The sequence below is a fragment of the Microbacterium yannicii genome (assembly GCF_024055635.1).
Lineage (GTDB): Bacteria > Actinomycetota > Actinomycetes > Actinomycetales > Microbacteriaceae > Microbacterium > Microbacterium yannicii.
The window spans coordinates 1-90,456 of sequence record NZ_JAMXMB010000009.1 but is presented as its reverse complement, the minus strand read 5'-3'; the positions used below and the strand labels follow the sequence as shown (position 1 = coordinate 90,456).

Genomic DNA, 90,456 nt, shown 5'->3' with positions numbered 1-90,456 from the left:
GGGGGCGCCCGCGACGACGGCGTGGATCAGATGTCGGTGCCCTCGCCGGGCTCGAGGACGACGAGTTCTCCGCCGCCCTGCTCGGCAGCCCAGCCGAGGCGCGCACGACCCATGTCGCGTCCGGCCACCGACAGCGTCATGTCATGGGTGGCGAAGACACGCCGCGGCGCCACGGCGAGGACGAAGTCCATCGCCTCCCCGATCTTCAGCCACGGTGCGCCGACCGGCGCCGCCAGCAGCTTCACCGCGCGACCCTCGGGAACGACGTAGGAGTCTCCGGGGTAGTAGAAGTCGCCGTTGACGAGAACGCCGACGTTGTCGACGACCGGGATGGACTCGTGGATCACCGCGTGACGTCCGCCGAAGAACTCGAGACGGAACGGCTCGACCTCGACGACGTCGCCGGGCCGCACGACGGTGATGTCGTAGGCGGCGGCCGCCGCGGCCACGCCCTCGGGCGCGAAGATCGGCGTGCCGGGGAACATGCCCAGGATGCGATCGAGGTGATCCGCCGTCCAGTGATCGGCGTGCTCGTGCGTGAGCACGATGCCCACCACGTCCTCGAGTTCGCCGAGCGGAGCGGTGAACGATCCCGGGTCGATGATCAGCGTCCTTCCCAGGTCGACGATGGTCAGGGTCGCATGCTCGAACTTCGTGACTCGCATGCCACGAGTCAAGCGCCCGGATGTCGCCCGAGCAAGTCACGGAGGCGGTCGGCCGCGCGAGCCGTGACGATTTGGACCGGGCATATGCGACGTGGCATAATCGAACGGTTGCCTGAACGGCCCCATCGTATAGCGGCCTAGTACGCCGCCCTCTCACGGCGGTAACGCGGGTTCGAATCCCGCTGGGGTCACCAGTCAGGCAACAAGGTCGCAGCTCGGTTCTGCGACTGGCTATGCGGCCCCATCGTATAGCGGCCTAGTACGCCGCCCTCTCACGGCGGTAACGCGGGTTCGAATCCCGCTGGGGTCACCAACCGCTCGAGGCCCCGGATCCGCCAGGATCCGGGGCCTCGAGCCGTTTCCGCACCAGCGATCCGAGAAGGCTTGCGGCGCGTCCTCACACCGTGGAGACGACCACGAGGATCACGGCGGACACCACACCGCAGCCCACGACGAAGACCGTCAACGCCATCAGCAGACGTGCGTCGGGGAGGTCGGCCGCTCGATCGTCGAGCAGCGCGCGGCTGACGCGGCGGTGGCGCGCCCGCGCTCGCCCCCACAGCAGCATGGCGAAGACGACGCCCACGATGCCGGGTGCGAGGAGGATCTGCTGCAGCGCCGCCGTCGGAGCGATGGACGGCAGGACCCGCAGCGCCAGCAGGGATCCGACGCCGATCGCGAGCGACGTGCGGCGCCACGCGAGCTCCGTCCGCTCCGGTTGCAGGCCCGGGTCGAACAGCCGCCGGTCGCTCATCGCAGGATCACACCGAGGAGGACCAGCGCGCCGACGACGACGATCGTGACGGCCAGCGCGATGCTCGTGACGGAACCGGGCAGCGGTGTCGCCGCCCGCAGCGCGCGCTCGGTGCGCCCCCACTCGAACCACGCGAGGACGGGCACCGCAAGACCCGCGGCGATGAGGATCACGGATGCCGCGAGCCGCAGCTCCGGCTGCAGATCGAGGCCGAGCGCCTCCAGCGCCACGCCGCCGGCGACGAGGGCCAGCGCCGTGCGGTTCCACGCGAGGAAGGTCCTCTCGTTGGCCAGGCTGAACCGCGGGTCCGGCTCGGTGCCCGTCCCGTAGACCGAGGCGGGGAATCTGCTGCGCGTCACCGTTCCACAGTATCGGCGGTGCGGTATCGACGACCGGTGGCAGCGGCCTGGCGGGCTGCGGGCCGCCGCTCAGTCCCGCGGGTCGTCGACGGTCTCGGGTGCCGCGGGCGCGGCATCCGCTCGAGCACGGCGCCGCCCGCGGACGAGGCGCACCACGCCCCACACGATGAGTGCGGCGACCGCTGCCACAGCGAGCCAGGGCAGGAGGAAGCCGATCGCGACGACGATGCCGTTGAGGGTGGCGACGAGCCCGTTCCAGCCCGCGGCGAGGCCGTCGCCGAAGCCGGCCGGATCGGCGGTCACCGTCTCCACGTCCGGGACAACGGTCACGGACAGCGTCGACATCGCGACCTGATCGTCGAGCATCTCGAGCTGCTGCTGATAGGACTCCAGAAGCGCCTGCCGTTCCGACAGCGCCGCTTCGGCCGCGATCAGGTCGGCCACGTTCTGCGCCTGGCCCATCAGCTCGGTCAGGCGATCGACGGACGCCTGCGCCGCGTCGATCCGCGCCTCGAGGTCCACCGTCTGACCGGTGACGTCCTGTCGTGACAGGTTCGTCGCAGTCACCTCCCCGACATCATCGAGCTCGCTCACGACGTCCGACAGTTGATCCGCAGGCACGCGAACCGTGATCCACGCGCCATCGGTGGGGGACGGGTACGGCATCGTGTCGTAGACGACTCCGCCGTCGCTCGGGGCGACCGGGTAGACGCTGCCGTTGCTGCCGATGCTCATCGACTCCACGTAGCCGCCGTGGGCCACGGCCGAGTTGCCGATCGACCGGGTGGCGGCATCGACCTCGTCGACCGACACGGTGGCCGAGGCTGACGTGATGATGTCGCGATCCGTCGCCGCCGCACCGGTCGACTTGTCGCCGGCAGCGGCGTCGGGTGCCACGGTCAAGGGTGCGGACTCCGTCGTGGTCGCGTCCGAGGAGCCGTCGGACACCGCACCGGAATCGGCGGGAGCGACCGGCGCGACGGCGGACTGGTCGCTCGCGCCGCCGGCCCCGCCGACGAGCGAGGCGACCGACGGAGCGATGACCGCGGCGACCACGATGACGGCCGCCGCGGCGCCGCCGGCGATCCACAGGCGGCCGCGCCGCGTGCGCCGGGCCGATCGGCGCAGGCGCTCGTGCGCGATGTCGGCGAAGAGGGCGTCCTCGATCTCGTCGATGCGCTCGGCGCCGAGTTCGGGGAGGGGTGCCGAGCTGTCGGGCACCGGCGGCTGCGTGTTCATGTGCTCTCCTTCACGACGGTCCGCAGACGGGTGCGGATGCGGGAGAGACGATTGCGGACGACGCCGTGCGCGACGCCGAGCTCGTCGGCGGCGGCCTGGTAGGCGTAACCCTCCGTGGCGCACAGCCGGAAGATCGCGCGATCGAGCTCGCCGAGACCGGCGACTTCGCGGAGGATCGCGTCGGCCAGGTCTTCGTCGATGACCTGCTGCTCGACGTCCACCGTCGAGGGCAGGTCCTCGTCGGCGGCCGCCGCGGTGTGCAGGCGGTCGCGTCGCTGCCGACGCACGCGGTTGGCCGACTGGAAGCGGCAGATCGTCGCCAGCCAGGGCAGCAGCGAGTCTCCGGCGAGCTCCAGTCCGGGGAGCTTGCGCCAGGCGACGAGGAATGTCTCCTGGGTGACCTCCTCGGCGTCCGCCGGGTTGCCGACCAGCCCATGTGCGAGCCAGTACACCGGCCGCACGTACGCGCGGTACAGCGTGCGGAAGGCGTGCTCGCTCCCGCCCGCAGCGAGCACCACGAGCTCGGCGTCGCGGGTGGCGCCGCGTGGCGGGTCGTCGTCGGGCATCCCCATCCTCCGAATCATCTCTCACCGGGGGAGTGTCCGCACCGCCCGGATCGTCTCACGGACGGCGGGAGCGGCATCCCGGACCTGTATCCTGTTGCGAGCGAGAGGGAGTATCCCGACACGCGCATCCGTCATCACGGGTCCCGAGAGAGCGACCCCGGGTGCGCGCCGCAGGCCGACAGGTCGCGGGGGAGAGACTTTCGGCCACGACCGACCCCTCGTTCGCCCCTTTCGAAAGGCCCTGCATTGGACCTCCAACTGCCCCTGTGGTTCGAAATCGGATCCCTCGTGATCCTGACCCTCATCCTCCTGGGTGATCTGCTGCTCATCCTGAAGCGGCCGCACATCCCCTCCACCCGCGAGTCGACCCTGTGGGTCGTCTTCTACGTGACGCTCGCGCTGATCTTCGCCGGGCTCATGTGGGTGTTCGCGGGGCCGGAGTACGCCGGCCAGTTCGTCGCCGGCTGGCTCACCGAGTACAGCCTGTCGATCGACAACCTGTTCGTCTTCGTGCTGATCATGAGTCAGTTCGCGGTGCCGCGCCGCTATCAGCAGGAGGTGCTGATGGTGGGCATCATCATCGCGCTGGTGCTGCGCGGGCTGTTCATCCTCGCCGGCGCGGCCATCATCGAGCAGTTCAGCTGGGTGTTCTACATCTTCGGAGCGTTCCTGGTGTGGACCGCGTGGCGCCAGGCCTTCCCCGGCGGCGACCACGACGAGGACGTCAAGCAGGAGAACTTCATCGTCCGCCTGCTGCGTCGCGGCATCGACATCAGCGACCACTACGACGGGGCGAAGCTGCGCACCGTCGTGGGCGGCAAGAAGATGTGGACGCCCATGATCATCGTGTTCGCGGCGATCGGCGTCACCGATCTGCTGTTCGCGATCGACTCGATCCCCGCCATCTTCGGCATCACCACGAGCCCGTTCATCGTATTCACGGCGAACATCTTCGCCCTCATGGGCCTGCGCCAGCTCTACTTCCTGCTGGGAGACCTCCTCGATCGCCTGCGCTACCTGCACTACGGCATCGCGTTCATCCTCGCCTTCATCGGCCTCAAGCTCGTCTTCCATGCGATGCACGTGAACGAGCTGCCGTTCATCAACAACGGCGAGCACATCGAGTGGGCTCCCGAGATCTCGACCTGGATGTCGCTCGCGGTCATCGTCCTGTCGATGGCGGTGGCCACCATCGCGAGTCTGATCGCCTCCTCGCGTGAGAAGAAGGCGGGAGATGCGGATGCCGCAGCCGCCGTCGTCGCCGAGGAGAAGGGCACTCCGCCGACGGTCGAGCAGCCGCGCGACGACGCCCGCTGAGCAGCGCCGGCGGGTCGCGCACGACGGCACACGGCGTCGTGCGCGATCCGTCGGCGTCCGCGCGAGTGGTAATCTGGCCCCGTGCGGATCGCTCGCCTTCTCCTTAGCGGCCGCGACGAGTCCTAGTTTCCAGGCCTCTCTCGTCGCGGAGTTCGTCGCGGGCCCCACCCCATGCGGGCACAGTCCCCAGAGGAGAACGACAAGCAATGAGCATCACTGACGCGTCCGGCATTCCCGATCGCCCCCGCACCCTCGCCGAGAAGGTCTGGGATGACCACGTCGTGGTCCGCGGCGAGAACGGCCAGCCGGATCTGATCTACATCGACCTGCACCTCGTTCACGAGGTGACGAGTCCGCAGGCGTTCGACGGCCTCCGCGCGGAAGGCCGGCCGGTGCGCCGGCTGGATCTGACGATCGCGACGGAGGACCACAACACGCCGACGCTCGACATCGACAAGCCGATCGCCGATCTCACCAGCCGCACGCAGATCGAGACGCTGCGCCGCAACGCCGCCGAGTTCGGGGTGCGCCTGCACTCGCTCGGCGACAAGGAGCAGGGCATCGTCCACGTGGTCGGCCCGCAGCTGGGGCTCACCATGCCCGGCATCACCGTCGTGTGCGGCGACAGCCACACGTCCACGCACGGCGCCTTCGGCGCGATGGCGTTCGGCATCGGCACCAGCGAGGTCGAGCACGTCCTGGCGACGCAGACCCTCCCCCTCAAGCCCTTCAAGACGATGGCCATCACAGTCGAGGGTGCGCTGAAGCCCGGCGTCACGGCGAAGGACATCATCCTCGCCGTCATCGCCAAGATCGGGACCAACGGCGGCCAGGGCTATGTGCTCGAGTTCCGCGGCAGCGCCATCCGCGCACTGTCGATGGAGGGGCGCATGACGATGTGCAACATGTCCATCGAGGCCGGCGCCCGTGCCGGCATGGTGGCGCCCGACGAGACGACGTTCGCCTACCTCGAAGGCCGACCCCACGCGCCGAAGGGCCAGGACTGGGACGACGCCGTCGCCTACTGGCGGACGCTCCCCAGTGACGAGGGCGCGGTGTACGACGCCGAGGTCTTCCTCGACGCGAACGAGCTCGAGCCCTTCGTCACGTGGGGCACGAACCCGGGCCAGGGCGTGTCGCTCAGCGACGCCGTGCCCTCGCCCGATGACTTCGCCGACCCGAACGACCGTGCCGCCGCGGAGCGCGCGCTCGAGTACATGGACCTCGTCCCCGGCACCCCGCTCAAGGACGTGCCCGTCGACGCCGTGTTCATGGGCTCGTGCACCAACAGCCGCATCGAAGACCTCCGCGCGTTCGCGTCCGTCATCGAGGGTCATCGCAAGGCCGACGGCGTACGCGTGATGGTGGTGCCCGGCTCTGCGCGTGTCCGCCTCGAGGCGGAGGCGGAGGGGCTCGACAAGATCTTCCAGGAGTTCGGCGCGGAGTGGCGTTTCGCCGGCTGCTCGATGTGCCTGGGCATGAACCCCGACCAGCTGGCACCGGGGGAGCGCTGCGCGTCGACGAGCAACCGCAACTTCGAAGGCCGGCAGGGCAAGGGCGGGCGCACGCACCTGGTGTCGCCGCTGGTCGCCGCTGCGACGGCCGTCATGGGGCGCCTCGCCAGCCCGAGTGATCTTCCTGCGCCCGTCGCAGCCGCTGCCCAGGGTTCGGAGGCCTGACATGGACGCGTTCACCACGCACACCGGCATCGTCGCCCCGCTGAAGCGGTCCGCGGTCGACACGGATCAGATCATCCCCGCCGTGTACCTCAAGCGGGTCACCAAGACCGGTTTCGAGGACGCCCTCTTCGCCAACTGGCGCCAGGATCCCGAGTTCGTGCTGAATCAGCCCGCCTATGCGGGTGCCAGCATCCTGATCGCAGGACCCGACTTCGGCACCGGATCGAGCCGCGAGCACGCGGTCTGGGCCCTCCGGGACTTCGGGTTCAAGGTGGTGCTGAGCTCGCGGTTCGCCGACATCTTCCGCGGCAACGCGGGCAAACAGGGCCTCGTCGCCGGCGTCATCTCCGAGGCCGACCTCGAGGCGGCCTGGGCAGCCATCGAGGCGAACCCCGGTATCGCCATGACGGTCGATCTCGCAGCACGCACCGCGACGATCGGCGACCCTGCCGCGAGTGCCTCGGAGCGCCTGGAATTCGCTTTCGAGATCGATGATTACACTAGGTGGCGGCTTCTCGAAGGGCTCGATGACATCGGGCTCACGCTGCGCGACCAGGACAAGATCGCGCAGTTCGAGGCTCGCCGAGAGGCGTGGCGGCCGCGGACGCTTCCCGTTCCGTAAGCCGGGCCGGGTGCCCACAACCCGGGCGCCCGCCCCTCCCCAGCCCCCTCGTACCACCAAGTGAGGACCACCGGATGAAGCCGCTTCTGAACGTCGCCGCCGGCGAGAGCACAGCCGCCGAAGCGCGAGAACCGGAAGTGGCGGGAGAAGTCCTGGCCATCAGGGGCGGACGGCCCCTGACCGGTCGCGTCGAGGTCAAGGGTGCGAAGAACCTCGTCACGAAGGCGATGGTCGCCGCCCTGCTGGGCGAGACCGTGAGCACCCTGCGCGATGTCCCCGACATCAGCGACGTGCACGTGGTGCGCTCGCTTCTGGAAGTGCACGGCGTCCGTGTCGATGAGGGGGAGGAAGAGGGCACCTTCCACTTCGACCCGAGCGGTGCCGTATCGGCCCACTTCGAAGAGATCGACGCGCACGCCGGTGCCTCGCGCATCCCGATCCTGTTCTGCGGTCCGCTGCTGCACCTGCTGGGTGAGGCGCTCATCCCCGATCTCGGCGGCTGCCGCATCGGCGATCGGCCGATCAACTTCCATATGGATGCGCTGCGCGCGTTCGGCGCCGTCGTCGACAAGAGCTACGAGGGCATCAGGATCACCGCCCCCAACGGCCTTCACGGGGCCAACATCGAGCTCCCGTACCCGAGCGTCGGTGCGACCGAGCAGGTGCTGCTGACCGCCGTGAAGGCGAAGGGCACCACGGAGCTCCGGAACGCCGCCATCGAGCCCGAGATCATGGACCTGATCGCGGTGCTGCAGAAGATGGGCGCCATCATCTCGTACGAGCCGAACCGTGTCATCCTCATCGAGGGCGTCGACACGCTGCAGGGCTACGACCACCGGGCGATCTTCGACCGCAACGAGGCCGCCTCGTGGGCGTGCGCAGCTCTCGCCACCGACGGCGACATCTTCGTCGGCGGTGCGCGGCAGCAGGAGATGCTGACCTTCCTCAACGTCTTCCGCAAGGCGGGCGGCTGGTTCGACGTCCGCGAGGACGGCATCCAGTTCCGTCGCGGCGGCGCGCTCAAGCCGGTCGTGGTCGAGACTGACGTGCATCCCGGCTTCATGACCGACTGGCAGCAGCCCTTGATCGTGGCGCTCACGCAGGCCGAGGGCACCTCCACGGTCCACGAGACCGTGTACGAGAACCGGCTGGGCTTCACCGAAGCCCTCAACCAGATGGGCGCCGACATCGTCGTGCACCCGCGCGGTCTCGACACCGCCGGACGCCGCGTTCCCCGCCGCGCTCTCGAGCAGGCTGCCGTGATCAACGGTCCGACCGCCCTCCACGGCGCCGACGTGGTCGTGCCCGACCTCCGCGGCGGGTACAGCTACGTGATCGCGGCGCTGGCGGCCGAGGGCGAGTCCATCGTGCGCAACGTGGGCATCATCCGTCGCGGCTACGAGAAGTTCCTCGCCAAGCTCGACATGCTGGGCGCCGACTTCGACGTCATCGGATAGTCCGGTGGCGACAGAACGTCGGCGCGCGTCCGCCGAGAAGACGCGCCCGAGCGTCTTCTGGCCGCTCGCGGCCATCGTCGTGCCCCTGCTCAGCCTGCTGTTCAAGCTCGAGATCGAGGGCAGGGAGAAGCTGCCGCGCGAGGGTGCGTACGTCCTCGCGCCGAACCACCTGAGCGAGATCGACCCCCTCGTGGTTGCACTCGCGGTGTGGCGCACCGGCCGGGCGCCGCGCTTCATGGCGAAGGAGAGCCTGTTCCGCGTTCCTGTCCTCGGGTGGGCGCTGAGGGCCACGGGCATGGTGCCGGTCGCTCGCGCCGCATCCGCAGCCTCGGCCCGTGCGACGCTCGAGGCCTCCGAGACGCTCGTCCGGCACGGCCGCGGCGTGATCGTCTACCCGGAGGGATCGCTCACGCGCGAGCCCGACCTGTGGCCGATGCGCGGCAAGACCGGCGCGGTCCGTCTCGCGCTGGCCGGCGGCATCCCGGTCATCCCTATGGCGCAGTGGGGCGCCCAGCAGGTGCTGCCGCGGTACGGCAAGCTCAAGCTGTGGCCGTTGCGTCGTCGGGTACGGGTCGTCATCGGCGATCCGGTGGACCTGACGGCCTATGCCGGACGGGCGTCATCGCAGTCCGCCCTCGTCGAGGCGACCGATCTCGTGATGGCCGACATCGCCGGGCTGCTCTCGCAGCTGCGCGGCGAGCCGGCACCGCCGCAGCGCTGGAACCCGGCCGATCACGGCCAGAAGGAGACGGGGCGCCTTGAGCCGTAGGCAGGACGCCGCCCGCCCGCGCGTCGCGGTCGTCGGAGCAGGCAGCTGGGGCACGACGTTCGGCAAGATCCTCGCCGACGGCGGTGCGCACGTGACGATGTGGGCGCGCCGCCCCGAGCTCGCGAGCGAGATCCAGGAGGGGAAGCGCAACAGCGAGTACCTCCCGGGCATCAACCTGCCCCGCGACATGCACGCCTCGCACCATCTCTCGGAGGCACTCGACGGTGCCGAGCAGATCTACCTGTCGATCCCCAGTCAGGCCGTCCGGCAGAACCTCAAGGCCGTGCGACCGCTGATCGCTGACAGCGATGCGCCGATCGTGTCGCTGATGAAGGGGGTGGAGCGGCGCACCGGACTGCGCATGAGTCAGGTGATCGAGCAGGAGCTGCACTGCGACCCCGCCCGCATCGCGGTCGCGTCGGGTCCCAACCTCGCGCTCGAGATCGCCCGCGAGCAGCCGACGGCTGCCGTCATCTCCTCGACCAGCCAGGAGACCGCCGAGGCGGTCGCGCGCCGCGCGCGCAACCAGTACTTCCGGACGTTCGTGAACACCGACGTCATCGGCACCGAGTTCGGCGGCGTGCTGAAGAACCTCATCGCCGTGGCCATCGGCATCGTCGACGGTGTGGGCTACGGCGAGAACACGAAGGCGTCGATCATCACGCGCGGTCTCGTCGAGATGACGGACTTCGCCGTCGCCTTCGGCGCCCACCACGAAACGCTGCAGGGCCTCGCTGGCCTCGGCGACCTCATCGCAACCTGCCAGTCGCCCCTCAGCCGCAACAACACCGCCGGGCGCCTGCTCGGTCAGGGGTATCGCTTCGACGATGTGGTCAAGCAGATGAACCAGACCGCCGAGGGGCTCGCGTCCGTTGCGCCGATCCTGCAGCTGGCACGCGAGGTGGGTGTGCAGATGCCTATCGTCGAGCAGGTCAAGATGGTCCTCGACGGCACCATGAACCCGCGCGACATCGCGCCGCATCTCACGACAGACGACGACACCCCCCAGGGCGAGAGGACGACGAATGGACAAGCCGGCGGTGGCGGTGCTCTTTGGCGGTCGATCCAGCGAGCACTCGATCAGTTCCGCAACGGCGGGCGGGGTGCTCCGGGCGATCGACCGTGACAGCTATCGCGTGATCCCCATCGGGATCACCCGCGAGGGCGTCTTCGTCCTCGAGGAGGACGATCCCGATAAGTTCGCGCTCGACGCCGAGCGGCTTCCCGAGGTCGTCGACAACGGCACACGCGTCGTGTGGCCTGAAGGCGGCGCCGACCGGACGCTGCGGGTCCGGCGGCCCGACGGCTCGGTGGACGAGCTCGGCCGCCTCGACGTCGTCCTCCCGATCCTCCATGGCCTGCACGGCGAGGACGGCACGGTGCAGGGCTTCTTCGACACCCTCGGCATCCCCTATGCCGGCGGAGGTGTGCTCGACTCCGCGCTGTGCATGGACAAGCACTTCATGAAGATCGTCCTCGCCGCGGCCGGCGTCCCGGTGTCCCCGTCGGTCACGGTCACCCGGGGCCGCTGGGAGAGCGACCCGGAAGGCGTGCGAGCGGATGCCGCGACCCTCGGTGAGCCCACGTTCGTGAAGCCCGCACGCGCCGGGTCGAGCGTCGGCGTGTCGAAGGTGCACGATGCGTCCGAGCTCGACGACGCCCTCGCCCTCGCGTTCGCGGAGGACGACAAGGTGCTCATCGAGTCGGCGATCGTGGGCCGTGAGGTCGAGGTGGCGATCCTCGAGGGACGCGGTGGCGGGGCGCCGAGGGCATCGCTGCCCGGCGAGATCGTCCTCACGAGCCGCGAGTTCTACGACTTCGAGGGCAAGTACCTCGGCGGCGACGGCGCCGAGGTGGTCTGCCCCGCTGACCTGACGGACGATGAGATCGCGGCGATCCAAGAGCTCGGCATCCGCGCATTCCAGGCGGTGGACGGCAAGGGCCTCGCGCGTGTGGACTTCTTCCTCGCGGCGGACGGCCTCTACGTCAACGAGTTGAACACGATGCCGGGCTTCACGCCGATCTCGATGTTCCCGAAGTGCTGGATCGCATCGGGAGTCTCCTACCCCGAGCTCATCACCGAGCTCATCGACACGGCGCTCGAACGCGCGGCAGGGGCCACGGTCGGGGCGAACGCGCACTGAGGATCGGCGCGCCGGATCGGCCGACGCGGCGAATCAGGGCGCAGGCGTGGCGTCGACGCGGTCGAGGCATTCGCCGTCGACGGGCAGCACGCTGACGACCGGCGACAGCGCGTCGAGGACGTCGCGACTTGACGCGCCGTTGCCCTCCGCGTCGGCCGTGGTGTCGAGGTAGATCTCGACGGCGGGCGTGCGGCCGAACGTGGTGATGCGGAAGCGCGGTGCGTCGGAGTCGTCGATGATCCAGTCGACGCCCGCGACGCTTTCGCAGCGGAGAGTCGTCGGCCCGGGAGGTTCGACGCCGCACGTCAGCAGCACCTTGGCGGGATCCCCCCACGCGCCGGTCGCCTGCGCGTCGGTCCAGCGGCGCGCCTGCCCGCTGACGGTGCCGGGCAGGTTCGACGTGATCTCGGCGCAGAGCGGGTCGTTCGCGGCCTTCGCCGGATCGAGATCGACGGTCGACGTGCATCCCGTCAGCCCGATCGCGGCGACGACGGCCAGTCCGAACGCGGCCAGTGAGGGGAGAACACGCACCGTCCCAGGCTAACCCGGCGCGACGGGCCGTCCCGCCGTCGGGTGGTCCGGCCGTCGGGTGGTCCGACCGTCGACGGTAGCGTGGTGGGGTGGATGACGAGCGCGGGGATCCGACGGTGGGCGAGCTCAGCGAGGGACGCGTTCTCCGCAGCATCCTCGAGCGGCTCGGCGGGTCGAACGCCCTCGTCGGCCCGGGCGATGACGCGGCGGTGATCGCGGCGGCGGATGGCCGCGTGGTCGCGACCGTCGACACGCTCGTCCACGGACCCGACTTCCGCCTGGCGTGGTCGAGCGCCTACGACCTCGGCTACAAGGCCGCCGCCGTCAACCTCGCCGACGTCGCCGCGATGGGTGCGACACCCACCGCGCTGCTCGTGGCGCTCGCCATGCCCGACGAGACGCGGCTGTCGTTCGTCACCGGCATCGCCGACGGCCTCCGGGCGGCGTGTCGCGATCTGGCTCCCGGCTGCCGCGTCGAGGGAGGAGATCTCACCGTCTCCGACACGCTCACGATCGCCGTCACCGCGCTCGGTGCCCTGGCCGGCCGTACGCCCGTGCTGCGCTCCGGTGCACGCGTCGGCGACGTCGTGGCGGTGGCGGGCGACCTCGGGCGCGCGGGGCGGGGCCTGCGGACGCTGTTCACACGGTTCACGGATGCTGCGGGCGCGCCGATTCCCGTCGACGAGCGGCTGCTCGAACCGGACGAGCGCGCCGACCTTGCCGCGCAGCTGCGCCCTTCGCCGCCGGTCTGGCTCGGACCGGATGCCGCGGACGCCGGTGCCACCGCGATGATGGACGTGTCGGACGGGCTGGTGCTGGACGCGTCGCGGCTGGCCGCGGCATCCGGAGTCACCCTCGCATTGGAATCGGCGCTGCTGGGCGCCGATCCCGCGTCCGCCCTCGCCGGCGGCGAGGATCACGCGCTGCTGGCCACGTTCCCCGCTCGACGCCCGCTGCCGGAAGGCTTCGCGCGCGTGGGTGTCGTGCAGGCGCGCGGCGCGGAGGGGGTGCTGGTCGACGGACGGCCGTACGAAGGTCGCGGCGGCTGGGATCCGTATCTTGACTGGGACGCGCGCACGGGCTGAGGCAGGGATGCGGCTTCCCTTCTGGGGATGCCGCACAAGGCCCACCTCCTCCTGGGCGATGCGCCGACGTTCCGACCCGAGTTCGAGGCGAGCGGCAGGCTCCGGATCACGCGCGACGTGGGGTTCGACGGCTCCGAGGTGCAGGAGGGCGCGCCGACGTCTCAGCCCGCGGCAGCCGCCCACCACAACGCCGTGTCGCCGTAGCGCTTCGAGCGGCCGGCGACGAGCCCCCTGGGCAGCGTCGGCTCGGGTGAGCGCGCCGCGCGCTCGATGACGACATCCGCCGCGGGCGAGAGGACGGGCACGAGCAGCGCGAGTGTCGACGAGAGCTCGGCCTCGCTCACGTCGTACGGCGGGTCCAGGAACACCAGGTCGTATGGGCCCCGCCCCGTGCGCAGGAACGCGTCCGCCGAGCTGCGGTGCACCGTGACCGTCGGCCCGGAGCCCACCGCCTTCGCCACCCGAGCGGCGTTGCGCTGTGCGACGGTCGCCGCACGCGGCGACTTCTCGACGAGATCTGCGGATGCCGCGCCGCGGCTGAGGGCTTCGAGCCCGAGTGCGCCCGACCCGGCGTAGAGGTCGAGCACCGCCGCCCCGCGGAGCGCATCGGCCGACTCCAGCGCGCCGAACAGCGACTCCCGCACCCGGTCGCTGGTCGGCCGTGTGCCGGCGTCCGGCACATCGAGCACGAGGGAGCCGGCGCGGCCCGCGATGATGCGCGTCATGCTTTCACGATATCGCCGGCATCCGCCGTCGGCGGGAACCGTCCGCACACGGGGACAGCACGACAGGAGCCCGAGGCCCCGAGGCCGGCGCCGCGAGGTCCACAGGCCCGGCCGGGGCGCGCGAACGTGCGTCCGCGGCGGCTCCTAGACTCGTCTCATGGCGTCCTTCACCCTCGATTCGAGCCTCGGCGGAGCGGTCGGCGGGAAGACGGCGGCGGCGCTCGAGCGGGCGTTCGGCATGACCACGGTCGGCGAGCTGCTGACGCACTATCCCCGTCGCTACGCGCGTCGCGGCGAGCTGACGCAGATCTCGTCGCTGCCGGTCGGCGAGCCGGTGACCATCGTCGCCGAGGTCCGGCGCGTGAACGAACGGCGGATGAAGAACCGCAGCGGCTCGCTGCTGGAGGTGGTGATCAGCGACGGCAACGGCGAGCTGTCGCTGACGTTCTTCAACCAGGCCTGGCGTGTGAAGGACCTCAAGCCGGGCCGGCGCGGCATCTTCGCGGGCAAGGTGGGGGAGTACCGCGGCGCGAAGCAGCTCGCCCATCCCGACTACGAGCTGTTCGACGACGAGGAGCAGGCACGGCTCACCGCCGAGGCGAACGTGAACCTCCCCATTCCCATCTATCCGGCGACGAGCACGGTCGCCAGCTGGCAGCTGCAGAAGATCGTCGATCTGGTCCTCGACGGCCTCGGTGATGTGCCCGAGCCGCTCACCGACGACCTGCGCACGCGGCACGGCCTGCTCGACGCGCGAACGGCGATCGAGCGCATCCACCGGCCGAAGGCCCTCGAAGAGATCGAACCGGCGCGTGCCACGCTGCGCATGCAGGAGGCCTTCGTCCTCCAGGTGGCGCTGCTGCAGCAGCGCCAGTTCGTCCGGGCGCTCTCGGCGATCCGCCGACCTCCCGGAGAGCTGCTGGAGAGATTCGACGCGGCGCTGCCCTTCCCGCGGACGCCCGATCAGATCCGCGTCGGCGATGATGTGGCGCGAGATCTCGAGGGCGACTGGCCGATGAACCGGCTGGTGCAGGGCGAGGTGGGCTCGGGCAAGACGCTGGTCGCACTCCGTGCCATGCTCCAGGTCGCCCAGTCCGGCGGGCAATCGGCCCTCATCGCGCCGACCGAAGTCCTCGCGGGGCAGCATGTGCGCTCCATCGCACGGATGCTGGGGCCGCAGCTTGCCCCCGAGCTCATGCCCACGCTGCTCACGGGACAGCTTCCCGCGGCGGAACGGCGCAAGGCGGCGCTGCGGGCGGCGTCCGGTCAGGCCCGCATCGTCGTCGGCACCCACGCCCTCCTCAGCGAGAGCACGACCTTCGCCGACCTGGGGCTGGTCGTCGTCGACGAGCAGCATCGTTTCGGCGTGGAGCAGCGCGAGTCGCTGCGGGCCAAGGGCTCGTCGCCGCACGCGCTGGTGCTGACCGCCACGCCGATCCCACGCACCGTCGCGATGACGGTCTTCGGCGACCTGGACGTGTCGACCATCCGGACGATGCCTGCCGGGCGCGCCGGCATCGAGACCTTCGTCGCTCCGCTCGCCGAGCACCCGGGGTGGTTCGGCCGCGTGTGGGAGCGCATCGCCGAGGAGGTCGGCCAGGGGCGTCAGGCGTTCGTCGTCTGCGCCGCGATCGACGCCGAGGCGCTCACGAAGGACGACACCGCGGACGAGCCCCCCGGCGAGACCGGCGGCGAGACACCCCGCACCCGGTGGGGTGTCGTCCAGGTCGCGGACCTGCTGTCGAGGCATGCGTCCTTCTCCGACATCCGCGTCCAGATCCTGCACGGCAAGATGCCGTCGGACGAGAAGGATGCCGTGATGCAGGCGTTCGCCCGCGGTGACATCGACGTGCTGGTGGCGACGACCGTCGTCGAGGTCGGGGTGGACGTGCCGAACGCGTCGACCATGGCCATCCTCGAGGCCGACCGTTTCGGCGTGTCGCAGCTGCATCAGCTGCGCGGGCGCGTCGGACGAGGCGGGATTCCCGGACTGTGCCTGCTGGTCACCGAGGCGCCCCGCGGCACTCCCGCCCGCGAGCGCGTCGAGGCTGTCGCCGCGACGCTCGACGGCTTCGCCCTCGCCGAAGTCGACCTGGAGCTGCGCGGCGAGGGCGATGTCCTGGGTGACGCGCAGTCCGGTGCGCGCTCGTCGCTGCGGCTGCTGCGGGTCGTCAAGGACGCCGACATCATCTCGGAGGCGCGCGTCGCCGCGGAGCAGGTTCTTGCCGACGACCCGGCGCTGGTGCGCCACCCGGGTCTCGCGGCAGCCCTCGAACGCAACGTCGGGACGGCGGAGCGCGCCGCGCTGGCGAAGAACTGACGCGCGGCGGATCGTCCCCGGCGGCGCCCAGTAGGCTGGTCGGCATGAGCAGCCGGATCGCCGTCGTCCCGGGATCGTTCGATCCGCCGACCCTCGGTCATCTCGACGTGATCCGCCGTGCCGCGTCGCTGTACGACCAGCTCCACGTGCTCGTCGTGCACAACCCCGGCAAAGAGGCGCTGCTGCCGATCGCGCAGCGTCAAGCGCTGCTGGAGCAGTCCATCGCCGAGAGCGATGTCGAGGGCGATGTCGTCGTGGCCTCGTGGAGCATGGGCCTTCTCGTGGACTACGCGACGGATGTCGGCGCCGGCGTCCTCGTGAAGGGCATCCGCTCCCAGATCGACGTCGCGTACGAGACGCCCATGGCGATCGTGAACCGTCACCTCGCCCATGTCGAGACGGTCTTCCTGTTGCCCGATCCCGCGCACGCCCTGGTCTCCAGCTCGCTGGTGCGCCAGGTCGCCGCTCTCGGCGGCGATGTCTCGCCGTACGTGCCCTCGGCGGTGGCGCGGTTCCTCGACACCGGCGCGCGGGGCATCTGACCCGAGCATCCGGCCGCGGCATCCGCCTGCCGGGGCTTCTGGCCGCCGGACACCCGGCCGCGGGCCGTCCGACCAGGAACCGCGGCTAGGCTGGACCCGTGGTCAGAAAGCATGTGACGGGTCCGTTCGTCCTCCCGATCCGGGACATCATCCACCGCTCCGGCGAGATGCGCGAGCACTCCATCGACGTCCCCGCTCCCGCCAAATGGGGCGAGGGCCTGGTGTCCGTCGCCGAAGGAGAGCCCGTCGTCGTCGAGGTGCGGCTCGAGTCGGTACACGAGGGCATCCTCGTCTCCGGAGAGATCGACACGGAGTACACCGGCATCTGCAGCCGATGCCTCATCGACATCGCCGAGGGGCTCCAAGTCGAGTTTCAGGAGCTTTTCGCGTATCCTGGGGAGGAAGAAGCTGACTTCGAGGTTCAAGACGACCACGTGGATCTTGAAACTCTGGTCAGGGAAGCCGTCGTCCTGGCGCTTCCGTTTCAGCCGGTGTGCCAGCCGGATTGCCCCGGCCTCGATCCGGTCACGGGCGAGCGACTGGCCGATAACGCCGGATCGCAGCCGCGCGAGCCCCTCGATCCACGGTGGGCCGCGCTCCAGGACTTCACCACGAACCACGACGACGAAGCACCGCGCCCCCGCGGCTGATTCCGGCGCCGAGAACACAGAAGAGAGCAAGCCATGGCAGGTAACCCCCCGAAGCGGAAGGTCTCCCGCTCCAACACTCGTTCGCGTCGCGCGCAGTGGAAGGCGGCGCCCATCACGCTGACCACCACCATCGAGAACGGCAAGAAGGTCTACAGCCGTCCCCACCAGGCGAAGGTCGTCACGGACTCGCAGGGCACCGAGCTGTTCCTCGAGTACAAGGGCCGCAAGGTCGCCGACGTCTGATCGTCGTGCACTTGACGTGACAGACGTCGCTGCCGAGCGGACCGCTCACGCAGACCTCACGCAGAAGCTCGGAGTCGTCATCGACCCCGAGCTTCTGTCGCTGGCGCTCACGCATCGCTCCTGGGCGTACGAGAACGGACAGGTTCCGAACAACGAGCGCCTCGAGTTCCTCGGCGACTCGGTGCTGGGGCTCGCCGTCACGGTGCGCCTGTTCACCGGGCATCCCGATCTCGACGAAGGCGCCCTCGCGAAGCGCCGCGCCGGCGTGGTCTCGACCGTCGCCCTCGCCGAGATCGCGCGAGGCATCGGGCTGGGGCAGCACCTGCTGCTGGGTCGCGGAGAGATCCTGACCGGCGGCCGCGACAAGGACTCCATCCTCGCCGACACGATGGAGGCCATCTTCGGCGCCGCCTACCTGTCGGCGGGGGCGGATGCCGCCACCGGTCTGGTGCTGCGGCTCGTCGAGCCGCTGCTCGCAGACCCGGAGCGCTACGGCGCGGCGATGGATCCCAAGACTGCGCTGCAAGAGCTCGCCGCGCACAGCGGTCTGCAGCCTCCGCTGTATGCCGTGACCTCGACGGGGCCCGATCACGACCGGCGCTTCACCGCGGCCGTCACCGTCGGCGACCTCACGGCCGAGGGTGCCGGGACGAGCAAGAAGCACGCAGAGATGGCCGCCGCGCTCACCGCGTGGCGAGACCTCAGCGGGCGTGCCTGAGCTTCCCGAGGTCGAGGTCGTTCGCGCCGGCCTCGCGCCCGCGGTCAGTGGCGCGCTGGTGCTCGGAGTCACCGTCCTCGATGAGCGGGCCCTGACCAGGCACTCCGGGGACGGGACCGACTTCGAGGCGCGGCTCACGGGACGCGTGGTGCTCTCCGCCGCCCGGCGCGGCAAGTTCCTGTGGTTGCCGCTGCAGCCCGTCACCGGGCGGCCGACTTCGAGCGATGCGGTCGTCGGCCATCTCGGCATGAGCGGGCAGCTGCTGCTGCGGGTTCCGGGCGCGCCCGTGGAGCGGCACGAGCGGGTGCGGATCGACCTGGCCCACCCTGTGCACGGAGAACTCGCCGTCGTCTTCGCGGATCAGCGCACCTTCGGCTCGCTGGCGATCGACGAGCTGATCCCCACGCCGGACGGCGCCGACGGAGGACTGGGGTGGGCTGCGGCATCCGTCCCGTCACAGGTGGCGCACATCGCGCGCGACCCGCTCGATCCGGCGTTCTCCGATACGGCTTTCCGACGGATGCTGCAGCGCAAGGATTCCGCGATCAAGCGGGTGCTGCTCGACCAGACGGTGATCAGCGGCGTCGGCAACATCTATGCCGACGAGTCGCTGTGGTCATCTCGCATCCATCCCGAGACGCCGGCGCGCGCGCTGTCCACGCGCGCGGTCGGCCGTCTCCTCGGAGAGGTGCGCCAGGTGCTCGACAAGGCGCTGGCCGAGGGCGGCACGAGCTTCGACGCGCAGTACGTCAATGTCAACGGCCAGGCGGGCTACTTCGCGCACTCCCTCAACGCGTACGGCCGCACCGGGGAACCGTGCCCCCGATGCGGCCGTCCGATCGTGCGGGTGTCGTTCACGAATCGCTCGAGCCACTTCTGTCCGCATTGCCAGCGGCTGCCGCACCCGCGCCCGGCGACCCCCTGAGCCCGTAGCGCACAGCCGCTGCCCGCCGGATCACGACGAGAGAACCTTCTTCCAGGCCCCCGCATACGAGGCGGGTACGAAGCCGATGGCCTCGTTGATGTCGAGCATGTGGCGGTTCTCCTCGGCGTTGAAGGTGGACACGCGCGGCGATCCGGGGGCGATCTCTCGCCACCGCAGCAGGTTCGCGCACTTCACGATCGTGCCGAGGCGATGCCCGCGGTGCTCCTTGACGACGAGAGTCCCGAACTGCTGGGTCGCGCCGGCGCCGTCCTCGCCGATGGCGAGCTCGTTGTACGCCGCGATCCGGCCGGTCGGCACGTGCAGCACGACGGCCACCGAGACGGTGAGCCCCTGTGCCTTCAGCCGCGCGTCCCGACGCTCGACGCGTGCGGCGTCCCAGTGCTGCTCCTCGACGACGAGACCGCCCGCGGGTGCGTCCGTAGACATTCGCGAGATGACGTGTGCGAACCCGTCGACGTGTTCGGGAGGCGTCGGCGACGTCCACTGGAGCGAGCGGTACTCATCGCCCGCGAACTCCTCCGCCTCTGCGAGCATGCGCTCGACGCCGCCGAAATCGCCGGTGAGATCGAACACGCTGTTGCGCTCGACCTGCTCCAGGGTGAAGCCGCTCGCGAGCTGGAATCGGGTCTGCGCATCGTCCGCCGGAATCGAGCCCCAGCCCGTGGACGGCTCGACACGCGCTCCCGTGGAGTGCGGACGGTGCAGCGTCCACGTCTGGATCGTGCCGAAGCCGCGGTCGCGGGCCTCGCGTTCGACCTCGGCGAGGAGGAGCTCCTCGAGCCCCTGTCCGCGATGAGGCGGATCGACCATGAGGTCGAACTCGACGCTGCTGGTCTCCGGCTCGTTCGCGATGACGATCTTCACAGCGCCCAGAACCTCGTCGCCGCGCATGGCTGCGAAGCCGAGCTGGGTCCAGTCCTGTTGGTCCTGCCAGAGCCCGAGCACTTCGGCGGCCTCCTCGCGGAGGTAGTCATGCCCCGCGTCCTCGAGGCAGACCGCGTTGGCGATCCGCACCACCTCGAGGAAGATCCCGGCGTCCGGCGCGTCCACTGCCTCGGGGATGGGGATGCGCTCGACCGTCACGACGCGGGTGTCGGTGAGATCAGTCATCGAGCACCTTCTTCCAGGCGCCCACGTATGCGATCGGCGCGAAGCCGATCGCCTCGTTGATGTCCAGCATGGGCCGATTCTCCTCTGCGTTGTATGTGATGACGCGCGCGGATGCGGGCGCCACATCACGCCAGGACAGCAGTCCGGCGCATTTCACGAGCGTGCCGAGCTTGTGCCCGCGATGCTCCTTGAGGACGAGCGTGTCCTCCTGGTGGGACGGCTCACGGCGATCCTTTCCGACCACCAGTTCGTTGAAGGCGCACAGCTCGCCGGTCTCGATGTGCTGCGCAGCCGTGACCTGGATGGTGCGTCCCGCGGAGGTGTACCTCGCGTCGTGCTCAGCGATGCGGGCGGTGTCCCACGTCTCCTCGGCGAAGTCCAGGGCGGCAGCCGGGGCATCGGTCGACATCCGTGACTTCATCCAGGCGTATCCCGGCGCGTACTCCTCAGGCGTCGGCGCGAACCACTGCACGACGCGATAGGCGGGCGATGCCGCCTGCGCCTCGGCCAGCAGCCGCTCGACGCCCGCGAACGAGGCCGTGAGATCGAAGGCACTGTTGCGCTCCACCTGCTCGAGCGCGTAGCCGTGTCGCAGGTAGAACCGCGCGATGTGGTCGCGAGGGATCTCGCCGAAGCCGGTCGGCGGCACCAGCTGGGGACCCGGCGCGGCAGGGTGCTCGGCCCACGACTGCAGCACGCTGCGGCCGAACTCGCGAGCGGTCCGTTCGACGAGTTCATGGGCGGCCGAGCCGATGCCGCGACCCCACGTGTCGCGCAGCAGCTCGATCAGCCAGAAGGCCTCCTTGGACCCGTCCTCGTGAGGCATGTCGACGCCGACGCGGCCGATGATGGCTCCGTCGTCGACGACGACCCACGACCGGCGGGTCTGGTATTCGGTGGGACGGTAGTGGGGGAGCAGCTCGTCGGCCGCGATGCGGTGGTCGTCATGACCGGAGATCTCGCGGTAGATGATGTTGCGCACCCGGACCATCTCGAGGAAGTCGCCGGCGTCCGCAGCGTCGACCGAGTGGGGTACGACGAGGGGCCGGAACTCCAGCCCCGTGATGGTGGTCATGTCAGTGCGTCCTTGGTCTCGGAAGGAATGAGCGGGTGGGGGGTCCGCCGCCCGATGCGGGCGGCGGACCCGACGGCCATCACGGCCGGGGTGCGAGGCTGGCCTCGCGGAGGTAGGCGCGCTCACGCTGCGCGGTCGCCTCCTGGTGTCGGTACGCCTGGGCGTGCCGACTGCGGTCATCCGCGAGTCGCGGTGTGCGGGTGCTCCAGAGGAGCAGCCTCAGGCCCAGGTGGAGGGCGAGGCGGTCTAGGAGCGAGGTCCGGGTGTCGCGGCTCGGGAGCCGCAGCGTATCGGGGAGGCCCGATGGGCGCTGCGGCGCAACAAGAGTGTTCATGATTGATCTTTCCGGTTGTGAAAGGGATGCCTCGGCAGGCGCCGGAGGCGGGGATGTCATGCCGCAGCACGACGGGACGGAAGCAGGGAGCGCTCAGCACCGCGAAGCGGATGCGGCGCAGCAGACGGATGTCGCCCGGGAGCGGGCAGACTCGTCCCCTGCGGGGATCAGATGGCGGCGGGGAAGCGGCCGCTCAGTACCGCGCCGAAGGAGAGGGTCCCCGACGCGACGGCACGAATCACTCCGCCATCACGGGCGGCGATTCCAGTGGGATTCATCAGCATCATCGGGGGACCTCCTTTCTCGACTTCAGACGCGGAGAGTGACGTTACCGCTAGTCGGACTCCGGCGTCAAGCGAATTCGCAGATTCGGTGTCCGCATGGCGTGTCGCGGCATCCGATCTCCGCGGCCCGTCTGCCGGGCCGGAGCGCTCCGCTCCGGTAGCGTAGGCGGGTAATCGACCGGGTGGGGGCGGATCCATGCACCTGAAGAGCCTGACGCTCAAAGGGTTCAAGTCGTTCGCCCAGCCGACGACATTCGCACTCGAGCCGGGAGTGACGTGCATCGTCGGTCCCAACGGCTCGGGCAAGTCGAACGTCGTGGACGCGCTCGCGTGGGTGATGGGGGAGCAGGGCGCCAAGACTCTCCGCGGCGGCAAGATGGAAGACGTCATCTTCGCCGGCACCGCGACGCGCGGGCCGCTCGGACGTGCCGAGGTGCAGCTCACCATCGACAACAGCGACGGTGCGCTGCCGATCGAGTACGCCGAGGTGACCATCAGCCGGACGCTCTTCCGCAACGGCTCGAGCGAGTACGCCATCAACGGCGAATCCTGCCGGCTGCTCGATGTGCAGGAGCTGCTCAGCGACTCAGGGCTGGGTCGCGAGATGCACGTGATCGTCGGTCAGGGGCGGCTCGACAGCGTTCTGCAGGCCACCCCGGAAGACCGTCGGGGTTTCATCGAAGAGGCCGCCGGCATCCTCAAGCACCGCCGTCGCAAGGAGAAGACCCTCCGCAAGCTCGACGCCATGGAGGCGAACCTCACGCGGCTGAGCGATCTCGCCGGCGAGCTGCGCCGACAGCTGAAGCCGCTGGGCCGGCAGGCGGAGATCGCGCGGGAGGCGGCGACCATCGCCGCCGTGGTGCGCGATGCGAAGGCGCGGCTGTTCGCCGACGAGATCTCAGGGCTGCGGGCCGAGCTCGCCTCGCACGCGCAGAGCGAGCAGGAGCGCCACGCCGAGCGGATGGTGCTGCAGGACAGTCTCGACAACGCCCGCGCGCGCATCGAGCAGCTCGAGACCGACCAGCGCTCCGAGAACGTGGATGCTGCGCGGCGTGTGGCCCACGGGCTCGAGCGGGTGCAGGAGCGCCTCCGCGGCCTCTACGCCCTGGCGGGCCAGAGACTCGCGCTGCTCGGCGACGCCGAGGACGAGGAGCGGATCGAGTTCACCACGGTGTCGCAGGCGATGATCGACGAGGCGCGTGCCGAGATCGACGCCGTCTCCGATGGCCTCGGTGCCTCGCAGGACGCGGCCGCGGCGGCGGCCCGCGATGTCGTGCGCGCCCGTGCGGAACTCGACGCCCTCGATGCCGACATCTCCGCCCAGAGCGCGCTCGTCTCGGAGCACGACATGCGGATCACAGCGCTCCGGGGGACGGCCGAGGCCGCGGCATCCGCTCTCGCCGCCGTGCGCACCGCCGTCGAACGTCAGCAGAAGGCGCTGGACGCCGCGCTCGCACGCCGCGCCGAGGCAGAGCAGGTTCTCGCCGGGGTCGACCCCGACGTCGTGCCGGACGCGTCGACGGCCGACCACGCGGCCGCGTACGAGCGCGCGCAGCGGGATGCCGCAGACGCTGAGACGTCGGTGTCGACTCTGCGGGAGCGCCTGCACGCGGCAGAGCGCGAGCGTGAGGCGCTGACCGCCCAGACGGCCGCGCTGAGCCGGGCGCTGGACGTGAAGAACGGCGCCTCCGCCCTGATCGCGCAAGGTCGCGAGGGCGTGCGGGGACTCGTGGGCGACGCGGTGCAGGTGAGATCCGGCTTCGAGGCGGCGATCGCCGCGGTGCTGGGTCCCATCGCCGAAGGTGTGCTGGTAGACGATCGTGCGAGCGCCTTCGCGGTGGCGGGAGCGGCACGCGATGCCGAGGCCGGCATGGTCGACATCGTCATCGCAGAGGCCGGCACGATGGCGCCGGCGTTCCCTGAGCTCCGCGGCGTGGTTCCTGCGCGCGAGGTGGTGACCGCCCCTGAGGGCGTGCTCGGACTGCTGTCGTACGTGGTGGTCGTCGACGACCTCGAGGTCGCGCGAGAAGCGGGTCCCCGGCTGGCGGACGCCGAACTCGGCGGCCCGGTGACCCTGGTGACCCGCCGCGGCGAGGTCTACACCGAGTACTCGCTCCGGGCGGGCGCCGGCTCTTCCCGTTCTCGGCTGGAGCTCGCCGCGGAACGGGATGCCGCAGCCGAACGCCGCGATGAGATCACCGTCGTGGCGGAATCGCTGCGGGAGGCACTCGCCGACGCGACCCGCGAGCTCGAGTCCGCCCGTCAGCGCACCAAGACGACGCTCGCCACCCTCCGCGATCACGATGCCGCCCTGGCCGCGCATGCCGAGCAGGTCAATCGCGCCACGGTGCGCCACGAGGCAGCCGTCGCCGAGTGCGACCGGCTCGCTGCCGGCGTCGCCCAGGCGGCAGCCGCGGTCGAGGAGGCCGAGAGCGCGGCGCGGTCCGCCGAGGACCAGCTGACGGCGGCCCTCGAAGCCCCGCGTCCGATCCTCGATGCGTCGGCCCGCGAGGGCATGCTGGCCGCGCTGGAAGCGGCCCGCGACGCCGAGATGCGTGCGCGATTGGACGTCGAGACCCTGCGTGAGCGCATCCGCGCCGGAGAGGCGCGGGTCGTCACGCTCGAACGCCAGCGCGAGCGGGAGCGAGAGGCCGCCGCCGAGGCCGCGCGACGCGCCGTCGTGCGCCGGGCGCAGCGAGAGATCGCCGCCGGCGTCGCCGGCCAACTGCCCGCCGTCATCGACTCCGTAGACCGCTCACTGGCGCGGGCGCGTGCCGAGCTCGCCGCCGCGGAGTCCGAGCGCGCGGCGGTGACGACCGAACTCGGCGAGCTGCGTGCGCAGGAGAGCGCCGTGCGCGAGAGGCTGGCCGGGCTCACCGAGAGCGTCCACACGCTGGAGCTCCAGATCCACGAGAAGCGGCTGCACGTGGGAGGTCTGCTGGAGCGGGTGCAATCCGAGCTGGGAATCGGCGAGGATATTCTCATTTCGGAATATGGACCGGACCAGCCCGTTCCTGTCCCCGCGGACGGCGATTCCGCCCAGCCCGATGTCGACGCCTCGGATCCGGAGGGTGAGGGAGACGATGCCGCCGTGCGCACCGTTCCCTACGATCGCGCTCAGCAGCGCCGGCGACTGCAGGAGGCCGAACGCAAGCTCGCACAGTTGGGACGCGTCAATCCGCTGGCACTGGAGGAGTTCGAAGCCCTCGAGCAGCGTCACAGGTTCATGACCGAGCAGCTCGCCGACCTCACCCAGACCCGCAAGGACCTGCTGACCATCATCGAGGAACTCGACGAACGGATGCAGTCGATCTTCCTCGCGGCGTTCGAAGACACGAAGGTGGCGTTCGGGGAGGTGTTCCCGATCCTGTTCCCGGGCGGAACCGGATCGATCTCGCTGACCGATCCCGACTCACCGCTGACCACGGGGATCGAAGTCGCGGTGCGTCCGGTCGGCAAGAAGATCGAGCGCCTCTCACTCCTCTCCGGCGGAGAGCGCTCGCTCGCCGCGGTCGCGCTGCTGACGGCGATCTTCAAAGCACGGCCGAGTCCTTTCTACATCCTGGACGAAGTCGAGGCAGCGCTCGACGACGCCAACCTCGGCCGCCTGCTCGGCGTCTTCGAGCAGCTGCGGGCGTCGAGCCAGCTCATCGTCATCACGCATCAGAAGCGCACGATGGAGATCGCGGACGCGCTCTATGGGGTGTCGATGCGGCAGGACGGCGTCTCTGCCGTGGTGGGCCAGCGGATCGTGGAGCGCGCCGCCTCCTGACGCCATTCGCCGTCGTGGGGTTCCGCCCGGCTACGCGTGGAGGAGTAGCGTTCGGCGTATGCAGAGGGCATCGAGTGCGGCGGCGGCGGGCGTCGTCCTCGCGGCTTTCCTCTTGACCGCGTGCACGCCGGATGTGTCAGGTGCCCGGCGCGCAACGCCGGAGCCCACGGAATCCTCGTCGGACGCGGCGACGCCCGAGCCGACGGAGGCCGACGACGAGCCTCCGACGGACATCACGTTCGAGACCGGTGCCGAGCTGGATCCCGCACTCTGGGTCGTCGGCTGGGACGACCGGCTGATGGCCGCCGACGAACGATTCGCAGTGTCTTCGCCCGACGACGGCAACGGCAGCTGGGCCTACCTCGACGGGCAGACCCAGTGCACGATCGCCTTCTACCAAGGGGCCATCACCGATCTCGAACTCGGCGCGGACGACCGCGCGAGCACCGACAACATGCTCGCCGCAGTGCTGAGCACGCAGATCCCCGGAGTGACGCCGGCCGACGTCAGTGCGAACGCGTCCGATGATCACGTCGCCCAGACGACCCAGGAGGGGACCGTCGAGATCCGCATGGTCGGGGGCAGTGGCGGGGCAGGCGGCGACGACGCGAGCTGGAGCGAGTTCGGTCGCACCTTCGGGGCGCTGGGCACCTCACTGGTCGTCAACGTGGAGTGCCCGGCCGGGCAGGACATCGGCACCGAAGTCACGGGCCTGCTGAACGAGTACGTCGGCATCGCGGTGGCGCCCGCGTCCGACTGACGGTGTCCGGCGCCTAGGCTGGGGGGATGGCAGAGAGCTCCTGGTCGCTCGGACGCGCGCTGCGCGGCATGTTCGTCAAGCCCACGATCGACGAGACCACCTGGGAAGACCTCGAGACCGCGCTGCTGACGGCCGACTTCGGCCCGGACATCACCGAGCGCATCATCGATGAGCTGCGCGCCAAGGTCGAGCGATACCGCACGACCGACCCGCGCGACCTTCAGCGGATGCTCAAGGAGACGCTGGAGGAGCACTTCGCGAAGTTCGACACCACTCTGCGCCTCACGGAGCGGCCGGCCGTGGTGCTCGTCGTCGGCGTGAACGGCGTCGGCAAGACCACCACGATCGGCAAGTTCGCGAAGTTCCTGCAGCGCTACGGGCGATCGGTCGTCGTCGGCGCGGCCGACACGTTCCGGGCCGCGGCCGTCGACCAGCTCGCGACCTGGGCCGAGCGGGGCGGCGCCGCGATCGTGCGCCCCCAGCAGGAGGGCCAGGATCCGGCATCCGTCGCCTTCCAGACCATCGAGTACGCCAAGAGCACCGGCACCGAGATCGTCCTGGTGGACACGGCGGGGCGCCTGCACACCAAGGGCGGCCTGATGGACGAGCTCAGCAAGATCCGCCGCGTCATCGAGAAGCAGGCGCCGATCAGCGAGGTGTTGCTCGTGCTGGATGCGACGACCGGGCAGAACGGGGTCATGCAGGCGCAGGCGTTCCTCGAGCACGCCGGCGTGACCGGGCTCGTGCTGACGAAGCTCGACGGTTCCGCGAAGGGCGGATTCGTGCTCGCGGTGCAGGAGCGGACGGGGATTCCGGTGAAGCTGCTGGGTCAGGGCGAGGGCATCGGCGACCTGACCGGCTTCACGCCGCACGTGTTCGCGGCATCCCTCGTCGACTGATTCCGTCGCCGCGGCGGACGGAATCCGCGCCATGCCGTGTTCGGGCTATCGCCGGCGCGCTCCGTGCGGTTTCATGGGGGAATGGCGATCGAGCACGACTACTTCGGACTCCTCGAATCGGGGCCTGACGGATCGATCTTCTGGTCGGAGAACGTGGAGTTGGGCGACCAGTCGGTCACCGTCGACCTGACGGCGCCCGACCAGGACGATGTGTCGGAAGCGGCGCTCGACGTCGCGGCCGCGCTCATCGCATCGCTCGAAGACATCGATCGGAGCGCCCGCAACTCGATGGTCGACGAGCTGAACGATCGCACCAGCGAGGTGACCGAGTACATCCTGCAGCAGCAGGAGGCGCTGGGGGAGGCGCTCGAAGACACGCTCGTCGACATCTCCGGAGACATCCAGATCGATGTGATCCGCTCCCTGCAGCTCATGAGCATGACGATCCTCGCCGATGAGCACGGGGGGTCGGACCCCTTCGCCGTGCTCGAATACGCGCTCGACCCCGACGCGACCGACGATGTGCTGCTCGTCAACCTCGACTCGGGTGGCGCGGTGCTGTCGGTGACGAGCGCGGACTGACGCCGTGGTCAGACCGCCGCCGTCACACCACCCGGGTCAGACAGCCTGCGCGAAGCCGCGGTCGACGTGCACGTCCTCCGCGATGTGCGCGAGATGCGCCGGGATGTCGTGGCCCTTGGACAGCATCGACTGCGCCCACAGACGCCCCGCGCGGTACGACGAGCGCACGAGCGGTCCCGCGAGCACGCCGAGGAAGCCGATGCGCTCGGCCTCGTCCTTGAACTCGACGAACTCCTGCGGCTTCACCCAGCGGGCGACCGGAAGGTGACGGGGTGACGGCCGCAGGTACTGCGTGATCGTGATGATGTCGGTGCCGGCCGCGTGGAGGTCTTCGAGCGCCTGCACGACCTCTTCGGGCTCCTCTCCCATCCCCAGGATGAGGTTCGACTTGGTGATGAGTCCGGCGTCCCGGGCCTGCGTCAGGACGTCGAGCGAGCGCTCGTAGCGGAACGCCGGTCGGATCCGCTTGAAGATGCGCGGCACGGTCTCGACGTTGTGCGCGAAGACCTCGGGCCGGCTCTCGAACACCTCGCCCAGCAGTGCAGGATCGCCGTTGAAGTCGGTCGCGAGGATCTCCACGCCCGTGCCGGGATTCATCGCGTGGATCTGCCGCACCGTCTCGGCGTGCAGCCACGCTCCGCCGTCGGGCAGATCGTCGCGGGCGACGCCGGTCACCGTCGCGTAGCGCAGGTTCATGCGCACGACGCTGTCGGCCACACGACGAGGCTCATCGGTGTCGTAGTCGGCAGGCTTGCCGGTGTCGATCTGGCAGAAGTCGCAGCGGCGGGTGCACTGCGACCCCCCGATGAGGAACGTGGCCTCGCGGTCCTCCCAGCACTCGTAGATGTTCGGGCAGCCGGCTTCCTGGCAGACGGTGTGCAGCTCTTCGCTCTTCACGAGAGAGTGCAGCGCCTGATACTCGGGACCCATCTTGGCCTTGGTCTTGATCCACTCGGGCTTGCGTTCGATGGGCGTCTGCGCGTTGCGCACCTCGAGGCGCAGGAGCTTGCGTCCGTCGGGGCCGGATCCCGGAGCGCGCTCGGCGCCCTGGCCGGCAGCGCCACCGGTGCCGCAGGCGCTCATGCGGGCACCGCCGCGAAGTCGTCGGCGAACACGCGGCTCACCGTTTCGACGACATCTCGGGGAGCGATCTCCGCGCCGGCGACCTCACTGAGCGTCGTGACTCCGGCATCCGTGATCCCGCACGGGATGATCCCGCGGAAGCCGGCGAGGGAGTTGGCGCAGTTGAGCGCGAAGCCGTGCATGGTCACGCCCCGCTGGACGCGGACGCCGATCGCGGCCACCTTGTCTTCGCCGAGCGGACGGCGCACCCACACGCCGCTGCGGCCCTCGACGCGGTAACCCTCGACGTCGAACCGGCGCAGAACGTCGATCAGGAGGTGCTCGATGCGCCGCACATGGGCGACGACGTCCACCGGCTCGCGAAGCCGCACGATGGGGTAGCCGACGAGCTGACCGGGTCCGTGCCACGTGATCTTGCCACCCCGGTCGACATCGACGACGGGCGTGCCGTCCGTCGGTCGCTCGTGTCTGGCGGTTCGCGCGCCCGCCGTGTACACCGGCTCGTGCTCGAGCAGCAGGAGAGTATCGGGACGGGTACCGGCCACCACGTCGGTGTGGACACTGCGCTGCAGCGCCCAGCCATCGAGGTAGGGCACGTAGTCGGGGGACAGGCCGACGGTCTGGATGTCGAGCATCGCACTCCTCAGTCGTTCGCTCGTGGCGATTGATGAACCGCGTCCAACAATACAGACGTCGATGCAGATCGGCGCGCCGCTCGCGCACAGGGATTGCCTTCGTGTCGCACCGTGGCCGGCTCTAAGGTGGCTTCATGTCCACCGAGCCACGCGCAGGACGGCCCAAGGCATCGTCGCGCGAGACCATCGCCGAGGCGGCGTGCGAGCTCTTCCTCGAGCAGGGGTACGAGCAGACTTCGATCATCGACATCGCCAGCCGCGCCGGTGTCAGCCGGTCGAGCTTCTTCAACTACTTCTCGTCGAAGTCCGACGTCCTGTGGGCGGGGCTCGATGAGCGGCTGGCGGTGTTCGAGCACCGGCTGTCGAGTGATGGCGGAGCGGATGCCGCGGCCCTCGTCCGACGCGAGACCCTCGCCGTCGCCGATTCCTTCGCGCCCGACAGCCTCGCGCTCGGCATCGTCAACGCCGTCGCCATGGGCCTCGAGACCGAGTTGGAGCGCGACGCGGCGCTGCGGCGGGCACGAGTGGCGCGCGCGGTGTCGGCCCGCTTGGTGCGCGGCGGCGCCGACCGCCTGAGCGCTGAGGTCGCGGGGGCCGCATGGGGCGGTGCCGTCCTCGCCGCGATCGAAGCGTGGGCGCACGACGGCGCAGGACGCACGTCCTTGTCGCGGTTCCTGTCGCTCGCGGCCGATGCGGCGGCGCCGATGTCGTCGACGGCGCCGGTGGGGAAGGTGGCCCAGTTGCGCGTGGTGGTTCAGGCCTCGGCCTTCGAGCAGACGCTGGCGTTCTATCGCGACGTCGTCGGCATGCCGCAGGCGGAGGCCTACGAGGCCGAGGGCGGCGCGCGGGTCGCGATCCTCGCCGCGGGCCGCGCGACGCTCGAGATCGCCAATCCGGCGCAGGTGGAGTTCATCGACCGGGTCGAGACCGACGGCGACGCACCGAGCGACCGCATCCGCCTGGCCCTGGAGGTCGCCGACACCGACGCCGCGGTCGCGCGGCTCGATGAGGGCGGCGCCGAGATCGAGGCATCCGCGCGGGTGACACCCTGGCACTCTCGCAACGCTCGCCTGCGGGGTCCCGCGGGCCTGCAGCTCACCCTCTTCCAGGAGCTCGGCCCCACGTGACCCCGCGCCACCGGGTTCACCGAGCGCCGCCGGTCGCACGGCTACGGCCACGGATGTCGGGCTGCGCGGCGGGCGGCGGCACGCGGCATCCGCTCGCGTAGAATCGGGGAATCATGGCGACTTTCGGCACCCTCTCCGACCGGCTCACCGAGACCTTCCGCAACCTCCGCAAGAAGGGGCAGCTCACGCCCGCGGATGTCGACGGCACCGTCCGCGAGATCCGGCGCGCCCTGCTCGACGCCGACGTGGCGCTGCCCGTCGTCAAGGAGTTCACCGCCAAGGTGCGCGAGCGCGCGCTCGGCGACGAGGTGAGCAAGGCGCTGAACCCGGCGCAGCAGGTCGTGCAGATCGTCAACGAGGAGCTCGTGGCGATCCTGGGCGGCGAGCAGCGCCGGCTGCAGTTCGCCAAGAACCCGCCGACGGTGATCATGCTCGCGGGCCTGCAGGGCTCGGGCAAGACGACCTTCGCCGGCAAGCTCGCCAGGATGCTCGAGAAGGACGGCCACACGCCGCTCCTCGTCGCCGCCGACCTCCAGCGCCCCAACGCCGTCAACCAGCTGCAGGTCGTCGCCGAGCGCGCGGGCGCCGCCATCTACGCTCCCGAGCCCGGCAACGGCACCGGCGACCCGGTCAAGGTCGCGAAGGACGGTGTCGACGTCGCGCGCCGCCAGCAGCACGACATCGTCATCATCGACACCGCCGGCCGCCTCGGCGTCGACGCCGAGCTCATGAAGCAGGCCGCCGACATCCGCAAGGCGACGGATCCCGACGAGGTGCTGTTCGTCATCGACGCGATGATCGGACAGGATGCCGTCAACACGGCGAAGGCGTTCCAGGACGGCGTCGACTTCACCGGCGTCGTGCTGTCGAAGCTCGACGGCGACGCCCGCGGTGGTGCAGCCCTCTCGGTGGCCTCCGTCACTGGCCGTCCCATCATCTTCGCGTCCACGGGCGAGGGGCTCGACGACCTCGAGGCGTTCCACCCGGACCGCATGGCGTCGCGCATCCTCGACCTGGGCGACATCCTCACCCTCATCGAACAGGCGCAGCAGGCGTTCGACGAGGAAGAGGCCCTCAAGGTCGCGGAGAAGCTCGCGACCGAGCAGTTCACCCTCGAAGACTTCCTCGTCCAGATGCAGCAGATGCGCAAGATGGGCTCGATGAAGAAGATGCTCGGGATGCTGCCGGGCATGGGCTCGATGAAGCAGCAGCTCGACGACTTCGACGAGCGCGAGATCGACCGCACCGAGGCGATCATCCGCTCGATGACCCCGGCGGAGCGTCGCAACACGAAGCTGCTCAACGGCTCCCGGCGACTGCGCATCGCGCGCGGCTCGGGCATGACGGTGACCGACGTCAACCAGCTCGTGCAGCGGTTCGACCAGGCGGCCAAGATGATGAAGACGGTCGCCCGCGGTGGCGTCCCCAACATCCCCGGCATGGGCCCCATCCCCGGCGCCGGCCGGCCGGGCGCCTCGTCCAAGCGGGGCAAGCAGCAGAAGGCGAAGGGGTCCCGTTCGGGCAACCCGGCCAAGCGCGCGGCCGAGAACGCGGGTGCGCTGACGGAAGCGGCGCAGGCGCCCACCGGCTCGGGGTTCGGGCTGGGCGGCGGCGGTGCGAAAGGCGCGCCGACCGAGGCGGACCTCGCCGAACTGCAGAAGATGCTGGGTCGCGGCTGACGCCGGCGGGCAACGGATGCCGCGGGCCGCGGCATCCGGTACTCCGCAGCCGTGAGGCTCAGTGGCCGAGCGTCGCCAGGTGCTCGCGCAGTGTCGGGCCCGAGCGGAACTCGCCGACCAGGTGCCGCACGACCTCGCGCAGGTCGCCGTCGGCCGCATCAGCGACCGCGAGCTGGCGCGAGTAGCTCGCGCCGCCGCTCAGGATCGATTCGATCCCGGCGAGCTCGCGCGAGCACTTGAGCTCCACGGCGATGTCCGCCACCTCTGCCAGCGTTTCGCGGAGGTGCTCCGATACGAGCCGCTGCGTGCCGCGGTGATCGACGATGACGCGTGCGTCGAGGCCGTAGCGCGCCGCGCGCCACTTGTTCTCGCGGATGAACCACGGCTGGATCGTCTGGAGGGGAAGACCCTCGTCGAGCCGGCGCGAGAAGTGCTCCACCAGCACCTGCACCAGCGCGGAGACAGCCGCGAGCTCGGGAAGGGTCGACATGCCGTCGCATGCACGCACCTCGATGGTGCCCCACCGGGGCGCCGGGCGGATGTCCCAGCGCACCTCGGTCGCATCCTCCATGACGCCCGTTCCGACCATGTCGTCGAGGTAGCCCTCGAACTCGCTCCAGTCCTGCAGCGGCCAGGGCAGTCCGGCGGTGGGGAGCTGCTGGAAGACCAGGGCACGGTTTGACGCATAGCCGGTGCGCTCGCCGGCCCAGAACGGGCTCGACGCCGACAACGCCTGCAGGTGCGGCAGATACACGGCGAGGGCATTGATGAGGGGGAACACCTTGTTGACGTCCTCGACGCCCACGTGGATGTGGATGCCCCAGATCATCATGTTGCGTCCCCACCACTGCGTGCGCTCGATGAGCTTGTGATAGCGGGTCTTGTCGGTGACGCTCTGGTCGTACCACTGGGCGAACGGGTGGCTGCCCGCGCAGAGCAGGTCGATGCCATGCGGGTCGGTGTAGGTGCGCACTTCCGCGATCGCGTCTGCGATGTCGTCCACGGCCGCCGCCACCGTGTCGCCGATGCCGCTCGTCACCTCGACGGTGTTCGTCAGCAGTTCGCCGGTGACGGTGTAGCGCTCGAGACTCGAGCGTTCCTCGAGTGCGGCGAGCAGGTCGGGGGCGCGGGGGATGAGGTCTCCCGTCGCGGTGTCGGCGAGCATGAGCTCCCACTCCATGCCGACGGACGAGCGGGCGGATGTCGCGAAGGGCACCGTCATGGGCACAGTCTGGCATGCGGATGCCGCCACCCGGCCGGTTCGCGACGCGCGTTGTCACGCGCACGCTGGTGCGCGGCCGATGCTGCGAAGGTGGCTCTGGAGAACCCGACTGGTTCGCGGCGCACGCCGTCATCTGGCAGAATAGAGGGCTGGACCACCCGCTCGACCCTCTATCCGGCGTGGCGGTCCTCCTTCTGAGCTTCCGCCGGGTGTGCACCCCACTCCCCAGGCGACCAGTTCGTTCACTTTCCACACATTCAGGAGAATCGTGGCTGTCAAGATCCGTCTCAAGCGCCTCGGCAAGATCCGTGCGCCCTACTACCGCATCGTCGTGGCCGACTCGCGCACCAAGCGCGACGGCCGTGTCATCGAAGAGATCGGCAAGTACCACCCCACCGAGGAGCCCTCGTTCATCGAGGTCGACTCCGAGCGTGCGCAGTACTGGCTGAGCGTCGGTGCGCAGCCGACCGAGCAGGTCACCGCGCTGCTGAAGCTCACCGGCGACTGGGGCAAGTTCAAGGGCGACAAGGACGCGGTCTCGACCGTGAAGACCCGCGAGGAGAAGCCCGCGTTCGAGATCGACTCCTCGAAGAAGTCGGTCGTCAAGCCGAAGGCGGAGAAGAAGGCCGAGGCTCCTGCCGACGAGGCCGCCGCCGAGTCCGCAGAGTAATCCGTTGCTCGCCGCCGCGCTCGAACACGTCGTCAAGGGGATCGTCGATCACCCGGACGACGTCCGCATCGACTCGTCCACGTCGCCCCGGGGTGACGTGCTCGAAGTGCACGTCCACCCCGAGGACCGGGGTCGCGTGATCGGGCGCGGCGGCCGCACGGCCAAAGCCCTGCGCACCCTCATCGCCGCTCTCGCCGACGGACGCCGGGTGCGCGTCGACGTCGCGGACGACTGAGGTGTCGGACGAGAACACCGCGGGATCGGGCGCTGACGCCCGCAAGCCCGTGAACGCCGTTCCCCCGACAGGCAAGACGCAGCTGCGGGTCGGTCGCCTCGTCAAGGCGCACGGACTCAAGGGCGCCATCAAGCTCGAGCTGTACACGGACGACCCCGAGGGCCGCTTCGTTCCGGGGGCCACATTCACCCTGCAGGTCCCGGAGTCGTCGCCGTGGCACGGCAAGCCGCTCACGGTGCGCGAGTTCCGCTGGATGAACAGCCACCCTGTCGCCTTCTTCGACGGTGTCGACGATCGCGAAGCGGCCGAGGAGCTCCTCCGTGCGATCCTCTGGGTCGATCAGGATCTCGAGGCCACGCCCACCGAGGATGACGCCTGGTTCGACCACCAGCTCGTCGGTCTCGACGTCGTGCGCGACGGGCAGATCGTGGGGAAGGTCGCCCGTGTCGATCACATGCCGGCGCAGGACCTGCTCATCGTCAAGGTGCGCGACGAAGAAGTGCTGGTGCCCTTCGTCAAGGCGATCGTGCCGGAGGTCGACGTGGCCGGCGGACGCGTCATCGTGACCCCGCCGGCAGGCCTCTTCGAGGACCTGTCCGACGACACCGACGTGAGCGCGGACGACACCGACGTGAGCGCGGACGAGAGCGCTGACGCGCCGACTTCCGGCCCCGCCGAAACCACGGACTGACTCGGTCTCACGCAGCGCCTCCGGCCCTCGTGCAGCAGATGTGATCTGCGGGTAACACGGCGGGACACGTCCCGGAACGTCCGTCCCGGATCATCGAGGCATGGGCGAAGTACGCACCGTGTGCTCCTACTGCGGCGTCGGCTGCGGTATCTCGGTGACGACCTCCGACGCCGGGGCGGGGCATCCGCTCGCCATCAAGGTGGCGGGCGACCGCTCCCACCCCACGAACGCCGGACGGCTGTGCACCAAGGGCGCCACCCACGCGGAGCTCATGCACGCGCCCGGCCGCATGACGTCCGCGCACGTGCGTCCCGCGCGTGGCGAGCCGGCCGAGCCGGTGGCGCTCGCAGACGCGGTGACGGATGCCGCGACCCGCCTGCGCGCCATCCTCGACGAGCACGGGCCCGATGCCATCGCGATGTACGTGTCGGGGCAGATGAGCATGGAGGCCCAGTACCTCTCGAACAAGCTCGTGAAGGGCGCCCTCCGGGGCATCCACATCGAGTCGAACTCCCGCCTCTGCATGGCGTCGGCCGGGACCGGCTACAAGCAGTCGCTCGGTGCCGACGGCCCGCCCGGTTCGTACGAGGACTTCGACCACGCCGACCTCTTCTTCGTCATCGGCTCGAACACGGCCGACTGCCACCCGATCCTGTTCCTGCGGATGGCTGACCGCCTCAAGCAGGGCGCGAAGCTCATCGTCGTCGACCCCCGCCGGACCACGACCGCCGACCGTGCCGATCTCTTCCTGCAGATCGCCCCGGGAACAGACCTGGCGCTCCTCAACGGCCTGCTGCATCTGCTCGTGGAGGCGGGCGACATCGATGAGGAGTTCATCGCAGCCCACACCGAGGGATGGGAGCACATGGCGGAGGTCCTCGCCGAGTACCCGCCCGCGCGGGTGGCGGAGCTCACCGGACTCGCGGAGGACGACATCCGCACCGCCGCCCGCTGGATCGGCGAGGCCGACGAGTGGATGACGCTGTGGACGATGGGCCTCAACCAGTCCACGCACGGCACGTGGTCGACCAACGCGATCTGCAACCTCCATCTCGCCACCGGCGCCATCTGCCGGCCGGGAAGCGGGCCGTTCTCGCTGACCGGTCAGCCCAACGCGATGGGCGGGCGCGAGATGGGCTACATGGGTCCGGGGCTGCCGGGCCAGCGCGCGGTGTTCAGTGCCGCGGACCGCGCCTTCGTGGAAGACATCTGGGGCCTCGAGCCGGGGTCGATCCGCGCCGAATCCGGCGCCGGCACCATCGACATGTTCCGCCGCGCCGCCGACGGCGAGATCAAGGCGGTGTGGATCATCTGCAGCAACCCCGTCGCGTCGGTCGCGAACCGCAAGACGGTGATCGAGGCGCTCGAGAACGCCGAGCTCGTCATCGCCCAGGACGTCTACACCGAGACGGCGACCACCGCGTACGCCGACATCCTGCTGCCCGCCACGCTGTGGGTGGAAGCGGACGGCGTCACGGTCAACAGCGATCGCACGCTCACGCTGGTCCGCGACGTGCTGCCCGCTCCGGGCGAGGCGCAGCCGGACTGGCTCATCATCTGCCAGGTGGCGCGCGCGATGGAGTTCGCCGGGTTCGACTTCTCCTCGAGCGACGAGGTGTTCGACGAGATCCGCCGTTTCTGGAATCCGCAGACCGGGTGGGACCTGCGCGGCGTCACGTACGAGCGGCTGCGCGAGACCCCCGTGCAATGGCCCGCGCCGCCGGACGACGCCGCGACGCGGCATCCGATCCGGTATCTCAACGACGGGATCAGCCAGTCGCTGCACGTCGACGACGACGGCTCGGTGCCGCGCCTCGCCTTCGCGACGCCGTCGCGCCGTGCGCAGTTCCTCGCCCGCCCGCACCTACCACCCGCGGAGCTGCCCGACGACGACTACCCATGGGTGCTCAACACGGGCCGGCTGCCCCACCACTGGCACACGCTCACGAAGACGGGCCGCGTCGCGAAGCTGGCGAAGCTGCATCCCGGCCCGTTCGTGGAGGTGCATCCCGCGGATGCCGAGCGGCACGGGATCGCCGAGGGCGACCTCGTCGAGGTCGCCTCGCGCCGCGGCCGCTTCGTCGTGCCCGCGGTGCTGACCGACCGCGTCCAGCCCGGAGGCCTGTTCGCGCCGTTCCACTGGAACGACGAGCATGGCGAGTACGTGACGGTCAACGCGGTGACCAACGACGCGGTCGATCCGCTGTCGGCGCAGCCCGAGTTCAAGTTCGCCGCGGTGACGCTGCGGCGAGTCGGGCCTCCGCCGGGCGGTGCGGCGACCGGCTCGGCCGACGAGGCGCTGGCGGCTGCCGGGGTCGATCTCGCGCCGCCGTCGCTCAACGATCTCGAAGGCGCCTACCTCGCCGGCTTCCTCTCGGCGGTGCGCTCGGCGGTGCTCGCCCCCGGCGAGGTGCCGGTGCTGCCGGTCGAGGCGCCGCTCGGTGGGCCGGCGCGGGCATGGTTCGACGGCGTGCTCGCCGGCGCCTACTCGCGAACCACGGTCGGAGGCGGGATGCCGACGGCCGCCGCCCAGGACGAAGTCGTGGTGCTGTGGGGCTCGCAGACGGGCAACGCCGAGGAGTTCGCCGAGGCGGCGACCGCGGCACTCGGAGCGCGCGGGATCCCGGCCCGCGCCCGCAGCATGGCAGAGCTCCGTGCCACGGATCTCACCGCCGTGCGCCGGCTGCTCGTCGTGACGTCCACCTTCGGCGACGGCGGCCCGCCCGACAATGCGGCGGCACTGTGGCACGAGCTCAACGCCGACGGCGCACCCGCCCTGTCGGGCCTCCGCTACGCGGTGCTCGCGCTCGGTGATTCCAACTACGACGACTTCTGCGGCCACGGGCGCAGGCTCGACGCGCGGCTCGGCGAGCTCGGCGCGACGGCGCTCCTGCAGCGTGTCGACCTCGAGCCCGATGCCGAGGAGCCCCGGGCGGCGTGGCTCACCCAGATCCTCGAGACGCTGGTGGCGGAGGGCGCCGGCGCCGCGTCGGTGGGTGCTGGGGGAGCAGCAGTCGGCCTCCAGGCGCCGCCCGCCCGCCGGTTCTTCAGCCGCTCGAACCCGGTGGGCGCGACGCTGGTCCGCAACGACCTGCTCAGCGGCCCCGGTTCGCAGAAGGAGGTGCGGCGCATCGCGTTCGACCTCTCCGACACGGGCGCGCGATACGAGGCGGGCGATTCGCTGGGAGTGGTCTGCGCCAACTCGCCGGGTGTCGTCGCGGAGTGGCTCGAGGCCACGGGGATCGCGCCGCACACGATCGTCGAGCTCGACGGCCAGGAGCGCACGTTCGTCGACGCCCTCCGCACCCGGCTCGACATCACCAAGACACCGCTCGACCTCGTCCGCTTCATCGCTGAGCGCAGTGGCGACGGCACGCTGTCGGCCCTGCTTCGGCGCGAGAACAAGGGGCGCCTCGAACAGTTCCTGTGGAGCCAGCAGGCGGTGGACCTGGTCCGCGATTTCCCGGTCGCCGCCGGCGCCGCCGACTGGGTCGGCGTGCTGAAGCGCCTGCAGCCGCGGCAGTACTCGATCTCCTCCAGCCCCAAGAGCGACGCCGACACCGTGGAGCTGACGGTCTCGGTGGTGCGCTTCGAGACGGAGTCCGGCCGCGCGCGCGGCGGGGTGTGCTCGACGTTCCTCGCTGACGGGGATGCGGCGTCGGCGCCCGTGTACCTGCAGCGATCGCCGGCCTTCCGGCCGCCCGCCGCGGGCGACACGCCCATGATCATGATCGGCCCGGGGACCGGCATCGCGCCGTTCCGCGGGTTCCTGCACGATCGCCGGGCAGACGGCCACACCGGCCGCAACTGGCTGTTCTTCGGAGAGCAGCATGCCGCCACGGACTTCTACTACCGCGAGGAGCTCGAGGGGATGCGCGAGGACGGCTTCCTCACGCGCCTCGACCTCGCCTTCTCGCGGGACCAGCGGCAGAAGATCTACGTGCAGGACCGCATGATCGAGCACGGTGCGCGGCTGTGGCGCTGGCTCGAGGAGGGCGCGCACGTCTACGTGTGCGGCGACGCGACGCGCATGGCGAAGGACGTCGACGCGACGCTCGTCGCCATCGCGCAGCAGCACGGCAAGCTCTCGGAGGAGGCCGCGTCGGAGTACACGCGCACCCTCGCCGCCGAGGAGCGCTACGTCCGCGACGTGTACTGACGCGCCGCCCGTTCACCGCTCGCGGGGAATCGCGAAAGGGGAGATCTCCGCTCGCGGCGACAGGCGGAGATCTGCCCTTTCGCGGTTCCGGACGCTCTGAGCTCCACCGGTTCGCGATTCCGGGGAGGACGCAGGAAAGAACGGGATGCCTCAGGGTGAGGCATCCCGTTCGGTCAGGACTCTGCGTCAGATGCGCTGGCCGGCGAGCGAGGTGCGCGGGATGACGTAGACCAGGACGGTGATGACCATGAGCGCGACGTACGCGCCGACGAAGCCGTAGAACGCGGCGGTGTACCCGCCGGTGGCCAGCTGCGAGGCGTTGAGCACCTGCGGGATGAGGAAGCCGCCGTACGCGCCGATGGCCGAGATGAGGCCCAGGGCCGCGGCGGCCCTGCGCTGCAGTGTCACGCCCTCGGGCGTACCGGGGAGTGCATGCCGGGCCAGGCCGCGAGCCGCGAAGATGCTCGGGATCATCCGGTAGGTCGACCCGTTGCCCACGCCGGTCGCAGCGAAGAGGACCAGGAAGCAGCCCAGGAACACCCAGAAGTTCTGCACCGGCATGGTCCAGATGAGGGACAGCGCTCCGAGCGCCATGACCGCGAACGCGCCGACGGTGACGCGGGCCCCGCCGATCCGGTCGGCGAGCCTTCCGCCGAACGGACGGGCGAGCGACCCGACGAGGGCGCCGAGGAAGGCCAGCGTCAGCGACGCCGACCCGATCTGGAACGACGAGTACTCGGGGAACTGGTCGGCGATGAGCTTCGGGAAGACGCTGGCGAAGCCGATGAACGAGCCGAACGTGCCGATGTAGAGCAGGGCCATGAGCCACAGGTGCGGCTCACGCAGCGCGCCGGCAGCACCGGCGAAATCGGCCTTCGCAGACGACAGGTTGTCCATGTAGCGCCACGCGCCCCACATCGCGACGAGGATGAGCGGGATCCACATCCAGCCTGCGAGCGAGATGTTGATGGTGGCTGCGGCGCCGATGGTGACGACGATCGGCACGGCGAACTGCGCAACGGCCGTGCCGAGGTTGCCGCCCGCGGCGTTGAGGCCGAGCGCCCACCCCTTCTCCTTCTGCGGGAAGAAGTACGTGATGTTGGCCATCGAGCTCGCGAAGTTGCCGCCGCCGACACCGCCGAGCGCGGCGACGAGGAGCAGCACTCCGAAGGGCGTCTCGGGGTTCGCGACGACGAAGCCGAGCAGGGTGGCCGGGATGAGCAGCAGACCCGCCGACACGATGGTCCAGTTGCGCCCGCCGAAGATCGCCACCATGAAGGTGTAGGGGAATCGGAGGGTCGCGCCGACGAGGCTCGGCACCGAGATCAGCCAGAACAGCTCGGAGCTCGACAGCGTGAAGCCCGCGGCGGGGAGCATCACGACGACGATGCTCCACAGCTGCCAGATGATGAAGCCGAGGAACTCGGCGAAGATCGACCATCCGAGGTTGCGCCGGGCGATGCTGCGGCCCTGCGACTCCCAGAATGCTCCGTTCTCCGGGTTCCAGCCGTCGATCCAGCGCCCGGGGCGATGAGCGAGGGTGACCGGCGCGTCGGCCGGCGAGATGGTGCGGGGCGATGCTGCGGTATCCGTCGTCGACGGCGAATCGGTCGTGGTCATGGCGCCTCCCTGAGGGTGAGCAAACACGTGGGGTGAGTGTGTCTCCCACGTTAGGAACGCGGTGTTTCCGCCCGTCAGCCCGCGCGGTTACTTCTCGATCACTTCTGCGTCACCGCACCCCCCGCGCCGAGGTGGATGCGCCGTCACACATCGGAAACACGGCGGCCTCCTAGACTCGGAGGCATGCGCGTCGACATCGTCACGATCTTCCCGACGTTCTTCGACGTGCTCGGCGTCTCGCTGATCGGAAAGGCCCGTGACCGCGGAATCCTCGACATGCACGTCCACGACCTTCGCGACTGGACGCACGACCGCCATCGCACCGTCGACGACACCCCCTACGGCGGCGGCGCGGGCATGGTGATGAAGCCGGAGCCGTGGGGCGAGGCGCTGGACGAGCTGCTGAGCGAGGACGCCGTGCTGCTGGTGCCCTCACCCGCCGGCGAGCTGTTCACGCAGCCGATGGCGCGGGAGCTGGCGGAGGAGAAGCACCTCGTCTTCGCCTGCGGACGCTACGAGGGCATCGACCAGCGCGTCGTCGATCACTACGCCGCGCGCGGTCGCGTGCGGCTCGTCAGCCTGGGGGACTACGTGCTGAACGGCGGCGAGGTGGCCGCGATGGCCGTCATCGAGGCGGTGTCGCGCCTCATCCCCGGCGTCGTCGGCAACCCCGAGAGCCTCGTGGAGGAGTCGCACGAGCTGGGGCTGCTCGAGTACCCCAGCTACACCAAGCCCGCCGAATGGCGGGGCATGGAGGTTCCTCCGGTGCTGCTCAGCGGCAACCACGGCGCCATCGCGGCGTGGCGGCGCGAGCAGAGCCTCGAACGCACCCGGGCGCACCGTCCCGACCTGCTGCGGGAGCCCGCACCCGAGTCGGCGACCTGACGCGATCGCCGGCGCCGCTCAGGCGGGCTCGATGACGTTGAGCCGGTAGCCGCGCTTGACGACCGTCTTCACCAGGTCGGGCACGGCCAGCGCCTCGCGCAGCCGGGCGACGGCCATCTCGACCGCATGCGTGTTCTCTCCCGACCGGGGGAGCGCCGCCTGCAGGCGCGGACGTGAGACCACGCCGCCCTGCGCGTCGAACAGGGCCGCGACGATGTCGGTGGCGCTGCGCGAGAGCGCGATGTGCCGTCCGTCCAGGACGATCCCGCCGCTGCGCAGCTCGAGCCGACCCGCGGAGGTGGGAAGGGATGCCGCGCCGCCGCCGCCGAAATGCGTCACGACGGCTCTTACGAGAGAGCCGAGACGGCCGCGCTCGGCGATCAGCGGGTGCAGCCCCGCATCCTGCAGCGGACCTGCGGTGATCGGCCCGACGGCGGCCATGAGCACGCGCCGCTCCGTCTCCCGCTCGACGATCGCCTCGAGCACGCCTTCGTTCCGGGCCGCGGTGATCCACTCGGCGGCGCCGGGTGCGGAGGTGAAGAGCACGGCGTCGACCTCGCCTGCCGCGGCCGCGACGACCGAGCGCGAGACCGCCGCCGGATCCGGCGGCGGGCCCCACCGGTAGACGGTGAGGCTCACCACGTCGGCACCGGCGCGCGTGAACAGCTCGTCGAGGCCGTCGGCGCCCGAGCCGTGGTGCTGCACGGCGACCCGCCTGCCGGCGACTCCCTCGGCGAGCAGGAACTCGCCGAGTTCGACGGACGTCTCGGACTCCGCCACCCAGTCCGCGGTCAGACCCGCCTGCTGGATCGCGCCGCGGGCCTTGGGGCCGCGGGCGACGATCTGCGCGCGGGCGAGCGCGGCGTGCAGATCGTCGAGGAGCCCTGCCTCGTCGGCCGCCTCCATCCAGCCGCGAAAGCCGACACCCGTGGTCGCGACCACGACGTCGGGCTGACGTGCGATGAGCTCGAGCGTGGCGGCGATCAGCGCGTCGTCGTCGATGTGCGGCACGATCGTGAGCGCCGGTGCGTGGCGGACCTGCGCGCCGTGGCGTTCCAGAGCGGCGGCCAGCTCGGACGAGCGACGGTCGACGGCGATGACGATCGTGCAGCCGTCGAGTGCGGCCGACAGGGTGGGGCGGGTGGTGGAGCTCAAAGGACGGTGTCACCTGCCAGCTGGTGTTCGGGCTGCAGCAGCCCGGCACGGGCGACGTCGCCCACGACGATGACGGCGGGGTTTCGCACACCGGCACGTCCGGCATCCAACACCACCGTGCCCAGCGTACTGCGCGTCGTCCGCTGATCGCGGTGGTGACCGCGCTCGACGATCGCCACCGGGCGGTCGGCGGGCACGCCGGCGTGCAGCGCATCGGAGACGATGCGAGGCAGTGCGCCGACGCCCATCAGGATCACGGTCGTCACGCTGTCGTCGCGGAGCGCGGCGAGCGTCGCCTCAGTGACCTCGGACGGGCCGTTGACGATGTGGACGGCGCCGGCGACGCCGCGATGGGTGACCGGGATGCCGGCGGCCTGCGGCACCGCGATGGCGCTCGAGATTCCCGGCACGACGTCGACGGGGATGCCCGCGGCCAGGCAGGCGGCGATCTCTTCGCCGCCGCGGCCGAAGACGAACGGATCGCCGCCCTTCAGGCGCACGACGCGCTTGCCGTCGCGTGCCCGGGCGACGAGGAGGTCGTTGATCTCCTCCTGCGGCACCGGGTGGTGTCCGGGGTGCTTGCCCACGTCGATGACCTCGACGTCCGGCCCGACGTGGTCGCGGATGTCGGTCGGCCCCAGCCGGTCCATCACGACGACCTCCGCGCGCTGGAGCAGCCGCCACGCGCGCAGGGTCAGCAGGTCGATCGGACCGGGACCGCCGCCGATGAGGTCGACGCGCCCGACCGAGTCCTTCACCGGCCCGGTCATCGCTCGCCCTCCCAGCGGACCAGGACGTGCCCGTCGTCCACCGCGACCGGCCAGACGTGCAGGCTCTTCGGTTCCTTGCCCTGCGTGTCGAGGCACGCACCCGTCCGCAGGTCGAACACCTGCTTGTACATCGGGGACGCCACCGTGGGGACGTCCTGCCGTGTTCCGACGATCCCCCGCGAGATGACGTGGGCGTGGCTGTACGGGTCGAGATTCGACACCGCATGCACGCGCCCGCCCGACCCGTCCGGTGCGTGGAGGAGGAAGAGCGCGATCTGCGTGCCGCCCAGGAGGGCTGCACGGCCGCGCTCCACCTCGAGGTCGTCGAGGGCGCACACGCGCACCCAGCCGTCGGGAGCGGTGTACTCGGCCGTCTGCGGGTCGACGAGCGTCATCGGCGCACCTCCAGGGTCGTTCCGGCGATGAGCACGCGCGAATCGGCGCGCTCGTCCTCGGTCGCGGGTCGGGGCTGTCCCCGCTCGGCCGTGTAGGCGAGCGAGGGGTCGGGAGTCGTGGGCGCGTTCACGAACGAGGCGAACCGACGGAGCTTCTCGGGATCCTCGAGCGTGGCCTTCCACTCGTCCTCGTAGGAGTCCACGTGCGCGGCCATCGCGGCGTCGAGGTCGGCGCAGATGCCCAGGCTGTCGTCGAAGATCACGGCGCGGAGTCCGTCGATGCCGCCGTCCAGATCCTCGAACCACGGCGCCGTCCGCTGCAGGCGGTCGGCGGTGAAGATGTAGTACATCAGGAAGCGGTCGATCGCGGTCAGCAGCTCGTCGTCGCTGAGCCCCTCGGCCAGCAGCACCGCGTGGCGCGGCGTGAAGCCGCCGTTGCCGCCGACGTACATGTTCCAGCCCGCCTCCGTGGCGATGACCCCGACGTCCTTGCCGCGCGCCTCGGCGCACTCGCGGGCGCAGCCCGAGACGCCGAGCTTGATCTTGTGGGGCGAGCGCAGGCCGCGGTAGCGCAGCTCCAGCTGCACGGCCATGCCGACGGAGTCCTGCACGCCGTACCGGCACCACGTGGACCCGACGCACGACTTCACCGTGCGCAGCGACTTGCCGTACGCGTGGCCGGACTCGAACCCGGCCTCGACCAGGCGCTGCCAGATGTCCGGCAGCTGCTCGAGGCGCGCGCCGAACATGTCGATGCGCTGCCCACCGGTGATCTTCGTGTACAGCCCGAAGTCCTTCGCGACCTGGCCGATCACGACGAGTCCCTCGGGCGTGATCTCACCGCCCGGGATGCGGGGGACCACCGAGTAGCTGCCGTCTTTCTGCAGGTTCGCCATCACGTGGTCGTTGGTGTCCTGCAGCGTCGCGTTCTCACCCTCGAGGACGTGCCCGCGCACGAGCGTCGAGAGGATGCTCGCGAGCGCAGGCTTGCAGATGTCGCAGCCGCGGCCGGTGCCGAAGCGCTCGATCACGGCGCTGAAGGTGGTCAGCCCTGAGACGCGGACGGCGTCGAACAGCTGACGGCGTGACATGTCGAAGTGCTCGCAGATGGCGTTGCTCAGCGCCGCACCGGTCTTCGCGAGCTCGGTGCCGACGATCTTCTTGACCATCATCACGCACGAGCCGCAGGCCGCTCCCGCCTTCGTGCAGGCTTTGATGCCGGCGACGTCGGTGCAGCCCTCGTCGTGGACCGCACCGCGGATGCGGCCGGCGGTGACGCTGTTGCACGAGCACACGAGGGCGTCGTCGGGAAGGTCGCCGGTCGGCGCCGCGACACCTCCCTCGGGCATGAGGTAGGCGGCCGGGTCGCCCCCGAGCGCACCGCCGACGAGGGGCCGCAACGAGCCGTACGCCGAGGCATCGCCGACGAGGATGCCGCCCAGCAGCGTCTTGGCGTCGTCCGAGAGCACGAGCTTCTTGTAGACCCCGGCCACCGGGTCGGCGTAGGTGACGTCGAGCGCGCCGGGGGTCTCGGCGAAGGCGTCGCCGAAGCTCGCCACATCGACGCCCGACAGCTTGAGCTTCGTCGACAGGTCGTAGCCGGGGAAGGACGCCTCGCCGCCGAGGAGCCTCGTCGCGGCGACCTCCGCCATCGCGTAGCCGGGCGCGACCAGTCCGACGCACATGCCGTCGTAGTTGGCGACCTCGCCGATCGCGAGCACGCGCGGGTCGGAGGTCTGGCACCCGTCGTCGATCAGCACGCCGCCGCGTTCGTGCACGTCGAGGCCCGCGCCGCGGGCCAGTTCGTCGCGCGGACGCACGCCTACCGTGAAGACGACGACATCGGTGCGGGCGTAGGAGCCGTCGCGGAACTCGAGGCCGGTCACCTGACCCGACCTGTCAGGGTCCAGCCGGGTCGTCACCGTCTCGGTCTTGACGGCGATGCCGCGCGATTCGATCAGCCGACGCAGCGCGTTGCCGCCGGCCAGATCGAGCTGGGCCGACATCAGGCGGTCGGAGGACTGCACCACGGTGCAGGCGACGTCGAGCCCCTGCAGGGCACCGGCCGCTTCGAGCCCCAGCAGACCGCCGCCGATGACCGTGCCCACGAGCGGTCGGCCGAGCTCTGCGGAACGTCGCTGCACGAACTCCTCGAGCTTCTCGACATCGTCGAGCGTGCGGTAGACGAAGCATCCCTCCAGGCCGAAGCCGTCGACCGCGAGCCGTGCCGCGTAGGAGCCGGTCGCGAGCACCAGCCTGTCGTAGGCGACACTCGTACCGCTGCGCGTGGTCACGCGGCGCGCGGAGCGATCGATGCGGGTCACGGCGTCGCCGCGGAGGAAGCGCACGCGGCCGTCTTCGAGGACCGTGCGCTCGAGCTCGAGGTCCTCGGCCGACGCGCCCGCGAAGAACCCCGTCAGGCCCACCCGATCGTACGGATGACGCTGCTCCTCGCCGATCAGCGTGATGTGCCACTGCTCGCCGGCCCTGCTCAGCAGGCTCTCGACGAATCGGTGCGCGACCATGCCCGCACCGACGACCACCACGTGGGTGCCGAGGGCAGGGGTGTCGCGCATGTCGTCACCGTACGCGGCGGATGTTGCAGCAGCGTCAGCGTGATGTTTCCGGCTTTCGACACGGTCCCGGTGCGCCATGGCTCCTCCTCGTGGGGCGTAGGTCTCGGTGATGCTGACGCTATGAGGGCGGTGTTTCACCGCCTGACCGTCCGCCGTTACCCCGAGCGAACGTTTCTCTCACAGCCCGCGCGCCCGCGGTGTGAGAACGACGCGCTCCTGGCGCGCATACCTCCTCCGCTGCGCTGGGCGCCACCCCAGCCCTCTCTCGTTCGCGCCCGCTAGTGTGAAGGCCCCGTCGAAATGGAGGTTGCATGCAGATCTGGCCCGGTTCCCCGTATCCGCTGGGGGCGACGTTCGACGGCAGCGGCACCAACTTCGCGCTGTTCAGCGAAGGTGCCGAGCGCGTCGAGCTCTGTCTCTTCGACGACGACGGCACCGAGACCCGCGTGGACCTCGTCGACGTCGATGCCTTCGTCCATCACGGCTATCTGCCGTCGATCCAGCCAGGGCAGCGCTACGGCTATCGGGTCCACGGGGAGTACGACCCCGCGGCGGGCAAGCGGTTCAATGCGAACAAGCTCGTGCTCGACCCGTACGCCAAGGCGGTGGAGGGTCAGGTGCGGTGGGGACAGGCCGTGTTCGGCTACGACTTCGGCGATCCCGACTCACGCAACGACGAGGACTCCGCGTCCCACCAGATGATGGGCGTCGTCGTCAATCCGTACTTCGACTGGAGCGGCGACCGGCAGCCGAAGACGCCGTACGCGGAGTCGTTCATCTACGAGGCGCACGTGCGAGGGCTCACGGAGCTGCACCCGGCGATTCCCGAGGAGATCCGCGGCACGTACAGCGCGATCGCTCACCCTGCGGTCATCGAGCACCTCGAGAAGCTCGGCGTGACCGCGATCGAGCTGATGCCGGTTCACCAGTTCGTCAACGACTCGACGCTCGAGGAGAACGGCCTCTCGAATTACTGGGGCTACAACACGATCGCGTTCTTCGCGCCGCAGAACACCTACTCCTCGAGCGGGGAGCGCGGCCAGCAGGTGCAGGAGTTCAAAGCCATGGTCAAGGCTCTGCACGCCGCCGGCATCGAGGTGATCCTCGACGTGGTGTACAACCACACCGCCGAGGGGAACCACCTCGGCCCGACGCTGTCGATGCGGGGAATCGACAACGAGGCGTACTACCGGCTCGAAGACGACGACAAGCGCTACTACACCGATTACACCGGCACCGGGAACAGCCTCAATGTCGGCAACCCGCACACGTTGCAGCTGATCATGGACTCGCTGCGGTACTGGGTGCTCGAGATGCACGTCGACGGCTTCCGCTTCGATCTCGCGTCGACGCTCGCGCGCGAGTTCTATGAGGTCGACCGGCTGTCGACCTTCTTCGAGCTGGTCCAGCAGGATCCGGTGGTGTCGCAGGTGAAGCTCATCGCCGAACCGTGGGATGTCGGCCCCGGCGGCTACCAGGTCGGCAACTTCCCGCCCCAGTGGACGGAGTGGAACGGCAAGTATCGCGACACCGTGCGCGACTTCTGGCGCGGGGAGCCCGCGACCCTCGGCGAGTTCGCCTCGCGACTTACGGGCTCCTCCGACCTCTACGAGCACTCCGGGCGCCGGCCGGTGGCATCCATCAACTTCGTCACGGCGCACGACGGGTTCACTCTGCGCGACCTCGTCTCGTACAACGAGAAGCACAACGAGGCGAACGGCGAGGACAACCGCGACGGCGCCGACGACAACCGCTCGTGGAACGGCGGGGTCGAAGGACCGACCGACGATCCGGACGTGCTGGCGCTGCGTGCCCGCCAGCAGCGGAACTTCATTGCGACCCTGATGCTGTCCCAGGGCGTACCTATGCTGCTGCACGGCGACGAGCTCGGCCGCACGCAGGGCGGGAACAACAACGGCTACGCACAGGACAACGAGATCACCTGGGTGGACTGGTCCGCGCCCGACCAGCCGCTCCTCGAGTTCACCGCGGCTCTGGCGCGACTGCGTCGTGAGCACCCGACATTCCGTCGCCGTCGCTTCTTCGACGGACGCCCGGTGCGCCGCGAGGAGGGTGCGCCGATCCCCGACATCGTGTGGGCGCGCCCCGACGGCTCGCAGATGCAGCCGGAGGACTGGGACTCCGGGGTCGGGCGTGCCGTCGCCGTGTTCCTCAACGGCGACGGCATCCGCGAACGCGACCGGCGCGGCGAGGCGATCTCGGACCGCCACTTCATCGTCCTGTTCAACGCCGGAGACGACTCCGTCGACTTCCTGATCCCCGCCGTGGAGTTCAGCCCGAAGTGGGATGTCATCGTCGACACCGCCGGCGTTCACGCCAACACCGAGCCGATCGACCCCGGCTCGACCCTTCAGGTGCCCGCGCGGTCGCTGATGGTGCTGCGGGAGCATAAGCTGCCCGAGCCCGAGGTCGACCACTCGGTGGCGGCGTCGCTCGCGGCCGCCAATCCGGTCGGACCGGACGAGGTGCGGGCCGCCGCTCCGCGGGCAGAGCTTCCCCACTGAGAGGACGGAAGAGCCGTGCCGACGTCGCGTCCCGCCACCACGTATCGCCTGCAGATCCGTCCGTCGTTCACACTCGATGACGCCACCGCCCTTCGCGGCTACCTGAGCGATCTCGGGGTCGACTGGGTCTACTTCTCGCCCCTCCTCACGGCTTCCGAGGGGTCCGATCACGGCTACGACGTCGTGGATCCGACATCCGTCGATGCGGCACGGGGTGGGCGGGCTGCCCTCGAGCGCGCCGCCCGCGCCTTCCATGAGGCCGGTCGCGGCATCCTCGTCGACATCGTGCCCAACCACGTCGGCGTCGCGCGCGCGGAAGAGAACCCGTGGTGGTGGGACGTGCTGGCGCACGGCCGCGGGTCTCATTGGGCGCCGGCCTTCGACATCGACTGGGACTTCGGCGGCGGCAAGGTGCGGCTGCCGGTCCTCGGAGAGGAGCTCGAAGAGGCGGCCGCCGCAGGAGCCCTTCGCGTCGAGGAGGGCGAGCTCCGCTATTACGACCACCGTTTCCCGCTCGCTCCGGGAAGCGCGGGGTCCGACCCCGGCGACGTGCTCGCCGTGCACGCGCGGCAGCACTACGAGCTCATGGCGTGGCGCCGGGAGGGCTCCGACCTCAACTACCGCCGATTCTTCGGCGTGTCGAGTCTCGCGGCGGTACGCGTCGAGGACCCGGCGGTCTTCGCTGCGAGCCATGGCGAGATCGGCAGCTGGTTCGCCGACGGTCTGGTCGACGGCCTGCGCGTGGATCACCCGGACGGCCTGCGCGCCCCCGTGGAGTATCTCGAGCGCCTGCACGATCTCACCGGCGGCGCCTACGTCCTCGTGGAGAAGATCCTCGAGCACGGCGAGACGTTGCCGCAGTTCTTCGCCGCCGACGGCACGACGGGCTACGAGGCGCTCGCCGCCATCGACCGGGTGCTCGTGGATGCCGCCGGCGAAGCGCAGCTGGACGCGCTCGACGCGCGACTGCGCGAGCGTTCGCACCTGCCCGCCGGTGCGCCCTGGCCCGAGCTCATCGCGGCGACGAAGCGCGCCATCGGCGAGGGGATCCTGCGCTCCGAGGTGCGTCGTCTCGCGCGCGACCTCGGTGCGCCCGACGATCCTGCGACAGAGGATGCGCTCGTCGAGCTCCTCGCACGCTTTCCCGTGTACCGGTCGTACCTGCCGGCGGGACGCGAGCACCTCAACGAGGCTGCCGACGCCGCCCGCACACACCGGCCCGACCTCGCCGCCACGGTCGACGCGGTGCTTCCGGCGCTCGCCGACGCGCAGCATCCCGCCGCCCTGCGCTTTCAGCAGACGAGCGGCATGGTGATGGCGAAGGGCGTGGAGGACACGGCGTTCTACCGGGCGTCCCGTCTCGGGACGCTCACCGAGGTCGGCGCGGATCCCTCCGTGTTCGCCCTGTCGGTCGACGAGTTCCACGCCGCCCAGGCGGCTCGGCACGCTGCCTGGCCGCACTCCATGACGACCCTGTCGACGCACGACACCAAGCGGGGCGAGGACGTGCGCGCACGCCTCGCGGTGCTCTCCGAGATCCCCGAGCGGTGGGGGGAGGTGCTGGAAGAGCTGACGGATGCCGCCACCACCGGCCACGGACCCTTCGACGCCCTCCTGTGGCAGGCCATCGTGGGTGCCTGGCCGGCGTCGCGTGAGCGCCTGCACGGTTACGCCGAGAAGACGGCGCGTGAGGCCGGCGAGGCCACGTCGTGGCTGGAGCCCGACGCCGCGTTCGAGCGCCGCATGCACGCGGCGGTGGACGCGGCCTTCGATGATCCCGCCGTGGCGGCGCGCGTGGAGACCTTCGTCTCCGAGATCGAGGGCGCGGGCTGGTCCAACGCGCTGTCGGCGAAGCTGCTGCAGCTCACGGGTCCCGGCGTCCCCGACGTGTATCAGGGCAGCGAGCTGTGGGAGCAGAGCCTCGTCGATCCCGACAATCGCCGGCCGGTCGACTTCGACGAACGCCGTCGGCTGCTGTCGCGCATCGACGCCGGCGAGCTGCCGATGGTCGACCGGAGCGGTGCGGCGAAGCTGCTCGTCACCTCCCGTGCGCTGCGTCTTCGCCGCGACCGCCCCGACCTCTTCACCCGCTACACGCCCATGACGGTGGTCGGCTCCGCCGCCCAGCACGCGATCGCCGCCGACCGCGGCGGCGCGGTGGCGGTGGCGACCCGTCACCCGGTGGCGCTGGCGCGGCGTGGTGAGGCGACGGGATCCCCATGGGGCGACACGGTCCTCCTGCGGCACGCCGGACCCACCACCGACGTGCTCACGGGGCGGTCGTTTGCGGGCCACCTCGCGTTGGCGGAGGTGCTCGACGTCTATCCGGTCGCGCTGCTGATCCCGGGGGAGCCGTCGTGATCCCCGAGGTCTGGGCTCCGCGGGCCGAGACCGTGGCGCTGCGCGCGCCCGGCCGTGGCGACGACACGCCGTTGACGCACGTCGGCGGCGGCTGGTGGCGCTCCGAGGTCGAGCTGCAGCACGGCGACGAGTACGGGTTCGTCCTGGATGACGCGGCGGTCGCACGCCCCGATCCCCGGTCACGGCGTCAGCCTCGCGGCGTGCACGAGCTGAGCGCGGTCTTCGATCCCGGCGTCCACGAGTGGAACGACGGCTCGTGGACCGGGCGACAGCTCGCCGGGGGAGTGGTCTACGAGCTGCACATCGGCACCTTCACACCCGAGGGGACATTGGATGCCGCGGCCCGCCGGCTCGGGCACCTCGTGGAGCTCGGCATCGACTTCGTCGAGCTGCTGCCGGTCAACGGCTTCAACGGCGTGCACAACTGGGGCTACGACGGCGTGCTCTGGTACGCCGTCCACGAGCCGTACGGCGGGCCGGCCGCCTACCAGCGCTTCGTCGACGCGTGCCATGCGGCGGGGCTCGGAGTGATCCAGGACGTCGTCTACAACCACCTCGGTCCGAGCGGCAACTATCTGCCCGAGTTCGGACCGTACCTGCGCGACGCCGAGTCGAACACGTGGGGCTCCTCCGTCGACCTGGACGAGGCCGAGGTCCGGCGCTACATCGTCGAGAACGCGCTGATGTGGCTGCGCGACCATCACGTCGACGGCCTGCGGCTCGACGCCGTCCACGCGCTGAAGGACGACGGACCGGTCCACATCCTGCAGGAGCTCGCGGAGTCCGTCGATGCGCTCAGTGCCCACCTCGGCCGTCCACTCACGCTGATCGCCGAATCCGACATGAACGACGCCCGGCTGATCGCGGCGCGCGAGGCCGGCGGCTACGGGCTCACGGCGCAGTGGAGCGACGACTACCACCACGCGCTGCACGTGGCCCTCACCGGAGAGACGACCGGCTACTACGCGGACTTCGCCTCCCTCGACGCGCTGGCGAAGGCGGCCACCCGCGGCTTCTTCCATGACGGCACGTGGTCGTCGTTCCGCGGGCGCGAACACGGCCACCCCATCGACCCCCGCATCCCGACCTGGCGGCTCGTGACGTTCTCGCAGGACCACGACCAGATCGGCAACCGGGCGGCCGGCGACCGCCTCTCGCAGACGCTCGACGAAGGAAGTCTCGCCATCGCCGCCGTCCTCACCGTGCTCGCACCCTTCACGCCGATGCTGTTCATGGGCGAGGAGTGGGCCGCCTCCACTCCCTGGCAGTTCTTCACCTCCCACCCCGAACCGGAGCTGGGGGAGGCCACCGCCCGCGGTCGCACGGCGGAGTTCGCCCGCATGGGGTGGGACGAGTCCGTCGTGCCCGACCCGCAGGACCCCGAGACGTTCCGGCGGTCCATCCTGCGGTGGGACGAGAAGGATGCCGGCATGCATGCCCGCATGCTGGCGCTCTACCGCGAGCTCCTCGCGCTGCGCCGGCAGCGCCCCGACCTCGCCGACCCCGACTTCCACCACCTCGCGGCCACGGCCGACGCCGATGCGCGCTGGTTCCGCCTGGAGCGCGGCGGCACGGAGGTCATCGTCAACTTCTCGACGGCGCTCGTCCGCCTGCCGGTGAGCGGCCCGCGGCGGATACTGCTGTCCACCCATCCGGGAGTGGCGGCTGAGGCGGAGACGCTCGTGCTTCCGGCGCGTTCAGCGGTGGTCGTCGCGAGCGAGACCGATTGATCTCACCGGACGGGCAGATCTCAGCGGACGCCGAGCCACGAGCGGTCCGAGAGCACGATGGGGCCGTCCTCGGTGATCGCCACGGTGTGCTCGGAGTGGGCGCCGCGCGAGCCGTCGGCCGAGCGCAGCGTCCAGCCGTCCGGGTCGGTGATGAGCTCGTCGGTCGTCTGCAGGAACCACGGCTCGAGGGCGAGGACGAGGCCGGCCCGCAGCGGATACCCGCGTCCGGCCTTGCCGTCATTGGCGACGTGAGGGTCGCCGTGCATCTCGCGGCCGACGCCGTGCCCGCCGAAATCGGTGTTGATCGAATACCCGTCGCCATGGGCGACCGCGGCGATCGCCGCCGAGATGTCGCCGATCCGATTGCCGACCGTCGCCGCCGCGATCGCCGCATCCAGCGCCCGCTCGGTGGTGTCGATCAGCGCGAGATCCTCGTCGCGCGGTGTGCCCACGACGAACGAGACGGCCGAATCGGCGACCCAGCCGTCGATCGACACCGCGAAGTCGAGCGACACCAGATCTCCGTCGCGAAGCGTGTAGTCGAAGGGGAGGCCGTGCAGGACCGCATCGTTGACCGAGGTGCAGATCACCTTGCCGAACGGGCTGGCGCCGAAGGACGGGTGGTAGTCGATGTAGCACGACTCGGCGCCGGCCCGGCGGATCAGCTCGTGTGCGCGGCGGTCGATCGAAAGGAGGTTCGTGCCCACCTTGGTCTCGTCGCGCAGCGTCGCGAGCGTCTCGGCGACGAATCGCCCGGCGGGCTTCATCGCCTCGATCTCGGCAGGGGTGCGCAGCTCGATCATGTGTGGGGCTTCCTCTCAGTCCTCCTCCATTCTGTCGGACTCGCCATGACCGGGCTGGGAGGATGCTCCGTGCCACGCGGAACCGCGCCACGACGCGCGGCGGCGGCGTAGCATCGGAAGCATGTGGCTGCGTCGCGCGTTCTTCGGCTGGCTCATTCCGGCGGCATTCCTGCTGCCGCTGTGGCTCTTCGTCGGATGGGCCGTCTTCAATGCCGGCGGCTGGGCGTTCCTCTGGGTGCTGTTCCTCGCGATCCCCGGCGTGTTCATCTGGCAGCTGATCCTCACGCTCCTGGTGCGGGCGCGCGGTACCGTCCGCGCCCATCGCGCCGTCTCGTGGTGGGACGTCCTGGGCTTCACCGTGTGGCACCTGCTGGTGATCTCGCTCGGCTTCTTCGCCGAGGCCTGGTGGGCCCCCGTGATGGTCCTCACAATTCTGGCCGGCGTCGCGCTGTTCTGGCTCGAGCTGTGGCAGCTCTGGAGCGAGGCACGACCCTCGCGGTTCGTCCTGCATACGTCGGAGGGCGTCGCCTACATCCCGGCGCAGACGGGCGAGCCGGAGGCCGAGGAGCGCGAGGTCATCGTCATCAACGAGAAGCAGACGCCGCCTGCGAGCTGACACGTTTTGGCCGGGTGCGGCATCCATGGCAGAATGGATGTTTGTGCCCTGACAGGTTCTGCCTCAGGGGAATCAGCTGAACGGCGTCACGCCGGAGGCCTGCGGCACACCGAGTCCTTCACCTTACTTCCCGCGGTCGACCTGTGGCGGCCGCAGAGAGAGACGATCATGCAGATCCTCGACGCCGTCGATGCGGCTTCACTCCGCTCCGACATCCCCGCCTTCAACGCTGGCGACACCGTGAAGGTGCACGTCAACATCACCGAGGGCAACCGCTCGCGCATCCAGGTCTTCCAGGGTGTCGTCATCGGCCGCTCCGGCGACGGCGTGCGCGAGACCTTCACCGTCCGCAAGATCAGCTTCCAGGTCGGCGTCGAGCGCACCTTCCCGGTGCACTCCCCGGTCATCGACCACATCGAGGTCGTCACCCGCGGCGACGTGCGCCGCGCGAAGCTCTACTACCTGCGCAACCTCCGTGGCAAGAAGGCCAAGATCAAGGAGAAGCGCGGCTGACGCACGCTGCCCTCAGCGCTTTCTCGAAGCCCCGGACGCTCTGGCGTCCGGGGCTTCGTCCGTTCTCCGCGCGGGCTGGAATGTGCGACCCTTGAAGACGGGTCGCCGCGACCGACGGCATCCGTGAAGGAACTCCATGACGACCGAGAAGTCGGCTCCCGCCGAGCCGGCGCCCGGGCCCCAGCCTGAGGCGACCATTCAGCCGCGTCGTCGGGGCTGGCTCGTGTTCCTCCGCGACGTGATCGTGATCATCCTGATCGCCGTCCTCGTGTCGCTCGTCGTGAAGACGTTCCTCGTCAGATCCTTCTACATCCCCTCCGGCTCGATGGAGGACACACTCCACGTCAAGGACCGCATCCTCGTCGACGAGATCACGCCGCGTTTCGGCGGCTACGAGCGCGGCGACATCGTCGTCTTCCAGGATCCCGGCGGCTGGCTGCCGCCGAGCACCGAGCCTGCCCGCCCCCCGATCGTCGAGGGCGTGGAGTGGGTGCTGTCTCTCGTGGGGCTCGCTGCGCCCGACAGCGATGACCACCTCGTCAAGCGCATCGTCGGACTGCCGGGCGACCACGTCGTGTGCTGCAACGCCATCGGCCAGATCAGCGTCAACGACGTCCCCGTCGACGAGAGCGGCTATATCAAGCTGCCGGCGGGCGAGTCGGCGGCATCGGGCGATCCGTTCGACATCGTCGTGCCCGAGGGCAGCCTGTGGGTGCTGGGCGACAACCGCTACCGCTCCAAGGACTCGCGGTACAACACCGACCAGCCCGGCAAGGGCTTCGTGCCGCTCGACAACCTGGTCGGGCGCGCGTTCCTCGTGACCTGGCCCTTCGACCGGTTCGGCTTCCTGGACTTCCATCACGACGTCTTCGCCGGGGTGCCCGCACCGGAGCCGGAGGGCGGCTCGAAGTGACGGTCGCCGAGCCTCGTCTCACCCTCGAGCGCCGGCTCCTGCGGGAGCACACGCTCGTGATCGCGTGCGACGAGGTGGGCAGAGGTGCGCTGGCCGGTCCGGTCGCCGTCGGCGCGGCGGTCGTCGACGCGCCGCGCTCGCGCAAGCGCATCCCCTCAGGGCTCCGCGACTCGAAACTCGTCCCCGAGCTGCGTCGCGCGGACGTCGCGGCGCGGGCGGCCTCGTGGGTCGCCGCGAGCGCGGTGGGCTGGGCGAGCTCCGAGGAGATCGACGAGATCGGCATCATGCGTGCGCTCGGCCTCGCCGCGGTCCGCGCGATCGCCGACCTGCGGGCGCAGGGCGTCGCGGCAGAGGAGGCGATCGTCATCCTCGACGGCAACTACGACTACATCCGCCCGGCGGGCGCGTGGACCCTGAACGTGCGGCCGGTCATCAAAGCCGATCGGGACTGCGCGTCGGCGGCGGCGGCATCCGTCATCGCCAAGGTCGCGCGCGACGCACTGATGACCGAGCTCCACGAGGAGCTGCCGGCGTACAACTGGGCTCGCAACAAGGGCTATGCCAGCCCCGACCACCGCGAAGCCATCCGTGCGCACGGCATCAGCCGGCACCACCGCGCGTCGTGGTCGATCGCCGACGCGCCCACGCTCTTCTAGCGTTCGCCACGCGCGGACCCGGATCGCCGCGCGCGTCTGCGCCCATAGGATGGAACCACCATGGATGACGAGGTCTTCGAAGACTACGACCGCGAGCTCGAGCTGGCGCTGTACCGCGAGTACCGCGATGTCGTCTCGCAGTTCCAGTACGTGATCGAGACGGAGCGGCGCTTCTACCTCGCCAACGAGGTGAACGTCGTGCGACGCGATACCGAGCACGACTTCTACTTCGAGATCTCGATGACGGATGTCTGGGTCTGGGACATTTATCGTGCCGACCGCTTCGTGAAGGCGGTGCGGGTGCTCACGTTCAAGGACGTCAACGTCGAAGAGCTGTCGCGTCGCGACTTCCACCTCCCGGAAGAGCTGTCGCTCGACACCTGAGTCCGCGGTTCCTCCCCAACCGCGCCTGTTGCGGGACTCCTCGCGAGTTCTGAACGGATGCCGCGCACCCGCGTCCTTGGAGGTCCCGAGGCGCGCGACGATGCCGGAATGGCAGATAAAGACATGCTCGGCCGCGCGGGCGAAGACCGTGCGGCGCACTACTTCGAGGAGCAGGGATTCACCGTCCTCGATCGCAACTGGCGGTGCCGCGACGGCGAGCTGGATCTGATCGTCGCGGACCGCTCCTCCGTGGTCGTGGTCGAGGTCAAGACCCGCAGAGGTGAAGAGTTCGGGCACCCGTTCGAAGCGATCGACGCCCGCAAGCGCGTGCGGCTCTGGCGACTGGGCGTCGCCTGGGCCAGCGAGCACCGCGACGTGGTGCAGGGCCGCCGACTGCGGATCGACGCGATCGGCCTGACCGGCGCGGAGCCCGGGACCGCGCGGCTGGAGCACCTCGTCGACGTGGAGGTCCCGTGAGCGTCGCGCGCACCTGGGCTGTCGCGCTCGTGGGAGCGGAGGGCGAATGCGTCGAGGTCGAGGCCGACCTCTCGCAGCAGACGCCGGAGTTCCGGATCATCGGACTTCCCGACAAGGCGCTCGGCGAGGCCGTGCAGCGGGTGCACAACGCGTGCGCCAACAGCGGCACGCCGCTGCCGCGACGGCGGCTGACGGTGAATCTGTCGCCGGCCAGCCTGCCGAAACAGGGCTCGGGGTTCGACGTCGCGATCGCCGTGGCCTCGCTGGCGACCGAGTCGACGATGGATCCTTCGTCCGTCGCTTCCGCGGTGCACATCGGTGAACTCGGTCTCGATGGCCGCCTTCGTCCCGTGCCCGGGGTGCTGCCCGCCGCGGTCGCCGCCCGTCGCGCGGGGCATCGCCGCGTCGTCGTGCCGCACGCCAACGGAGCGGAGGCCGATCTGGTCGACGGAGTGGAGGTGCTCGCCGCCGTCAATCTGGCACAGGTGGTCGCGTGGCACGGCGGAGACGTCGAGGTCGCCGACGAGGAACCCGTCGCGCTGACCGAAGACGAGCGCGAGTCCGAGCCGCCGCTGGACCTGGCGGAGGTCATCGGGCAGCGGGACGCCGTCGACGCGCTCATCGTCGCGGCGGCGGGCGGGCACCACCTCCTGATGTGCGGACCACCGGGAGCGGGGAAGACCATGCTGGCGCGCCGGCTGCCGGGCATCCTTCCCGAGCTCGACGACGGGGCCGCCCTCGCGAGCGCCTCCATCCGCAGCCTCGCCGGCTCCCGCGTCGTCGAGCTCTCCCGGACTCCGCCGTTCGAGGCGCCGCACCACAGCGCGAGCATTGCGGCGCTGGTCGGGGGAGGGACGCGCTTCATCCGACCCGGGGCGATCGCTCGCGCGAGCGAGGGCGTGCTCTTCCTCGACGAGGCGGGGGAGTTCGCGGCGAGCGCACTGGACGCCCTGCGGCAGCCGCTGGAGTCGGGCTCCATCACGATCCACCGGGCGGGCGCCCAGGCGCAGTATCCGGCTCGCTTCCAGCTGGTGCTGGCGACGAACCCCTGTCCGTGCGGGGACTACGGGATCCGGGGCGGGACCTGCACCTGTCCGCCCGCAGCCATCCGGCGCTACCTGGGCCGGCTGTCGGGGCCGCTGCTGGACCGCATGGACATCGAGCTCACCCTGACCCGGGTGTCGGTCGCCCAGCGGGACCGCGGACCGACGATCTCCACCGCCGCCGCGCGCGAGCGCGTCGAGGACGCCCGTGCACGTGCCCGACATCGCCTGTCGGGCACCCCCTGGCGCGTGAACGCCGATGTGCCGGGGACCTGGCTGCGCGAGGGGCCGGCTGCCCCGATGCCGGCGGTGCGGCGGCCCCTCGACGCCGCCTTGCATCGCGGCGCGCTGACGCTGCGCGGATATGACCGGGTACTGCGCGTGGCATGGACCATCGCCGACATCGAAGGGCGCGCGCAGCTGAGCGCCGAGCACATCGGTCGCGCCCTCTACCTCAAGAAGGGACTCGCCCTGTGAACGGCTTCGATCTCAGCGCCGACGCCGCGCTCGGTGCACTGGCCTCCATGCACGGAGATGAGTCAGCCGAAGATGCACGCGAGCGATATGCGATCGCGGTGTGGTGCCAGCTGATCGAGCCCGGCGATTCGGTGGCTGGTCGGGTCATCGCGGCTCGAGGCCCCGTGGCCGCACTCGACGCGGTGCTGGCAGGCGGTTCACTGCCGGAGGTCACGGCTCGGGAGCTCGCGGAAGGGCGGAAGCGATGGCTGCCGCGGCTGTCGGCACGCGCGGTCGACGCCTCACTCGCGACAGCCGCGGCGCGCGGCGTCGCGCTCGTCACCCGGAGCGACCCGTCCTGGCCCAGCCAGCTCGATGATCTCGGCCCTCATGCCCCGCTGTGTCTGTGGGTCCGCGGCGACGTCACGGCGCTGCGCCGGTTCGAGGCATCCGTGGCGATCGTCGGTGCGCGCGCCGCCTCGCGCTACGGCGATCACGTGGCGATGGAACTCGCGGCCGAGCTGGCCTCGGCAGGCATCGCCGTCGTGTCGGGCGGGGCCTACGGGATCGACGGCGCCGCGCACCGCGCGACACTGGCCACGGGCGGACTCACTGCGGCGCTGCTCGCCGGCGGGGCGGACCGCTCCTATCCGGCCGGTCATACCCAGCTCATCGACGACATCGCACAGAGCGTGTCGTCGCCAGCGAAGTGCCGTGCGGCTCGGCGCCCACGAAGTGGCGCTTCCTCCAGCGCAATCGGCTGATCGCGGCGCTGGCGACCGCGACCGTCGTGGTCGAAGCGGGATGGCGCAGCGGCTCGCTCAACACTGCCGGCCACGCGGCCGCGCTGTCACGCCCGCTCGGAGCCGTACCGGGGCCTATCACCTCCGCCACCTCCGCGGGCACCCATCGGCTGATCCGCGAGTACGGTGCGCAGTGCATCACGAGCGCGGACGACGTCCGGGAGTTGCTGGGACTCGCCCCGCGAACGGATGCCGTCACCGGCGTCGATGCCGGCCGCACCGGCGAGGCGACACGCGTGCGGGATGCGATGAGTACCCGGTCGTGGCGTCAGTCCACCGATATCGCGCGCCGCGCCGGGATGGCCGCCGACACGGTCGAGGCCATCCTCGGGCTGCTGCGGCTCGAGGGATCGGTCGAGACCGGCGCGGAAGGCTGGCGACTGCGGACCGCGGCGGGCTGACCGAGGTCCCCCCGTCCTGCCGGCCGGATCTGCTCCGCGCGCGAGGAGCGTCGCCCACGGTGCGTCGCACCAGGACGCACCGACGGCAGGAGCATGCTGGACTCGTGGAGATCAACGAGGGGGCTGAGGCGTATCTTCGCCACCTCGCGGAGGTGCGCCGGCTGTCACCGGCGACCGTGCGCGCGTACCGATCCGACCTCGCCGATCTGACGCTCGCCTGCGGCGACATCGACCTCGACGTCGTCGACCTCGACAACCTCCGCGAGTGGCTGTGGCAGGCCGTGCAGCGAGGGGACAGTCGCGCCACGATCGCCCGGAGAACGGCGGCCGTCCGCGGCTTCTTCGCCTGGGCCGCCGAGGGCGGAATCGTGCCGACCGATCCCAGCCTGCGGCTGGTGTCGCCCAAACGCGGCCGCACGCTGCCGAAGGTGGCGACGGCCGACGCCATGGACAGCGTTCTCGAGCGCCTCGGGTCCGCGGCGGCGGAGGGCGATCCCCTCGCCCTCCGCGATCACGCGATGCTCGAGCTGCTCTACGGCGCGGCAATGCGGGTGTCGGAGCTGTGCGGGCTGGACGTCGACGACCTCGACCACGATCGCCGTACGGCCCGGGTGCTCGGCAAGGGCTCCAAGGAGCGGGTGGTTCCGTTCGGACTCCCGGCTGAGCGCGCCGTCGAGGCCTACTTGGTGCGCGGCCGCCCCGCGCTGCTCGCGCGCCGGACGGAGGGCCAGGCCGCGGTGTCGGCACTGTTCCTCGGCGCCCGAGGCGGCCGCATCGGCCCACGGGCCGTCTACAACCTGGTCTCGCGGGAGCTCGGCCCGGAGCTCGGTGCCCAGGTGGGACCACACGCCCTGCGCCATTCGGCAGCGACGCACCTGCTGGACGGTGGCGCGGACCTGCGCGCCGTCCAGGAGATCCTCGGCCATGCCAGTCTCGGCACGACGCAGATCTACACCCACGTCTCGAGCGAACGACTAGCCGCCTCCTACCGTCTCGCGCACCCGCGGGCGTGAGTGGCGGGCTCAGCAGCAGGGCAGCAGCACCGCGCGGGGGACGCCGCCGAGCAGGACGAGCGGGTTGAGGTAGTGGCCGTCCAGCCGCACGCCGAGATGCAGCGCGCCCGGCGCCGCATGTCCGCCGGTCGACAGCCGCCCCACGTCGGCGCCCGCCGCGAGAGCCGTGCCGGCGGCGAGACCGGACTCGATCGGCTCGAGGGTCGAGACGAGCCCTCCGCCGTGATCGATCGTCAGGACGCCGCGTCCCGCCACGCGTCCAGAGAAGGCGACCACGCCATCGGCGGGCGCACGGACGGGATCCTCTCCCTGCACGCCCAGGTCGATTCCCCGATGTCCCGGGCCGTACTCGTGCGGCGGTGCGACGAACTGACGCTCCAGGCGGAACGAGCGCACCGGCCACAGCCAGCCCTGCATCAGCGACACCGTCCCGCCTCCGGCCGTCCCGCCGTCGGCCGACCCGCCGTCCGGCGCCGCGGGTGGCGCAGGATCCGCGCGAACGGCGCTCTCCGCGCCCGGCGCCGACCAGGGGGCGGCGGCGAGGAACAGCGCCGACGCGACCGCCACGGTCGCGCGCACATGCCTGCCATGGATTCTGGCGGAACGTGTCATGAGCCGAACATCCCGCATCAGACGCGTGCGCAGCGCGGCGCACCTGAGGGCCGTGGAGAACCGTCCTCCCGCGCCCACGGGGGAGGAGGGGCGAGCCGGCCGCCTGCTGATACACTGGTTGCGCACTCCGCATGTCGGAGTGACTCCGCGTGCCCAGAGCGCCGCACACCCTGAGTTCCACGAGGGGTCGCGGCGCGGCATCCACACCCTACGGTCCCTGCGAACGCTCACGAGCGGGCGCGGGGTGGGAATGTGCCGGGCACCAGGCTCGCCGGCTCCATGCCGGCGCGAGAACGAACCGCAACAGGCGCACATGCGCCGGAACAGGAGAACGGCCATGGCCGTCGTCACCATCCGCCAGCTGCTCGACAGCGGCGTGCACTTCGGACACCAGACCCGCCGGTGGAACCCGAAGGTCAAGCGCTTCATCCTCACGGAGCGCAGCGGCATCCACATCATCGACCTGCAGCAGTCGCTGACGTACATCGACAAGGCGTACGAGTTCGTCAAGGAGACGGTCGCCCACGGCGGCACCGTGCTCTTCGTCGGCACCAAGAAGCAGGCGCAGGAAGTCATCGCCGAGCAGGCGACGCGCGTGGGCCAGCCCTACGTCAACCAGCGCTGGCTCGGCGGCCTCCTCACCAACTTCTCGACGGTGTCGAAGCGTCTCGCTCGCATGAAGGAGCTCGAGGAGCTCGACTTCGAGAACCCCGCCGAGAGCGGCTTCACCAAGAAGGAGCTCCTGCTCAAGAAGCGCGAGCTCGACAAGCTGCACAAGTCGCTCGGCGGCATCCGCAACCTCCAGAAGACCCCGTCGGCCATCTGGGTCGTCGACGCCAAGCGCGAGCACCTGGCCGTCAACGAGGCATCCAAGCTCGGCATCCCGGTGATCGGCATCCTCGACACCAACGCCGACCCGGACGAGTTCCAGTACCCAATCCCCGGCAACGACGACGCGATCCGCTCGGTGGGCCTGCTCACCCGCATCATCGCCGACGCCGCCGCCGAGGGCCTGATCCAGCGCCACCAGCCGACCGACGAGACCGCTGACGCGGAGCCGCTCGCCGACTGGGAGCGCGAGCTGCTCGAGCAGGGCGCCACCGCCGCTGACGGCGACGCCGTCGAGCTGGCCTCCGAGGCCGTCGTGGCCGAGGCCGTCGCCGAAGAGCTCGCTGCCGAGGGCGACGTCGCCGACGCCGTCGTGGTCGAGGCCGTGGCTGAGGAGCTCGCCGCCGAGGCCGTCGTGGACGAGGTCGTCGCCGAGGAGCTCGCCGCCGAGGCCGACAAGGCAGACGCGTAATCGCATCCTTCCGCCCGGCGGAGTCGTCTCCGGACGACTCCGCCGCGGCATCCCACTGAACTCTCACAATCTAGGAGCCGCCACCCATGGCAAACTTCACGATCGCCGACATCAAGGCGCTGCGCGAGCAGCTCGGAACCGGCATGGTCGACACCAAGAAGGCGCTCGAGGAGGCCGACGGCGACCTCGAGAAGGCCGTCGAGATCCTGCGCCTGAAGGGCGCGAAGGGCAACGCCAAGCGCGCCGACCGCTCCACGAGCGAGGGCCTGGTCGCGGCCAAGGAGGTCGACGGTCAGGTCACGATCATCGAGCTCAACACCGAGACCGACTTCGTCGCGAAGAACGAGCGCTTCATCGCCCTCGCCGACAAGGTGCTCGACGCCGCCGCCGCGGTCCACGCGGACTCGGCCGACGCGGCGCTCGCAGCGCCCGCCGGCGCCCAGACGGTCGCCGAGCTCATCTCGGACGAGGCCGCGATCATCGGCGAGAAGGTCGAGCTGCGACGCGTGAGCACGCTCTCGGGCGACCACTTCGAGATCTACCTCCACAAGACCAGCAAGGACCTGCCGCCGCAGGTCGGTGTCGTGCTCGCCTACTCGGGCGACGACGCCGAGACGGCGCGCAGCATCGCGCAGCACATCTCGTTCGCCAACCCGTCGTACCTGTCGCGCGACGAGGTTCCGGAGGCGGATGTCGACAAGGAGCGCGAGATCGTCACCGAGATCTCGCGCAACGAGGGCAAGCCCGAGGCTGCTCTGCCGAAGATCGTCGAAGGGCGCGTGAACGCGTTCTTCAAGCAGGTCTCGCTGCTCGACCAGGACTACGCGAAGGACAACAAGCAGTCGGTCGCGCAGGTCGCGAAGAACGCCGGTCTGACGCTGACGGGCTTCGCCCGCTACAAGGTCGGCGCCTGACCCAGTGAGAAGGCCCGCATCGCAATCCGATGCGGGCCTTTTCTCATGCCCTTCGGTAGGTTGCCGAGTGCCGGATAGTTTGTCGTCATCGAGAGGACCACAGTGATCAACGAGAACACCGGGCGCCGTCGCGTCCTTCTGAAGCTGTCCGGCGAGGCGTTCGGCGGCGGCCAGCTGGGTGTCAACCCGGACGTGGTCAGCCAGATGGCACGGGAGATCGCCGCGGCGGTCGACCGGGTCGAGATCGCCGTCGTCGTCGGCGGCGGCAACTTCTTCCGCGGCGCCGAGCTGAGTCAGCGGGGCATGGACCGCGGTCGCGCCGACTACATGGGCATGCTCGGCACCGTGATGAACGCCCTCGCCCTCCAGGACTTCCTCGAGCAGGCAGGCGCGGCCACGCGCGTGCAGTCAGCGATCTCGATGACCCAGGTCGCCGAGCCCTACATCCCGCGCCGCGCCGAGCGCCACATGGAGAAGGGGCGCGTCGTCATCTTCGGCGCGGGCGCCGGCCTCCCGTACTTCTCGACCGACACCGTCGCCGCGCAGCGTGCCCTCGAGATCGACGCTCAGGAGGTCCTCGTCGCGAAGAACGGCGTCGACGGCGTGTACACGGCAGATCCGAAGAAGGATGCCTCGGCCACGATGATCGATCGCATCACCTATCTCGACGCGCTCCAGCGCGGGCTCAAGGTCGTCGACTCCACCGCGTTCAGCCTCTGCATGGACAACCGCATGGACATGAGGGTGTTCGGCATGGAACCGGCGGGCAATGTCACGAGGGCGCTCCTGGGCGAGCCCATCGGCACGCTCGTCACGGCGTGAACACGTCGCCGCCGATACACTTGACCAGCCCCACCTACCTGAAGGAGACACTGTGATCGCGGACGTCTTGGCCGATGCCGGAGTGCGCATGGACCGCGCTGTCGAGGCTGCGAAGGAGGACTTCGCGTCGGTGCGCACCGGACGCGCGAACCCGCAGCTGTTCCAGAAGGTCCTCGTCGACTACTACGGCAGCCCGACGCCGCTGGCACAGCTCGCGTCGATCAACAACCCCGAGGCGCGCACCCTCATCATCACGCCGTACGACAAGTCGGCGCTGAAGGCCATCGAGCAGGCCATCCGCGACATCCCGAACCTCGGGGTGAACCCGACGAACGACGGCAACCTCGTGCGCGTCACGATGCCGGAGCTCACCGAGGAGCGCCGCAAGGAGTACGTGAAGCTCACGCGCAGCAAGGGCGAAGACGCCAAGGTCCACGTGCGTGGCATCCGCCGGAAGGCGAAGGACGACATCGACGCGTTGAAGGGCGAAGTCGGCGAGGACGAGCTCGGCCGCGCCGAGAAGGAGCTCGACGCGCTCACGCGCGCCCACGTCGACGCGATCGACGACGCGCTCAAGCGCAAAGAGGCCGAGCTCCTCGAGGTCTGAGGTCCACCCATGACCGACTCATCGGACCCGCCACGCGGTGACGAGCCCGCCTCTCCGCAGACGCGGCGCGAGGCGGGCGACGTGCGACGCTCCGCAGACGCTCATGAGAGTGAGCCGGCGCTGCAGGCGCATCTTCGCGCTGCGCGCAGCGAGCTCGAGAGCCAGGTCGCGCAGGCAAGAGCGGACTTCGAAGAGGCGAACGAGCGCATCAAGGAGCGCACGGGACGCGATCTGATCGTGGCGACTCTGATCGGGCTCGCCATCGGCATCGCGCTGCTCGGCTCGTTGATCTTCGTGAAATGGGCCTTCGTCCCGTTCGCGCTGGCCGCCGCGCTGCTCGCGATCTTCGAATTCGGTCGCGCCCTGATCGCGAGCGGTCGCCGCGTCGATCTCGTTCCGCAGCTCATCGTCGGCACGGCGGTGGTGCTGTCGGCCTACTTCGCGGACGCATGGCTGCACTGGGTGGTGCTGTTCGTCGCCCTCGCCTTCCTGGTGGTCTGGCGCCTGGTCGCGCAGATGGCATCGCATGACGGGCGCACCTACGCCAAGGTGCTCGGTGACGTCCTGCTCGCCGCCTTCCTGCAGCTGTACGTCGCGTTCCTGGCGAGCCTGTGCCTGGTACTGCTCAGCAAGGACGGCGGCGAGTGGTGGGTGCTGGCGTTCATCATCGTCGCGGTCGCCGTCGACACGGGCGCGTATGTGGCCGGCATCTCGTTCGGCAAGCACCCGATGGCGCCGCGCATCAGCCCCAAGAAGACCTGGGAGGGTTTCGCGGGTGCCGCCGTGGCAGCCACGATCGCCGGTGTGCTCGTCGGTCTGTTCATGCTCGGCCTCGATTGGTGGATGGGAGCGGTCTTCGGCATCCTGATCCTCGCCACCGCGACGGTCGGCGATCTGGGCGAATCCATGATCAAACGCGATCTGGGCATCAAAGACATGAGCTCCTGGCTGCCGGGCCACGGCGGCGTCCTGGATCGGCTGGATTCGATCCTGCTGTCCGTCGTGGCGGCGCTGACGCTCTACTACCTCTTCACTCCGCTGGTGGCATCATGACGGCATCCGAGACGACGTCCCGCACCTCGTTCCCCGAGGCGCGAGGTCGTGAGAAGGGCTACGACAAGCAGCCCGTCGACGAGTTCCTGGCTCGGGCCCGGGCATCGTTCGAGCAGGGCAGCGAGCAGCTCACGTCGGCCGACATCCGCCAGGTCGCGTTCCCCCTGGTGCGGCACGGCTACGCGATCGCATCGGTCGACGCCGCACTGGGCAGGATCGAGGACGCCTTCGCGGCACGTGAGCGGTCCTCCGCGATGGCCGTCGTCGGGGCGCGTGCCTGGGTCGGCCATACCCGTGAGCTCGCACAGGAGGTGCTCGACCGCCTCTCGCGTCCGACGGGCCGCCGTTTCGACCGGGTGTCGCGGCTGCGGTACGGGTACCGCGTCGCCGAAGTCGATCTGGTCACCGACAAGCTCGCGCGCTTCCTCGAGTCCGGGGATGCCGTCACCGTCGAGCAGGTCCGCGCGGTCGCCTTCCGCATGCAGCGCGGCGGGTATCGCGAGACCCAGGTGGATGCCGTGCTCGATGCCGTCGTCGAGGTGATGCTCGCCGTCAAGTGAGACGCGCGGGCCGCGGATGGCACGTCGTCGCACCGGTATGCGAGAATCGGGGCACTGTGACTTCTGGAAACGAGCTGCACCCGACCAGACGCGCCCGTCGTCACGAGGTGTCGACACGGCCGACGGGCCGGGTCCTCTCGTCTCCGGCGGCCCCGCCGGCGACTGCGGTGCGTGTACCCGTGCGGCCGACAGCCCGCTGGTCACGCCGCCGTGGCGTGCTCGGGGCATTCGCGGCGTTCGCGGTGCTGGGCTTCGTCATCGCCTACATCGGGCCGACCGGTCTCGCGCTCGCGCAGGCCAGTGTCGAAGACTCACCCCAGGTGTCGCTGTACGCCAGCTCGCTCGACGACGTCCAGTCGATCGCCGGCGATGAGAGCCTCGCCTCCGCGGAGCCGGCGGCGCTCGACCGGGGCGGCTACTCCGTCTACGTCAAGCCGAAGCCGACGCCGACGCCGACAGCTACGCCGACCTCCGCCACGTCGGGCGGTGGCTGGCGCCCGCCGTTCGCGACACCGGACCCGGGAACCGCGCAGGCCATCGCGTACGACATGGTGCTGGCCCGCGGGTGGGGCGACGATCAGTTCGCGTGCCTGGTCGCCCTGTGGAACAAGGAGTCGGGCTGGCGGGTCAACGCCTTCAACGCGGGCAGCGGGGCCTACGGCATCCCGCAGGCCCTGCCGGGCAGCAAGATGGCGTCCGCCGGCGCCGACTGGGAGACCAACCCCGCGACGCAGATCTCCTGGGGTCTCGGCTACGTCGGAGGGCGCTACGGCACACCGTGCGGGGCCTGGGACCACTCGCAGCGCACGGGCTGGTATTGAGCCGTGCCGAGGTCGAACCGCCGCCGTCCTGATTCGAGCGGCGACGGGTCGTTCGAGCGACTCCTCGCCGGCTGGAAGCGCAGCGAGATGCGGCGCGGGGTGGAGTGGATCGTGCAGCCCGTCTCGGCCGCGCAGGCGCAGAAGGCGTACACGTGCCCGGGATGCGGTCGGCAGATCGACATCGGGGTCGCACATCTGGTGGCCTGGCGCGCGGACGGGGTGCTCGGCGATGCCGCCGACCTGGCGGCTCGTCGGCATTGGCATCAGCACTGCTGGAAGGTGGCATGACATGGAGATCCGCGGACCGATGCTGCTGCCCGCGCGGCGAGAGGAGATCGAGCTCGAGACGCTCGACGGCTTGAGCCTCGTCGGCGAGCTCGCCTTGCCCGAGGACCGGGAGCCGGTCGCGACTCTCGTGACGCTGCATCCGCTCCCGACCGCCGGGGGGTTCATGGACTCTCACATCATCCGCAAGGCGGCCGGGCGTCTTCCCGCTCTGGCCGACCTCGCGGTGCTCCGTTTCAACACCCGCGGCACCACGTCGCCGCGCGGCACGAGCGACGGCTCCTTCGACGGCGGGCGTTCCGAGGCTTTCGACGTCGCGGCGGCCATGGACTTCGTCCACGGTCGCGGCCTGCCGCGACCGTGGCTGGTCGGTTGGTCGTTCGGGACCGAGCTCGCCCTCAAGTACGGCCGCGACCATGCGATCGAGGGCGCGGTGCTGCTGTCGCCGCCGCTGCATCGTGCGACGGCGGAGGAGGTCGCCGCGTGGGCGGGGGACGACAGGCGGCTGATCGTGCTGGTGCCCGAGTTCGACGACTATCTGCGACCGGATGCCGCGGCCGAGCGCTTCGCGAGCGTGCCGGGCGCGGTCCTGATCCCGGTCGAAGGCGGCAAGCACCTGTGGGTGGGGGAGAACCAGACGCGCCGGGTGCTGACCGAGATCGTCGCGGCCGTCAATCCCGACGCACTGCCGCTGCCACTGGAGTGGAACGGGCCCGTCGCCACGGAAGGCTGACCGGCACGGACGCGGCCTGACACCGGGTGCGCGGCAGTGCTCGCCCTGAGCTCAGCGCTCGTTCTGGCGCGGGATCACTACCTGGCGATAGATGATCAGGATGCTGGCGGCCACCGGGATCGCGACGAGCGCGCCGAGGAGTCCGAGCAGCGAGCCACCCGCCAGCGCGGCGATCACGACGACCGCTCCCGGCACCGAGACGGCCCGGCCCATGATGCGGGGGGAGATGACGTAGGCCTCGATCTGCATGTAGATCAGGTAGTAGATGGCGGCGATCAGCGCGGTGGTCGGCGAGCCGACCACCAGACAGGTCAGCACGATGATGATCGAGCCGGTGAGCGTGCCGACGAGCGGGATCAGCGAGAAGAAGAACGCGATCACCGCCAGCACGGCGGGGAACGGCGCCTTGATGATCGACAGGAAGATCGCGCTCAGGACGCCGTTGATGAGACCGAGCGTCACCTGGCCGATGACGTAGTAGCCCACCGAGTCGGTGATCTGCTCGCCGAGGTCCATGAAGCGGGCCCGCTTGGACGCCGGCACCAGCTGGTAGACGGACCGCTTCAGGCTGGGAGTGGAGGCCGTGAAGTAGATGGTCAGGATCAGCACGATGAAGGCGCCGGCGAAACCGGCGACGAGCGCGCCGATGATCGTGATGATGCTGCCGCCGACCTCGCTGCCGATCGCGCCGACGTCGAGCGACGCGTACCAGTCCTCGATGTAGCTCCAGACCTCGTCGACGTTGAGCGCGGGGAAGACGGTGTGCAGCCAGTCCTGGATCGCGCCGACGGGGTCGTCGAACATGCCGTCCTCGGCCAGCTTCTGAATGGCCGCCACCAGCTGGCCGATCTGCTGCACGATGATCGGCACCACCATGAGGACGATGCCGGCGAAGACGGCGAGCACTCCGAGGATCGTGATCAGGACCGCTGCCCAGCGCGGGAGCTTGCGACGCTCGAGCCAGGCGACGATGGGGTCCAGACCCAGGGACAGGAAGAGCGCGGTGCCCACGTACAGCAGGATGGTCTGCAGGTTCTGGATGCTGCCGATGAGGAGCAGTCCGAGGCCGACACCCAATGTCGCGAGCAGCGCGGTGCGGAACGGGCTGTGCAGCTTCATCGAGTCCCCCTGCCGATCGACTCCGTGTCGATCCGATCGTGTCCGCCCAGGATACGCATGCGACGCGCCCAGTCCGCGGAATGCTCCCTCCCACGCGCCTCCCAGGTCATCCCCGCTAGTCTGAAATGTCGAATCGAAGGGTCGCGCTCCGTGTGCGCGTCCGGGAAAGGTGTTCTTCGTGCGTTTCGTGTGGGCGGTGCTGGCGTTCGTCCTCGCCACCGTGATGATCGGTGCGGGCATCGCCCAGCGGACGATCTTCCAGGGACCTCGGACCCAGACCGCGACGATCTCGGTCGAAGAGAAGACGCCGTACCTGTTGATCGACGGCACGGTCCTCAACCAGATGCCCGGCACCCAGACGCTCCGCGCTCAGGCCGACGGCGACCTCTTCGCCTCCTACGGCCGCACGGCCGACATGGAGTCCTGGCTGTCTGACGCGACGTACACGCACGTCACGCTGAACGGCGACGGGAAGGTCGAGACCGAGGTCGTCGAGCCAGAGGTCGACGCCATCGCCGGCACGACGCCGGAGGCCCCCGCCGAGGGCGCTGCGCCCGAAGACACAGCCGCTGACGCCGCGACGGATGCCGCGGCCACCGCCGGCCGCAGCCCGGTCGGGTCTGATCTGTGGCTCGACGAGTACCAGCAGAAGGATCTTCTGATCGCGCCGCTGCAGCTGCCGGAGGAGATGAGCGTGCTGGTCGCCGCTGACGGCACCGCACCCGCGCCGAGCAAGGTGACCGTTACCTGGCCACTGCAGAGTTCGACGCCCTGGGCGGGTCCCCTCATCGTCGGTGGCGGCATCCTCATGGCCATCGGCGTGTTCCTCTACATCCTCGGCATCCGTCACGCCCGCCGGAAGCGCGGGCCGCGCCGCAAGGGGCTGCCGCTGCCCGTCACGGAGCCGATCGACATCGCGATCGATGGGGATGACAAGGGCGTGATCAGCAGCACACCCACCTCGCGCCGTGCCGTCGCGAGCGGACGCCGTGCGTTCGCCGTCCTGCCCGTCGTCGCTGTCTCGGCCCTGCTGTTCACCGGCTGCTCCGCCGACGCCTGGCCGCAGCTCGCACCCTCGGCGACGCCATCCCCGACGGCGACGGTCATCGCGCCCGAAGGTCAGCAGGCTCCGGCAGTCACCAAGGCGCAGGCCGAGCGGATCCTGACCCGCATCGCCTCGACCGTCGCCGACGCCGATGCGGCGCTCGACGGCGACCTCGCCGACACGCGCCTCGAGGGCGCCGCGCTGGCCGCCCGTGACACGAACTACAAGCTGCGCGCGGCGATCGCCGATTACCCGGTTCCGGCCCCGATCCTCTCCAAGCCGCTCGAGATCATCCTGCCGCAGGCCTACGACGACTGGCCGCGCTCGGTGATCGCCGTCGCGGACGACGAGGAGTCGAAGACGTCGAGCATCATGGTCATGACCCAGCAGGATCAGTGGGCCGACTACAAGCTCTCGTACATCGGCAGCCTGGAGGCGTCGACATCCCTCCCGGACCTGGCGCCCTCGTACATCGGGGCCCCGGCTGTGGAGCCTGACTCTCCCTTCCTCGTGCTGCCCCCCGACCAGGTCGCCGCCGCCTACGCGGATGTCATCAACAACGGCGAGAACAGTTCCTCCTACGACCTGTTCGAGGTCGAGGGCGACCAGTTCCGGACGAGCGTCGCCGCCGACCGTCAGCGCCGGCTCGAAGACTTCAACAAGACCGCTGCGTCGACGGGCAAGCTCGAGTTCTCGTCGGCGGCAGGGCCGCAGGCGCCGTTCGCCCTGCAGACCGTCGAGAGCGGGGCCATCGTCGCGGTGAACATCAACGAGATCGACACCGCGACGCCCACGGTGGGGGAGGCGGTGATCAAGGTCGACGACAACCCCTCCGTGAAGACCCTGGCCGGCGCGGCCCAGTCAGCCACGGGATTCGAGACCACCTACAGTGATCAGGTGTTCTTCTACGTTCCCGGTCCCGGGTCCAACGAGAAGATCCGCCTGCTCGGTTACTCGTCCGACATTCTCGATGCGAAGGTTCTTCCGTGACCGATCCCACTCTCGGCGCCTCGCTGCGCGGTGCCGTCGACCTGTCCACCCTGCGCAACCGGCCGGCATCCGCCGCGCCGGCTGCCTCCGGTGACGAAGCTGCCCCCGCCGGAGCCGGCGCCGTCGTCGTGCCGTCTCTGGTGCTCGACGTCACCGACGAGACCTTCCCGCAGGTGCTCGAGCTGTCGCGGACCGTTCCCGTGGTCGTGGACCTCTGGGCCGAGTGGTGCGGCCCCTGCAAGCAGCTGAGCCCCGTCCTCGAGAAGGTGGTGCTCGAACTCGGCGGTCGCCTCGTCCTGGCGAAGGTCGATGTCGACGCCAACCCCCAGCTGTCGCAGGCGTTCCGGGCACAGTCGATCCCGATGGTCGTCGCCCTCGTCGCCGGGCAGCCGGTGCAGATGTTCACCGGAGCAGTGCCGGAGCAGCAGGTGCGCGAGGTGTTCGCGCAGCTCCTCCAGCTCGCGGCGCAGAACGGTGTGACCGGTTCGGCTGCCGTCGACGGTGAGGCTCCCGAAGAGGCGCCCGCCGAGCCCGCGCTGCCGCCGCTGCACGCCGAGGCCTTCGAGGCGATCGAGGAGGGCGACTACGCTCGCGCCGTGCGCGCATACGAGAAGGCCCTCGCCGAGAACCCCCGCGACGCCGAGGCCCGCGCCGGACTCGGCCAGGTGCAGCTCCTGCTCCGCGTGCAGGGCGTCGACCTGCAGGCCGCGCGCGCGGCCGCGGCATCCGCCCCCTTGGACATCCCCGCGCAGCTGACCGTGGCCGACCTCGACATCACGGGCGGACACGTCGAGGACGCCTTCGCACGGCTGCTCGATCTGTTCGCGCAGCTGCCGTCGGACGAGCGCGCGCCGGTGCGTGAGCGCCTCGTGGAGCTCTTCGGGCTGGTGGGTGACGCGGACCCGCGCGTCATCGCAGCGCGCGGTCGCCTCGCCTCACTGCTGTTCTGACGACGCAGCTGCTCTGACGGCGGCCCGCTCAGCCCTGCGTGGGCGAGGGGATGTGCGCACTCGTCTCGTGACGGAGCCACAGCACGCCCAGCGGCGGCAGCACGAGCGATGCGCGGCCGCCCGCACCGGCGTGCACGACGCCGAGGTTCCCCACGCCCGATCCTCCGTACGCCTGCGCGTCGGTGTTCAGGATCTCGTGCCAGACGCCGCTCTCGGGCATGTCCAGCTCGTAGGACGTCAGAGGCTGGCCCGAGAAGTTCGCCACCACGACGATGGTGTTGCCGTGCCAGTCGCGCCGTGCGAAGGCGATGACGTTCGGATTCCAGGTCGGGGAGCCGATCCGGGTGAAGGCCGCGCCGTCGCTGTCACGCGCCCACAGGGCGGACTGTTCGCGGTACACACGGTTGAGAACACCGACGAACTGCTGCAACTGGGCGTGCGTCGGCTGATCGAGCAGCCACCAGTCGAGTGAGCGTCCTTCGGACCACTCCGAGAGCTGCCCGAACTCCTGGCCCATGAACAGCAGCTGCTTGCCGGGGTGGCCCCACATGTAGGCGAGGAACGCGCGCATGTTCGCGAGCTGCTGCCAGTGGTCGCCGGGCATCCGGCCGAACAGGCTCCCCTTGCCGTGGACGACCTCGTCGTGGCTGATCGGCAGCACATAGTTCTCGCTGAACGCGTACACGAACGAGAACGACAGCTCACCCTCGTGATGCGCCCGGTAGATCGGGTCGCGCTTGATGTACTGGAGCGAGTCGTTCATCCAACCCATGTTCCACTTGAACCCGAACCCGAGGCCCGCCTGGCTCGTGGGCGCGGTCACACCCGGGAAGCTGGTCGACTCCTCGGCGATCATCGCGATGCCGGGATAGCGCTTGTACGCGGTGGCGTTGACTTCCTGGAGGAAGCGGATCGCCTCGAGGTTCTCGCGGCCGCCGTGCACGTTCGGGGCCCACTCGCCCTCGTTGCGGGAGTAGTCGAGGTAGAGCATGGAGGCGACGGCGTCCACCCGGAGCCCGTCGACGTGGAACTCCTCGAACCAGTACAGGGCGTTCGCCACCAGGAAGTTGCGCACCTCGCTGCGACCGTAATCGAAGATGTAGGTGCCCCACTCGCGGTGCTCGCCGCGGCGGGGGTCGGCGTGCTCGTACAGCGGCTCGCCGTCGAACCGCGCCAGCGCGAAGGCATCCTTCGGGAAGTGGCCGGGAACCCAGTCCATGATCACGCCGATACCGGCCTGGTGGAGTCTGTCGATGAGGTACCGCAGATCGTCGGGGTGTCCGAACCGGCTGGTGGGCGCGTAGTAGCCCGTGACCTGATAGCCCCACGAGCCGCCGAAGGGGTGCTCGGCGAGCGGGAGGAACTCGACGTGGGTGAACCCCTGCCCGGTGACGTAGTCGATCAGCTCGTCCGCGGCAGCACGGTATGTCAGTCCCTGGCGCCACGAGCCGAAGTGCAGCTCATAGACCGACATCGGCCGGGAGACGGGGGTCGAGCGCGCGCGCTCCGCCAGCCAGGCGGTGTCGCCCCACGAGTAGGACGAGCGGACGACGACGGATGCCGTGGCCGGAGGCACCTCGGCGAACCGGGCCATCGGATCGGCCTTGAGCGCCCATTCGCCGCCCCGTCCGCGCAGCTCGAACTTGTAGGTCGTGCCCTGGCCGATGCCCGGCACGAAGATCTCCCACACGCCGCTGGCGCCCATGGAGCGCATGGCATGGCCCTGGCCGTCCCAGCCGTTGAAGTCGCCGACGACGCGCACCGCGCGCGCATTGGGGGCCCACACGGTGAAGGCGGTCCCCATCGTGCCGTCGTGCTCGCGCTCATGGGCGCCGAGCGCGCGCCACAGCTCTTCATGGCGCCCTTCGGCGATCAGATGCAGGTCGAGCTCGCCGATCGTCGGCGTGTGGCGGTACGGATCGTCGGCGACGTAGTCCGGTCCCTGCGCGTACGTGGCGAGCAGCTCGTAGCGGGCGAGCCCACCGGCGCGCGTGCCCTCCCAGATCCCTGCGCGCACGTGTTCGAGCGGCACGCGCGTGCCGTCGGTGAAGACCGCCGTGACGCTGCGGGCGAGCGGCCGGCGGGCACGGATCGTCCACGTCGCCGTGCCTTCGGCATCCGTGTCGGGATGGATGCCGAGCACGGCGTGCGGGTCGTGATAGGTGCCCGTCGAGACGGCGTCGAGGATCTGGTCGGAGAGCGTCATCGCGGCCCTTTCACATGGAGGATATGGACCGGCTCGGTGAACGCGTCCAGCATGACGTAGTTGTGGTCCGCCCACGTCCATCGGGCGCCGGTCACGAGGTCCTCGACCTCGTAGGGCGAACCGGGTTCGACGCCCCAGATGCGGGTGTCGAGATGGACCATCGTCTGGCGCACCGAGTGCGGATCGGTGTTCACCACCACGATGATGGTGTCGCTGCGACCGTCGGGTGAGAGCGCCGCGTCGAGGTGCTTGGCGTAGACCAGGATCGCGTCGTCGTCGCTCCAGTGGACGCTGAGGTTGCGCAGCTGGCGGAGAGCGGGGTGCGCGCGCCGGATCTCGTTGAGCCGCGCGAGGAACGGGGCCAGCGATTCGCCGCGCTCGACGGCGCCGGCCCAATCCCGGAATTTGTACTCGTACTTCTCGTTGTCGATGTTCTCTTCGGACCCCGGGCGTGCCACGTTCTCGTAGAGCTCGTACCCGGCGTACACGCCGTAGCTCGGCGCCGCGGTGGCCGCGATGGCGGCACGGATGCGGTAGGCGGCGCGCCCGCCGAACTGCAGGTATTCAGTGAGGATGTCGGGCGTGTTGACGAAGAGGTTCGGACGGAGGAAGTGGTCGGTCTCGTGTGCGAGCGCGGACAAGAACTCTTCGAGCTCGGTCTTGGTGTTGCGCCAGGCGAAGTACGTGTAGCTCTGCTGGAAGCCGGCTGCGGCGAGGCTCTGCATCGGCGCGGGCCGCGTGAAGGCCTCGGCGAGGAAGACCACGTCGGGCTCCTCCGCGGTGATGGTGGCGATGAGCCACTCCCAGAACTGCAGCGGCTTCGTGTGCGGGTTGTCGACGCGGAAGATGCGCACTCCCTGCGCGATCCAGTGGCGCACGATCCGGAGCACCTCGGCACGGATGCCGGCCGGGTCGTTGTCGAAGTTGACCGGGTAGATGTCCTGGTACTTCTTCGGCGGGTTCTCGGCGAAGGCGATGGACCCGTCGGGGAGCGTCGTGAACCACTCGGGGTGCGCGGCGACCCAGGGGTGGTCGGGGGCCGCCTGCAGCGCGAGATCGAGGGCGACCTCGATCCCTGCGGCGCGCGCGCTGCGCACGAAGGCACGGAAGTCGGCGAGCGTGCCGAGATCGGGGTGGACGGCGTCGTGTCCGCCGGCTGCCGAGCCGATGGCCCACGGAGAGCCCGGATCTGCCGATCCGGCGTCGAGCGTGTTGTTCGGTCCCTTGCGGTTCACCATGCCGATCGGATGGATCGGCGGCAGATACAGGACGTCGAAGCCCATCTCGGCGACCGCCGGCAGCCGCTTGGCAGCCGTGCGGAACGTGCCGCTCTTCACGGTGCCGTCCTTGAGGCGCCGGGCGCCCTCGGAGCGGGGGAAGAACTCGTACCAGGCGCCGACACCCGCGCGCTCGCGCTCGACCAGGAGCTCGAAGTCGTCGCCGATCGTTTCCAGCGACATGAGGGGCCGCGCCTCGAAGAACCCCGCGATCGCCGGATCCTCGACGATGGCGAGCGCCCCGATGTCGTCGACGGCGGAGTCGCGGAGGGATGCTGCCGCGCCGGCGAGTGCGCGCCGTTCGGCCGCCGGGCGCCCCTTCTCGGCACCCGCGCGCTCGAACAGCAGCGCTCCGAGCTCGCGCATGACGGCGGCATCCACTCCCGCCGCAATCTTGACCGAGGCGGCATGCTCCCACGTCGCGAAGTCGTCGCCGAAGGACTCGAACCGGAAGCGCCAGATGCCCTGCTCGAGCAGCGCCACCTCGGTCTGCCAGCGGTCGAAGCCGTCGTTCAGCGCGTGCAGGCGATGCAGGGATTCGTCTCCGGACGGCGAGAAGAGACGCACCTGGACGCCGATGCGATCGTGCCCCTCGCGGAACGCCGTGACGCGGAACGGCACCACCTCGCCCTGGAACGCCTTGGGCCGGTAGTCGCCCCAGGGGACGGCCGGTGACGGCTGAGCGAGGGGGACACGCCGCGCTGCAGTGTCGCGTTCCCCCTGCCAGGCACGGATGTCGCGGACAGGGAGGGCCGAGGCGCTCCGCCAGGGGCGGGAGCGCTGAGAGCGCGTCGTCGTGACCACGTGTCGAACCTATCGCGCGACCGACCGGGATGACAGCGACGCGACGGCGGGCCGCCGCCGGATCGCACCGGGTCTACTCGGCACGGAAGAGGCGCATGGTCGTGCCGGCGAGGGCGATCGTGTCGCCGGGCGCGAAGACCGGCTCCGCCTCGGACGGCGTCTCGTCGGCGCTGGACCACAGCGATGCGTATCGCGTCACGCCGTCCACGTCCGGCAGCGTGACGCTGGTCGGCCGTTCGGTGCCGTGGATCATGAGGAGGACGCGATTGAACCCCTCGAACTCGGGCGTCGACGCGGCCACGTACTGCAGCGTGCGGTGCGCGGGATCCGTCCACCGCTCGATCGACATGGTCTGGCCGTTCTCGTCGTACCACTCCATGACGGATGCCGACGGCGTGCGTTCGCCGAGCCGCGCGAAGCGGCTGGGGCGCAGGGCCGGGTTCTCTCGGCGCAGTCGCAGCAGGTGGCGCACATGCGCGTACAGATCCCGTTGCCACGGGGCATGCTCCCACGACAGCCATGTGAGCGCGGAGTCGTGGCAGTACGCGTTGTTGTTGCCCCGCTGTGTGCGCGCGAACTCGTCGCCCGCCGTCAGCATGGGGACACCGGCCGAGAGCAGGAGCGTGCCCAGCAGGTTGCGCATCGCCTTGCGTCGCGTGGCGAGGATCGCCTGGTCGTCTGTGGGGCCTTCGGCACCGTGGTTGAAGGAGCGGTTCGTGTCGGCGCCGTCGCGGTTCTGCTCGCCGTTGCCCACATTGTGCTTGACGTCGTACGAGACGAGATCACGCAGCGTGAATCCGTCGTGGGCCGTCACGAAGTTCACACCCGCGAGAGGGCCGCGCTCATCGGCGAAGGTGTTCGCCGAGCCGGCGAGACGGTTCGCGAAGCCGCCGATCCCGACGGGCGAGGTGGACGCGCGCCGCGCATAGTCGACATCGCTCAGCCAGAAGTTGCGGACGCGATCGCGGTAGCGGTCGTTCCACTCGCTCCAGCCGTCTCCGAAGTTGCCGGTCTGCCAGCCGCCCATGCCGACGTCCCAGGGCTCTGCGATCTTCTTGACACCCGCCAGTGCGGGGTCGTCCACGATCGCGCGCAGCAGGGGATGCTCCGGAGTGAAGGCGTGCGTCCGGTCGCGGCCGAGCGTCGCCGCCAGGTCGAAACGGAACCCGTCGATCTGCACGTCGTTCGCCCAGTACCGCAGCGAGTCCAGCACCAGGCGGGCCGCGGCATCCGTCGAGGTGTCCAGCGAATTGCCGCAGCCGGTGACGTCGATGTACACGCCGTCGTCCTGCTGGCGGTAATACGCGCGGTTGTCGATGCCGCGCAGGCTCGAGCGCGGACCGCCGATGCCTTCTTCGGCGGTGTGGTTGTAGACGACGTCGAGGATCACCTCGAGACCCGCCTCGTGCAGCAGCCGCACCATGCCCTTGAACTCCCGCAGGACCGCCTCGGGGCCGTGGCGACGAGCTTCCTCCGTCGCGTACGCCCCGTGCGGAGCGAAGAATCCCAGCGAGTTGTAGCCCCAGTAGTTCGTGAGACCGTGCTGGAGCAGTCTCGGCTCCGTGGCGAAGGCGTGGACCGGGAGGAGTTCGATGCTCGTGACGCCGAGGTCCAGGAAGTGCTGGACCATCGCCGGGTGCGCCAGCCCGGCATACGTCCCGCGCAGGGCTCCGGGAACATCGGGATGCCGCTTCGAGAGGCCCTTCAGGTGGCCCTCGTAGATCACGGTGCGGTCCAGCGGGACCGCGGGCTTGGAGACGCCGCCCCAGTCGAACGACCCCTCGACGACGGCCGATCGCCACCCGTCGTAGCCGGTGCGGTCGAGGCCGCGCGCGTAGGGGTCGAGCAGGAGCGTGCCCCGGTTGAACGTGTTGCCGGCCCCCAGGGGACCGTCGACGCGGATGGCGTAGCGGGCGCCCGGGCGCAGCAGAGGAGTGGTGACCTCCCAGACTCCGCCGCCGATGGCGGCGAGCGGCTCGGTCGCCGTGATCCAATCGAGGTCCGTGTCGTCGAACACGACGAGGTCGACGGCGTCCGCCGCGCCGGACCAGACGCGCAGCCGGCCGCCGTCGGCATCCAGCACGACACCCAGCCCGTCGAGCTGCGGGCTGAGCAGCGCCGCGGCTGGATGCGAGAGGACGGACTGCGGGCTGACCATGCGGACTACCATAACCATGGTCCGAGTCGGACTTGTTACGAGACCGGGTCCCGCGCTCCATGAGACTCCGGTGCAGCCGCGGGAAGGTGAACGCGAGGGGGATCAGGGCGATGGGCGATCTTCGCGTGTATCTGGACCACGCGGCGACAGCGCCGCTGCGACCCGAGGCGCGGGACGCCTGGATCGATGCGGCCACGACGGTCGGCAACGCGTCGTCGATCCACGGTGCCGGCCAGCACGCGCGTCGGGTGCTCGAAGAGGCGCGCGAGCGGCTCGCCGCAGTGGTCGACGCGGATCCGATCGAGGTCGTCTTCACCTCGGGCGGCACCGAGGCCGTGAACCTGGCGATCAAGGGCCTGTGGTGGGCCCGCCCCGCCGATGCAGACGCCGTGGTGCTGCCGGACGGCGAGCATCACGCGACGCTCGACGCGGTGGAGTGGCTCCAGACGCAGGGGGCGCGGGTGCGTCATGTCGGCATCGACGCCGTCGCCCGCATCCGCCCTTCGGCGTTCGCCGCAGCACTGCCGGAAGCCGCCCTCGCCACCGCACTCGTCGCCAACAACGAAGCCGGCACGGTCAACGACGCCGCAGCACTGGCGGCGGCGGCGGCGGAGGCCGGCGTCCCGCTGCATCTGGATGCCGTCGCCGCCTTCGGGCACGTGCCGGTGTCGTTCCGGGCGTGGCGCGACGAGGCGCGCGGACGCGCTGGCCTCGTCGCGCTGAGCGTGTCGGCGCACAAGGTCGGCGGCCCGGCCGGCGTCGGGGCGCTCGTGGTGGCCCGCGGTGCCGAACTGACGGCGCTGCAGCATGGCGGCGCGCAGCAGCGCCGTCTGCGCGCCGGCACCCAGGATGTGGCCGGAGCGGTGGCCTTCGCCGTGGCGGGCGAGGCGGCGGAGGCAGAGCGCGAGACCGAGGCGGTCCGGCTCGGAGCGCTCCGCGATCGGCTGGTCAGCGGCATCCGGAGGAGCATCGCGGACGCACAGCTGCTGGGCGACGAGGTCGACCGGCTTCCCGGCAACGCCCACATGCTGTTCCCCGGTGCGTCCGGCGAGACGCTGCTGTTCCTGCTCGACCGTGCCGGCATCGCGGTGTCGACCGGGTCCGCGTGCCAGGCGGGGGTGCCCGAGCCGTCGCACGTCGTCCTCGCGATGGGGCGGACGGATGCCGAGGCGCGCCAGGTGCTGCGATTCACCCTCGGTCGCACCACCCTCGACAGCGACATCGACGCGACGCTCGCCGCCCTGCCGGAGGCGGTCGAACGGGCACGCGCGGCGACAGGCTCACGGTGACCGTGCCGTGACCGGTGCACGCCGGGTCGCGGCATCCGGGTCCCGGCCAGGAACGGGTTCGTAGACTGGACCCATGCGAATCCTTGCGGCCATGAGCGGCGGAGTGGACTCCGCGGTCGCGGCCGCCCGGGCCGTCGACGCCGGCCACGACGTCGTCGGCGTGCATCTCGCCCTCTCCCGGGCCGGTGGCACGCTGCGTACCGGCAGTCGCGGCTGCTGCACGATCGAGGACGCCATGGACGCGCGTCGCGCCGCCGACCGCCTCGGCATCCCGTTCTACGTCTGGGACTTCTCTGAGCGCTTCCGGGACGACGTCATCGACGACTTCGTCGCCGAATACCGCGCCGGCCGGACGCCCAACCCCTGCATGCGGTGCAACGAGAAGATCAAGTTCGCGGCCCTCCTCGAGCGAGCGCTGGAACTCGGCTTCGACGCGGTGTGCACCGGTCACTACGCCACGCTCGTCGACGGGGCGGACGGCCTCGAGCTGCACCGAGCCTCGGATGCCGCGAAGGACCAGTCCTACGTGCTGGGCGTGCTGAACGCCGAGCAGCTCGCCCACACCTACTTCCCGCTCGGGGCGACCCCCTCCAAGGCTCTGGTGCGCGCCGAGGCGCAGGAGCGCGGACTCACCGTCGCGCAGAAGCCCGACAGCCACGACATCTGCTTCATCCCGGACGGCGACACGCGCGGCTGGCTCGCCGACAAGGTCGGGGCCGAGCGCGGCGACATCCTGGATCGCACCGGAGCCGTCGTCGGTTCGCACGAGGGCGCTCACGCGTTCACGGTCGGCCAGCGCCGGGGCCTGCAGCTCGGGGTGCCCGCCCCCGACGGCAAGCCGCGGTTCGTGCTCGAGGTGCGGCCCGTCTCCAACACGGTCGTCGTCGGGCCCAAGGAGGCGCTCGCGACCGCCGAGATCTCGGGTGAGCGCTTCTCCTGGGCCGGGCGTCCGCAGGAGGCGGGCGACTTCGCCTGCCACGTGCAGATCCGCGCGCACGCCGATCCGGTGCCCGCGACCGCCACGTTGACGGCCGACGTGCTGACGGTCGTTCCCGAAACGCCCTTCGACGGGGTCGCCCCGGGCCAGACCGCGGTGCTGTACGACGGCACGCGGGTGATCGGCCAGTTCACGATCGATCGCACCGTCTCGGCGGTTCCCGCAGACGCGTGAGCGCCGCTCCGGCGGATGCCGGAGGTCCAGGTCGCACGACTCGTCGAGCCTGTGTGCTGTCGGAGCCCGCTTCTAGACTGGCGGGGTGACGGATGACCTCGGTACGCCAGCCACCGCGCCGCTCGATGCGCCGACCGCCCTCGCCGCCGACGGAGGTCTCGAGACCGACGCGGGACTGGACGCGTCCCGCGCCGAGGCTGAGGCGCTGACGGAGCGCATCCTCGACGCGCGGGACGCCTACTACGGCCGCAACGCCGAGATCGTCGACGATGCGACGTACGACGGGTGGATGCATCGGCTCGAGGAGCTCGAGCGGCTCCACCCCGAACTGCAGAGTCAGGACTCGCCGACGCAGACGGTGGGCGCCGCCGAGAGCTCGATGTTCGCGCCGGTCGAGCACGCCGAGCGGATGCTGAGCCTCGACAACGTGTTCAGCCTCGACGAACTGCGCGACTGGTGCCTCAAGGCCGAGGCCTCGGCCGGCCGGCGGGTGCGCTGGCTGACCGAGCTCAAGATCGACGGACTGGCGATCAGCCTGCGGTACGAGAAGGGCGTGCTGACCTCCGCCGCCACGCGCGGCGACGGCCGGATCGGCGAGGACGTGACGATGAACGCCGTCCGTGTCACGGGCATCCCGCAGCGACTGGCGGGCAGTGGGCACCCCGACATCGTCGAGGTCCGCGGCGAGGTGTTCATCCCGGTCGCCGCATTCGAACAGCTCAACGCGCTGCAGGCAGCCATGCGCGATCGCGCCGTCGACGAGACGCGCGCACGCAGCCGCGTCTTCGACGAGGCGAAGGCGCGGCTGAGCGCCGAGCGGCGCTTCCCCTCCTTCGCGAACCCGAGGAATGCGGCGTCGGGCGGCCTGCGCCAGCAGCTCGACAAGAAGGACGGGCTCGAGCGGGAGGCGGGGCAGGCTCGGCTGGACTCTCTGCGGCTCTTCGTCCACGGCATCGGCGCATGGAGCCGGCCTCCGGTCGACTCGCAGAGCGAGATCTACGCGCTGCTGGCCGAATGGGGGCTGCCGACGAGCCCGTACTTCCGCACCGCCGACGACATCGACGGCGTGCTGGACTTCGTCGCCCACTACGGCGAGCACCGGCACGACGTCGAGCATGAGATCGACGGCGTCGTGGTCAAGGTCGACGAGCTCGCTCTGCACGACGAGCTGGGCGCGACGAGTCGTGCTCCGCGGTGGGCGATCGCCTACAAGTACCCGCCGGAGCAGGTCAACACCAAGCTCCTCGACATCGTCGTCTCCGTCGGCCGCACCGGGCGCGCCACGCCGTTCGCGGTCATGGCCCCGGCCCGCGTCGCGGGGTCGGTCGTGCGGCAGGCGACGCTGCACAACCAGGACGTCGTACGCGCGAAGGGGGTGCTGATCGGCGACACCGTCGTGCTGCGCAAGGCCGGCGACGTCATCCCCGAGATCCTCGGTCCCGTCGTCGAGCTGCGCGACGGCAGCGAGCGGGAGTTCGTGATGCCCACGGCGTGTCCCGAGTGCGGCTCGCCCCTGGCCCCGGCCAAGGAGGGCGACATCGACCTGCGCTGCCCGAACACGCGCGCCTGCCCGGCGCAGGTACGCGGGCGCGTCGAGCACATCGGCTCGCGCGGCGCGCTCGACATCGAAGCGCTGGGCGAGGTCACGGCGGCGGCCCTGACACAGCCATCGGTTCCGGAGATCCCGCCGCTCGAGACCGAGGCCACCCTCTTCGAGCTCACCGTCGAGCAGCTGGTGCCGATCGAGGTGGTCGTCCGCGATGCCGAGACCGGGGAGCCGCGCATCGACGAGAAGACCGGCGACGTGGTCCGCCGCTCGCCGTTCCGTCGCAACCCGTCGCCGGCCGAGAAGAAGGCGGGCCTCAGCGGACCCCAGCCGTCCGCCCAGGCGCTGACGCTCATCGATCAACTGGAGCGCGCGAAGACCAAGGAGCTCTGGCGCTTCCTGGTCGCCCTGAACATCCGTCACGTCGGGCCGGTCGCCGCACGTGCGCTCGCACAGTGGTTCGGCTCGGTCGAAGCGATCCGCACGGCGTCGCGCGACGAGCTCGCCGGGGTGGAGGGTGTCGGCGGGATCATCGCCGACTCGCTCCTGGACTGGTTCGACGTCGACTGGCACCGCGACATCGTCGCGCGCTGGACGGAAGCGGGTGCGCAGCTCGCCACGCCCGGCCACCCCGGGCCCGGGGCCGCGGTCGACGCCGGGGGAGTGCTCGACGGGATCACGGTCGTCGCGACGGGATCCCTCGAGGGCTACAGCCGTGAGGGTGCGCAGGAGGCCATCCTGAAGGCCGGCGGCAAAGCCGCCTCGAGCGTCTCGAAGAAGACCGACTTCGTCGCCGCCGGGCCCGGCGCAGGATCGAAGCTGGGGAAGGCGGAGGAGCTCGGCATCCGGATCCTCGATGCCGCGCAGTTCCACATCCTCGTGACGCAGGGGCCGGAGGCGCTCGACGCGGCCGCTCCCGACGCCGGCTGACCTGTGCGGTCGCGGGTCGCGACGGGGAGGATGGGGGCATGGCGCAGTGGCTGTACCGCATCGTCCCTACGCGGCCCGCGATGGTGAGCGATCCGACGCCCGACGAGCAGCGGATCGTCGGCGATCACTTCGCGTACCTCGTCTCCCTCCGCGATCGCGGCATCCTGATCCTCGCCGGCCGGACGCAGGAGACCGAGGGCACGTTCGGCATCATCATCTTCGAGGCGGACGACGAAGCGGCGGCACGAGAGGTGATGCGCGCCGACCCCGCCGTCGCGGCGGGCGTGTTCGACGCCACAGTGCACCCGTACCGGATCGCGGTCGCCCGCGACGGACTGGGGGAGTGAGCCTCAGACTCCCGTGTTGAGGGTGAGCAGCCGATCGCGCACCTGTCGGCGGAGGACCTTGCCGATGAGGGAGGTCGGAAGTTCGTCGACCACATAGATCCGGCGCGGCACCTTGTACGGCGTCAGGATGCCGCGCGCGAACTCGCGCACCGCCTCGACGTCGATCTCACCGCCCGCACCGGGACGCAGGACGATCGCCGCGACGACCTCCTCGCCCGAGTGCTCGCTGGGCAGGCCCACCACCGCCGCGTCCTCCACCTGCGGATGCTGACGCAGCGCGTTCTCGACCTCGGTCGGCGCGACGTTGAAACCGCCCGTGATGATGAGCTCCTTGATCCGGTCGACGATGCGCACGAATCCCGCGTCATCGACGGTGACGATGTCGCCGGTGCGGAACCAGCCGTCCGCGAAGACGGCCTCGGTCTCTTCTGGCTTGCCGTAGTACCCGCTGAAGACCTGGGGGCCGCGCACGACCAGCTCGCCGCGCTCACCGGCAGGAACATCCTGCGTCGGGTCGTCGGGGTCCACGACGCGGCACTCCGTGCCGGGCAGCGGCAGACCGACGGTGCCGGGCACGCGGTTGTCGGCGACGGGGTTCGCCATGAGCACCGGCGAGCACTCGCTCAGCCCGTACCCCTCGACCAGGAAGCCGCCGGAGGCGCCCTCGAACGGCACGACGAGCTCGTGCGGGAGGGCCATCGCCCCGGAGATCGCGACCTCGGTGCCGGCGAGCGACACGCCCTTCTCGCGCGCAGCACGCAGCAGACGGTCGGCGATCGGCGGCACCAGCGGCAGGAAGGTGGCGGGATGCTTCTTCGTGACCGCGAGCACCATGTCGGGGTCGAAGCGGGGGAAGAGCACCAGCCGCGCGCCCATCGACATCGCGAACGTGAGGCAGAGCGTCAGCCCGTACGCGTGGAACATCGGGAGCACAGCGTAGACCACGCAACCGTCGCCACGCACGATCGACGGAACCCAGGCCCGCGCCTGAGCGGCGTTGGAGAGCAGGTTGCGATGCGTGAGCGCCGCCCCCTTCGGGGTGCCGGTGGTACCGCTCGTGTACTGGATGAGGGCGAGGTCGTCCGTGCCAGGACGCGGGTGGGATGCCGCCAGCGGCGCCGCGCCGACGACCTGCTCCCACGGCACCGTGCCGGACACCCGCTCGCTGAGAGCCGCGCGGGACTCGCGCGCCTTCGCGATGGGGAGCTTGAGCGCCAGCCGCGTGCTGAAGGGCATGGCCGTGATGACATCGACGGAGACGAGGCTCGTCACGGCCAGGTCGGCCGGGAACTGCTGCACGGTGGCGACGACCTTGGTCCACACGATCGCGTGCTTCGCGCCGTGGTCCTCGAACTGCTTGCGCAGCTCGCGGGGCGTGTAGAGCGGGTTGTGCTCGATGACGACGGCACCCAGCCGCAGGATCGCGTAGAACGCCACGATGTGCTGCGGGCAGTTCGGCAGCACGATCGCGACGGGGTCGCCCGCCTTCACGCCGAGATCCCGCAGGCCCGCGGCGGCACGCTCGATCTGCTCGTGCAGCGTGCGGTACGACGTCTCGCGTCCGAAGAACTGCAGGGCCGCGGCATCCGGATAGTCGCGCGCCGACGCATCGACGATGTCGACGAGCGAGCCGGTCACCGGTGCGAGGTCCTCCGGAACGCCTTCGGCGTAGCTGGCGATCCAGGGGCGCGGCGGGTCGTAGGTCGTCACGCGATCAGCCTACGCCGGGCCGCCGCAGGCTCGGGGCGGAGCCCCGGTAGGCTGGGGTGGTGTCTGAAATCACCCCCGATCTCGTGCGCCATCTCGGTGTGCTCGCCCGGATCCAGCTGAGCGACGAGGAGGTCGAGCGCCTCACCGGCCAGCTCGATGCGATCGTCGACAACATCGCCAAGGTCTCCGAGGTCGCCACGCCCGACGTCGCCGCCACCAGTCACCCGATCCCGCTCGAGAACGTGTTCCGGCCGGACGTTCCGGGAGACCTGCTGACGCCGGCGCAGGTGCTGCAGAACGCGCCGGATGCCGCGGACGGCCGGTTCCGTGTGACAGCGATCCTCGGCGAAGAGCAGTAAGGGGCACCCACGTGACCGATCTCACGAAGCTGAGCGCTGCCGCGCTCGCAGACAAGCTCGCCGCCGGGGAGGTGTCCAGCGTCGAGGCGACGCAGGCGCACCTCGACCGCATCGCCGCCGTGGATGGCGACGTGCACGCCTTCCTCCACATCAACGAGCACGCGCTCGACGTGGCGTCCGACATCGACCGCCGCCGTGCGGCCGGCGACGACCTCGGCCCGCTCGCCGGCGTGCCCCTCGCCATCAAGGACGTCCTGGTGACGACGGACATGCCGTCTACGAGCGGCTCCAAGATCCTCGAGGGCTACATGTCGCCGTACGACGCGACAGTCGTCGCGCGCTCCCGCGCCGCCGGGCTCGTCCCGCTCGGCAAGACGAACATGGACGAGTTCGCCATGGGCTCGTCGACCGAGCACTCGGCATACGGCCCCACTCGCAATCCCTGGGACCTCACCCGCATCCCCGGAGGCTCGGGCGGCGGCTCGGCGGCCGCCGTCGCGGCGTTCGAGGCGCCGCTCGCGCTCGGGTCCGACACGGGCGGCTCGATCCGTCAGCCCGCGCACGTCACCGGGACCGTGGGCATCAAGCCCACATACGGCGGCGTCAGCCGCTACGGTGCGATCGCACTGGCCTCGAGCCTCGACCAGGTCGGCCCGGTCACGCGGACCGTGCTCGACGCGGGACTGCTGCACGACGTGATCGGCGGGCACGACCCGCACGACTCGACGTCGCTCGCCCACGATTGGCCGTCGTTCGCCGGCGCCGCCCGAGAGGGCGCCACCGGTCAGGTGCTGCAAGGGCTCAAGGTCGGCGTCATCCGCGAGCTGCCCGACACCGGGTTCCAGGCCGGCGTATCGGAGTCGTTCCGCGCCGCTCTGGCGGCGATGGAGGCACAGGGCGCCGAGATCGTCGAGATCAGCGCACCGCACTTCGAGTACGGCGTCGCGGCGTACTACCTGATCCTCCCGGCCGAGGCGTCCAGCAACCTGGCGAAGTTCGACTCCGTGCGCTTCGGGCTGCGCGTCGACGTGCCGGGCGGCACCGTCGAGGACGTCATGGCGAAGACCCGCGACGCCGGCTTCGGCGATGAGGTGAAGCGCCGCATCATCCTCGGCACCTACGCGCTCTCGGCGGGCTACTACGACGCCTATTACGGCTCGGCGCAGAAGGTCCGCACTCTGATCCAGCGCGACTTCTCCGAGGCGTTCGCGCGGGTCGACGTCATCGCGACGCCGTCGGCGCCGACCACGGCGTTCCGGCTGGGGGAGAAGATCGACGACCCGCTGCAGATGTACCTCAACGACGTGACGACGATTCCGGCCAACCTCGCCGGCGTGCCCGGCATCTCCATCCCGTCCGGGCTCGCCCCCGAGGACGGCTTGCCGGTCGGGATCCAGTTCCTGGCGCCCGCGCATGAGGACGCCCGCCTGTATCGCGTGGGCGCGGCGCTCGAAGCACTGCTGGTCGACTCCTGGGGCGGCCCGCTCCTGGACAGGGCCCCGGCCCTTCGACAAGCTCAGGGACCGACGGGGGGAGTCCGCTGATGGCGAAGGACAAGCTGCTGGACTTCGACAAGGCTCTCGAGCTCTTCGAGCCCGTGCTCGGCTTCGAGGTGCACGTCGAGCTCAACACCGAGACCAAGATGTTCTCGGCCGCCGCGAACCCCGCGAACTCGGCCAATCACGACGCCGGGCCCAACACCCTGGTCGCGCCCGTCGACATGGGCCTGCCGGGCGCGCTCCCGGTGGTCAACGAGACCGCCGTGCGCTATTCGATCAGCCTCGGGCTGGCGCTCGGCTGCTCGATCGCGCCGTCGAGCCGGTTCGCACGCAAGAACTATTTCTATCCCGACCTCGGCAAGAACTATCAGATCTCGCAGTACGACGAGCCGATCGCGTTCGAGGGCTCCGTCGACATCGAGCTCGCGGACGGTGAGATCGTCACCGTGCCGATCGAGCGCGCGCACATGGAGGAGGATGCCGGCAAGCTGACGCACGTCGGCGGCTCCACCGGCCGCATCCAGGGCGCCGAGTACTCGCTCGTCGACTACAACCGCGCCGGCGTGCCGCTCGTCGAGATCGTCACGAAGCCCATCTTCGGGGCGGAGCACCGCGCGCCCGAGATCGCGAAGGCCTACGTCGCGACGATCCGCGACATCGTGCTCTCCCTGGGCATCTCGGAGGCCCGCATGGAGCGCGGCAACCTCCGCTGCGACGCGAATGTCTCGCTGCGGCCGCGCGGCCAGGAGAAGCTCGGCACGCGCACCGAGACGAAGAACGTCAACTCGATGCGATCCGTCGAACGTGCCGTCCGGTACGAGATCCAGCGCCAGGCGGCCATCCTCGCCGCGGGCGGGACGATCACGCAGGAGACGCGGCACTGGCACGAGGACACCGGGACCACGTCGCCGGGTCGTCCGAAGTCGGACGCCGACGACTACCGCTATTTCCCCGAGCCCGACCTGCTGCCGGTCGCACCGCCCCTCGAGCTGATCGAAGAGCTTCGCGCCGCGCTGCCCGAGCCGCCGGCGGCGCGCCGTCGCCGGCTCAAGACGGAGTGGGGCTTCACCGACCTGGAGTTCCAGGATGCGGCCAACAGCGGCATCCTGCCCGAGATCGCGGCGACGGTCGCGGCCGGCGCCTCGCCGGCGTCCGCTCGCAAGTGGTGGACCGGAGAGATCGCGCGCATCGCGAAGGTGCAGGGCCGGGAGGCCACCGAGTTGGCGACGCCGGCCGACGTCGCGGCTCTCCAGGCACTCGTCGACGCCGGCACCCTGACCGACAAGCTCGCGCGCCAGGTGCTCGAAGGCGTCATCGGCGGCGAAGGCTCGCCGCAGGAGGTCGTGGACGCCCGCGGTCTGGCCGTGGTCTCCGACGACGGCGCGCTCATCGCGGCGATCGACGAGGCGCTCGCGTCGCAGCCCGACGTGCTCGCGAAGATCCGCGACGGCAAGGTCCAGGCCGCGGGGGCGGTCATCGGCGCCGTCATGAAGGCGATGAAGGGACAGGCGGATGCCGCACGCGTGCGCGAGCTGGTCCTCGAGCGTGCGAGCGCGAACGACGCTTAGCGGATGACCCGGGTGCACGCCGCCCAGCCCGCCGCGCG

At 70.3% G+C, this 90,456-nt stretch carries 79 protein-coding genes, 2 tRNA genes and 1 pseudogene; 57 read left to right on the top strand and 25 right to left on the bottom strand.

The window, feature by feature from the left end; translation table 11 throughout:
• Window positions 1-26: 26 nt before the first annotated feature.
• Window positions 27-665 (bottom strand): MBL fold metallo-hydrolase, encoded by a 639-nt coding sequence (locus NCG93_RS04820; protein ID WP_194415166.1) that lies wholly within the window; start codon window positions 663-665, stop codon window positions 27-29.
• A gap of 118 nt (window positions 666-783) precedes the next feature.
• Here NCG93_RS04820 and NCG93_RS04815 point away from each other — a divergent pair.
• Window positions 784-859 (top strand) — tRNA-Glu (locus NCG93_RS04815).
• 43 nt (window positions 860-902) lie between these two features.
• Window positions 903-978, top strand: a tRNA-Glu gene (locus NCG93_RS04810).
• A gap of 84 nt (window positions 979-1,062) precedes the next feature.
• Here the strand turns inward: NCG93_RS04810 and NCG93_RS04805 are convergent.
• The 4 genes from NCG93_RS04805 to NCG93_RS04790 form a co-directional block, all read right to left on the bottom strand.
• Window positions 1,063-1,419, bottom strand: coding sequence for a DUF202 domain-containing protein (locus NCG93_RS04805; protein ID WP_194415167.1), 357 nt, complete (start codon window positions 1,417-1,419; stop codon window positions 1,063-1,065).
• Window positions 1,416-1,778 carry a YidH family protein gene (locus NCG93_RS04800; RefSeq protein WP_194415168.1) on the bottom strand — a complete coding sequence of 121 codons (363 nt, stop codon included), beginning with the start codon at window positions 1,776-1,778 and terminating at the stop codon, window positions 1,416-1,418. Before NCG93_RS04800 ends, NCG93_RS04805 begins: the two co-directional genes overlap by 4 nt.
• A 69-nt stretch (window positions 1,779-1,847) precedes the next feature.
• Entirely contained in the window at window positions 1,848-3,017 is a 1,170-nt protein-coding gene (locus tag NCG93_RS04795) for a DUF4349 domain-containing protein (RefSeq protein WP_194415169.1), read from the bottom strand.
• Entirely contained in the window at window positions 3,014-3,583 is a 570-nt protein-coding gene (locus NCG93_RS04790; RefSeq protein ID WP_194415170.1) for an RNA polymerase sigma factor, read from the bottom strand. The genes NCG93_RS04795 and NCG93_RS04790 overlap by 4 nt, the downstream gene beginning before the upstream one ends.
• 246 nt (window positions 3,584-3,829) lie before the next feature.
• On the opposite strand from NCG93_RS04790, the gene NCG93_RS04785 reads away from it, so the two are divergent.
• The 7 genes from NCG93_RS04785 to NCG93_RS04755 all read left to right on the top strand — a co-directional run bounded on the left by NCG93_RS04785 (window position 3,830) and on the right by NCG93_RS04755 (window position 11,571).
• Window positions 3,830-4,900, top strand: coding sequence for a TerC family protein (locus tag NCG93_RS04785; protein ID WP_194415171.1), 1,071 nt, complete (start codon window positions 3,830-3,832; stop codon window positions 4,898-4,900).
• Between the two features lie 206 nt (window positions 4,901-5,106).
• On the top strand, window positions 5,107-6,579 hold the full coding sequence (gene leuC / locus NCG93_RS04780) for a 3-isopropylmalate dehydratase large subunit (RefSeq protein ID WP_194415172.1): 1,473 nt from the start codon (window positions 5,107-5,109) through the stop codon (window positions 6,577-6,579).
• Window position 6,580: 1 nt separating this feature from the next.
• On the top strand, window positions 6,581-7,201 hold the full coding sequence (leuD, locus tag NCG93_RS04775) for a 3-isopropylmalate dehydratase small subunit (RefSeq protein ID WP_194415173.1): 621 nt from the start codon (window positions 6,581-6,583) through the stop codon (window positions 7,199-7,201).
• A gap of 74 nt (window positions 7,202-7,275) precedes the next feature.
• Window positions 7,276-8,658, top strand: a complete 1,383-nt coding sequence (gene murA, locus NCG93_RS04770) for a UDP-N-acetylglucosamine 1-carboxyvinyltransferase (RefSeq protein ID WP_241742182.1) — start codon at window positions 7,276-7,278, stop codon at window positions 8,656-8,658.
• A 4-nt stretch (window positions 8,659-8,662) separates the two neighbouring features.
• The gene (locus NCG93_RS04765) at window positions 8,663-9,427 is read left to right on the top strand and encodes a lysophospholipid acyltransferase family protein (protein WP_194415174.1); all 765 of its coding nucleotides are present in this window, start codon (window positions 8,663-8,665) and stop codon (window positions 9,425-9,427) included.
• A complete protein-coding gene (locus NCG93_RS04760) occupies window positions 9,417-10,553 on the top strand; it encodes an NAD(P)H-dependent glycerol-3-phosphate dehydrogenase (protein ID WP_194415175.1) in 1,137 nt (378 codons plus the stop codon). Before NCG93_RS04765 ends, NCG93_RS04760 begins: the two co-directional genes overlap by 11 nt.
• The gene (locus NCG93_RS04755) at window positions 10,453-11,571 is read left to right on the top strand and encodes a D-alanine--D-alanine ligase family protein (RefSeq protein WP_194415176.1); all 1,119 of its coding nucleotides are present in this window, start codon (window positions 10,453-10,455) and stop codon (window positions 11,569-11,571) included. The genes NCG93_RS04760 and NCG93_RS04755 overlap by 101 nt, the downstream gene beginning before the upstream one ends.
• A 33-nt stretch (window positions 11,572-11,604) precedes the next feature.
• Here NCG93_RS04755 and NCG93_RS04750 read toward each other — a convergent pair whose 3' ends face one another.
• On the bottom strand, window positions 11,605-12,102 hold the full coding sequence (locus NCG93_RS04750) for a DUF3515 family protein (RefSeq protein WP_194415177.1): 498 nt from the start codon (window positions 12,100-12,102) through the stop codon (window positions 11,605-11,607).
• Between the two features lie 89 nt (window positions 12,103-12,191).
• Here NCG93_RS04750 and thiL point away from each other — a divergent pair, with 89 nt between their 5' ends.
• Window positions 12,192-13,187, top strand: a complete 996-nt coding sequence (thiL, locus tag NCG93_RS04745; RefSeq protein WP_194415178.1) for a thiamine-phosphate kinase — start codon at window positions 12,192-12,194, stop codon at window positions 13,185-13,187.
• A 161-nt stretch (window positions 13,188-13,348) separates the two neighbouring features.
• Here the strand turns inward: thiL and rsmD are convergent, their stop codons facing one another.
• Window positions 13,349-13,912: a 16S rRNA (guanine(966)-N(2))-methyltransferase RsmD gene (rsmD, locus tag NCG93_RS04740; RefSeq protein ID WP_194415179.1), complete on the bottom strand. Its 564-nt coding sequence runs from the start codon at window positions 13,910-13,912 to the stop codon at window positions 13,349-13,351.
• A gap of 157 nt (window positions 13,913-14,069) precedes the next feature.
• On the opposite strand from rsmD, the gene NCG93_RS04735 reads away from it, so the two are divergent.
• The 6 genes from NCG93_RS04735 (at window position 14,070) to mutM (ending at window position 19,310) form a co-directional block, all read left to right on the top strand.
• The gene (locus NCG93_RS04735; RefSeq protein WP_194415180.1) at window positions 14,070-16,232 is read left to right on the top strand and encodes an ATP-dependent DNA helicase RecG; all 2,163 of its coding nucleotides are present in this window, start codon (window positions 14,070-14,072) and stop codon (window positions 16,230-16,232) included.
• Window positions 16,233-16,276: 44 nt separating this feature from the next.
• Window positions 16,277-16,774 (top strand): pantetheine-phosphate adenylyltransferase, encoded by a 498-nt coding sequence (gene coaD / locus NCG93_RS04730; RefSeq protein ID WP_194415181.1) that lies wholly within the window; start codon window positions 16,277-16,279, stop codon window positions 16,772-16,774.
• A 167-nt stretch (window positions 16,775-16,941) separates the two neighbouring features.
• Window positions 16,942-17,424 carry a YceD family protein gene (locus NCG93_RS04725; protein WP_206687826.1) on the top strand — a complete coding sequence of 161 codons (483 nt, stop codon included), beginning with the start codon at window positions 16,942-16,944 and terminating at the stop codon, window positions 17,422-17,424.
• 33 nt (window positions 17,425-17,457) lie between these two features.
• Window positions 17,458-17,667 carry a 50S ribosomal protein L32 gene (gene rpmF / locus NCG93_RS04720; RefSeq protein WP_163617368.1) on the top strand — a complete coding sequence of 70 codons (210 nt, stop codon included), beginning with the start codon at window positions 17,458-17,460 and terminating at the stop codon, window positions 17,665-17,667.
• A gap of 16 nt (window positions 17,668-17,683) precedes the next feature.
• The gene (gene rnc, locus NCG93_RS04715) at window positions 17,684-18,385 is read left to right on the top strand and encodes a ribonuclease III (protein WP_194415182.1); all 702 of its coding nucleotides are present in this window, start codon (window positions 17,684-17,686) and stop codon (window positions 18,383-18,385) included.
• Window positions 18,378-19,310, top strand: a complete 933-nt coding sequence (gene mutM / locus NCG93_RS04710; protein ID WP_194415183.1) for a bifunctional DNA-formamidopyrimidine glycosylase/DNA-(apurinic or apyrimidinic site) lyase — start codon at window positions 18,378-18,380, stop codon at window positions 19,308-19,310. The genes rnc and mutM overlap by 8 nt, the downstream gene beginning before the upstream one ends.
• 30 nt (window positions 19,311-19,340) lie before the next feature.
• Here the strand turns inward: mutM and NCG93_RS04705 are convergent, their stop codons facing one another.
• The 3 genes from NCG93_RS04705 to NCG93_RS04695 form a co-directional block, all read right to left on the bottom strand.
• Complete coding sequence (locus tag NCG93_RS04705) at window positions 19,341-20,441, bottom strand: GNAT family N-acetyltransferase (RefSeq protein ID WP_194415184.1); 1,101 nt, start codon at window positions 20,439-20,441, stop codon at window positions 19,341-19,343.
• Window positions 20,434-21,516: a GNAT family N-acetyltransferase gene (locus NCG93_RS04700; RefSeq protein WP_194415185.1), complete on the bottom strand. Its 1,083-nt coding sequence runs from the start codon at window positions 21,514-21,516 to the stop codon at window positions 20,434-20,436. The genes NCG93_RS04705 and NCG93_RS04700 overlap by 8 nt, the downstream gene beginning before the upstream one ends.
• A 79-nt stretch (window positions 21,517-21,595) precedes the next feature.
• Complete coding sequence (locus tag NCG93_RS04695; RefSeq protein WP_194415186.1) at window positions 21,596-21,850, bottom strand: hypothetical protein; 255 nt, start codon at window positions 21,848-21,850, stop codon at window positions 21,596-21,598.
• Window positions 21,851-22,330: 480 nt separating this feature from the next.
• Here NCG93_RS04695 and smc point away from each other — a divergent pair, with 480 nt between their 5' ends.
• From smc to NCG93_RS04675, 4 genes are all read left to right on the top strand, one after another.
• Complete coding sequence (smc, locus tag NCG93_RS04690) at window positions 22,331-25,906, top strand: chromosome segregation protein SMC (RefSeq protein WP_194415187.1); 3,576 nt, start codon at window positions 22,331-22,333, stop codon at window positions 25,904-25,906.
• 58 nt (window positions 25,907-25,964) lie between these two features.
• Window positions 25,965-26,666: a hypothetical protein gene (locus NCG93_RS04685; protein WP_194415188.1), complete on the top strand. Its 702-nt coding sequence runs from the start codon at window positions 25,965-25,967 to the stop codon at window positions 26,664-26,666.
• A 26-nt stretch (window positions 26,667-26,692) separates the two neighbouring features.
• Window positions 26,693-27,565 (top strand): signal recognition particle-docking protein FtsY, encoded by an 873-nt coding sequence (ftsY, locus tag NCG93_RS04680; RefSeq protein WP_194415189.1) that lies wholly within the window; start codon window positions 26,693-26,695, stop codon window positions 27,563-27,565.
• A gap of 81 nt (window positions 27,566-27,646) precedes the next feature.
• The gene (locus NCG93_RS04675; RefSeq protein ID WP_194415190.1) at window positions 27,647-28,147 is read left to right on the top strand and encodes a DUF2004 domain-containing protein; all 501 of its coding nucleotides are present in this window, start codon (window positions 27,647-27,649) and stop codon (window positions 28,145-28,147) included.
• Window positions 28,148-28,183: 36 nt separating this feature from the next.
• Here the strand turns inward: NCG93_RS04675 and lipA are convergent, their stop codons facing one another.
• Together lipA and lipB are read right to left on the bottom strand one after the other, a co-directional pair.
• A complete protein-coding gene (lipA, locus tag NCG93_RS04670; RefSeq protein WP_241742185.1) occupies window positions 28,184-29,230 on the bottom strand; it encodes a lipoyl synthase in 1,047 nt (348 codons plus the stop codon).
• Entirely contained in the window at window positions 29,227-29,865 is a 639-nt protein-coding gene (gene lipB / locus NCG93_RS04665) for a lipoyl(octanoyl) transferase LipB (protein ID WP_194415191.1), read from the bottom strand. Before lipB ends, lipA begins: the two co-directional genes overlap by 4 nt.
• Before the next feature lie 134 nt (window positions 29,866-29,999).
• On the opposite strand from lipB, the gene NCG93_RS04660 reads away from it, so the two are divergent.
• On the top strand, window positions 30,000-30,992 hold the full coding sequence (locus tag NCG93_RS04660; RefSeq protein WP_194415192.1) for a TetR family transcriptional regulator: 993 nt from the start codon (window positions 30,000-30,002) through the stop codon (window positions 30,990-30,992).
• A gap of 113 nt (window positions 30,993-31,105) precedes the next feature.
• The gene (gene ffh / locus NCG93_RS04655) at window positions 31,106-32,671 is read left to right on the top strand and encodes a signal recognition particle protein (RefSeq protein ID WP_194415193.1); all 1,566 of its coding nucleotides are present in this window, start codon (window positions 31,106-31,108) and stop codon (window positions 32,669-32,671) included.
• A 58-nt stretch (window positions 32,672-32,729) separates the two neighbouring features.
• Here the strand turns inward: ffh and NCG93_RS04650 are convergent, their stop codons facing one another.
• Window positions 32,730-33,893, bottom strand: a complete 1,164-nt coding sequence (locus NCG93_RS04650; protein ID WP_194415194.1) for a glutamate--cysteine ligase — start codon at window positions 33,891-33,893, stop codon at window positions 32,730-32,732.
• 268 nt (window positions 33,894-34,161) lie between these two features.
• Here NCG93_RS04650 and rpsP point away from each other — a divergent pair, with 268 nt between their 5' ends.
• From rpsP to NCG93_RS04630, 4 genes are all read left to right on the top strand, one after another.
• The gene (gene rpsP, locus NCG93_RS04645; RefSeq protein ID WP_194415195.1) at window positions 34,162-34,563 is read left to right on the top strand and encodes a 30S ribosomal protein S16; all 402 of its coding nucleotides are present in this window, start codon (window positions 34,162-34,164) and stop codon (window positions 34,561-34,563) included.
• 4 nt (window positions 34,564-34,567) lie between these two features.
• On the top strand, window positions 34,568-34,798 hold the full coding sequence (locus NCG93_RS04640; protein ID WP_194415196.1) for an RNA-binding protein: 231 nt from the start codon (window positions 34,568-34,570) through the stop codon (window positions 34,796-34,798).
• Between the two features lie 49 nt (window positions 34,799-34,847).
• Window positions 34,848-35,489 carry a ribosome maturation factor RimM gene (rimM, locus tag NCG93_RS04635; RefSeq protein ID WP_252787447.1) on the top strand — a complete coding sequence of 214 codons (642 nt, stop codon included), beginning with the start codon at window positions 34,848-34,850 and terminating at the stop codon, window positions 35,487-35,489.
• Between the two features lie 100 nt (window positions 35,490-35,589).
• Complete coding sequence (locus NCG93_RS04630; RefSeq protein ID WP_194415198.1) at window positions 35,590-39,648, top strand: bifunctional nitrate reductase/sulfite reductase flavoprotein subunit alpha; 4,059 nt, start codon at window positions 35,590-35,592, stop codon at window positions 39,646-39,648.
• Between the two features lie 186 nt (window positions 39,649-39,834).
• Here the strand turns inward: NCG93_RS04630 and NCG93_RS04625 are convergent, their stop codons facing one another.
• Window positions 39,835-41,268, bottom strand: coding sequence for an MFS transporter (locus tag NCG93_RS04625; protein WP_194415199.1), 1,434 nt, complete (start codon window positions 41,266-41,268; stop codon window positions 39,835-39,837).
• Window positions 41,269-41,451: 183 nt separating this feature from the next.
• Between NCG93_RS04625 and trmD the strand changes: the two genes are divergently transcribed.
• On the top strand, window positions 41,452-42,153 hold the full coding sequence (gene trmD / locus NCG93_RS04620) for a tRNA (guanosine(37)-N1)-methyltransferase TrmD (RefSeq protein WP_194415200.1): 702 nt from the start codon (window positions 41,452-41,454) through the stop codon (window positions 42,151-42,153).
• Window positions 42,154-42,171: 18 nt separating this feature from the next.
• On the opposite strand, the gene NCG93_RS04615 is transcribed toward trmD, so the two are convergent.
• Genes NCG93_RS04615 through nirB form a run of 4 tightly spaced genes read right to left on the bottom strand, consistent with a single transcriptional unit; the run spans window position 42,172 to window position 47,049 of the window.
• Window positions 42,172-43,308: a uroporphyrinogen-III synthase gene (locus NCG93_RS04615; RefSeq protein WP_194415201.1), complete on the bottom strand. Its 1,137-nt coding sequence runs from the start codon at window positions 43,306-43,308 to the stop codon at window positions 42,172-42,174.
• Window positions 43,305-44,078, bottom strand: a complete 774-nt coding sequence (gene cobA / locus NCG93_RS04610) for a uroporphyrinogen-III C-methyltransferase (protein WP_194415202.1) — start codon at window positions 44,076-44,078, stop codon at window positions 43,305-43,307. The genes NCG93_RS04615 and cobA overlap by 4 nt, the downstream gene beginning before the upstream one ends.
• Entirely contained in the window at window positions 44,075-44,473 is a 399-nt protein-coding gene (gene nirD / locus NCG93_RS04605) for a nitrite reductase small subunit NirD (RefSeq protein ID WP_194415203.1), read from the bottom strand. The genes cobA and nirD overlap by 4 nt, the downstream gene beginning before the upstream one ends.
• A complete protein-coding gene (nirB, locus tag NCG93_RS04600) occupies window positions 44,470-47,049 on the bottom strand; it encodes a nitrite reductase large subunit NirB (RefSeq protein WP_194415204.1) in 2,580 nt (859 codons plus the stop codon). Before nirB ends, nirD begins: the two co-directional genes overlap by 4 nt.
• Before the next feature lie 311 nt (window positions 47,050-47,360).
• On the opposite strand from nirB, the gene glgX (NCG93_RS04595) reads away from it, so the two are divergent.
• Genes glgX (NCG93_RS04595) through treZ form a run of 3 tightly spaced genes read left to right on the top strand, consistent with a single transcriptional unit; the run spans window position 47,361 to window position 53,665 of the window.
• Window positions 47,361-49,574, top strand: coding sequence for a glycogen debranching protein GlgX (gene glgX / locus NCG93_RS04595; protein ID WP_194415205.1), 2,214 nt, complete (start codon window positions 47,361-47,363; stop codon window positions 49,572-49,574).
• A gap of 15 nt (window positions 49,575-49,589) precedes the next feature.
• The gene (gene treY / locus NCG93_RS04590) at window positions 49,590-51,935 is read left to right on the top strand and encodes a malto-oligosyltrehalose synthase (RefSeq protein ID WP_194415206.1); all 2,346 of its coding nucleotides are present in this window, start codon (window positions 49,590-49,592) and stop codon (window positions 51,933-51,935) included.
• Window positions 51,932-53,665 carry a malto-oligosyltrehalose trehalohydrolase gene (treZ, locus tag NCG93_RS04585; RefSeq protein WP_252787446.1) on the top strand — a complete coding sequence of 578 codons (1,734 nt, stop codon included), beginning with the start codon at window positions 51,932-51,934 and terminating at the stop codon, window positions 53,663-53,665. The genes treY and treZ overlap by 4 nt, the downstream gene beginning before the upstream one ends.
• A 20-nt stretch (window positions 53,666-53,685) precedes the next feature.
• On the opposite strand, the gene map is transcribed toward treZ, so the two are convergent.
• Window positions 53,686-54,468, bottom strand: coding sequence for a type I methionyl aminopeptidase (gene map / locus NCG93_RS04580; protein ID WP_194415207.1), 783 nt, complete (start codon window positions 54,466-54,468; stop codon window positions 53,686-53,688).
• Between the two features lie 121 nt (window positions 54,469-54,589).
• Here map and NCG93_RS04575 point away from each other — a divergent pair, with 121 nt between their 5' ends.
• From NCG93_RS04575 to NCG93_RS04530, 9 genes and pseudogenes are all read left to right on the top strand, one after another.
• On the top strand, window positions 54,590-55,084 hold the full coding sequence (locus NCG93_RS04575; RefSeq protein WP_194415208.1) for an MFS transporter permease: 495 nt from the start codon (window positions 54,590-54,592) through the stop codon (window positions 55,082-55,084).
• Between the two features lie 168 nt (window positions 55,085-55,252).
• Window positions 55,253-55,597: a 50S ribosomal protein L19 gene (rplS, locus tag NCG93_RS04570; protein ID WP_194415209.1), complete on the top strand. Its 345-nt coding sequence runs from the start codon at window positions 55,253-55,255 to the stop codon at window positions 55,595-55,597.
• 136 nt (window positions 55,598-55,733) lie between these two features.
• A complete protein-coding gene (gene lepB, locus NCG93_RS04565) occupies window positions 55,734-56,510 on the top strand; it encodes a signal peptidase I (protein ID WP_194415210.1) in 777 nt (258 codons plus the stop codon).
• Complete coding sequence (gene rnhB, locus NCG93_RS04560; RefSeq protein ID WP_194415211.1) at window positions 56,507-57,166, top strand: ribonuclease HII; 660 nt, start codon at window positions 56,507-56,509, stop codon at window positions 57,164-57,166. The genes lepB and rnhB overlap by 4 nt, the downstream gene beginning before the upstream one ends.
• Window positions 57,167-57,226: 60 nt before the next feature.
• Window positions 57,227-57,550, top strand: a complete 324-nt coding sequence (locus tag NCG93_RS04555; RefSeq protein ID WP_163617337.1) for a DUF2469 family protein — start codon at window positions 57,227-57,229, stop codon at window positions 57,548-57,550.
• A 108-nt stretch (window positions 57,551-57,658) separates the two neighbouring features.
• A complete protein-coding gene (locus NCG93_RS04550) occupies window positions 57,659-58,027 on the top strand; it encodes a YraN family protein (protein ID WP_194415212.1) in 369 nt (122 codons plus the stop codon).
• Entirely contained in the window at window positions 58,024-59,547 is a 1,524-nt protein-coding gene (locus tag NCG93_RS04545; RefSeq protein WP_194415213.1) for a YifB family Mg chelatase-like AAA ATPase, read from the top strand. The genes NCG93_RS04550 and NCG93_RS04545 overlap by 4 nt, the downstream gene beginning before the upstream one ends.
• Window positions 59,457-60,730, top strand: a pseudogene (gene dprA, locus NCG93_RS20460) (DNA-processing protein DprA). The gene NCG93_RS04545 and the pseudogene dprA overlap by 91 nt, the downstream one beginning before the upstream one ends.
• Window positions 60,731-60,834: 104 nt before the next feature.
• Window positions 60,835-61,743 (top strand): tyrosine recombinase XerC, encoded by a 909-nt coding sequence (locus NCG93_RS04530; RefSeq protein WP_194415214.1) that lies wholly within the window; start codon window positions 60,835-60,837, stop codon window positions 61,741-61,743.
• Window positions 61,744-61,752: 9 nt separating this feature from the next.
• Here the strand turns inward: NCG93_RS04530 and NCG93_RS04525 are convergent, their stop codons facing one another.
• Window positions 61,753-62,355 (bottom strand): M23 family metallopeptidase, encoded by a 603-nt coding sequence (locus NCG93_RS04525; protein ID WP_194415215.1) that lies wholly within the window; start codon window positions 62,353-62,355, stop codon window positions 61,753-61,755.
• 337 nt (window positions 62,356-62,692) lie between these two features.
• Here NCG93_RS04525 and rpsB point away from each other — a divergent pair, with 337 nt between their 5' ends.
• From rpsB to NCG93_RS04480, 9 genes are all read left to right on the top strand, one after another.
• Window positions 62,693-63,655, top strand: a complete 963-nt coding sequence (gene rpsB / locus NCG93_RS04520; RefSeq protein WP_194415216.1) for a 30S ribosomal protein S2 — start codon at window positions 62,693-62,695, stop codon at window positions 63,653-63,655.
• An 86-nt stretch (window positions 63,656-63,741) separates the two neighbouring features.
• The gene (gene tsf / locus NCG93_RS04515) at window positions 63,742-64,569 is read left to right on the top strand and encodes a translation elongation factor Ts (protein WP_194415217.1); all 828 of its coding nucleotides are present in this window, start codon (window positions 63,742-63,744) and stop codon (window positions 64,567-64,569) included.
• A gap of 102 nt (window positions 64,570-64,671) precedes the next feature.
• Complete coding sequence (pyrH, locus tag NCG93_RS04510; protein ID WP_194415218.1) at window positions 64,672-65,391, top strand: UMP kinase; 720 nt, start codon at window positions 64,672-64,674, stop codon at window positions 65,389-65,391.
• Between the two features lie 52 nt (window positions 65,392-65,443).
• Window positions 65,444-65,998 carry a ribosome recycling factor gene (frr, locus tag NCG93_RS04505; protein WP_194415219.1) on the top strand — a complete coding sequence of 185 codons (555 nt, stop codon included), beginning with the start codon at window positions 65,444-65,446 and terminating at the stop codon, window positions 65,996-65,998.
• Between the two features lie 9 nt (window positions 65,999-66,007).
• On the top strand, window positions 66,008-67,051 hold the full coding sequence (locus NCG93_RS04500) for a phosphatidate cytidylyltransferase (RefSeq protein WP_194415220.1): 1,044 nt from the start codon (window positions 66,008-66,010) through the stop codon (window positions 67,049-67,051).
• The gene (locus NCG93_RS04495) at window positions 67,048-67,611 is read left to right on the top strand and encodes a DivIVA domain-containing protein (protein ID WP_194415221.1); all 564 of its coding nucleotides are present in this window, start codon (window positions 67,048-67,050) and stop codon (window positions 67,609-67,611) included. Before NCG93_RS04500 ends, NCG93_RS04495 begins: the two co-directional genes overlap by 4 nt.
• Before the next feature lie 215 nt (window positions 67,612-67,826).
• Complete coding sequence (locus NCG93_RS04490; RefSeq protein WP_252787443.1) at window positions 67,827-68,432, top strand: aggregation-promoting factor C-terminal-like domain-containing protein; 606 nt, start codon at window positions 67,827-67,829, stop codon at window positions 68,430-68,432.
• 3 nt (window positions 68,433-68,435) lie between these two features.
• Entirely contained in the window at window positions 68,436-68,720 is a 285-nt protein-coding gene (locus tag NCG93_RS04485) for an Rv1322 family protein (RefSeq protein ID WP_194415223.1), read from the top strand.
• 1 nt (window position 68,721) lies between these two features.
• Window positions 68,722-69,450: an alpha/beta hydrolase gene (locus NCG93_RS04480; protein WP_194415224.1), complete on the top strand. Its 729-nt coding sequence runs from the start codon at window positions 68,722-68,724 to the stop codon at window positions 69,448-69,450.
• Between the two features lie 51 nt (window positions 69,451-69,501).
• Here the strand turns inward: NCG93_RS04480 and NCG93_RS04475 are convergent, their stop codons facing one another.
• The gene (locus tag NCG93_RS04475; protein ID WP_194415225.1) at window positions 69,502-70,569 is read right to left on the bottom strand and encodes an AI-2E family transporter; all 1,068 of its coding nucleotides are present in this window, start codon (window positions 70,567-70,569) and stop codon (window positions 69,502-69,504) included.
• Window positions 70,570-70,747: 178 nt separating this feature from the next.
• Between NCG93_RS04475 and NCG93_RS04470 the strand changes: the two genes are divergently transcribed.
• The gene (locus tag NCG93_RS04470; protein ID WP_194415226.1) at window positions 70,748-72,604 is read left to right on the top strand and encodes a DUF8094 domain-containing protein; all 1,857 of its coding nucleotides are present in this window, start codon (window positions 70,748-70,750) and stop codon (window positions 72,602-72,604) included.
• Complete coding sequence (locus tag NCG93_RS04465; RefSeq protein ID WP_194415227.1) at window positions 72,601-73,554, top strand: tetratricopeptide repeat protein; 954 nt, start codon at window positions 72,601-72,603, stop codon at window positions 73,552-73,554. Before NCG93_RS04470 ends, NCG93_RS04465 begins: the two co-directional genes overlap by 4 nt.
• 28 nt (window positions 73,555-73,582) lie before the next feature.
• On the opposite strand, the gene glgB is transcribed toward NCG93_RS04465, so the two are convergent.
• The 3 genes from glgB to glgX (NCG93_RS04450) form a co-directional block, all read right to left on the bottom strand.
• Window positions 73,583-75,760, bottom strand: coding sequence for a 1,4-alpha-glucan branching protein GlgB (glgB, locus tag NCG93_RS04460; protein ID WP_194415228.1), 2,178 nt, complete (start codon window positions 75,758-75,760; stop codon window positions 73,583-73,585).
• The gene (locus tag NCG93_RS04455; protein ID WP_372495948.1) at window positions 75,757-77,772 is read right to left on the bottom strand and encodes a maltotransferase domain-containing protein; all 2,016 of its coding nucleotides are present in this window, start codon (window positions 77,770-77,772) and stop codon (window positions 75,757-75,759) included. The genes glgB and NCG93_RS04455 overlap by 4 nt, the downstream gene beginning before the upstream one ends.
• 142 nt (window positions 77,773-77,914) lie before the next feature.
• Entirely contained in the window at window positions 77,915-79,999 is a 2,085-nt protein-coding gene (glgX, locus tag NCG93_RS04450; protein WP_194415230.1) for a glycogen debranching protein GlgX, read from the bottom strand.
• 110 nt (window positions 80,000-80,109) lie between these two features.
• On the opposite strand from glgX (NCG93_RS04450), the gene NCG93_RS04445 reads away from it, so the two are divergent.
• The 4 genes from NCG93_RS04445 (at window position 80,110) to NCG93_RS04430 (ending at window position 85,282) form a co-directional block, all read left to right on the top strand.
• The gene (locus NCG93_RS04445) at window positions 80,110-81,288 is read left to right on the top strand and encodes a cysteine desulfurase family protein (RefSeq protein ID WP_194415231.1); all 1,179 of its coding nucleotides are present in this window, start codon (window positions 80,110-80,112) and stop codon (window positions 81,286-81,288) included.
• 73 nt (window positions 81,289-81,361) lie between these two features.
• Window positions 81,362-82,459 (top strand): tRNA 2-thiouridine(34) synthase MnmA, encoded by a 1,098-nt coding sequence (gene mnmA, locus NCG93_RS04440; protein WP_194415232.1) that lies wholly within the window; start codon window positions 81,362-81,364, stop codon window positions 82,457-82,459.
• A 205-nt stretch (window positions 82,460-82,664) separates the two neighbouring features.
• On the top strand, window positions 82,665-84,935 hold the full coding sequence (gene ligA / locus NCG93_RS04435) for an NAD-dependent DNA ligase LigA (RefSeq protein WP_489433865.1): 2,271 nt from the start codon (window positions 82,665-82,667) through the stop codon (window positions 84,933-84,935).
• 38 nt (window positions 84,936-84,973) lie between these two features.
• Complete coding sequence (locus tag NCG93_RS04430) at window positions 84,974-85,282, top strand: YciI family protein (protein ID WP_194415234.1); 309 nt, start codon at window positions 84,974-84,976, stop codon at window positions 85,280-85,282.
• A gap of 3 nt (window positions 85,283-85,285) precedes the next feature.
• Here NCG93_RS04430 and NCG93_RS04425 read toward each other — a convergent pair whose 3' ends face one another.
• Entirely contained in the window at window positions 85,286-86,992 is a 1,707-nt protein-coding gene (locus tag NCG93_RS04425; RefSeq protein ID WP_194415235.1) for a long-chain-fatty-acid--CoA ligase, read from the bottom strand.
• 59 nt (window positions 86,993-87,051) lie between these two features.
• Between NCG93_RS04425 and gatC the strand changes: the two genes are divergently transcribed.
• Genes gatC through gatB form a run of 3 tightly spaced genes read left to right on the top strand, consistent with a single transcriptional unit; the run spans window position 87,052 to window position 90,418 of the window.
• Complete coding sequence (gatC, locus tag NCG93_RS04420) at window positions 87,052-87,351, top strand: Asp-tRNA(Asn)/Glu-tRNA(Gln) amidotransferase subunit GatC (protein ID WP_163617313.1); 300 nt, start codon at window positions 87,052-87,054, stop codon at window positions 87,349-87,351.
• Between the two features lie 11 nt (window positions 87,352-87,362).
• Window positions 87,363-88,895 carry an Asp-tRNA(Asn)/Glu-tRNA(Gln) amidotransferase subunit GatA gene (gene gatA, locus NCG93_RS04415; protein ID WP_194415236.1) on the top strand — a complete coding sequence of 511 codons (1,533 nt, stop codon included), beginning with the start codon at window positions 87,363-87,365 and terminating at the stop codon, window positions 88,893-88,895.
• The gene (gene gatB, locus NCG93_RS04410; protein WP_194415237.1) at window positions 88,895-90,418 is read left to right on the top strand and encodes an Asp-tRNA(Asn)/Glu-tRNA(Gln) amidotransferase subunit GatB; all 1,524 of its coding nucleotides are present in this window, start codon (window positions 88,895-88,897) and stop codon (window positions 90,416-90,418) included. Before gatA ends, gatB begins: the two co-directional genes overlap by 1 nt.
• Window positions 90,419-90,456 lie beyond the last annotated feature (38 nt).

Bases quoted from the DNA above. Each gene is read 5' to 3' on its own strand.
- NCG93_RS04820 (WP_194415166.1), bottom strand. From the start codon at position 665: ATGCGAGTCACGAAGTTCGAGCATGCGACCCTGACCATCGTCGACCTG.
- NCG93_RS04805 (WP_194415167.1), bottom strand. From the start codon at position 1,419: ATGAGCGACCGGCGGCTGTTCGACCCGGGCCTGCAACCGGAGCGGACG.
- NCG93_RS04795 (WP_194415169.1), bottom strand. From the start codon at position 3,017: ATGAACACGCAGCCGCCGGTGCCCGACAGCTCGGCACCCCTCCCCGAA.
- NCG93_RS04790 (WP_194415170.1), bottom strand. From the start codon at position 3,583: ATGCCCGACGACGACCCGCCACGCGGCGCCACCCGCGACGCCGAGCTC.
- leuC (WP_194415172.1), top strand. From the start codon at position 5,107: ATGAGCATCACTGACGCGTCCGGCATTCCCGATCGCCCCCGCACCCTC.
- leuD (WP_194415173.1), top strand. From the start codon at position 6,581: ATGGACGCGTTCACCACGCACACCGGCATCGTCGCCCCGCTGAAGCGG.
- murA (WP_241742182.1), top strand. From the start codon at position 7,276: ATGAAGCCGCTTCTGAACGTCGCCGCCGGCGAGAGCACAGCCGCCGAA.
- NCG93_RS04755 (WP_194415176.1), top strand. From the start codon at position 10,453: ATGGACAAGCCGGCGGTGGCGGTGCTCTTTGGCGGTCGATCCAGCGAG.
- rsmD (WP_194415179.1), bottom strand. From the start codon at position 13,912: ATGACGCGCATCATCGCGGGCCGCGCCGGCTCCCTCGTGCTCGATGTG.
- NCG93_RS04735 (WP_194415180.1), top strand. From the start codon at position 14,070: ATGGCGTCCTTCACCCTCGATTCGAGCCTCGGCGGAGCGGTCGGCGGG.
- coaD (WP_194415181.1), top strand. From the start codon at position 16,277: ATGAGCAGCCGGATCGCCGTCGTCCCGGGATCGTTCGATCCGCCGACC.
- NCG93_RS04725 (WP_206687826.1), top strand. From the start codon at position 16,942: ATGCGCGAGCACTCCATCGACGTCCCCGCTCCCGCCAAATGGGGCGAG.
- rpmF (WP_163617368.1), top strand. From the start codon at position 17,458: ATGGCAGGTAACCCCCCGAAGCGGAAGGTCTCCCGCTCCAACACTCGT.
- NCG93_RS04705 (WP_194415184.1), bottom strand. From the start codon at position 20,441: ATGACTGATCTCACCGACACCCGCGTCGTGACGGTCGAGCGCATCCCC.
- NCG93_RS04700 (WP_194415185.1), bottom strand. From the start codon at position 21,516: ATGACCACCATCACGGGGCTGGAGTTCCGGCCCCTCGTCGTACCCCAC.
- NCG93_RS04695 (WP_194415186.1), bottom strand. From the start codon at position 21,850: ATGAACACTCTTGTTGCGCCGCAGCGCCCATCGGGCCTCCCCGATACG.
- smc (WP_194415187.1), top strand. From the start codon at position 22,331: ATGCACCTGAAGAGCCTGACGCTCAAAGGGTTCAAGTCGTTCGCCCAG.
- NCG93_RS04685 (WP_194415188.1), top strand. From the start codon at position 25,965: ATGCAGAGGGCATCGAGTGCGGCGGCGGCGGGCGTCGTCCTCGCGGCT.
- ftsY (WP_194415189.1), top strand. From the start codon at position 26,693: ATGGCAGAGAGCTCCTGGTCGCTCGGACGCGCGCTGCGCGGCATGTTC.
- NCG93_RS04675 (WP_194415190.1), top strand. From the start codon at position 27,647: ATGGCGATCGAGCACGACTACTTCGGACTCCTCGAATCGGGGCCTGAC.
- lipA (WP_241742185.1), bottom strand. From the start codon at position 29,230: ATGAGCGCCTGCGGCACCGGTGGCGCTGCCGGCCAGGGCGCCGAGCGC.
- lipB (WP_194415191.1), bottom strand. From the start codon at position 29,865: ATGCTCGACATCCAGACCGTCGGCCTGTCCCCCGACTACGTGCCCTAC.
- NCG93_RS04660 (WP_194415192.1), top strand. From the start codon at position 30,000: ATGTCCACCGAGCCACGCGCAGGACGGCCCAAGGCATCGTCGCGCGAG.
- ffh (WP_194415193.1), top strand. From the start codon at position 31,106: ATGGCGACTTTCGGCACCCTCTCCGACCGGCTCACCGAGACCTTCCGC.
- NCG93_RS04650 (WP_194415194.1), bottom strand. From the start codon at position 33,893: ATGACGGTGCCCTTCGCGACATCCGCCCGCTCGTCCGTCGGCATGGAG.
- NCG93_RS04630 (WP_194415198.1), top strand. From the start codon at position 35,590: ATGGGCGAAGTACGCACCGTGTGCTCCTACTGCGGCGTCGGCTGCGGT.
- NCG93_RS04625 (WP_194415199.1), bottom strand. From the start codon at position 41,268: ATGACCACGACCGATTCGCCGTCGACGACGGATACCGCAGCATCGCCC.
- trmD (WP_194415200.1), top strand. From the start codon at position 41,452: ATGCGCGTCGACATCGTCACGATCTTCCCGACGTTCTTCGACGTGCTC.
- cobA (WP_194415202.1), bottom strand. From the start codon at position 44,078: ATGACCGGGCCGGTGAAGGACTCGGTCGGGCGCGTCGACCTCATCGGC.
- nirD (WP_194415203.1), bottom strand. From the start codon at position 44,473: ATGACGCTCGTCGACCCGCAGACGGCCGAGTACACCGCTCCCGACGGC.
- nirB (WP_194415204.1), bottom strand. From the start codon at position 47,049: ATGCGCGACACCCCTGCCCTCGGCACCCACGTGGTGGTCGTCGGTGCG.
- glgX (WP_194415205.1), top strand. From the start codon at position 47,361: ATGCAGATCTGGCCCGGTTCCCCGTATCCGCTGGGGGCGACGTTCGAC.
- map (WP_194415207.1), bottom strand. From the start codon at position 54,468: ATGATCGAGCTGCGCACCCCTGCCGAGATCGAGGCGATGAAGCCCGCC.
- NCG93_RS04575 (WP_194415208.1), top strand. From the start codon at position 54,590: ATGTGGCTGCGTCGCGCGTTCTTCGGCTGGCTCATTCCGGCGGCATTC.
- rplS (WP_194415209.1), top strand. From the start codon at position 55,253: ATGCAGATCCTCGACGCCGTCGATGCGGCTTCACTCCGCTCCGACATC.
- lepB (WP_194415210.1), top strand. From the start codon at position 55,734: ATGACGACCGAGAAGTCGGCTCCCGCCGAGCCGGCGCCCGGGCCCCAG.
- NCG93_RS04555 (WP_163617337.1), top strand. From the start codon at position 57,227: ATGGATGACGAGGTCTTCGAAGACTACGACCGCGAGCTCGAGCTGGCG.
- NCG93_RS04550 (WP_194415212.1), top strand. From the start codon at position 57,659: ATGGCAGATAAAGACATGCTCGGCCGCGCGGGCGAAGACCGTGCGGCG.
- NCG93_RS04525 (WP_194415215.1), bottom strand. From the start codon at position 62,355: ATGACACGTTCCGCCAGAATCCATGGCAGGCATGTGCGCGCGACCGTG.
- rpsB (WP_194415216.1), top strand. From the start codon at position 62,693: ATGGCCGTCGTCACCATCCGCCAGCTGCTCGACAGCGGCGTGCACTTC.
- tsf (WP_194415217.1), top strand. From the start codon at position 63,742: ATGGCAAACTTCACGATCGCCGACATCAAGGCGCTGCGCGAGCAGCTC.
- NCG93_RS04500 (WP_194415220.1), top strand. From the start codon at position 66,008: ATGACCGACTCATCGGACCCGCCACGCGGTGACGAGCCCGCCTCTCCG.
- NCG93_RS04495 (WP_194415221.1), top strand. From the start codon at position 67,048: ATGACGGCATCCGAGACGACGTCCCGCACCTCGTTCCCCGAGGCGCGA.
- NCG93_RS04480 (WP_194415224.1), top strand. From the start codon at position 68,722: ATGGAGATCCGCGGACCGATGCTGCTGCCCGCGCGGCGAGAGGAGATC.
- NCG93_RS04475 (WP_194415225.1), bottom strand. From the start codon at position 70,569: ATGAAGCTGCACAGCCCGTTCCGCACCGCGCTGCTCGCGACATTGGGT.
- glgB (WP_194415228.1), bottom strand. From the start codon at position 75,760: ATGACGCTCTCCGACCAGATCCTCGACGCCGTCTCGACGGGCACCTAT.
- glgX (WP_194415230.1), bottom strand. From the start codon at position 79,999: ATGGTCAGCCCGCAGTCCGTCCTCTCGCATCCAGCCGCGGCGCTGCTC.
- NCG93_RS04445 (WP_194415231.1), top strand. From the start codon at position 80,110: ATGGGCGATCTTCGCGTGTATCTGGACCACGCGGCGACAGCGCCGCTG.
- mnmA (WP_194415232.1), top strand. From the start codon at position 81,362: ATGCGAATCCTTGCGGCCATGAGCGGCGGAGTGGACTCCGCGGTCGCG.
- NCG93_RS04430 (WP_194415234.1), top strand. From the start codon at position 84,974: ATGGCGCAGTGGCTGTACCGCATCGTCCCTACGCGGCCCGCGATGGTG.
- gatB (WP_194415237.1), top strand. From the start codon at position 88,895: ATGGCGAAGGACAAGCTGCTGGACTTCGACAAGGCTCTCGAGCTCTTC.